Annotated in this window: 102 protein-coding genes and 1 tRNA gene; 40 read left to right on the top strand and 63 right to left on the bottom strand. The window is 71.2% G+C overall.

Annotated features, from left to right (window positions below; all coding sequences use genetic code 11):
• Positions 1-148: 148 nt before the first annotated feature.
• Entirely contained in the window at positions 149-826 is a 678-nt protein-coding gene (snpA, locus tag ACFU97_RS15970; RefSeq protein ID WP_384256540.1) for a snapalysin, read from the bottom strand.
• A 213-nt stretch (positions 827-1,039) separates the two neighbouring features.
• Here snpA and ACFU97_RS15965 point away from each other — a divergent pair, with 213 nt between their 5' ends.
• From ACFU97_RS15965 to ACFU97_RS15950, 4 genes are all read left to right on the top strand, one after another.
• Positions 1,040-1,993 (top strand): LysR family transcriptional regulator, encoded by a 954-nt coding sequence (locus ACFU97_RS15965; protein ID WP_384256213.1) that lies wholly within the window; start codon positions 1,040-1,042, stop codon positions 1,991-1,993.
• 154 nt (positions 1,994-2,147) lie between these two features.
• A complete protein-coding gene (locus tag ACFU97_RS15960; RefSeq protein ID WP_384256211.1) occupies positions 2,148-3,761 on the top strand; it encodes a VWA domain-containing protein in 1,614 nt (537 codons plus the stop codon).
• A gap of 182 nt (positions 3,762-3,943) precedes the next feature.
• Positions 3,944-5,659, top strand: coding sequence for a methionine--tRNA ligase (metG, locus tag ACFU97_RS15955; RefSeq protein WP_384256209.1), 1,716 nt, complete (start codon positions 3,944-3,946; stop codon positions 5,657-5,659).
• Between the two features lie 65 nt (positions 5,660-5,724).
• A complete protein-coding gene (locus tag ACFU97_RS15950) occupies positions 5,725-6,201 on the top strand; it encodes a hypothetical protein (RefSeq protein ID WP_384256206.1) in 477 nt (158 codons plus the stop codon).
• On the opposite strand, the gene ACFU97_RS15945 is transcribed toward ACFU97_RS15950, so the two are convergent.
• From ACFU97_RS15945 to aspS, 3 genes are all read right to left on the bottom strand, one after another.
• Complete coding sequence (locus ACFU97_RS15945; protein WP_384256204.1) at positions 6,202-7,167, bottom strand: intradiol ring-cleavage dioxygenase; 966 nt, start codon at positions 7,165-7,167, stop codon at positions 6,202-6,204.
• Between the two features lie 27 nt (positions 7,168-7,194).
• Positions 7,195-7,590: a hypothetical protein gene (locus tag ACFU97_RS15940; protein WP_384256201.1), complete on the bottom strand. Its 396-nt coding sequence runs from the start codon at positions 7,588-7,590 to the stop codon at positions 7,195-7,197.
• A gap of 209 nt (positions 7,591-7,799) precedes the next feature.
• Positions 7,800-9,563: an aspartate--tRNA ligase gene (gene aspS / locus ACFU97_RS15935; RefSeq protein ID WP_384256199.1), complete on the bottom strand. Its 1,764-nt coding sequence runs from the start codon at positions 9,561-9,563 to the stop codon at positions 7,800-7,802.
• Positions 9,564-9,706: 143 nt separating this feature from the next.
• On the opposite strand from aspS, the gene ACFU97_RS15930 reads away from it, so the two are divergent.
• Positions 9,707-11,926 (top strand): SpoIIE family protein phosphatase, encoded by a 2,220-nt coding sequence (locus ACFU97_RS15930; RefSeq protein WP_384256196.1) that lies wholly within the window; start codon positions 9,707-9,709, stop codon positions 11,924-11,926.
• On the opposite strand, the gene ACFU97_RS15925 is transcribed toward ACFU97_RS15930, so the two are convergent.
• The 3 genes from ACFU97_RS15925 to ACFU97_RS15915 form a co-directional block, all read right to left on the bottom strand.
• Positions 11,824-12,954, bottom strand: coding sequence for an AI-2E family transporter (locus ACFU97_RS15925; protein ID WP_384256194.1), 1,131 nt, complete (start codon positions 12,952-12,954; stop codon positions 11,824-11,826). The two genes, ACFU97_RS15930 and ACFU97_RS15925, sit on opposite strands and share 103 nt — an antisense overlap.
• A 97-nt stretch (positions 12,955-13,051) precedes the next feature.
• Positions 13,052-14,023, bottom strand: coding sequence for a pirin family protein (locus tag ACFU97_RS15920; RefSeq protein ID WP_384256192.1), 972 nt, complete (start codon positions 14,021-14,023; stop codon positions 13,052-13,054).
• A 105-nt stretch (positions 14,024-14,128) separates the two neighbouring features.
• Positions 14,129-14,596 (bottom strand): SseB family protein, encoded by a 468-nt coding sequence (locus ACFU97_RS15915; RefSeq protein WP_384256189.1) that lies wholly within the window; start codon positions 14,594-14,596, stop codon positions 14,129-14,131.
• 156 nt (positions 14,597-14,752) lie between these two features.
• Here ACFU97_RS15915 and ACFU97_RS15910 point away from each other — a divergent pair, with 156 nt between their 5' ends.
• The 3 genes from ACFU97_RS15910 (at position 14,753) to ACFU97_RS15900 (ending at position 18,389) form a co-directional block, all read left to right on the top strand.
• Positions 14,753-16,579: an acyl-CoA dehydrogenase gene (locus ACFU97_RS15910; RefSeq protein ID WP_384256187.1), complete on the top strand. Its 1,827-nt coding sequence runs from the start codon at positions 14,753-14,755 to the stop codon at positions 16,577-16,579.
• A gap of 119 nt (positions 16,580-16,698) precedes the next feature.
• Positions 16,699-18,024, top strand: a complete 1,326-nt coding sequence (locus tag ACFU97_RS15905) for a M18 family aminopeptidase (RefSeq protein ID WP_384256185.1) — start codon at positions 16,699-16,701, stop codon at positions 18,022-18,024.
• A 116-nt stretch (positions 18,025-18,140) separates the two neighbouring features.
• A complete protein-coding gene (locus tag ACFU97_RS15900; protein ID WP_384256182.1) occupies positions 18,141-18,389 on the top strand; it encodes a DUF6458 family protein in 249 nt (82 codons plus the stop codon).
• Here ACFU97_RS15900 and ACFU97_RS15895 read toward each other — a convergent pair.
• The 3 genes from ACFU97_RS15895 to ACFU97_RS15885 all read right to left on the bottom strand — a co-directional run bounded on the left by ACFU97_RS15895 (position 18,377) and on the right by ACFU97_RS15885 (position 21,681).
• Positions 18,377-20,203 (bottom strand): thioredoxin-like domain-containing protein, encoded by a 1,827-nt coding sequence (locus tag ACFU97_RS15895; RefSeq protein ID WP_384256180.1) that lies wholly within the window; start codon positions 20,201-20,203, stop codon positions 18,377-18,379. The genes ACFU97_RS15900 and ACFU97_RS15895 overlap by 13 nt on opposite strands.
• A 78-nt stretch (positions 20,204-20,281) precedes the next feature.
• Positions 20,282-21,142 (bottom strand): calcium-binding protein, encoded by an 861-nt coding sequence (locus ACFU97_RS15890; protein WP_384256177.1) that lies wholly within the window; start codon positions 21,140-21,142, stop codon positions 20,282-20,284.
• A 146-nt stretch (positions 21,143-21,288) separates the two neighbouring features.
• Complete coding sequence (locus ACFU97_RS15885; protein WP_384256175.1) at positions 21,289-21,681, bottom strand: cupin domain-containing protein; 393 nt, start codon at positions 21,679-21,681, stop codon at positions 21,289-21,291.
• Between the two features lie 53 nt (positions 21,682-21,734).
• On the opposite strand from ACFU97_RS15885, the gene ACFU97_RS15880 reads away from it, so the two are divergent.
• Entirely contained in the window at positions 21,735-22,766 is a 1,032-nt protein-coding gene (locus ACFU97_RS15880) for a helix-turn-helix domain-containing protein (protein ID WP_384256172.1), read from the top strand.
• Positions 22,763-23,254, top strand: a complete 492-nt coding sequence (locus ACFU97_RS15875; RefSeq protein ID WP_384256170.1) for an LURP-one-related/scramblase family protein — start codon at positions 22,763-22,765, stop codon at positions 23,252-23,254. Before ACFU97_RS15880 ends, ACFU97_RS15875 begins: the two co-directional genes overlap by 4 nt.
• A gap of 108 nt (positions 23,255-23,362) precedes the next feature.
• Here the strand turns inward: ACFU97_RS15875 and ACFU97_RS15870 are convergent, their stop codons facing one another.
• The gene (locus tag ACFU97_RS15870; RefSeq protein ID WP_384256168.1) at positions 23,363-24,160 is read right to left on the bottom strand and encodes a carbon-nitrogen family hydrolase; all 798 of its coding nucleotides are present in this window, start codon (positions 24,158-24,160) and stop codon (positions 23,363-23,365) included.
• A 182-nt stretch (positions 24,161-24,342) separates the two neighbouring features.
• On the opposite strand from ACFU97_RS15870, the gene ACFU97_RS15865 reads away from it, so the two are divergent.
• Positions 24,343-25,167, top strand: a complete 825-nt coding sequence (locus ACFU97_RS15865; RefSeq protein WP_384256166.1) for a maleylpyruvate isomerase family mycothiol-dependent enzyme — start codon at positions 24,343-24,345, stop codon at positions 25,165-25,167.
• A gap of 11 nt (positions 25,168-25,178) precedes the next feature.
• Here the strand turns inward: ACFU97_RS15865 and ACFU97_RS15860 are convergent, their stop codons facing one another.
• From ACFU97_RS15860 to ACFU97_RS15850, 3 genes are all read right to left on the bottom strand, one after another.
• Positions 25,179-25,994 (bottom strand): hypothetical protein, encoded by an 816-nt coding sequence (locus ACFU97_RS15860; RefSeq protein WP_384256163.1) that lies wholly within the window; start codon positions 25,992-25,994, stop codon positions 25,179-25,181.
• Positions 25,995-26,155: 161 nt separating this feature from the next.
• Positions 26,156-27,469, bottom strand: a complete 1,314-nt coding sequence (locus ACFU97_RS15855; protein ID WP_384256161.1) for a nitrate/nitrite transporter — start codon at positions 27,467-27,469, stop codon at positions 26,156-26,158.
• On the bottom strand, positions 27,466-28,128 hold the full coding sequence (locus ACFU97_RS15850) for a GntR family transcriptional regulator (protein ID WP_384256159.1): 663 nt from the start codon (positions 28,126-28,128) through the stop codon (positions 27,466-27,468). Before ACFU97_RS15850 ends, ACFU97_RS15855 begins: the two co-directional genes overlap by 4 nt.
• A gap of 217 nt (positions 28,129-28,345) precedes the next feature.
• Between ACFU97_RS15850 and ACFU97_RS15845 the strand changes: the two genes are divergently transcribed.
• Entirely contained in the window at positions 28,346-29,233 is an 888-nt protein-coding gene (locus ACFU97_RS15845) for a D-alanyl-D-alanine carboxypeptidase family protein (RefSeq protein ID WP_384256537.1), read from the top strand.
• Positions 29,234-29,543: 310 nt separating this feature from the next.
• Positions 29,544-29,741, top strand: a complete 198-nt coding sequence (locus ACFU97_RS15840) for a hypothetical protein (RefSeq protein ID WP_384256157.1) — start codon at positions 29,544-29,546, stop codon at positions 29,739-29,741.
• A gap of 80 nt (positions 29,742-29,821) precedes the next feature.
• Here the strand turns inward: ACFU97_RS15840 and ACFU97_RS15835 are convergent, their stop codons facing one another.
• Genes ACFU97_RS15835 through pdhA (ACFU97_RS15825) form a run of 3 tightly spaced genes read right to left on the bottom strand, consistent with a single transcriptional unit; the run spans position 29,822 to position 33,414 of the window.
• Positions 29,822-31,246 (bottom strand): dihydrolipoamide acetyltransferase family protein, encoded by a 1,425-nt coding sequence (locus ACFU97_RS15835; protein WP_384256155.1) that lies wholly within the window; start codon positions 31,244-31,246, stop codon positions 29,822-29,824.
• A gap of 10 nt (positions 31,247-31,256) precedes the next feature.
• Positions 31,257-32,234, bottom strand: coding sequence for an alpha-ketoacid dehydrogenase subunit beta (locus tag ACFU97_RS15830; protein WP_384256153.1), 978 nt, complete (start codon positions 32,232-32,234; stop codon positions 31,257-31,259).
• Position 32,235: 1 nt separating this feature from the next.
• Positions 32,236-33,414: a pyruvate dehydrogenase (acetyl-transferring) E1 component subunit alpha gene (pdhA, locus tag ACFU97_RS15825; protein ID WP_384256150.1), complete on the bottom strand. Its 1,179-nt coding sequence runs from the start codon at positions 33,412-33,414 to the stop codon at positions 32,236-32,238.
• 345 nt (positions 33,415-33,759) lie between these two features.
• Between pdhA (ACFU97_RS15825) and ACFU97_RS15820 the strand changes: the two genes are divergently transcribed.
• From ACFU97_RS15820 to ACFU97_RS15810, 3 genes are all read left to right on the top strand, one after another.
• Positions 33,760-34,419, top strand: a complete 660-nt coding sequence (locus tag ACFU97_RS15820; protein WP_384256148.1) for a response regulator — start codon at positions 33,760-33,762, stop codon at positions 34,417-34,419.
• Between the two features lie 73 nt (positions 34,420-34,492).
• The gene (locus ACFU97_RS15815) at positions 34,493-34,915 is read left to right on the top strand and encodes a pyridoxamine 5'-phosphate oxidase family protein (RefSeq protein WP_384256146.1); all 423 of its coding nucleotides are present in this window, start codon (positions 34,493-34,495) and stop codon (positions 34,913-34,915) included.
• Between the two features lie 92 nt (positions 34,916-35,007).
• Entirely contained in the window at positions 35,008-36,009 is a 1,002-nt protein-coding gene (locus ACFU97_RS15810; protein WP_384256535.1) for a phosphotransferase, read from the top strand.
• Between the two features lie 30 nt (positions 36,010-36,039).
• Here ACFU97_RS15810 and ACFU97_RS15805 read toward each other — a convergent pair whose 3' ends face one another.
• Positions 36,040-37,617: a protein kinase gene (locus tag ACFU97_RS15805; protein WP_384256143.1), complete on the bottom strand. Its 1,578-nt coding sequence runs from the start codon at positions 37,615-37,617 to the stop codon at positions 36,040-36,042.
• A gap of 334 nt (positions 37,618-37,951) precedes the next feature.
• Here ACFU97_RS15805 and ACFU97_RS15800 point away from each other — a divergent pair, with 334 nt between their 5' ends.
• Positions 37,952-39,577, top strand: coding sequence for a protein kinase (locus tag ACFU97_RS15800; RefSeq protein ID WP_384256140.1), 1,626 nt, complete (start codon positions 37,952-37,954; stop codon positions 39,575-39,577).
• Positions 39,578-39,692: 115 nt separating this feature from the next.
• Here the strand turns inward: ACFU97_RS15800 and ACFU97_RS15795 are convergent, their stop codons facing one another.
• Positions 39,693-40,232: a bacterial proteasome activator family protein gene (locus ACFU97_RS15795; RefSeq protein ID WP_384256138.1), complete on the bottom strand. Its 540-nt coding sequence runs from the start codon at positions 40,230-40,232 to the stop codon at positions 39,693-39,695.
• A 66-nt stretch (positions 40,233-40,298) separates the two neighbouring features.
• Complete coding sequence (locus ACFU97_RS15790; RefSeq protein ID WP_384256135.1) at positions 40,299-40,847, bottom strand: PadR family transcriptional regulator; 549 nt, start codon at positions 40,845-40,847, stop codon at positions 40,299-40,301.
• A 414-nt stretch (positions 40,848-41,261) separates the two neighbouring features.
• On the opposite strand from ACFU97_RS15790, the gene ACFU97_RS15785 reads away from it, so the two are divergent.
• On the top strand, positions 41,262-41,795 hold the full coding sequence (locus ACFU97_RS15785) for a hypothetical protein (protein ID WP_384256133.1): 534 nt from the start codon (positions 41,262-41,264) through the stop codon (positions 41,793-41,795).
• Positions 41,796-41,816: 21 nt separating this feature from the next.
• Here ACFU97_RS15785 and ACFU97_RS15780 read toward each other — a convergent pair whose 3' ends face one another.
• Entirely contained in the window at positions 41,817-42,797 is a 981-nt protein-coding gene (locus ACFU97_RS15780) for an NAD(P)H-quinone oxidoreductase (protein WP_384256131.1), read from the bottom strand.
• Positions 42,798-42,951: 154 nt separating this feature from the next.
• On the opposite strand from ACFU97_RS15780, the gene ACFU97_RS15775 reads away from it, so the two are divergent.
• Together ACFU97_RS15775 and ACFU97_RS15770 are read left to right on the top strand one after the other, a co-directional pair.
• On the top strand, positions 42,952-43,947 hold the full coding sequence (locus ACFU97_RS15775; RefSeq protein ID WP_384256128.1) for an ATP-binding cassette domain-containing protein: 996 nt from the start codon (positions 42,952-42,954) through the stop codon (positions 43,945-43,947).
• On the top strand, positions 43,944-44,792 hold the full coding sequence (locus tag ACFU97_RS15770; RefSeq protein ID WP_384256126.1) for an ABC transporter permease: 849 nt from the start codon (positions 43,944-43,946) through the stop codon (positions 44,790-44,792). The genes ACFU97_RS15775 and ACFU97_RS15770 overlap by 4 nt, the downstream gene beginning before the upstream one ends.
• Here the strand turns inward: ACFU97_RS15770 and ACFU97_RS15765 are convergent, their stop codons facing one another.
• Genes ACFU97_RS15765 through pdhA (ACFU97_RS15740) form a run of 6 tightly spaced genes read right to left on the bottom strand, consistent with a single transcriptional unit; the run spans position 44,793 to position 51,694 of the window.
• Positions 44,793-45,890, bottom strand: coding sequence for a potassium channel family protein (locus ACFU97_RS15765; protein ID WP_384256124.1), 1,098 nt, complete (start codon positions 45,888-45,890; stop codon positions 44,793-44,795). It abuts the gene before it with no gap.
• Positions 45,887-47,254: a molybdopterin molybdotransferase MoeA gene (locus ACFU97_RS15760; RefSeq protein ID WP_384256121.1), complete on the bottom strand. Its 1,368-nt coding sequence runs from the start codon at positions 47,252-47,254 to the stop codon at positions 45,887-45,889. Before ACFU97_RS15760 ends, ACFU97_RS15765 begins: the two co-directional genes overlap by 4 nt.
• The gene (locus ACFU97_RS15755; RefSeq protein ID WP_384256119.1) at positions 47,251-48,171 is read right to left on the bottom strand and encodes an NTP transferase domain-containing protein; all 921 of its coding nucleotides are present in this window, start codon (positions 48,169-48,171) and stop codon (positions 47,251-47,253) included. Before ACFU97_RS15755 ends, ACFU97_RS15760 begins: the two co-directional genes overlap by 4 nt.
• A 54-nt stretch (positions 48,172-48,225) precedes the next feature.
• Entirely contained in the window at positions 48,226-49,557 is a 1,332-nt protein-coding gene (locus ACFU97_RS15750) for a dihydrolipoamide acetyltransferase family protein (protein ID WP_384256117.1), read from the bottom strand.
• The gene (locus ACFU97_RS15745; RefSeq protein WP_384256114.1) at positions 49,557-50,561 is read right to left on the bottom strand and encodes an alpha-ketoacid dehydrogenase subunit beta; all 1,005 of its coding nucleotides are present in this window, start codon (positions 50,559-50,561) and stop codon (positions 49,557-49,559) included. The genes ACFU97_RS15750 and ACFU97_RS15745 overlap by 1 nt, the downstream gene beginning before the upstream one ends.
• Positions 50,558-51,694 (bottom strand): pyruvate dehydrogenase (acetyl-transferring) E1 component subunit alpha, encoded by a 1,137-nt coding sequence (gene pdhA, locus ACFU97_RS15740; RefSeq protein WP_384256112.1) that lies wholly within the window; start codon positions 51,692-51,694, stop codon positions 50,558-50,560. Before pdhA (ACFU97_RS15740) ends, ACFU97_RS15745 begins: the two co-directional genes overlap by 4 nt.
• 191 nt (positions 51,695-51,885) lie before the next feature.
• On the opposite strand from pdhA (ACFU97_RS15740), the gene ACFU97_RS15735 reads away from it, so the two are divergent.
• Complete coding sequence (locus ACFU97_RS15735) at positions 51,886-52,371, top strand: Lrp/AsnC family transcriptional regulator (RefSeq protein WP_384256533.1); 486 nt, start codon at positions 51,886-51,888, stop codon at positions 52,369-52,371.
• 29 nt (positions 52,372-52,400) lie between these two features.
• On the opposite strand, the gene ACFU97_RS15730 is transcribed toward ACFU97_RS15735, so the two are convergent.
• Positions 52,401-52,991: a TetR/AcrR family transcriptional regulator gene (locus ACFU97_RS15730; RefSeq protein ID WP_384256110.1), complete on the bottom strand. Its 591-nt coding sequence runs from the start codon at positions 52,989-52,991 to the stop codon at positions 52,401-52,403.
• Entirely contained in the window at positions 52,988-54,505 is a 1,518-nt protein-coding gene (locus ACFU97_RS15725) for a 3-hydroxyacyl-CoA dehydrogenase (RefSeq protein WP_384256107.1), read from the bottom strand. Before ACFU97_RS15725 ends, ACFU97_RS15730 begins: the two co-directional genes overlap by 4 nt.
• 160 nt (positions 54,506-54,665) lie before the next feature.
• Here ACFU97_RS15725 and paaN point away from each other — a divergent pair, with 160 nt between their 5' ends.
• On the top strand, positions 54,666-56,369 hold the full coding sequence (paaN, locus tag ACFU97_RS15720) for a phenylacetic acid degradation protein PaaN (RefSeq protein ID WP_384256105.1): 1,704 nt from the start codon (positions 54,666-54,668) through the stop codon (positions 56,367-56,369).
• Between the two features lie 21 nt (positions 56,370-56,390).
• On the opposite strand, the gene ACFU97_RS15715 is transcribed toward paaN, so the two are convergent.
• The 3 genes from ACFU97_RS15715 to ACFU97_RS15705 all read right to left on the bottom strand — a co-directional run bounded on the left by ACFU97_RS15715 (position 56,391) and on the right by ACFU97_RS15705 (position 59,348).
• Positions 56,391-57,155 carry a TrmH family RNA methyltransferase gene (locus ACFU97_RS15715; RefSeq protein WP_384256103.1) on the bottom strand — a complete coding sequence of 255 codons (765 nt, stop codon included), beginning with the start codon at positions 57,153-57,155 and terminating at the stop codon, positions 56,391-56,393.
• A 79-nt stretch (positions 57,156-57,234) separates the two neighbouring features.
• Positions 57,235-58,449 (bottom strand): HTTM domain-containing protein, encoded by a 1,215-nt coding sequence (locus ACFU97_RS15710; protein WP_384256100.1) that lies wholly within the window; start codon positions 58,447-58,449, stop codon positions 57,235-57,237.
• On the bottom strand, positions 58,446-59,348 hold the full coding sequence (locus ACFU97_RS15705) for a DUF5819 family protein (protein WP_384256530.1): 903 nt from the start codon (positions 59,346-59,348) through the stop codon (positions 58,446-58,448). The genes ACFU97_RS15710 and ACFU97_RS15705 overlap by 4 nt, the downstream gene beginning before the upstream one ends.
• 640 nt (positions 59,349-59,988) lie before the next feature.
• Here ACFU97_RS15705 and ACFU97_RS15700 point away from each other — a divergent pair.
• The gene (locus ACFU97_RS15700; protein WP_384256098.1) at positions 59,989-61,122 is read left to right on the top strand and encodes an acyl-CoA dehydrogenase family protein; all 1,134 of its coding nucleotides are present in this window, start codon (positions 59,989-59,991) and stop codon (positions 61,120-61,122) included.
• Between the two features lie 78 nt (positions 61,123-61,200).
• On the opposite strand, the gene ACFU97_RS15695 is transcribed toward ACFU97_RS15700, so the two are convergent.
• The 5 genes from ACFU97_RS15695 to ACFU97_RS15675 form a co-directional block, all read right to left on the bottom strand.
• Positions 61,201-61,530, bottom strand: a complete 330-nt coding sequence (locus ACFU97_RS15695) for a rhodanese-like domain-containing protein (protein ID WP_384256528.1) — start codon at positions 61,528-61,530, stop codon at positions 61,201-61,203.
• Between the two features lie 44 nt (positions 61,531-61,574).
• Positions 61,575-62,417, bottom strand: coding sequence for a J domain-containing protein (locus ACFU97_RS15690; RefSeq protein WP_384256096.1), 843 nt, complete (start codon positions 62,415-62,417; stop codon positions 61,575-61,577).
• 176 nt (positions 62,418-62,593) lie between these two features.
• Entirely contained in the window at positions 62,594-63,079 is a 486-nt protein-coding gene (locus ACFU97_RS15685; RefSeq protein WP_384256093.1) for a hypothetical protein, read from the bottom strand.
• Positions 63,080-63,103: 24 nt separating this feature from the next.
• Positions 63,104-64,540 (bottom strand): DUF2252 domain-containing protein, encoded by a 1,437-nt coding sequence (locus tag ACFU97_RS15680; protein ID WP_384256526.1) that lies wholly within the window; start codon positions 64,538-64,540, stop codon positions 63,104-63,106.
• 229 nt (positions 64,541-64,769) lie between these two features.
• A tRNA-Leu gene (locus ACFU97_RS15675) sits at positions 64,770-64,856 on the bottom strand.
• 500 nt (positions 64,857-65,356) lie between these two features.
• Between ACFU97_RS15675 and ACFU97_RS15670 the strand changes: the two genes are divergently transcribed.
• The 6 genes from ACFU97_RS15670 to pknB all read left to right on the top strand — a co-directional run bounded on the left by ACFU97_RS15670 (position 65,357) and on the right by pknB (position 73,508).
• Positions 65,357-66,220: an FhaA domain-containing protein gene (locus tag ACFU97_RS15670; protein ID WP_384256091.1), complete on the top strand. Its 864-nt coding sequence runs from the start codon at positions 65,357-65,359 to the stop codon at positions 66,218-66,220.
• Between the two features lie 10 nt (positions 66,221-66,230).
• Positions 66,231-66,746: an FHA domain-containing protein gene (locus ACFU97_RS15665; protein WP_384256089.1), complete on the top strand. Its 516-nt coding sequence runs from the start codon at positions 66,231-66,233 to the stop codon at positions 66,744-66,746.
• A 90-nt stretch (positions 66,747-66,836) separates the two neighbouring features.
• Positions 66,837-68,393 (top strand): Stp1/IreP family PP2C-type Ser/Thr phosphatase, encoded by a 1,557-nt coding sequence (locus tag ACFU97_RS15660; protein ID WP_384256523.1) that lies wholly within the window; start codon positions 66,837-66,839, stop codon positions 68,391-68,393.
• A 27-nt stretch (positions 68,394-68,420) separates the two neighbouring features.
• The gene (locus tag ACFU97_RS15655; RefSeq protein WP_384256086.1) at positions 68,421-69,863 is read left to right on the top strand and encodes an FtsW/RodA/SpoVE family cell cycle protein; all 1,443 of its coding nucleotides are present in this window, start codon (positions 68,421-68,423) and stop codon (positions 69,861-69,863) included.
• Positions 69,860-71,347 (top strand): peptidoglycan D,D-transpeptidase FtsI family protein, encoded by a 1,488-nt coding sequence (locus ACFU97_RS15650; protein WP_384256084.1) that lies wholly within the window; start codon positions 69,860-69,862, stop codon positions 71,345-71,347. The genes ACFU97_RS15655 and ACFU97_RS15650 overlap by 4 nt, the downstream gene beginning before the upstream one ends.
• A 169-nt stretch (positions 71,348-71,516) precedes the next feature.
• Positions 71,517-73,508, top strand: a complete 1,992-nt coding sequence (pknB, locus tag ACFU97_RS15645; RefSeq protein WP_384256081.1) for a Stk1 family PASTA domain-containing Ser/Thr kinase — start codon at positions 71,517-71,519, stop codon at positions 73,506-73,508.
• Positions 73,509-73,586: 78 nt separating this feature from the next.
• On the opposite strand, the gene ACFU97_RS15640 is transcribed toward pknB, so the two are convergent.
• The 6 genes from ACFU97_RS15640 to ACFU97_RS15615 are packed head-to-tail and all read right to left on the bottom strand — an operon-like array spanning position 73,587 to position 77,783.
• On the bottom strand, positions 73,587-74,339 hold the full coding sequence (locus ACFU97_RS15640) for a class E sortase (RefSeq protein ID WP_384256079.1): 753 nt from the start codon (positions 74,337-74,339) through the stop codon (positions 73,587-73,589).
• A 6-nt stretch (positions 74,340-74,345) separates the two neighbouring features.
• Entirely contained in the window at positions 74,346-75,440 is a 1,095-nt protein-coding gene (locus ACFU97_RS15635; RefSeq protein ID WP_384256077.1) for a class E sortase, read from the bottom strand.
• On the bottom strand, positions 75,437-76,075 hold the full coding sequence (locus ACFU97_RS15630) for an aminodeoxychorismate/anthranilate synthase component II (protein WP_384256075.1): 639 nt from the start codon (positions 76,073-76,075) through the stop codon (positions 75,437-75,439). The genes ACFU97_RS15635 and ACFU97_RS15630 overlap by 4 nt, the downstream gene beginning before the upstream one ends.
• Entirely contained in the window at positions 76,072-76,233 is a 162-nt protein-coding gene (locus ACFU97_RS15625) for a hypothetical protein (RefSeq protein ID WP_384256072.1), read from the bottom strand. The genes ACFU97_RS15630 and ACFU97_RS15625 overlap by 4 nt, the downstream gene beginning before the upstream one ends.
• Before the next feature lie 53 nt (positions 76,234-76,286).
• Positions 76,287-76,979 (bottom strand): class E sortase, encoded by a 693-nt coding sequence (locus ACFU97_RS15620; protein WP_384256070.1) that lies wholly within the window; start codon positions 76,977-76,979, stop codon positions 76,287-76,289.
• Between the two features lie 24 nt (positions 76,980-77,003).
• Complete coding sequence (locus ACFU97_RS15615) at positions 77,004-77,783, bottom strand: DUF881 domain-containing protein (RefSeq protein WP_384256068.1); 780 nt, start codon at positions 77,781-77,783, stop codon at positions 77,004-77,006.
• A 141-nt stretch (positions 77,784-77,924) separates the two neighbouring features.
• Here ACFU97_RS15615 and crgA point away from each other — a divergent pair, with 141 nt between their 5' ends.
• Positions 77,925-78,179, top strand: coding sequence for a cell division protein CrgA (gene crgA / locus ACFU97_RS15610; protein ID WP_384256065.1), 255 nt, complete (start codon positions 77,925-77,927; stop codon positions 78,177-78,179).
• Between the two features lie 281 nt (positions 78,180-78,460).
• Here the strand turns inward: crgA and ACFU97_RS15605 are convergent, their stop codons facing one another.
• Together ACFU97_RS15605 and ACFU97_RS15600 are read right to left on the bottom strand one after the other, a co-directional pair.
• On the bottom strand, positions 78,461-79,372 hold the full coding sequence (locus ACFU97_RS15605) for a rhomboid family intramembrane serine protease (RefSeq protein WP_384256063.1): 912 nt from the start codon (positions 79,370-79,372) through the stop codon (positions 78,461-78,463).
• A gap of 98 nt (positions 79,373-79,470) precedes the next feature.
• On the bottom strand, positions 79,471-80,004 hold the full coding sequence (locus ACFU97_RS15600) for a peptidylprolyl isomerase (protein WP_384256060.1): 534 nt from the start codon (positions 80,002-80,004) through the stop codon (positions 79,471-79,473).
• A gap of 364 nt (positions 80,005-80,368) precedes the next feature.
• On the opposite strand from ACFU97_RS15600, the gene ACFU97_RS15595 reads away from it, so the two are divergent.
• The gene (locus tag ACFU97_RS15595) at positions 80,369-81,070 is read left to right on the top strand and encodes a DUF5324 family protein (protein ID WP_384256058.1); all 702 of its coding nucleotides are present in this window, start codon (positions 80,369-80,371) and stop codon (positions 81,068-81,070) included.
• An 89-nt stretch (positions 81,071-81,159) separates the two neighbouring features.
• Here ACFU97_RS15595 and ACFU97_RS15590 read toward each other — a convergent pair whose 3' ends face one another.
• The gene (locus tag ACFU97_RS15590; protein ID WP_384256055.1) at positions 81,160-82,185 is read right to left on the bottom strand and encodes an NAD-dependent epimerase/dehydratase family protein; all 1,026 of its coding nucleotides are present in this window, start codon (positions 82,183-82,185) and stop codon (positions 81,160-81,162) included.
• Positions 82,186-82,346: 161 nt separating this feature from the next.
• On the opposite strand from ACFU97_RS15590, the gene ACFU97_RS15585 reads away from it, so the two are divergent.
• A complete protein-coding gene (locus ACFU97_RS15585) occupies positions 82,347-83,066 on the top strand; it encodes a ScbR family autoregulator-binding transcription factor (protein WP_384256053.1) in 720 nt (239 codons plus the stop codon).
• Between the two features lie 148 nt (positions 83,067-83,214).
• Here ACFU97_RS15585 and ACFU97_RS15580 read toward each other — a convergent pair whose 3' ends face one another.
• The 12 genes from ACFU97_RS15580 to ACFU97_RS15525 all read right to left on the bottom strand — a co-directional run bounded on the left by ACFU97_RS15580 (position 83,215) and on the right by ACFU97_RS15525 (position 95,043).
• Positions 83,215-84,090, bottom strand: coding sequence for a methyltransferase domain-containing protein (locus tag ACFU97_RS15580; RefSeq protein ID WP_384256050.1), 876 nt, complete (start codon positions 84,088-84,090; stop codon positions 83,215-83,217).
• The gene (locus tag ACFU97_RS15575; protein ID WP_384256048.1) at positions 84,084-84,920 is read right to left on the bottom strand and encodes an alpha/beta fold hydrolase; all 837 of its coding nucleotides are present in this window, start codon (positions 84,918-84,920) and stop codon (positions 84,084-84,086) included. The genes ACFU97_RS15580 and ACFU97_RS15575 overlap by 7 nt, the downstream gene beginning before the upstream one ends.
• The gene (locus ACFU97_RS15570) at positions 84,917-85,561 is read right to left on the bottom strand and encodes a substrate-binding domain-containing protein (RefSeq protein ID WP_384256046.1); all 645 of its coding nucleotides are present in this window, start codon (positions 85,559-85,561) and stop codon (positions 84,917-84,919) included. The genes ACFU97_RS15575 and ACFU97_RS15570 overlap by 4 nt, the downstream gene beginning before the upstream one ends.
• Before the next feature lies 1 nt (position 85,562).
• A complete protein-coding gene (locus ACFU97_RS15565) occupies positions 85,563-86,318 on the bottom strand; it encodes a DUF6182 family protein (protein WP_384256043.1) in 756 nt (251 codons plus the stop codon).
• Positions 86,315-87,445 (bottom strand): hypothetical protein, encoded by a 1,131-nt coding sequence (locus ACFU97_RS15560; protein WP_384256041.1) that lies wholly within the window; start codon positions 87,443-87,445, stop codon positions 86,315-86,317. Before ACFU97_RS15560 ends, ACFU97_RS15565 begins: the two co-directional genes overlap by 4 nt.
• Positions 87,446-87,448: 3 nt before the next feature.
• The gene (locus tag ACFU97_RS15555) at positions 87,449-88,924 is read right to left on the bottom strand and encodes an FAD-dependent monooxygenase (protein WP_384256038.1); all 1,476 of its coding nucleotides are present in this window, start codon (positions 88,922-88,924) and stop codon (positions 87,449-87,451) included.
• The gene (locus ACFU97_RS15550; protein WP_384256036.1) at positions 88,921-89,778 is read right to left on the bottom strand and encodes an SAM-dependent methyltransferase; all 858 of its coding nucleotides are present in this window, start codon (positions 89,776-89,778) and stop codon (positions 88,921-88,923) included. Before ACFU97_RS15550 ends, ACFU97_RS15555 begins: the two co-directional genes overlap by 4 nt.
• Positions 89,775-91,538, bottom strand: a complete 1,764-nt coding sequence (locus ACFU97_RS15545; protein WP_384256034.1) for a GH3 auxin-responsive promoter family protein — start codon at positions 91,536-91,538, stop codon at positions 89,775-89,777. The genes ACFU97_RS15550 and ACFU97_RS15545 overlap by 4 nt, the downstream gene beginning before the upstream one ends.
• Positions 91,535-92,104 carry a hypothetical protein gene (locus ACFU97_RS15540; protein WP_384256031.1) on the bottom strand — a complete coding sequence of 190 codons (570 nt, stop codon included), beginning with the start codon at positions 92,102-92,104 and terminating at the stop codon, positions 91,535-91,537. The genes ACFU97_RS15545 and ACFU97_RS15540 overlap by 4 nt, the downstream gene beginning before the upstream one ends.
• Positions 92,105-92,197: 93 nt before the next feature.
• Entirely contained in the window at positions 92,198-93,214 is a 1,017-nt protein-coding gene (locus ACFU97_RS15535; protein WP_384256029.1) for a ketoacyl-ACP synthase III family protein, read from the bottom strand.
• 335 nt (positions 93,215-93,549) lie between these two features.
• Positions 93,550-94,173, bottom strand: coding sequence for a TetR family transcriptional regulator (locus ACFU97_RS15530; RefSeq protein WP_384256026.1), 624 nt, complete (start codon positions 94,171-94,173; stop codon positions 93,550-93,552).
• 69 nt (positions 94,174-94,242) lie between these two features.
• On the bottom strand, positions 94,243-95,043 hold the full coding sequence (locus ACFU97_RS15525) for a BTAD domain-containing putative transcriptional regulator (RefSeq protein WP_384256024.1): 801 nt from the start codon (positions 95,041-95,043) through the stop codon (positions 94,243-94,245).
• A 391-nt stretch (positions 95,044-95,434) separates the two neighbouring features.
• Between ACFU97_RS15525 and ACFU97_RS15520 the strand changes: the two genes are divergently transcribed.
• From ACFU97_RS15520 to ACFU97_RS15495, 6 genes are all read left to right on the top strand, one after another.
• Positions 95,435-96,316 carry an alpha/beta fold hydrolase gene (locus ACFU97_RS15520; RefSeq protein ID WP_384256021.1) on the top strand — a complete coding sequence of 294 codons (882 nt, stop codon included), beginning with the start codon at positions 95,435-95,437 and terminating at the stop codon, positions 96,314-96,316.
• Positions 96,313-97,596: an NAD(P)/FAD-dependent oxidoreductase gene (locus tag ACFU97_RS15515; protein ID WP_384256019.1), complete on the top strand. Its 1,284-nt coding sequence runs from the start codon at positions 96,313-96,315 to the stop codon at positions 97,594-97,596. Before ACFU97_RS15520 ends, ACFU97_RS15515 begins: the two co-directional genes overlap by 4 nt.
• A 55-nt stretch (positions 97,597-97,651) precedes the next feature.
• On the top strand, positions 97,652-97,930 hold the full coding sequence (locus ACFU97_RS15510) for an acyl carrier protein (RefSeq protein ID WP_384256016.1): 279 nt from the start codon (positions 97,652-97,654) through the stop codon (positions 97,928-97,930).
• Positions 97,923-99,146: a beta-ketoacyl-[acyl-carrier-protein] synthase family protein gene (locus tag ACFU97_RS15505; RefSeq protein WP_384256014.1), complete on the top strand. Its 1,224-nt coding sequence runs from the start codon at positions 97,923-97,925 to the stop codon at positions 99,144-99,146. The genes ACFU97_RS15510 and ACFU97_RS15505 overlap by 8 nt, the downstream gene beginning before the upstream one ends.
• Complete coding sequence (locus ACFU97_RS15500) at positions 99,143-100,282, top strand: beta-ketoacyl synthase N-terminal-like domain-containing protein (RefSeq protein ID WP_384256011.1); 1,140 nt, start codon at positions 99,143-99,145, stop codon at positions 100,280-100,282. Before ACFU97_RS15505 ends, ACFU97_RS15500 begins: the two co-directional genes overlap by 4 nt.
• A 97-nt stretch (positions 100,283-100,379) precedes the next feature.
• Positions 100,380-100,997: an RNA polymerase sigma factor gene (locus tag ACFU97_RS15495; RefSeq protein ID WP_384256009.1), complete on the top strand. Its 618-nt coding sequence runs from the start codon at positions 100,380-100,382 to the stop codon at positions 100,995-100,997.
• A 134-nt stretch (positions 100,998-101,131) separates the two neighbouring features.
• Here the strand turns inward: ACFU97_RS15495 and ACFU97_RS15490 are convergent, their stop codons facing one another.
• The 5 genes from ACFU97_RS15490 to ACFU97_RS15470 form a co-directional block, all read right to left on the bottom strand.
• Entirely contained in the window at positions 101,132-101,926 is a 795-nt protein-coding gene (locus ACFU97_RS15490; RefSeq protein ID WP_384256006.1) for a 4'-phosphopantetheinyl transferase family protein, read from the bottom strand.
• A complete protein-coding gene (gene fabG, locus ACFU97_RS15485; RefSeq protein ID WP_384256004.1) occupies positions 101,923-102,669 on the bottom strand; it encodes a 3-oxoacyl-[acyl-carrier-protein] reductase in 747 nt (248 codons plus the stop codon). The genes ACFU97_RS15490 and fabG overlap by 4 nt, the downstream gene beginning before the upstream one ends.
• Positions 102,670-102,713: 44 nt before the next feature.
• Positions 102,714-103,178: an ester cyclase gene (locus ACFU97_RS15480; protein ID WP_384256001.1), complete on the bottom strand. Its 465-nt coding sequence runs from the start codon at positions 103,176-103,178 to the stop codon at positions 102,714-102,716.
• A 171-nt stretch (positions 103,179-103,349) separates the two neighbouring features.
• A complete protein-coding gene (locus ACFU97_RS15475; protein WP_384255999.1) occupies positions 103,350-104,786 on the bottom strand; it encodes a DHA2 family efflux MFS transporter permease subunit in 1,437 nt (478 codons plus the stop codon).
• A 32-nt stretch (positions 104,787-104,818) separates the two neighbouring features.
• A complete protein-coding gene (locus tag ACFU97_RS15470; RefSeq protein WP_384255996.1) occupies positions 104,819-105,310 on the bottom strand; it encodes an ester cyclase in 492 nt (163 codons plus the stop codon).
• A 219-nt stretch (positions 105,311-105,529) separates the two neighbouring features.
• On the opposite strand from ACFU97_RS15470, the gene ACFU97_RS15465 reads away from it, so the two are divergent.
• Entirely contained in the window at positions 105,530-106,081 is a 552-nt protein-coding gene (locus ACFU97_RS15465) for a TetR/AcrR family transcriptional regulator (protein ID WP_384255993.1), read from the top strand.
• A gap of 244 nt (positions 106,082-106,325) precedes the next feature.
• A complete protein-coding gene (locus tag ACFU97_RS15460; protein WP_384255991.1) occupies positions 106,326-107,357 on the top strand; it encodes a ketoacyl-ACP synthase III family protein in 1,032 nt (343 codons plus the stop codon).
• The last annotated feature ends 130 nt before the right edge of the window (positions 107,358-107,487 follow it).

The following is a 107,487-nucleotide window of genomic DNA, read 5'->3' as shown; positions in this document are numbered from 1 at the left end:
GAAAAGGAACAGGCCCAGGAATTCCCCTTTGGGCGGGCAGTGGTGTTCCCACACAAAGCGGAACCCCGGGAGGCGGGAAAGGCGGGGGGGGGCTGCCCTGGGCGGGGGGACGGCCCGCACCGTGGTGTGGGGGGTGGCGCCGCAGGGCCTAGCGGCCGGACTTGTGCAGGGACTTCTCGCTCATGGCCTTGTCGAGCGCGGCGGCGAAGCCGTTGGCCCACAGCTGGTCGACACGTGCCCGCTCGTTGGCGTCCGGGTTGGGGTTGGTGCAGGACGGGCCGGGCCCGCCGCCGGACATCAGCTCGCTGCACGGGCCTTCGTAGTGGTCGGGCAGGCCGAGAACGTGGCCGGTCTCGTGCGCGGCCACACGCGTGGAGTCGTACTCCTGGTTCTGCGCGTAGTCGAGGAAGACGTAGCCGCTGCCGTGACCGTCGGTCGAGGCGTACGAGCCACGCGAGTCGTTGCCCTCGCGGTAGCTGAAGTCCGCCCCGGACGAACCGGCCTGGAGCTTCACGTTCGACTCCGCGCCGTTCCATATCTCGGCGGCGCGGGCTATCTGGGCGCTGAACGTCGGCGCCCCCGAGGGGTCGTAGGTGACCGTGACGGCGGCGGCGCTGTTCGGATGCGCGGCGCGCTTCTCGGCGACGGACTTCAGGACCGCCTGGAAGAACGCCTGGTTCGCCTTGGCCTCTTCGGCCGAGCCGGTGTAGCCGGAGTACGGTGCCGGAGCCGGCGACGCGGCGGCCGGAACCGCCGTGCCGAGGCCGAGGACCGCGAGGCCGACACCGGCTGCCGCCGCCGTACGGACGGCCAGGAACCGGGACATGGGCAGGGGAGTGCGCTGGTGCATCGATGACTCCTAGGTGGGGGGTGAGTCAGTCGTCATCGGTGAGTGTGTGCGCCTGTGCGGTCGCTGTGATGATGCCAACCGGCGATAGCGCGGCCCTATCGCGGTTCGGCCGGACGTCCCGATTCGCGCGTTCCTGCCGGGATTTGTGCGTCTGGTGAAACCTTTGATTCCGCTTTACGCTCCGAGGGCATGGACCTCGAGGTGCGACACCTCCGCGCGCTGTGCGCCATAGCCGACACCGGCAGCCTGCACCGTGCGGCGCGCCAACTGGGCGTGGCCCAGCCGTCGTTGAGCACGCAGCTGCGCCGTATCGAGCAGGAGCTGGGTGGCGCGCTGTTCGTCCGCGCACGCACCGGCTGCCGGCCCACCCCGCTGGGCAGCCTGGTACTGAGCCGCGCCCGCCCGCTGGTGGCCGAAATGCGCTCCCTGGTGAGCGAGGCGCGGGCCGCCGCGACGGGCGGCCCCGAGCTGCGCGTCGGCTCCACCGCGAGCAAGGCCCTGGCGGGCTGGCTGCGCCGGCTGCGCGCCCGCGGCCAGGACCCCACCCTGCACATGAACGTCTCCCCGAACGCCCTGCTGCGCATGGTCGCCGACGGTCAGCTGGACGTCGCCTTCGTGCACGAGGTCGAGGGCAGCCGGCTGCGCATCCCCGAGGGCCTGCGGCTGCGCGTCCTGGTCGAGCGCGAGCCGCAGTTCGTGTACCTGCCGGCCGACCACCCGGCGGCCGCGCACCCGGCGGTCGACGTCCGCGACCTCGCGGCCGACCGCTGGATGATCGACCCCACGGTGGACGGCGAGTGGGACGCGGTGCAGCACATGTTCCGCCGGGCGGAGATCCATCCGCACGTGCTGCACGGCGACTACCACACGGCCGCCGCCCTGGTCGCGACCGGCGAGGTGGTCACGATCTGCCAGCCGACCGCCGTCTCCCACGCCGACATGGTGGTACGGCGCCTGCAGGGCGACCCGCTCGGCGTGCGCCTGCTGCTGGCGGCCCGCACCGAGACGGACCTCGACGGCGCCCTGCCCGCGCTGGAGGATGCGTACTGGGAATCGGCGCGCCAGGCACCGACGTACCGGGAGTGGCTGGAACGCACGGGTACGAGCGCCCCGGCTCCGGCTCCGGCCGCGGCTCTTCGGTAATCCGGTTGATCCGGGCGGGGGTTGAGGACCTCTTGACACAAGTGGCCGTACTGTCCCTTGCCCCTCCCCAAGATCGCCATCCGGGGCCGCTAACCTTACGTGTCCGTCCTGGCCAGGGATTGACGGGCATCAACTCACGCGAAGGGTTGCGCACATGGGCATTCTCACTCTCCTGCGGAACGCGTTCGGCAGGTCACGCAAGGGGCGTGCCGCCGAGGCAGAGGGTGCGGACCTAACCTCTTCGCACTCCCCGGAGCCCCAGCCCCCCACCACCGCTCAGGTCCCGGAGCCGCGCTCGTCGGCCACGGAGAACGACGACGAGCACGAACTGGTCTCGGCGGCCTTCGACAACGTCACGGTCCCCAGACCGTCGGAACCCCTCGACGACGAGCCGGCATCGGTGACGGAAGCGATCGCCGAGGAAACGTCCGAGCCGAAGCCGAAGCCGAAGCAGGCCAAGGCGAAGCCGGAGGCAAAGCCGCAGGCCGAGGAGCCGGTGGCGGAGGCCGAACCGGCGCCGAAGAAGCAGACGGAGCCGAAGCCCGAGGCCGAGCCGGTGGCCGAGGAGCAGGCGCCCGAGGAGCCGCAGGCCGAGGCGAAGCCGGTGACCGAGGCGGAGCCGGTGGCCGAGACCGCCCCCGAGCCGGTCGCCGAAGCCGAGCCGGAGGCGGAGGCGACCCCGGTCGCCGAGGAGCCGAAGCCCGAGCAGGCGGAGCGACAGGAATCGGCCACGGAGACCACGCCGGAGCCGAAGCCGGAGCCCGCGGCGGAGACCGCCCCCGAGCCGGAGCCGGAGCCCGTGGCTGAGGCCACCCCGGAGCCCGAGCCGGAGCCGGAGCAGACCCCGGAGCCGGAGGCCAAGGCGGAAGCCACCCCCGAGCCCGAGCCGGTCGCCGCGGCCGCAGACGAGCCCGTTGCCGAACCCGCCGTCGAGCCCGCCGTCGAGCCCGCCGTCGAGCCCGTCGCCGAGGCCGCGGACGAACCCGAGGCCGCCGACGGCGAGGAAGCCCCACAGGGGCCACCCGCACCCGACCACGAAAGTGGTACGGGTGGTGCGGGTGGGAGCACGGCGGCCGAAGGCGAAGCCGAGGCCGTGACCGCCGAAAACACCCCCGCCGAAAACACCCCCGCCGAGAACACCCCCGCCACGGACACCCCCGCCGCGGCAGCCCTCACCAAGGCCAACCTCACCGGCACCCGCGCAAAGACCTACCTCGTGCTCGACCGCTCGGCGAGCATGCGCGCGTACTACAAGGACGGCTCCGCCCAGGCCCTCGCCGACCAGACCCTCGCCCTCGCCGAGCACCTGGACCCCGACGCCCCGGACACCTCCGTGCACGTCGTCTTCTTCTCCACCGAGCTCGACGGCACCACCGACCTCACCCCGGCCTCCTCCGAGACCGCGATCGACGACGCGCACGCCGGCCTCGGCCGCATGGGCCGTACCAGCTACCACGCCGCCGTGGAAGCGGTCCTCGCCCACTACGACAAGCACGCCACCCCCGGCACCCCGGCCCTCGTCGTCTTCCAGACCGACGGCGCCCCGGACGCCAAGACCCCGGCCACGAAGTCCCTCACCGACGCCGCGAAGTCCCACCCCTCGGTGTTCTTCTCCTTCGTCGCGTTCGGCGACCACGACAACAAGGCCTTCGACTACCTCCGCAAGCTGAAGACCGGCAACACGGCCTTCTTCCACGCGGGCCCGACCCCCAAGGAGCTCACGGACGCCGAGCTCTACGACGGCGTACTGATCGACTGGCGCCCGTAGCCCCGTAGCCCCTTAACCCCGGAGCCCGGAGCCCGGAACCCGCACGACCGTCGGACGACAAGCGGCCGCCCCTTCCCACCCTGCAAAACGGGAAGCGGGCGGCCCACCCATGTCGGCTACGATTTCAAGGTTCGCAAGACAGACGACAAACCCGCCGAACACCGACCTGGGAGCACCCCCCGATGGCTCGACACCTCATCACCAGCGCCCTTCCGTACATCAACGGAATCAAGCACCTGGGCAACATGGTGGGGTCCATGCTCCCGGCGGACGTGTACTCCCGGTACCTCCGCCAGCGCGACCACGACGTCCTGTACATCTGCGCGACGGACGAGCACGGCACCCCCGCCGAGCTGGCCGCGAAGGAGCAGGGCCTGCCGGTCGCCGAGTTCTGCGCCCAGGCCCACGACGCCCAGAAGGCGGTCTACGACGGCTTCGCGCTCGCCTTCGACTACTTCGGCCGCAGCTCGAGCCCGCAGAACGTCGAGATCACCCAGCACTTCGCCCGCCGCCTCAACGAGAACGGCTTCATCGAGGAGCGGGCGATCCGCCAGGTCTACAGCCCGACCGACGGCCGCTTCCTCCCGGACCGCTACGTCGAGGGCACCTGCCCCCACTGCGGCTACGACAAGGCCCGCGGCGACCAGTGCGAGAACTGCACCCGCGTCCTGGACCCGACCGACCTGATCAACCCGCGCTCGGCGATCTCCGGCTCCACCGATCTGGAGGTCCGCGAGACCAAGCACCTCTTCCTGCTCCAGTCGAAGCTGCAGCACGAGGTCGAGGAGTGGGTCTCCCGCCACGAGGCCGACTGGCCGCAGCTCGCCTCGTCGATCGCCCGCAAGTGGCTGACCGAGGGCCTTCACGACCGCGCGATCACCCGCGACCTGGACTGGGGCGTCCCGGTCCCGGCCGACACCTGGCCGGAGCTGGCCGCCGAGGGCAAGGTCTTCTATGTCTGGTTCGACGCCCCGATCGAGTACCTCGGCTCCACGAAGGAGTGGTCGGACAAGGATCCGCAGAACCGGGACTGGAAGTCCTGGTGGTACGACGTCGACGACGAGGTCCGCTACACCCAGTTCATGGCGAAGGACAACGTCCCCTTCCACACGGTGATGTTCCCGGCCACCGAGCTCGGCGTGCGCGAGCCGTGGAAGAAGGTCGACTACGTCAAGGCCTTCAACTGGCTGACGTACTACGGCGGCAAGTTCTCCACGAGCCAGAAGCGGGGCGTCTTCACCGACCAGGCCCTGGAGATCCTGCCGGCGGACTACTGGCGCTACTTCCTCATCGCCAACGCCCCCGAGTCGGACGACTCGTCCTTCACCTGGGAGCACTTCACGGCGACGGTCAACAAGGACCTCGCCGACACCCTGGGCAACTTCGTCAACCGCGTCCTGTCCTTCTCCAAGAAGCGCTTCGGCGAACAGGTCCCGGCGGGCGGCGAGCCCGGCGAGGCGGAGGCGCGGCTGGGCGGCCAGATCGCCGAGCTCCTCGCCGAGTACGAGGCCCAGATGGAGGCCCTCCAGTTCCGCAAGGCGGCCGCCGCCCTGCGCGCCCTGTGGTCGGCCGGCAACTCCTACCTGGAGGAGAAGGCCCCCTGGCTGGAGATCAAGACCGACAAGGACGGCGCGGCCCTCACGCTGCGCACGGCGATGAACCTCATCCACCTCTACGCGGTGGTCTCCGAGCCCTTCATCCCGACGACGTCGGCCGCCATGCGCCAGGCCTTCGCCCTCGGTGACGACACGGCGACCTGGGTGACCCCGGACGAGGCGAAGGCCCTCACCGCGGTCCCGGCCGGCACCCCCTTCACGGTCCCGCCGGTGCTGTTCGCAAAGCTGACGGACGAGGACCTTCAGGCCTACAAGGAGCGCTTCGGCGGCGAGCCGGAGTAATTCGTTGCCGCGGTCAACCGGCCCCCGGTTCCGAAGTGTTGCAGCTCACCCTTATGGTTTCCGCCATGGCAGTACCAGAGGTCATTCCGATCGCCTACGCGCCGCGGCACCGTACCGAGAGCATCGGACGGTACGCGGACGGCCAGTTCCTGGCATCGGTCACCTACGCGTTCCCTGAAGGGTTCCGCCCCGACGACGGCTGGGAAGAGCACAAACGCCTCTACACCGTGCTCCACCTCTTCGACGCCGAGGGCCACTACCGCGACTCCGAGATCTGGTGCGCCGGCACCTGGGCCGAGCAGCAGCGCGACCCGGACGGGGACGAGTCCGTGCTCGCCCGCGCCCGGGTCCACCTGGCCAAGCTGCTGCGCAGCCTGCCGCGCCGCTCCTACACGGACATCGCCGTCCGCCCCTTCCGCGTCACCGTGGACGGCGTCCTGTTCGGCCTGCTGACCGGCGAGGACGACGGCGAGGCGTGGGCCGAGCTGTACCCGGACCACCTCGGTTTCGGCGAACCGTGGGACGGCACGTACGACACGTGACTACGACGAGGACGAGGCCGGCGCCGAGGCGCCCGGCTGCACCGCGTCGTCCGTGCCGTCGTGGGTCTCGTCGGGGTCGACGCCGACCGTGATCGAGGCGTGCACGCCCTTCGCGATGTGCTTCCTGTCGTACGCCAGCCTGAGCAGGCCACCCGTGGTGCCGCTCTGGTCGTAGATCGTGTCCTCGGTGAGCGTGGTGCGCTCGGTGGTGCTGGTGGAGTAGGGCGCGACCTTCGCGGAGGCGAGGACAGCCTCCTCGACGAAGAAGAACTGGCCGGTGTGGCAGGTGTGGCCGCCCTCGTAACCGGCGTCCGTCCAGGCGCCGTCGACGTGCACCTTGGTGTGGATGTGGACGGCACGGCCCCGGTACCAGCCCGGGAAGACCGTCGTGAAGGTCACCCGGCCGTCGCGGTCGGTCCGCCAGGTGCCGCGCAGGTAGCGCTTGTCGTCCGTGGGCTCCTCATGACCGCCGCCACCGGTGCCGCCGGACGGCGGTGCACCCGTCGGGGTGCCGCTCGGAGTGCCGCTCGGGGTGCCCGAGGGCGCGTCGGTCGGGGCGCTGCCGCCGCCGGTCGACAGGCTCTCGTAGCCGGAGTAGATGCCCAGCGCGTCGCAGTGCCAGATGTCCACGGCCGCGTTCCGGACCGGCTTGCAGGTCTCGGAGTCGATCACCTTGAGGCTGAGCGTGAGCGGGATGCCCTCCTTGTCCTCGGTGATGTCCCGGCGGATCTTGTCCGCGTCGATGTAGTACGGCCCCTCGGTGGTCTCCGAGGTCAGCTTGTAGCAGGTCCCGGCACTGCTGCCGCTCGCCGACGCGCCGGTGGCCGGCTCTTCCGCGGAGGCGTTCAGGGCGAGTCCGCCGCCGATGCCCACCGCCGCCACGGCGCCCGCGCCCGCGGCGACGACCTTGCGGCGTGTCAGGTCCTTCTTGTGTTGCGGCCCCTGGGCCGTCTGCTTTCCCGTCATGGTCGGCGAAGGTAGGAGGAGCACCTGTCAGGAGCGTGGGAAAGCACTGTGCGGACCCTTGAATCCTCGAAGGACGCCCGACTCCTCGGGGCGCGCCGCCCGGACGTGCCGCGGGCCCTCCCGCGCGAGGCGCGCGGCCCGCTCGTACTCCGCCGTCGTGCGGGCGTCCGCCGGCAGGGCCCGGGCGCCGCGATGGCACTCCGCGGCCTCGGTCAGCTCCCGCCCCGCCGAGGCGTCGGCGTCCGCCCGGCCCGCCGCGCCCCGCGGGGCCAGGCCGGCGCCCAGGTGCGGCAGCAGACGGTGGGCCTCGGCCTCCGCGTCCAGCCCGGACGCACCCCGTGCGGCCCGCGCCCGGCGCAGGGCGACGGCCGCACCCGCCGCCCCGGCGATCAGCAGCACCGCCAGCACGCTCGCGTACGCCATGGCCGACCTCCCTTGCCCGCCGGTCCGCGCCGACTCCCGCCTTGTCCTCTCCCATGACACGACGGTCCGCTGTGCCCCCTCCTCGCGCTGCCTGTGTGCTTGCGGTGAGCTCGTTCGGGCGTGGCGTGCGTCAGAGGGGCCCGGGCGCCCCGGCCACGGGAAAGGGCTCGAAACCGGTGCCGGTTTCGAGCCCTTCGGGTCCGCTCCGCCTACTTCGGCTGCGGCTTGCGCACCGACAGGTGCAGTTCCTTCAGCCGCGCCTCCTCCAGCTCCGTCGGCGCGCCCATCATCAGGTCCTGGGCGTTGCCGTTGAGCGGGAAGGCGATGGTCTCGCGGATGTTCGGCTCGTCGGCCAGCAGCATCACGATGCGGTCGACGCCGGGCGCGATGCCGCCGTGCGGCGGGGCACCGAAGCGGAAGGCGCGCAGCATGCCGGCGAACTTCTCCTCGACGGTCTCGCGGTCGTAACCCGCGATCTCGAAGGCCTTCAGCATGATGTCCGGCTCGTGGTTCCGGATCGCGCCGGAGGACAGCTCCACGCCGTTGCAGACGATGTCGTACTGCCAGCCGAGGATGTCCAGCGGGTCCTGGGTCTCCAGGGCCTCCAAGCCGCCCTGCGGCATCGAGAAGGGGTTGTGCGAGAAGTCGATCGCGCCGGTGTCCTCGTCCTTCTCGTACATCGGGAAGTCGACGATCCAGCAGAAGCGGAAGACGCCGTCCTCGAACTGCCCGGCGCGCTTGGCGGCCTCGACCCGCACCGCGCCCATGATCTTGGAGACCTCGTCGAACTCGCCCGCGCCGAAGAACACGGCGTGACCGGCGGCGAGCTGGAGCCGCTTGGTCAGCTCGGCGACGTTCTCCTCGGTGAGGAACTTGGCGATCGGGCCGGTCAGCGAGCCGTCCTCGGCCACGCGCACCCAGGCCAGGCCCTTCGCGCCCTGGGAGACCGCGAAGTCACCCAGCTGGTCGAAGAACTTGCGCGGCTGGTCCTGGACCGCCGGGACGGGCAGCGCGCGCACGTGCTTGCCCGCGAACGCCTTGAACTCCGAGCCCTCGAAGACGTCGGTGATGTCGACGAGCTCCAGCTTGGCCCGCAGGTCCGGCTTGTCGGAGCCGTACTTGAGCATGGCCTCGCGGAACGGGATCCGCGGGAAGGGCGAGGTGACGTGACGGCCGTTGCCGAACTCCTCGAAGAGCTCGGTCATCAGCTTCTCGACCGGCTGGAAGACGTCCTCCTGCTCGACGAAGGACATCTCGATGTCGAGCTGGTAGAACTCGCCCGGCGAGCGGTCCGCGCGCGCGTCCTCGTCGCGGAAGCAGGGCGCGATCTGGAAGTAGCGGTCGAAGCCGGAGATCATCAGCAGCTGCTTGAACTGCTGCGGGGCCTGCGGCAGCGCGTAGAACTTGCCGGGGTTCAGGCGCGAGGGCACGACGAAGTCGCGGGCGCCCTCGGGCGAGGTGGCGGACAGGATCGGCGTCGCCATCTCGTTGAAGCCCAGTGCCGTCATCTTGTGGCGGATCGCCGAGATGACGGACGTACGCAGCAGGATGTTGCGGTGCATGCGCTCGCGGCGCAGGTCCAGGAAGCGGTACTCCAGACGCCGCTCCTCGTTGACCCCGTCCTCGGTGTTGATCGTGAAGGGGAGCGGGGCGGCGGCGCCGAGCAGCTCGACCTCGCCCACCTCGACCTCGATCTCACCGGTCGGCAGGTCCGGGTTGACGTTCTCGGCGCCGCGGGAGACGACCGAGCCGTCGACGCGGACCGTGGACTCCTTGGTGACCTTGTCGAGGGCCTCGTAGGCGGCGGTGCCGGGGCGCGCGACGAGCTGCGTGATGCCGTAGTGGTCGCGCAGATCGATGAAGAGGATGCCGCCCAGGTCGCGCCGATTGTGCAGCCAGCCACTCAGCCGGACGTCGGTGCCGACGTCAGAGGAGCGGAGCTGGCCGCAGGTGTGGGACCTGTACCGATGCATCGTCGTTCATCCAGTCTTCGCGGATCGGGGGCACGTTTCACGTGAAACACCCCCAGCGTACCGGGCACCCCAAGATCGGCTCCCCACCATTAGGGGGCGACGATCGGTGGCACTCCCGGATCTCCTCTCCATAAAGTGGGGCAATGCGCACTGGTGAGCCTCTGCCCGCCGTGGGGGAGGTTCTGGCCGCCCTCGCGACCGGCATGTGGCACTGGGACACCGCCACCGACAAGGTCACGGTCGATGCCGAGGCAGCTCGGCTGCTCGGCCTGCCCGCCGAGGAGACCACCCTCACGGAGGCCCAGGCCAGGGCCCGTCTCCATCCGGTCGACTGGAACGAGATCACGGGTGTGGTCGGGCTGGCCGTCGCCGAGGGCACGCTGGCCGAGGTGCGGATCCGGATCATGGACGAGCAGGGTCGGGTCATCCGCGTCGTCCGCTCCCGCTCCAAACCGTCGTTCGACCCGGTGAAGCGGGCCTTCCAGCTGATCGGCACCCTTCAGGAGGTGACCGAGCCGACGCCCGGCACACCCGCCGGGCGCAGCGCCGTCACCGGCGACTGGCGGCGCTCCCGGGAGGCGTTCCTGCTGGACGCGGGCCGTGCGCTGGCGGAGGCGCGGTCGACGGCGGAGGTGCTGCGGGTCGCGGCGGGCCTGTCGATGCCCGGCTTCACCCCGGACGGGCTGGCGGTGTTCGGCGTCGAGGGCGATCGGCTGACGATCATCGGCCACCACGGGCACCAGCCCGGCGACGACAGCCCCTTCTCGCACATGTCCCTGGACACGGACTACCCGGCCGCCGAGGTGGCCCGTACCGGCCGTGCCGTCTACCTCTCCACCCCCGACCAGTACAAGGCCCGCTATCCGGCCACCTGGCCCCTCGCCTCGTCCTTCGGCCGCCACTCCTGGGCGTTCCTGCCGCTGACCGTGGCCGGGCGCACGATGGGGGCCTGGATGGCGGCCTTCGCCTACCCCGTCACCTTCAACCCGGACGAGCGGTCCGTGCTGACGACGGTGGCCCGCATGCTCGCCCAGGCGCTGTCCCGGGCCGGCGCCGCCGAGACCGAGCGCGCGCTGACCGACGGCCTCCAGCGCTCGATGCTGCCGACGCTCGGCCCGCAGATACCGGGGATGAGCGTGGCCGCCCGCTACGTGCCCACCGGCGGCGGCCTCCAGGTCGGCGGCGACTGGTACGACATGATCCCGCTGCCCGGGGGACCCTCGTCCGGTTCGGGACGGATCGCCCTGGTCATCGGCGACGTGCAGGGCCACGACGTCCGTGCGGCGGGCCTGATGGGCCAGCTGCGGATCGCCCTGCGGGCCTACGCCTCCGAGGGCCACCGCCCCGACGCGGTGCTCTCCCGCGCCTCCCGCTTCCTGCACGGCATGACGGACGGCGGCACCGACGGCGACGCGCTCGCCGACCTGCGCTTCGCGACCTGCCTGTACGTCGAGGCCGACCCGGCGACCGGCACCCTGCACATCGCCCGTGCCGGGCACCCCGACCCGGCGATCCGGATGGTTGACGGCACGGTGCTGGCCCGGCCGACGGCGGGCGGCCTGCCGCTCGGCATCGACCCGGACGCCGACTACCCGACCACCCGGATCACCCTCGAACCCGGCGAGACGATGCTGATCTGCACCGACGGTCTGATCGAGACCGGCGGGCACGACCTGGAGAGCGGCTGGCAGCGGCTGCGCACGATCCTCGAGGAGCACAAGGGCGATCTGGAGGAGCTGGCGGACGCCCTGGTGCAGGGTGTGCACGGGCCCTCCTCGCACCACACCACCGGCCCGTTCGCCGATCGGCGCGAGGACGACATAGCCGTCCTGCTGCTGCACCGCCCGGGGGAGGGCAGCGGCGAGACGCTGTTCCTGCCGCCCCCGGTGCGCCGCACCATGCTGTCCGTCGCGCAGGCCGAACCGGAGCGGGTGGCGGTGGCCCGCCAGCAGCTGCGCGAGCTGCTGCACGACTGGCCCTCGCCCGACCAGGTCGACTCGGCGGTGCTGCTGGTCTCGGAGATGCTCACCAACGTCCTGGTGCACACCGACGCCGACGCGTTGCTGCTGGCCGAGGTGCGCGGCGAGCCCGGCAGCCGCCGGATGCGCGTGCAGGTCACCGACACCAGCGACGCCCTGCCGCACAAGCGCCGCCCGGGCGAACTGGCCTCCTCGGGCCGCGGCCTGGTCCTGATGGAACTCCTCGCCGACGCCTGGGGCGTGGACCCCCAGGGCGAGGGCAAGAGCATCTGGTTCGAGCTCTACGAGTCCGGCGACTCCGACGGCACGGCCCCGGAGGACGCGTTCCCCGAGGAACCCCCGGAGGACGCGTTCCCCGAGGAACCCGGCGCGGCGCCGGCGTAGCGCGCCCGCAGTTCGCCGATCACCCCGAAGGCCGCCGCGGTGAGCGGGACGGCCAGGAGCATGCCGAGGATGCCGGCGACCGACGCGCCCGCCGTGATCGCGACCATCACCACCGCCGGGTGCATCTGCACCGTACGGCTCTGGATCATCGGCTGGAGGACGTGGCCCTCCAGCACCTGCACGGCGACGACGGCGCCGAGGGCCCACAGGGCGATCACGAAGCCGCGGTCGGCGAGCGCGACCAGGACGGCGACGGCGCCGGAGATGAAGGCACCGAGGTAGGGGATGTAGGCGCCGACGAAGACCAGCGCGCCGAGTCCGACGGCGCCGGGCACGTCCAGCACCAGCAGCGCGACCGTGATGCAGAGGGCGTCGATGAGCGCGATGAGGGTGGTGCCGCGCATGAACCCCTCGACGGCCCCGTAGGCCCGCCGGGCCATGGCCTCCAGGGTGTCGCCGCCGCGGCCCGGGACCAGGCCCCGGATCAGGCCGGCGGCCCGGTGCGAGTCCCGCAGGAAGAAGAAGACGAGCAGCAGGGCCAGCACCGCCATGGCGATGCCCTCGCCGACGACGCTGACCCCGCTGATGACGTTGGAGGCGGCCGTGCCGCCGAACCTGCCGAGCAGGTCCTTGGCGTTGGAGGCGAGGTCGTCCAGGGAGGTCCCGGCGGCCCCGAAGTGATCGGCGACGCTGCGGCCGGCGTCCTTCAGCGAGGCGATGATCTGGTCCCCGGTGTCGATGAGGGCGGCGACCACGACGTACACGGCACCGCCGACGACGGCCACGACGGCCACGCACGTCAGCCCGGCCGCGATCGACCGGTTGACCTTCGCCCGCACCAGCCGCCGGTACAGCGGCCCGAGGAGCGCGGTGCCGAGCAGCGCGAGCAGCACCGGCGTGACCGCGGTCCTGAGCTCCGCGCAGAGCCGGATGCCGACCCACCCGACGCCCGCCACCAGCAGGATGACGGCGCACCAGGCACCGAGCCGCCGTACGGGACCGGGAAGCAGCGGCTGGGGAACGGGCACCCTCTCATCTGGCCATACGCCGGATGCCGTGTCGCGCTGGGACCGCCGAACGAGAGGTCCGGCGGTCCCAGCGTCAACAGGTGGGTGCGGGTGTGCCTTACAGGCCGCCCTCGGTCATCCCGTGCACCGCGGGGACGGTGCCCAGACGGCCCTTCTGGAAGTCCTCGAAGGCCTGCTGGAGCTCGTCACGGGTGTTCATGACGAAGGGGCCGTAGTGGGCCATGGGCTCGCGGATCGGCTGCCCGCCCAGGAGCACGACCTCCAGGTCCGGCGTGTGCGAGTCCTGCTGCTCGTCCGCGCGGACGGTCAGCGAGCCGCCGCTGCCGAAGACGGCCGTCTGCCCCATCCGGATCGGACGGCGGTCGGCGCCGACGCTGCCCTGGCCGGCCAGGACGTAGGCGAGGCCGTTGAAGTCCTCGCGCCACGGCAGGGTGACCTCCGCACCCGGCGCCACGGTCGCGTGGAGCATCGTGATCGGCGTGTGCGTGATGCCGGGGCCCTGGTGGCCGTCCAGCTCACCGGCGATCACCCGCAGCAGCGCCCCGCCGTCCGGGGTCGTCAGCAGCTGCACGCTGCCGCCGCGGATGTCCTGGTAGCGCGGGGCCATCATCTTGTCCTTGGCCGGGAGGTTCACCCACAGCTGCAGGCCGTGGAAGAGACCGCCGGACATGACCAGCGCCTCCGGCGGGGCCTCGATGTGCAGCAGGCCGGAGCCCGCGGTCATCCACTGGGTGTCGCCGTTGGTGATGGTGCCGCCACCGCCGTTGGAGTCCTGGTGGTCGAAGATCCCGTCGATGATGTAGGTGACGGTCTCGAATCCGCGGTGCGGGTGCCAGGGGGTGCCCTTGGGCTCGCCCGGCGCGTACTCCACCTCGCCCATCTGGTCCATCATGATGAACGGGTCGAGGTACTTGTAGTTGATCCCGGCGAACGCCCGGCGCACCGGGAAGCCCTCACCCTCGAAACCGCTCGGCGCGGTCGTGACGGCGAGCACGGGACGTGCCACGGCATCGGCCGGCGCGGTCACGCGCGGCAGCGTCAGCGGGTTCTCGACGGTCACTGCAGGCATGTCGGTACCTCCTTGTGCGGCCAGTTTAGTTGAGCATTGAACTTTCTGCCACCCACAACAGAGGGAGCCCGGAGGGCATTCCCTCCGGGCTCCCTGAAGTGGGTGTCAGCCGTACATCCTGCGCATGGCGAACTCGACCATCTGCTCCACCGCCTTCGCGTCGAAGACCATCCGGTGCTCGCCCTCCATGTCGAGGACGAAGCCGTAGCCGGTGGGCAGCAGGTCGATCACCTCGGCACCGGTGATCACGAAGTACTTGGACTCCTTGCCGGCGTATCGGCGCAGCTCCTTGAGGGAGGTGAACATCGGGATCACCGGCTGCTGGGTGTTGTGCAGCGCGAGGAATCCGGGGTTGTCGCCGCGCGGGCAGTAGACCTTCGACGTGGCGAAGACCTGCTGGAAGTCCTCCGCGGACAGCTGGCCGGTGGTGAAGGCCCGCACCGCGTCGGCGAGCGACGGCGGGGACGGCTCGGGATACAGCGGTGGCTGCTGCCCGTAACCGCCCGGGCCCGGCGGCGCCTGGGCGTACTGCTGCTGAGCACCCGCACCCACGTTCTGGTCGTAGCCGTACATGAGCGCAAGAGTACTGAGTCACAGATGACCCATTCGGGGTTGCTTCTTATTACCGACGGGTAGCATCATCGTAGCTACTTGTTGGTACGTGAACTAGAAGCAGCGCGAGGATCCACAACCAGTGCCTCGCCGATATCTCTCAACGGAGCCGTCGCCATGGGGCACTACAAGTCGAATCTCCGCGACATCGAGTTCAACCTGTTCGAAGTCCTCGGACGGGACAAGGTGTACGGCGCCGGACCGTTCGCTGAGATGGACACCGAGACCGCGAAGAGCATCCTCGAGGAACTGACCCGCCTCGCGGAGAACGAGCTGGCCGACTCCTTCGCGGACGCCGACCGCAACCCGCCGGTCTTCGACCCGGAGACGAACACCGCCCCGGTCCCCGAGACGTTCAAGAAGAGCTACAAGGCCTTCATGGACTCCGAGTACTGGCGCCTGGGCCTGCCCGAGGAGATCGGCGGCACCACCTCCCCGCGCTCCCTGATCTGGGCCTACGCGGAGCTGGTCCTCGGCTCGAACCCGGCCGTGTGGATGTACGCCTCCGGCCCGGCCTTCGCCGGCATCCTCTTCGACGAGGGCAACGACGTCCAGAAGCACATAGCGAAGATCGCCGTGGAGCGGACCTGGGGCTCCACCATGGTCCTCACGGAGCCCGACGCCGGCTCCGACGTCGGCGCCGGCCGCACCAAGGCGGTCCAGCAGGAGGACGGCTCCTGGCACATCGAGGGCGTCAAGCGCTTCATCACCTCCGGCGAGCACGACATGGAGGAGAACATCCTCCACTACGTCCTCGCCCGCCCCGAGGGCGCCGGCCCCGGCACCAAGGGCCTCTCGCTCTTCCTCGTCCCGAAGTACCTCTTCGACTTCGAGACGGGCGAGCTGGGCGAGCGCAACGGCGTCTACGCGACCAACGTCGAGCACAAGATGGGCCTGAAGGCCTCCAACACCTGCGAGATGACCTTCGGCGACCAGCACCCCGCCAAGGGCTGGCTGATCGGCGACAAGCACGACGGCATCCGCCAGATGTTCCGCATCATCGAGTTCGCCCGCATGATGGTCGGCACGAAGGCGATCTCCACGCTCTCGACCGGCTACCTGAACGCGCTGGAGTACGCCAAGGAGCGCGTCCAGGGCCCCGACCTCGCGAACTTCATGGACAAGACCGCGCCCAAGGTCACCGTCACGCACCACCCGGACGTGCGCCGCTCGCTGATGACGCAGAAGGCGTACGCCGAGGGCATGCGCGCCCTGGTCATGTACACCGCAGCGCTCCAGGACGACATCCAGGTCAAGGAGGCGGCCGGCGAGGACGCCAAGGCCGAGCACGCGCTCAACGACCTGCTCCTGCCGATCGTGAAGGGCTACGGCTCCGAGAAGGGCTACGAGCAGCTCGCCCAGTCGCTGCAGACCTTCGGCGGCTCCGGCTTCCTGCAGGAGTACCCGATCGAGCAGTACATCCGCGACGCCAAGATCGACACCCTCTACGAGGGCACCACCGCGATCCAGGGCCAGGACTTCTTCTTCCGGAAGATCGTCCGCAACCAGGGCGCCGCGCTGAACTCGCTCGCCGAGGACATCAAGAAGTTCCTGGCGCTCGGCGAGGGCGGGGAGGAGCTGTCCGCCGCCCGCGAGCACCTGGCGAAGGCCGCCGTCGAGCTGGAGGCCATCGTCGGCCTGATGCTGACCGACCTCGCCGCCACCGAGCAGGACGTCAAGAACATCTACAAGGTGGGCCTCAACACCACCCGCCTGCTGATGGCCTCCGGTGACGTGGTCGTCGGCTACCTGCTGCTGAAGGGCGCCGCGATCGCCGCCGAGAAGCTCCCGACGGCGTCCAGCAAGGACAAGGCGTTCTACCAGGGCAAGATCGCCGCGGCGAAGTTCTTCGCGGCGAACGTCCTGCCCGGCGTCACCGGCGCGCGCAAGCTCGCCGAGGGGGTCGAACTGGACCTGATGGAGCTCGACGAGGCCGCCTTCTAGCACACCCCGCACGGGTTCCGGCAGCCCGCCTTCTGGGTAGCCAGAATTTCATATCGCCCTCACGAGGGCCCGCTCCCGGGACGAGGAGTGGGCCCTCGTACGTCGTTAAGGTGAACCCCATGAGCGAACCCCCCCGCTTCGACCGCGGACACACCGACGACCTGATGTCCTTCCTCGCGGCGAGCCCGTCGCCGTACCACGCGGTGGCGAGTGCCGCCGAGCGGCTGGAGAAGGCCGGGTTCCGGCAGGTCGCGGAGACGGACGCCTGGGACTCGGACGCATCGGCGGTCTCCGCCTCCGGCAGCGGCGGCAGGTACGTCCTGCGCGGCGGCGCGATCGTGGCCTGGTACGTCCCCGAGGGAGCGGCGCCCCACACGCCGTTCCGCATCGTCGGCGCGCACACCGACTCCCCGAACCTGCGGGTCAAGCCGCAGCCGGACACCGGAGCGCACGGCTGGCGCCAGGTGGCCGTGGAGATCTACGGCGGGCCGCTGCTGAACTCCTGGCTCGACCGCGACCTGGGCCTCGCGGGCCGGCTCACCCTGCGGGACGGCTCGACGCGCCTGGTCAACGTGGACCGGCCGCTGCTGAGGGTCCCCCAGCTCGCCATCCACCTGGACCGCTCGGTGTCCGCGGACGGCCTCAAGCTCGACAAGCAGCGCCACATGCTGCCCATCTGGGGGCTGGGCAACGACGTGCGCGAGGGCGACCTGATCGCCTTCCTGGAGGAGGAGTTCGGGCTCGGCGCCGGCCAGGTCACCGGCTGGGACCTGATGACGCACTCCGTGGAGGCACCCTCCTACCTGGGCCGCGACAAGGAACTGGTCGCGGGGCCGCGCATGGACAACCTGCTGTCGGTCCACGCCGGCGTGGCCGCGCTCGCCGGGGTCGCCGGGCACGACCTGCCGTACATCCCCGTGCTCGCCGCCTTCGACCACGAGGAGAACGGCTCGCAGTCGGACACCGGCGCGGACGGGCCGCTGCTCGGCAGCGTGCTGGAGCGTTCGGTGTTCGCGCGGGGCGGGACCCTCGAGGACCGGGCGAGAGCCTTCGCGGGCACGGTGTGCCTGTCCTCGGACACCGGCCACGCGGTCCACCCCAACTACGCCGAGCGGCACGACCCGACGCACCACCCGCGGGTCAACGGCGGACCGATCCTCAAGGTCAACGTCAACAACCGCTACGCCACCGACGGTTCGGGCCGCGCGGTCTTCGCCGCCGCCTGCGAGCGGGCGAACGTCCCCTTCCAGTCCTTCGTCTCCAACAACTCCATGCCGTGCGGCACCACCATCGGCCCGATCACCGCGGCCCGGCACGGCATCAGGACCGTCGACATCGGCGTGGCGATCCTGTCGATGCACAGCGCCCGCGAGCTGTGCGGGGCCGACGACCCGCATCTGCTGGCCAACGCCCTGGTGGCCTTCCTGGAGGGCGCGCCGTCGTGACGTGAGCCGCACCCGGCCGACGTGAGCGGTCGCCTCCGCATGACCAGCGGACCTCCGGGTACACGGAGTTGACCGAACGTCCGGAACAGACCGGACCGGACAGGGAGGCGACACTCATGGGCCTCGGCGGATGCATCATCCTCATCGCCGCGGGAGCAATACTCACCTTCGCGACGGACTGGCACATGAAGGGGGTCAACCTCGACCTGGTCGGCATCATTTTGATGATCGTCGGCCTGATCGGGGTCACCACCTTCAGCAGCATCGCGCGCCGGCGGCGCGTCATGGTGCCGCCCACGACCCCGGTCGTGGAGGAGGAGCGCCACCACCACCGCGACGGCTACAGCGACGGCTACGGCGTCTGATCGTCCATGCCGGCCAGGACCAGCGGCAACCGGTCCGCTCCCCTCTCGGTGAGGCGGACCGGCACGCCCCAGTCCTGCTGGTGGACATGGCAGGCCGGGTACTCGGCGGACTCGTCGTCGTCGCAGGACGCCGCCGTGGCGGAGACGTGCAGCACGCCCTCCCCGACCGCGGGGTCCAGCTCCAGGCCGCGGCTGAGGTCGGTGCCCGCGCCCTCCCCCGCCCGCAGCAGCTCCGGCGGGGTGGCGGAGACCAGCAGACGGGTCGAGGGGCCGTACCGGGTGTCGAGCTTCTGGCCCGCCGGGGCCTGGAAGATCACGTCCAACTCCAGCCTGCCGGGCGCCACTTCGGTGGCGGCGCGCTGGGTGCGGTGGGCGACCGAGGCCACCTTCACCGCCGCCTCCGGCAGGCGCAGCCGGGTCAGCCGGTGCCGGGCCGACTCGACCACCACGATGTCCTCGCCGGCGGGGACCGCGTCGCTCGGCTCCCGCAGGTCCGTGGCCAGGGTGGTGACCTCGCCGGTCGCCGGGTCGAAGCGGCGCAGGGCGTGGTTGTAGGTGTCGCTGACCGCGACCGAGCCGTCGGGCAGCGCGGTGACGCCCAGCGGGTGCTGCAGCAGGGCCTGGTCCGCGGCCCCGTCGCGGTGCCCGAAGTCGAACAGCCCGGTGCCCACGGCCGTGTGGACGTTGCCGTCGAGGTCCACCCAGCGCAGCGCGGACGTCTCGGAGTCGGCGACCCAGAGGCGGTCGGCGGTGGCGGCGAGCCCGGAGGGCTGCGCGAACCAGGCCTCGGCGCCGGGGCCGTCCACCAGCCCCTCGTTCGTCGTGCCCGCCGTGACGGCGACCGTTCGCGTCGCGGGGTCGTAGGCCCACAGCTGGTGCACGCCCGCCATGGCGATCCAGACCCGGCCGCCGAAGAGCGCGACGTCCCACGGCGAGGACAGGTCGATCTCGCGGGCCGGGCCCGAGGTGGGTGAGCCCCGCCACCACTGCCGGCCCGTGCCCGCCAGGGTCGTGACCTCGCCGGAGGCCACGTCGAGCCGCCGCAGCGCGTGATTGACGGTGTCGGCGATGACGACCGCGCCCTCGTCGAGCAGGGCGAGTCCCTGCGGCTCGCTGAACGCGGCGGCCCCGGCCGGGCCGTCCGTGAACCCGCGCGCGCCGGATCCGATCCGCCGCACGACGCTCTCCCCGTCCGCCGCGAGCTCCACCAGCTGATGCCGGGTGGTGTCGCTCACCAGGAAGTTCCCGGAGGGCAGCAGGAGCGCCTTGCCGGGGAAGCGCAGGGTGGTGGGCTGCGGCTCGGGCGCGACGTACGGCCCGTCCCCGCGCCGCAGCGTCCCCTTCGCCGCGTGCTCGGCCTCCAGCTCGGTCACCAGGCGCTCGATGGCGTGCACATGCCCCTCACCGGCATGCTGCGCGACGACGTACCCCTCGGGATCGATCACCACGAGCGTCGGCCACGCGCGCACCGCGTACTGCTTCCAGGTCGCGAGCTCCGGGTCGTCGAGCACCGGATGCGCCACCCCGTACCGCTCCACGGCGTCGGCCACCGCCGCATGCTCCGCCTCGTGCACGAACTTCGGCGAGTGCACACCGATCACGACGACGGTGTCCGCGTGCTTCTCCTCCAGCTCACGCAACTCGTCGAGGACGTGCAGGCAGTTGATGCAGCAAAATGTCCAGAAGTCGAGCACGACGATGCGTCCGCGCAGGTCGGCCAGCCTGTACTGCTTGTCGCCGGTGTTCAGCCAGCCGCCCTTGCCGGTCAGCTCGGGGGCGCGTACCCGGACCCGGCGTGGAGTGGAGTCGGTCATGGATCAAGGGTGCCACCCGGCACCGACAACCCGCCCGGCGCCCGTCTGCGGGCCCGCTCCCCGGCCCCGCCTGGTCCCTCAGTCCTGATGCACCACATTGCTGCCCGGGCCGCCCGAGAGGGTGTCCGTGCCCGGGCCGCCGTAGAGGTGGTCGTTGCCGCTGTTGCCGTACAGCTTGTCCTTGCCGCTGTTTCCGTACAGGACGTCGTCGCCGGTGCCGCCGTAGAGCGAGTCGTCGCCGGTGCCGCCGTAGACGGTGTCGTTGCCGTCGTCGCCCGAGAGGTACTGGGCGCCGTCGCCGCCGTGCAGGACGTCGTCGCCCGCGCCGCCCTGGACGATGTTGTCGCCGCCGCTCGCGAAGATCGTGTCCTTGCCGTCGCCGCCCCAGGCCAGGCCCTCGGCGCCGACGTTGATCGTGTCGTTGCCGGCGTCGCCCGAGACGTAGGCGCCGTCCAGGCGGCCGGTGTCGATGGCGTGGTCGTCGCCCGCGCCGAGCGAGATCTCGGCGTAGTAGTAGATCTGGTCGGTCGCGTTGTTGTACGCGGCCTTGTCGTTGCCGTCGCCGAGGTCCATGACCAGGGCGGCGTACGGATCCTGGCTGTCGACGTTGGTGACCGTGCACGAGACCTTCGTCCGGTCCGCGCCGTCGAGGTACGCGCAGTCGTGGCCCGCGCCGATCGGGACGACGTCGTCGATCACGTAGGTGATGCCGGTTCGGTCCGCGGTGTAGGAGGCGGTGACCATGGCCGTGTTGGCCTGGCCGGGGGCGGCCTTGTAGGTGAGCTGCCAGTCGTAGGCGTTGACCGCGGCGGTGGCCGGCGCCGTCGCGGCGGCGGCCGGACCGGCCGCGGTGAGCGGGACGGCGACGGCCGCGCCGAGGGCGAGCGTCACCGCCGGGACGGCGCGTATCAGCCTGCGGCGGGCGGGACGAGAGCGCATGGAGGACCTCCGGGTGAGACGTGAGCAGCCGTGCGGCTTGCTCAACGTCCGACTCGGGGCCCACCCGTTTGGTTGGCCAACTCCCGTGTGGGCACGGGAAGTTCACTTCGGGGACACCTCATGGCCCGGTGGATTCCGGGGCCCGGTCAGCGCAGGGCGTGCCCGGTGGTCGCGTCCACGTGGTCCGGAACCTCGTCGTGCCGGTCGCCGACCGTGGAGGTGCCGGTCGGTTCGAGCAGCAGGATCTCGGTGGGCACGCGCGCGTACGGCTTGTGCTCGGTGCCGCGGGGGACGGTGAAGACCGCACCGCGCGGCAGGACGACCGTGCGCTCGCCGGCCGGCTCGCGCAGGGAGATGTGCAGCTCGCCGGAGAGCACCAGGAAGAACTCGTCGGTGTGGTCGTGGACGTGCCAGAGGTGCTCGCCCTCGACCTTGGCGACGCGGACGTCGTAGTCGTTGACGGTGGTGACGATGCGGGGGCTCCACCGCTCGCCGAAGGAGGCGAGGGCCTGGTCGAGCAGGACGGGTTCGTTGGTCATGCACGCCATCGTCCGTGGTGGCCCGGCGCGGGCACGAGTGCTAGAAATCGCACATGCCGCAACGATCCTCGCAAGCCCCCACCCGCGCATCCAGGTCGCGGACCAGGACCCCGCACCGGGTCGCCGTGATCGTCGACGAGGGCACCAACCCCTTCGAGGTGGGCGTCGCGACCGAGCTCTTCGGGCTGCCACGGCCCGAACTCGGCCTCGCCGCCCCGCTGTACGAAGTGACGCTGTGCGCGCCCACGCGCGAGGTGCGCATGAACCACGGCTTCTTCACCGTGACCGGGGTGGCGGGCCTGGACGCCGTGGACGACGCGGACACCCTCGTCGTGCCGGGCCGGCCGGACAACGTCGTGCCGCGCGGCGAGGCCGTCCTGGAGGCGATCCGGCGCACCCACGCGCGCGGGGCGCGCGTCATGAGCCTGTGCACCGGAAGTTTCGCGCTCGCCGAGGCCGGGCTGCTCGACGGGCGCCGGGCCACCACCCACTGGATGTGGGCACGGACCTTCCGCGAGCTGCATCCGAGGGTCCTGCTGGAGCCCGACGTGCTCTTCGTCGACGAGGGCGACGTGCTGACCGCCGCGGGCAGCGCGGCGGCGCTCGACCTCGGTCTGCACGTCGTACGGCAGGACCATGGCGCGGAGATCGCCAACGCCGTGTCGCGGCGCCTGGTCTTCGCCGCCCACCGGGACGGCGGGCAGCGGCAGTTCGTGGAGCGGCCGGTGCCGGACGTGCCCGAGGAGTCGCTCGCTCCCCTGCTGGCGTGGGCCCAGGAGCGGCTGGGGGAGCCGCTGACGGTGGCGGAGCTGGCGGCCCGCGCGGCCGTCTCCCCCGCGACCCTGCACCGGCGCTTCCGGAGCGAGCTGGGCACGACCCCGCTGGCCTGGCTCACGGCGGAGCGGGTGGCGCTGGCCTGCCGGCTGATCGAGCGCGGGGAGGAGCGGCTGGACGTGGTGGCGGCCCGCAGCGGCCTGGGGACCGCGGCGAACCTCCGCGCGCGCCTGCGGGCCGGCACCGGACTCAGCCCGTCGGCCTACCGGCGGCGTTTCGGACCGGCCGCCGGGGAAGCGGTGACGGTATGAGATTCCTCGTACGCGACCGGCTCCTCGGCTTCGGTGACGACTACTGGATCGAGGACGAGCACGGCAACAAGGTGTTCCTCGTCGACGGCAAGGCCATGCGGCTCAGGGACACCTTCGAGATCAAGGACGTGCGCGGGCGCGTCCTGATCGACATCCACCAGAAGATGTTCGCCCTGCGCGACACGATGGTGATCGAGCGCGAGGGCGAGGCCCTGGCCACCATCCGGCGCAAGCGCCTGTCCCTGCTGCGCAACCACTACCGGGTCGCCCTAGTCGACAGCACCGAGCTCGACGTCAGCGGCAAGATCCTGGACCGGGAGTTCGCCGTCGAGTACGACGGCGAACTGCTCGCCGTGATCTCCCGGCGCCGGCTGCACGTGCGGGAGACCTACGGCGTCGACGTGGTGCGCGACGACGCGGACCCGGCGCTGCTGATCGCCGTGGCGGTGTGCGTGATCCACCTGGCGGAGAAGGAGCGGGAGGACTGAGGCGCGGGAGGACCGAGCCCCCACGGGGGGGGACTGAGCCCCGGGAGGACCGAGACGCGGGCGGGCCGGGGAGAGCGAGCCGGGCCGGGTGCGACCGCCGGGCACACCCTAGGGGCGGCGCGGCGGCTCCAGGCCCAGCATGCGGTCCTTGAGGGCGGGGAACTGCTCCCGGGTCGTCGCGACCTTCCCGGGCTCGAGTTCCACGGTGAGGACCTCCTCGCCGGCGCCCGCTTGGGCCAGCACCTCGCCCCATGGATCCACCACGATCGAGTGACCCGCCTGCGGAACTCCCGCGTGCGTCCCGGCCGTTCCACAGGCGAGCACGTACGCCTGGTTCTCGACCGCCCGCGCCTGGGCCAGCAGCGTCCAGTGCGACCGGCGGCGCTCCGGCCAGCCCGCCGGGACGACGAGAGTCTCGGCGCCGGCGTCGACGAGGCCGCGGAAGAGCTCGGGGAAGCGGAGGTCGTAGCAGGTCGCGAGGCCGAGGGTGGTCTCGGGCAGACGGGCCGTCACCAGGTCCCGGCCCGCGCCCATCAGCACGGCCTCGCCCTTGTCGAAGCCGAAGCGGTGGATCTTGCGGTAGGCGGCGGCGAGGTCGCCGGTGGGGGAGAAGAGGAGGGAGGTGTTGTAGAGGGGGCCCTCGGGGTCACGCTCGGGGATCGAGCCCGCGTGCAGCCATACGCCCGCGTCGCTCGCGGCCTTCGCCATGGCTTCGTGGGTCGGCCCGTCGAGCGGTTCGGCCTCGTCGGCGAACGCCTGGTAGGCGAAGGCGCCCGTGGTCCACAGCTCCGGCAGGACGACCAGATCGGCTCCGGCTTGTTCGCTCACCAGCGACGCCACCCGCCGCCGACGCGATTCGACCGATTCGTCCTCGTTCACGTCGATCTGGAGCAGAGAGGCGCGCACACTACCACCGTCCTGGCATTCGAGCCGTCCACACGGGCCTACGATCGTCACACGAAAGCACTGCCGGGGTGCCTCACAGCAGCGTAACTTAGCGTCTCAAGACACCCGCCGAGTGCAGCCACCTCCCGCTGGCAACGCTGCCACCAACCGCCCGAGTACCGACCGCCGAGGGGTCCCGTTCCGTGAGTCTGCATCCCACCCTCCAGCCCTACGCCGACGCCTGGACCCACTCCATCGAAGCGATATCCGAACTGGTGGGGCCGCTTGCGGAGGGAGAGTGGAACAGGCGAACGCCGTGCCCGGGCTGGTCCGTCCGTGACGTGGTCTCCCATGTCATCGGCCTCGACTGCGAGATGCTCGGCGACCCGCGTCCCATCCACACGCTGCCGCGCGACCTGTACCACGTCACCAACGACCAGCAGCGCTACACGGAGATCCAGGTCGACGTCCGCCGCCACCACACGGCTCCGGAGATGACCTCCGAGCTGGAGTACGTGATCATCCGTCGCAACCGCCAGCTGCGGAACGAGAGCCGGGACCCCGGCACCAAGGTGCGCGGCCCGCTCGGCGCCGAGACCACGCTCGAGGAGTCCATGCGCAAGCACGCCTTCGACGTGTGGGTGCACGAGCAGGACCTGCGCGCCGCCCTCGGCCGCCCGGGCAACCTCGACTCCCCCGGCGCGCACATCGCGCGGGACGTGCTCCTGGCCAAGCTGCCGGAGGTCGTCGCCGACATGGCGTCCGCACCGCGCAGTTCGGCGATCGTCTTCGACGTGCACGGCCCGATCGAGTTCCTGCGCACGATCCGCGTGGACATCCAGGGCCGCGGAACGCTGGAGACCGCTCCCGCGCTCGGCCCCGCCGCCACCCTCACCCTCGACTGGGAGACGTTCGTCCGGCTGGCCTGCGGCCGGGTGGCGCCGGAGGCCGTGGCGGACCGGGTGAAGGCGGAGGGCGACCCGGAGCTGACGTCGGCGATACTGCGCAACTTCTCGGTGACCGCGTAGCGCGGGCGGGCTCAGCGGTCCTCGGTCACGGACGTGGCGACGCCGTCGGCGATCACGACCTTGGCCGACACCCCCTTCTTGGCGGCGGCCTCGAGCTGGTCGAGCGTGCAGGTGGACATCGACTCGGACATGGGGCTGCCGCAGATGGTGCCGGCGCCCCGCACGGCGGTGTCGTCGGCGACGTAGAACGCCTGCTCCACGCCCTTCATGTCGGAGACGGTGTACTTGCCCGGGGCGAGGTAGCTCACGTTGCCGAGCCAGGTGCCGCTCACGCCCTTCGCGCCGGTGCCGGAGCCCGATCCGGTGCCGTTGTCGACGTCGTGGCGCTCGCGTACGGCGGTGGCGATGCCGTTCTTCAACGTCACGTCGGCGGTGACGGCCGCCTTCCTGGTGGCCGTCTCCAGCTGGTCGAGGGTGCAGCGGGGGCGGGCCTCGGAGCGGAGGCTGCCGCAGATCCGGCCGGCGCCGTGGACGGCGGTGTCGTCGGCGACGTAGAACTCCTGGTCGGTCTTTCCGGGGGCGTGCACCAGGTACTTGCCGGGCGCGAGGTAGCTGACCGTGCCGCCGGTGTAGGTGCCGGTGACGCCGTGCCGGGTGCTCGAGGCGTTCCGGGCCGCCGTACCGGAGGAGTTCTGCCCGGCGGCGGACGAGCCCGAGGAGGTCCCGTGCCGGGAGGTCTTCGACACCGACGCGTGCCGGGCGCCGCCGTTCTTGGCCCCGTCGCCCGACGAGCCGCTGTGCGCGGAGCCGCTCTGACAAGCGGTCATCAGCAGGCCGGCCGTGACGGCGGCGGTGACGAGGGCGGCCTTGCGGACGTGGCGGTTCATCGACGGTTTCCCTTCGAAGGCGAGGACTGCGTTCGTCGACTATGAGGGCCCACCGGCCGCTCGGGTCACACCCGTCCTCGCTTCACGACATCGCTGTCACGCGCCTGGGACAGAGCAACATCCGCGCTGCGAAACGCCGGTCGCGATGAACCGGCTCCGCCTCATACGGGCACGTGCACCGTCTCCACCCGGCTCGCCACCAGCCGCTCCCGCTCGCGCCGGGCGACGCGCCCGCGCAGCCGCAGGATCTGGCTGATCCCGAGCGCCTGGAGCACGAACACCGCGGAGAAGGCGACGGTGTAGTTGTCGCCGGTGGCGTCGAGCAGCACGCCGATCGCGAACAGGGTGGTCATCGACGCGACGAAACCACCCATGTTGGTGATCCCGGAGGCCGTGCCCTGACGCTCGGCCGGGTTGGCGGGCCGCGCGAAGTCGAAGCCGATCATCGACGCCGGGCCGCACGCGCCGAGCACCGTGCACAGCACGATCAGCAGCCACATCGGCGCCGTGTCGGCCGGGTAGGCGATGGTGGCCGCCCACACCGTCGCCGTCGCGGCCACGGTCCCGAGCGCCAGCGGCAGCCGTGCCGCGTGGTGCCGGGCGATGATCTGGCCGTAGACGAGGCCCACGACCATGTTCGACAGGACGACCAGCGTCAGCAGTTCACCGGCCGTGGCGCGGGACAGGCCCTGCGCCTGGACCAGGAACGGCATGCCCCACAGCAGCAGGAACACCATCGCCGGGAACTGGGTCGTGAAGTGCACCCACAGCCCGAGCCGGGTGCCCGGCTCGCGCCAGGAGGCCGCGATCTGCCGCCGCACGTACGCGGCGCCCTGGTGCGGCAGCGGCTCCGGCTCGTGGCCTTCGGGGTGGTCCTTCAGGAACAGCAGGAGCAGGACGAGGACGACGACGCCGGCGAGCGCGCTGCCCGCGAAGGCGGCCGTCCAGCCCACGCCGTGCAGCAGCCGGGACAGCACCAGCGTGGAGACGAGGTTGCCCGCCATGCCGACCAGGCCGGCGAGCTGCGCGATCATCGGCCCGCGGCGGGCCGGGAACCAGCGGGTGCCGAGCCGCAGCACGCTGATGAAGGTCAGCGCGTCGCCGCAGCCGAGCAGCGCGCGCGAGGCGAGGGCCATGCCGTACGAGGGGGAGAAGGCGAAGCCGAGCTGTCCCGCCGTGAACAGCACCACGCCGATGGTCAGCACCTTCTTGGTGCCGAGCCGGTCCACCAGCAGGCCGACGGGTATCTGCATGCCGGCGTAGACCAGCAGCTGGAGGATCGAGAACGTGGACAGCGCCGAGGCGTTGACGTGGAAGCGGTCGGCGGCGTCCAGGCCCGCGACCCCGAGGGACGTACGGAAGATCACGGCGACGAAGTAGACGGAGACGCCGATGCTCCACACGGCCATGGCGCGGCGGCCGCCCGGCGGATCACCCGGCAGGGCGACGGCGGAGGACGAGGAGGCCGAGCTCATCGGACCTCACCCCGCGCCAGGTGCGAGAACCAGCTGACGTGCCGGTGGACGACGCCGACCGCCGCCTCCACGTCCCCGGAGCGCAGCGCCTCCAGGATCTCCGCGTGCTCGGCGAGGGTCTTGGCGACCCGGTCGGGGTGGGAGTGCATGACGGCGACGCCCATCCTCAACTGGCGGTCGCGCAGCTGGTCGTAGAGCCGGGAGAGGATCTCGTTGCCACCGCTGCGGACGATCTCGGCGTGGAAGCAGCGGTCGGTCACGGCGGCCGCGGCGAGGTCGCCCGCGGCGACCTGTTCCCGCTGGCGGGCGAGCAGTTGCTCGAGCCGCTCGACCAGTCCTGCGGGCGCGGGCACGGCCTTGCGCGCCGCGTGCTCCTCGACCAGCAGCCGGGTCTCCACCACGTCCGCGATCTCCTGCGCGGACACGGGCAGGACCAGGGCTCCCTTCTTCGGGTAGAGCCTGATCAGCCCTTCCACCTCCAGACGCAGCAGCGCCTCGCGCACCGGAGTGCGCGACACCCCCACGGCGTCGGCGAGCTCGCCCTCGGTCAGCAGGGTGCCGCCCTCGTAGCGGCGCTCCAGGACGCCCTGCTTGACATGGGCGTACACGCGGTCGGCGGCCGGCGGCTGCTTGGTGGTCAGGGTCCCCGAGGTGCTCATGCGAACAGCATAGATACAACACGTACGCATGAAAGATCCCGTCCATCATCCGGACGGCCCTCCGTCGTAGATAATCCGCCCCAGCAAGAACACAACCTTCTGTGCTACTTACGTGTCACACACGTGCGGCCCACCTTTCTTTCCCCTTCAACTCGGCCGCACATCAGGGGCATTCAACGTAATCGGGGTATCTCAGTTGATTAGTGCCAACATCGGCATGAAGGGCCGCCGCCTGCGCAGAGCCGCAGTGGTCAGCGCCACCGCAGGCGCGGTGCTCGCGACCGGCGCCCTGGCCGCCGCGCCCGCACAGGCGGTCACGACGCCCTCCATCGTGGCCAAGGGCGGCTACGTGATGAACAACTCCAACGCCAAGACGCTCTACACCAAGGCCGCGGACACCAAGCGCTCCACCGGTTCCACCACCAAGATCATGACCGCGAAGGTCGTACTCGCGGCGTCGAACCTGAACCTCGACTCCAAGGTGACGATCCAGAAGGCGTACAGCGACTACGTCGTCGCCAACAACGCCTCCCAGGCGCACCTGATCGTCGGCGACAAGGTGACGGTCCGCCAGCTGCTGTACGGCCTGATGCTGCCGTCCGGCTGCGACGCCGCGTACGCGCTCGCGGACAAGTTCGGTTCCGGCTCGACGCGGGCCACCCGGGTGAAGTCGTTCATCGGCAAGATGAACACCGCCGCGAAGAACCTGGGCCTGAAGAACACCCACTTCGACTCGTTCGACGGCATAGGGAATGGGTCCAACTACTCGACGCCGCGCGACCTGACGAAGATCGCCAGCAGTGCGATGAAGAACTCCATGTTCCGCACGATCGTCAAGACGAAGTCGTACACGGCGAAGACCGTCACCAAGACGGGCAGCACCCGCACGATGGCCGCCTGGACGAACACCAACGGCCTGCTCAGCAGCTACAGCGGCACGATCGGTGTGAAGACGGGCTCCGGCCCTGAGGCGAAGTACTGCCTCGTCTTCGCCGCCACCCGCGGCGGCAAGACGGTCATCGGCACCGTCCTCGCCTCCTCGTCCATCGCCCAGCGCGAGTCGGACGCCAAGAAGCTCATGACCTACGGCTTCGCCAAGATCTGACGCCCACGGGCTGCTCATGACGCACGAAGGGTCCCTCGCCGCCGGCGAGGGACCCTTCGCCCCTTCGAGGGGGTCGAGCGAAGCGGCTCTCACAGCAAGGGTGTGTGTACGTCCGCTGCGGGCAGCTGCGGCCGACGAGCGGCGGTGCGAGCGGGGTCGTGGCCGCGGTGGCGACCGAAGTGCACGTCCTCCTGCGCCAGTTGTTCCGCAAGGACTGGCAGCAGATCGCCTCCCCCGCATCGGACCGGCCGACGTTCAGCAGGTCGAGGAGGCGCTGGACGGCATCGACGCCGAGAAGGCGGTGTCCCTGATGGGGTTCTTCGCCTCGCAGTGCCTCGTGTGGCGCGACGTCACGTTCATGGACCCCGCCGAGGCCGAGGCCGTCGCGGGGCAGGTCGTGGAACTCCTCGGGGCCGATGCGCGACGGTGGTCCAACGGGCACGACGGTCTCCTCGCGGGCACCGACGGCCACCGCTTCGCCGTGCTGATCCAGGTCGGCGAGGACTGAACCTCACCCTGGCCGAAGGGGCGGCCGCAGGCCGAACCTGCCGCCGCCCCTTTGCGTCGCACACCGTGCCGACCGGTCCGTCACGCCCAGGTCAGCAGCCTCTTCGGTTGTTCCAGGATCGCCGCCACGTCGGCCAGGACCTTGGAGCCCAGTTCGCCGTCGACCAGGCGGTGGTCGAAGCTCAGCGCCAGGGTGGTGACCTGACGGGGCTTCACCTTGCCCTTGTGGACCCACGGCTGGAGCTTGATCGCGCCGATCGCGAGGATCGCGGACTCGCCGGGGTTGAGGATGGGCGTGCCCGTGTCGACGCCGAAGACGCCGACGTTCGTGATGGTGACCGTGCCGCCCTGCATCGCGCCCGGGGACGTCTTGCCCTCGCGCGCGGTGGACACCAATTCGCCGAGCGACCCGGCCAGTTGCGGCAGGGTCTGGGCGTGCGCGTCCTTGATGTTCGGGACGATCAGGCCGCGCGGGGTGGCCGCCGCGATGCCCAGGTTGACGTAGTGCTTGACCACGATCTCCTGCGCCGCCTCGTCCCAGGAGGCGTTGATGTCCGGGTTGCGCCGGATCGCGACCAGCAGGGCCTTGGCGATCAGCAGCAGCGGGTTCACCCGCAGGCCCGCGAACTCCTTGTCCTGCTTGAGCTCCTCGACCAGCTTCATCGTGCGGGTCACGTCCACCGTCACGAACTCCGTGACGTGCGGCGCCGTGAACGCCGAGCCGATCATGGCCTGGGCGGTGGCCTTGCGCACCCCCTTGATCGGGATACGGGTCTCCCGGGCCGCGTCGTACACCGGCGCCGGGGCCGCGGCGGCGGGGGCCGCCGGAGCCTCCACCACCGGCTGCGGGGCCTCGGCCCGCGCGATCGCGGCGTGCACGTCCTCGCGCGTGATGATGCCGTCCGGGCCGGACGGGGTGATCGCCGCCAGGTCGACGCCCAGGTCCTTCGCCAGCTTGCGCACCGGCGGCTTGGCCAGCGGGCGCGGCTCCTCGGCCGTCCCCGCGGAGGCGGCGGCGGGCGCACCGGCCGGGCCGTGGCCGTTGAGCTCCGGCTGGATCGCCGTGGACGCCTGGGGGACCTCGGTCTCGGGGCCCTTGCGCGGGCGGCGCTTGGTCGAGGACGTCGCCACGCCGTAGCCCACCAGGACCGGCTGGCGGCCCGAGCCCTCGGGCTTCTCCGTCTCCGGGGCGTCCGGAACCTGCCCGGCCGCCGGCTCGGGCTCCGGCTCGGGAGCCGCCGCCCCGCCGGACACGTCCACCGCGATGATCGCCGTGCCCACGTCCACCGTGGTGCCCTCGGGGAAGTGCAGGTCACGGACCACCCCGTCGTACGGGATGGGCAGTTCGACCGCCGCCTTCGCGGTCTCGACCTCGCACACCACCTGGCCGTCGGTGACCGTGTCGCCGGGCTGGACGTACCACTTGAGGATCTCGGCCTCGGTGAGGCCCTCGCCCACGTCCGGCATCTTGAACTCGCGTACGGACGCTTCCGTCATCGTCGTCACGACCCTCTCCTCAGTACGCCAGGGCGCGGTCGACGGCGTCGAGCACCCGGTCCAGGCCCGGCAGGTACTCCTCCTCCAGGCGGGCCGGCGGGTACGGGGCGTGGTAGCCGCCGACCCGGAGCACCGGGGCCTCCAGGTGGTAGAAGCAGCGCTCCGTGATCCGGGCGGCGATCTCCGCGCCCGAGCCGAAGAACACCGGTGCCTCGTGGACCACGACCAGGCGGCGGGTCTTCTCGACCGAGGCCTGGATGGAGTCGAAGTCCAGCGGGGACACCGACCGCAGGTCCAGCACCTCCAGGGACTTGCCCTCCTCGGCGGCCGCGTCGGCCACCTCCTGGCAGAGCTTCACCATCGGGCCGTAGGCGGCGAGGGTGAGGTCGGTGCCGGCGCGGACGACCTGCGCCTTGTGCAGCGGTCCCGGGATGGCCTCGGTGTTGACCTCGGCCTTGTCCCAGTAGCGCCGCTTCGGCTCGAAGAAGATCACCGGGTCGTCGCTCTGGATGGCCTGCTGCATCATCCAGTAGGCGTCCGAGGCGTTGGACGGCGAGACGATCTTGAGGCCCGACACGTGCGCGAACAGGGCCTCCGGGGACTCGGAGTGGTGCTCGACCGCGCCGATGCCGCCGCCGTAGGGGATGCGGACGACGACCGGGAGCTTGACCTTGCCCAGCGAGCGCGCGTGCATCTTCGCGAGCTGGGTGACGATCTGGTCGTAGGCCGGGAAGACGAAACCGTCGAACTGGATCTCCACGACCGGGCGGTAGCCGCGCAGGGCGAGGCCGATCGCGGTGCCGACGATGCCGGACTCGGCCAGCGGGGTGTCGATCACCCGGCTCTCGCCGAAGTCCTTCTGCAGGCCGTCCGTCACCCGGAAGACGCCGCCGAGCTTGCCGACGTCCTCGCCCATGACGAGAACCTTGGGGTCGGCCTCCAGGGCACGCCGCAGCGACTCGTTGATCGCCTTGGCCAGGGCCATCTTCTCCGCCATCTCAGTGACCCCCCTCGTCTGCGAACGACGCCTGGTAGGCGGCGAACTGGGCTCGCTCCTCGTCGACGAGCGCGTGCCCGTCCGCGTACACGTTCTCGAAGATGGCGAAGTGGTCCGGGTCCGGCATGGCGCGGACCGCCTCACGCACTCGCCTGCCCAACGCTTCGCTCTCGGTCTCGAGTTCCGCGAAGAATCCCTCGTCCGCGTGGTTTGCGGACTCCAGGTACCGGCGCAGGCGCAGGATCGGGTCCTTCGCCTCCCACGCCTCGCGCTCCTCGTCGGCCCGGTACTTCGTCGGGTCGTCGGAGGTGGTGTGCGCGCCCATGCGGTAGGTGTACGCCTCGACGAGCGTCGGGCCCTCGCCGCTGCGCGCCCGCTCCAGGGCCCAGCGGGTGACCGCGAGGCAGGCGAGCACGTCGTTGCCGTCCACCCGCACGCCCGGGAAGCCGTAGCCCTGCGCGCGCTGGTAGAGCGGGACGCGGGTCTGCTTCTCGGTCGGCTCGGAGATCGCCCACTGGTTGTTCTGGCAGAAGAAGACCACCGGGGCGTTGTAGACCGCGGAGAAGGTGAAGGACTCCGCGACGTCGCCCTGGCTGGAGGCGCCGTCGCCGAAGTAGGCGATCACCGCGCTGTCCGCGCCGTCCTTGGCCACGCCCATCGCATAGCCCGTCGCGTGCAGCGTCTGGGAGCCGATGACGATGGTGTAGAGGTGGAAGTTGTTGCTGTTGGGGTCCCAGCCGCCGTTGTTCACGCCGCGGAACATGCCCAGCAGGTTGGTGGGGTCGACCCCGCGGCACCAGGCGACGCCGTGCTCGCGGTAGGTCGGGAAGACGTAGTCGTCCTCGCGGGTGGCCCGGCCGGAGCCGATCTGGGCGGCCTCCTGGCCCAGCAGCGAGGCCCACAGGCCTAGCTCGCCCTGGCGCTGCAGTGCGGTGGCCTCGGCGTCGAAGCGGCGGGTGAGCACCATGTCGCGGTACAGGCCGCGGAGCTCATCGGGGGTGATGCCGGCGACGTACTTGTCGTACTCGGCGTTCTTCAGCCGCTCGCCCTCGGGCGTCAGCAGCTGTACGAGCTCGGGGTCGGTGCCAGGCGCGTTCTTTGCGGTCGTGCGCTTGCCGGCCGTGCTCTTGGTTCCGGCGCTGCGTCGCGGCTTGCGCGCGGCAGTGCTCTCCACGGTCACGTGTGCTCCTCCGTCGGTCCGGCTACCCGGGTTCGCCGGGTGCCAGTGCGGCTCACCTGTTGTCCCACGGACGCACAGGGTGGGTGCGGCCCGGTCGGGAACAGGCGTGACAGGTGCCCCGGCGAGCGCCCTGCAGAAGGCACGTTACCCAGTGCTCCACAATTCTGTGAAACCCCTCCTGACCTGCGATTTTGCTTGGATTTCCAAGTAAATCGCGAAAGCCTGGAACAAGTCCTGGTCACAGCCTTGCAGGGGGCCGGAACAACGGCACGTTATCCCGGTGACCCAGCTCACGGGAAGAGTCCACCTCGGGCGGCGCTCCTCCCCCTGTGTGAGACTGCGTACGTGCGCGAAGACGGAAGAATCCGGGTATTCCTCCTCGACGATCACGAAGTGGTCCGGCGCGGTGTGCACGAGCTGCTGGCGGTCGAGGACGACATCGAGGTGGTCGGCGAGGCCGGCACGGCCGCCGAGGCGCTGGCGCGCATTCCGGCCACCCAGCCCGACGTCGCGGTGCTCGACGTGCGGCTCCCGGACGGCAGCGGTGTCGAGGTGTGCCGGGAGGTCCGCTCCCAGCACGCGTCCGTGCAGTGCCTGATGCTCACCTCGTACGCCGACGACGAGGCACTGTTCGACGCGATCATGGCGGGCGCCTCCGGCTACGTCCTCAAGGCCATCCGGGGGACCGAGCTGCTGACGGCCGTGCGGGACGTGGCGGCCGGGAAGTCCCTGCTCGACCCGGTGGCCACCGCGCGCGTGCTGGAGCGGCTGCGCGGCGGGGGCGGCCCCCAGCAGGACGACCGGCTCGCGCACCTCACCGACCAGGAGCGCAGGATCCTCGACCTGATCGGCGAGGGCCTCACCAACCGCCAGATCGGCGAGCAGCTGCACCTGGCCGAGAAGACGATCAAGAACTATGTGTCCAGCCTGCTGTCCAAGCTCGGCATGCAGCGGCGCTCCCAGGCGGCCGCGTACGTGGCACGGATGCAGGCGGAAAAGCACTGAGAGTGATCGGCAAACGAGCAATTGAGGACTTACGTCCCTGTTGCCGTCCCTCTTCCGCACACACAGTGAGTACATGCACTCCGACGAACGGCTCGCCGTCGACCTGCTCGCCGGCACCGACTACGGCCGCGTCGCCACCAGCATGCGCGCCCTGCCCTTCCTGGCCTTCGCCCGGCACATCGTGCAGGACGGCCTGGTCCTGCTGCGTCTGCCCCGCAGCTGCGGCTACCACCGGGCCTGCATCGGCAGCGTCGTCGCGTACGGCTCCGACAACCTGAGCTCGGCACGGCCGGGCGAGAGCCTGTGGTCCGTCCAGGTCGTCGGCGAGTGCGCGGCCCACGAGCCGACGGCCGCCGAGACGGAGCGGTTCGGGCCGGCGCCCCGCACGGTGGACGGCGTGCCCTACGAGCCCGTCCACCTGCGCATCGAGCCGCAGTTCGGGACGGTCCACTCGGCCGACGACGGCCTGGAGCGCCACTTCGCGCACATGCTGTGACCGATTGCGACTGCCTGTGACAACGCCCAGCTCAATGGCCGGGCTCGTGCCCTACCATCTGGCGCGTGCCGCGCTCCTCCGTACCACCCCCCGTGCCTCACGCGCCCCCGCTGAGCGACGTGCTGCGCCAGTACACCGCAGGGTCCGCCGTCACCTGCGAGCCCGTCGACCAGGGCCTGCTCAACCGGGGCTACCGGCTGTGCACCACGCGCGGCCGCTACTTCCTCAAGCACCACTTCGACCCCGAGACCGCCGATCCGGCCGCCATCGCCCGCCAGCACCGGGCCACCCAGCGCCTGGCCGACCTGGGCGTGCCGGTCGCACCCCCGCTGCCCGGCCGCGACGGCCGTACGGTCGCCGTCGTCGGCGGGCACGCGTACGCGCTGCACCCCTGGGTCGAGGGGCGGCACCGGCACGGCGGGCAGCTCACCCCCGTGCAGTGCGGCCGGCTCGGGGCGCTGCTGGGGGTGGTGCACGCAAGCCTGGAGCGCGTGATGCCGGCGCACGCGCGTGCCCGCACCGCGCCCGAGGCCGCCGACCCCGCCGACACCTTCACCCTCATCGACGACCTGCTCGGCCGGGTCCGCAGGCACCGCCCGGCCGACTCCTTCGACGAACTGGCCCGCCACCGCCTGCTGGAACGCCGCACCCTGCTGGAGCAGCACGCCGACCGCCGTCCCCCGTGCGGCAGTCCGGTGGGCTGGGTGCACGGCGACTTCCACCCGTTCAACCTGCTCTACCGGGGTGACGCGCCCGCCGCGATCGTCGACTGGGACCGGCTGGGCCTCGGCCCGCGCGCGGAGGAGGCCGTGCGCGCCGCCGCGATCTTCTTCGTCCGGCCCGCCGGGGCCCTGGACCTGCCCAAGGTGCGCGCCTACGCGCGCGCGTACCGGCGGGCGGCCGGTGCCACGCCCTCCGAGCTCGCGGCGGCCGTGCACCGCGTGTGGTGGGAGCGCCTCAACGACTTCTGGATGCTGCGCTGGCACTACGAACGCGGCGACACCCGCGCCGACCCCCAGTTCCCGGCCGCCTCCGCGCTGGCGGTGTGGTGGACGCGGCAGTACGACGCGGTGTGCGGGGCGTTCGTGGACTGACGGACGAGGCCGGCGGGCTGGTGTGCTCCGTCAGCCGCCGAGGCCCTGGGTCACGCCGCCGTTGTTGGCGCCGCCGTCCGTCGCCGGGTCCGTCGGCTGGTCCGTCGGGTCGGTCTGCGACTGGGTCGGCTGCGCCGTCGGCTTCGAGGACGTCGGCTCGTTGGTCGGCTTGTCGGTGGGCTGTTCCGTGGCGCTCTGGGACGGCGTGGCCGACGGCGTGTACGAGGGCGTGTAGTCCCCCGAGCCGCCGCTCGTGGAGTTGTTGTCCGTGGAGGTGTCCGTCGGCTGGTCGGTCGGCTCGGAGCTGGGTGTGTCGGTGCCCGAGTCGTCCTTGGTGGAGTGCGTGGCGCTGGGCGACTTGGTGGTGTCCGGGCTGCCGCCCGTGCCGCCGCCCTTGTTCAGGGCCAGTGCGACGCCCGCCGCGATGGCGATCACCGCGAGCACGGCGAGGATCCACAGCTTGCCGCGGCCGCCGCCCCGGTTGCCGTGCCCCTCGAAGCCGCCGTCGTCCCGGCCGCCGTAGCCGCCGACCATGCCCTGCTGCGGGATCTGCGTGGTCCCGGAGGCGTCCCCGGGGTGCGGCAGCACCTGGGTGCCGGCGAAGCCGCCCGCGGGCGTGTGCCGGCCCTCGTGCACCGCGACCGGGCCGGTGTTCCAGGTGCCGGTGTGGCCGCCCTGGTCGTAGAGCATCTGGAGGCCGTACTGGACGAGCCCGCGCATCTCCTCGGCCGTCTGGAAACGGTCGTCCGGTTCCTTCGCCAGCGAGCGCATGACCAGGCCGTCGAGCTCCGGCGGCGAGGCGCCGCCCGAGGTCTGCGACGGCGGCACCGGCACGTCCTGGACGTGCTGGTAGACCACCGACAGCGGGGTCTCGCCGACGAACGGGGGCCGCAGCGCGAGGAGTTCGTAGAGGAGGCAGCCCGTCGCGTACAGGTCGGAGCGGTGGTCGACGGCCTTGCCGAGCGCCTGCTCCGGGGAGAGGTACTGGGGCGTGCCCATGACCATGCCGGTCTGCGTCATCGTGGTGGACGCGCCGTGCAGGGCGCGCGCGATGCCGAAGTCCATCACCTTGACCGCGCCGGTGTCGGTGATGATGACGTTCGCCGGCTTGATGTCGCGGTGCACGATGCCGTGCTGGTGCGAGTAGGCGAGCGCCTCCAGGACGCCGGAGACGATGATCAGGGCCTGCTCGGGGCCCGGCGCCTCGGCGTTGATCAACAGGTCGCGGATGGTGCGGCCTTCGACGATCTCCATGACGATGTACGGGACCGCCTGGCCGCCCACGTAGTCCTCGCCGGAGTCGTACACGGCGACGATCGCGTGGTGGTTGAGGCCGGCCACGGACTGGGCCTCGCGCGTGAACCGCGCCTTGGAGACCGGGTCCTCGGCGAGATCGGCGCGCAGCAGCTTGACCGCGACGGTGCGCCCGAGGCGCACGTCCTCGGCGGCGAACACCTCTGCCATGCCGCCGCGGCCGAGTCTGCGGGTCAGCCGGTACCGGCCGTCCCCGACAAGTCCGCCGTTACCCCACATCTCCGGCGCATCTGACATACCGCCGCCAGTCGCCTCGGGGTCGGACGGGCCCTGAGCGCGCTGCTGCTGTGCCATCAGTCCTCGCCGTCGTTTCTGCCCGCGGTGCGCGCGGTGTTGTTACGGTCTCCGTCGGCCACGCTACAGCCTCAACGCAACCCGCCGGCCCGAGAAGAGCGCCGGAACCGGATCGGGACGGACCGGCCATCAAACCGTCATCCGGCGCTCCCGTGCAAATTGTGTGTACCGCGCGTACAACCTCTGTAACGCTCGCGCGACGCTTGTATCGCGTACGGTCACGGATCGGGCACCGAACTTGACGTGTCACTGCCCTGGGGCAGACTTGGCCGGGAATAGCACTTTGGATCACTGACAGTCAACGGCGCCTGAAGGCCCACGGGGGAAACGGAACATGAGCCAGGACGGCGCACAGGGCCGGTACCAGGGACGGGCGTTGGCCGGTGGCCGCTATCAGCTGCGCGACCTGCTCGGCGAAGGCGGCATGGCCTCGGTCCACCTCGCGTACGACAGCGTGCTCGACCGCCAGGTCGCGATCAAGACGCTCCACACCGACCTGGGGCGGGAACAGGCCTTCCGCGAGCGCTTCCGCCGCGAGGCCCAGGCCGTGGCCAAGCTCACGCACACCAACATCGTCTCGGTCTTCGACACCGGCGAGGACAACCTCGACGGGATGACGACGCCGTACATCGTCATGGAGTACATCGAGGGCCGCCCGCTCGGCTCGGTGCTCGACGAGGACGTGCGGCAGTTCGGCGCGATGCCCGCCGACAAGGCGCTGAAGATCACCGCGGACGTGCTCGCGGCGCTGGAGATCAGCCACGAGATGGGCCTGGTCCACCGCGACATCAAGCCGGGCAACGTCATGATGACCAAGCGCGGCGTGGTCAAGGTCATGGACTTCGGCATCGCGCGCGCCATGCAGTCCGGTGTGACCTCGATGACCCAGACCGGCATGGTCGTGGGCACCCCCCAGTACCTCTCGCCGGAGCAGGCGCTCGGGCGGGGCGTGGACGCCCGCTCCGACCTCTACTCGGTCGGCATCATGCTGTTCCAACTGGTCACCGGGCGGCTGCCGTTCGACGCGGACTCGCCGCTGGCGATCGCCTACGCGCACGTGCAGGAGGAGCCGGTCGCGCCGTCCTCGATCAACCGGTCGCTGCCGCCCGCCGTGGACGCGCTGGTCGCCCGCGCGCTGAAGAAGAACCCCAACGAGCGCTTCCCGAGCTCCGAGTCCATGCGCGACGAGTGCCTGCGCGTGGCCGCGTCCTTCCAGGCCGCCCCGCCGAGCATCGTGCCGGGTGCGCCCGCCCAGGCCGGCTCCGGCGTCGGCTCCGCGGTCTTCCCGCCGGTCGACCAGTCGACCCCGGCGCCGACGGGCCCCGTGCAGACGCCGTACCAGCCGACCCCGGCCCCGAACCCGTACGGCGCCCCGTCCGCGCCGTCCCCGGCCTACGGCTACCCGCAGCAGGGCGGCTACCAGACGCCGTCTCCCTACGGGCAGCCGTCGACCCCGCCGCCGTACAACATCACGCCCCAGTCCGCCCCGTCCCAGGCGGGCGGCGGCAGGAACAACAAGCCGGTGATCATCGGCTCGATCGTCGTCTCGATCATCGCGGTCGGCGGCCTGATCGCCGCGCTGATGCTCAACAACGGCGGCGGCAGCGGCGACGAGGGCAAGGGCGGCGGCAGCAGCGCGAGCGCGTCGGCGACGAAGGCGGCGGGCTACCGCGGGCCGGACACGTCGAAGAAGATCGACGTGAACGAGTGCAAGGAGCCGCAGGAGTCGTACAACGACCCCGACAAGATCCAGCTGCCCGACTTCCGGTTCAAGTACATCGGGTCGGTCAAGGAGTGCCTGCAGTCCGCGGGTTGGCACCTGAAGATCAAGAAGGTCGACGAGAACACGTACGGCGAGGGCACGGTCATCGACCAGTTCCCTTCCGCCCAGACGGACCTCGACCCGAAGAACATGCCGGAGATCGAGCTCAGCGTCTCGACGGGCAACCCGCCGTCCTGACCCGCGCATCACACGGAAGGGCCCGGCAGCCGAGGCTGCCGGGCCCTTCCCGTCGCGTTCTGTCCGTCGCGTTCTGTCCGTCGCGTTCTGTCCGTCGCGTTCTGTCCGTCGCGTTCTAGAGGTACGGTCCGCCGGAGTGGCCGCCTGCATGGCGGTCGTCGGCGCCGTCCGGGCCGACGCCCGGCGGCAGCGCGCGCCGCATCTGCTCCAACTGGGCCCGCGCGGCCATCTGCTGGGCGAACAGCGTGGTCTGGATCCCGTGGAAGAGGCCCTCCAGCCAGCCCACCAACTGGGCCTGCGCGATGCGCAGTTCGGCGTCGCTCGGAGTGCCCTCGTCCGTGAAGGGCAGGGAGAGCCGCTCCAGCTCCTCCACCAGCTCCGGCGCCAGGCCGTCCTCCAGCTCCTTCACCGAGCTGCGGTGGATGTCCTTCAACCGGGCCCGGCTCGCCTCGTCCAGGGGAGCCGCGCGCACCTCCTCCAGGAGCTGTTTGATCATGCTGCCGATCCGCATCACCTTGGCCGGCTGCTCGACCTGCTCCGTCACCGGAATCTCGCGGGAGTCCTCGTCTGTGCCGCCGCCAATCGCCATGCCGTCCTGGCCCACGACCAGGATCTGGGGATTCTCCGGCGACCTGTCGTTCCTCGGCATCTCCATGCCGCCATTCTCTCGCACCCGTGCATCTCATCACCGTGGTGCCCCCCGTGTGCGGTGATCCACCGTTTACGGTGCGGGAGTTTCCGCCCGCAGCCGCAGCAGCCGGGTCTCGCAGTGCTCCAGCCAGCGGATCTCGGCCTCCGCGTGACAGATGATCTGCTCCAGGACCAGCAGCCGCGCCACCTCGTCCGGGTGGCCGGGCGTCTGCGCGAGCGCCTGCGCCCGCTGCCGCACGTACTCGTGCAGCGCCTCCGCCATGTGGTGGCGCTGCGTCTCGACCACCGCGCGCACGTCGACGCCGGGTGCGCGGACCGCCAGCGCCAGCTTGATCGCCAGCTCGTCGCGCGGCGGGCCGGCCCGCTCCACGGGGCGCGCGAACCAGGCCGCCAGCTCGGTCCGGCCCGTTCCCGTCAGCGCGTACAGCGCCCGCCCGGCCTCGTCCTCGCCGTCGTGGACGACCATTCCGTCCCGCTCCAGTCGGCCGAGAGTGGTGTAGACCTGTCCGACGTTCAGCGGCCAGGTGCCGCCGGTGCGCGCCTCGAACTCGGTGCGCAGCCGTGAGCCGTAACGGGGGCCCTGTTCGAGGAGCGCCAGCAGTCCGTGACGAATCGACATACCCGGATTGTGCAGCCACTTCGGATTTTTGGCGGAACACGGAGTGCCGGAAGCTCGAGCCGGTGTGAGCCTTGAGACGTGACTCCATGGCTGCGTGCTTTGCAGGGGGCCGGACTGGTGGTGGGGGTGGGGGCGGGCGTGCTCGTGTCCCCGTGCGGGGACGGGGTGGCGTACGGGGCGGAGGCGTACCGGGCTGCGACGTCGTACGGGAGCGTTTCGTCGTACGCGGGCGTTTCGTCGCACGGGGGCGTATCGGCGGACGCCGGTCTCTTCGGGGTCTCCCGGGGCTCCGGGGTCTCCGGGCCTTCCGGGCACTCGGGGCTCTCCGGTCCGTCCGGGGTCTCCGGGCACGGGACCGAGGCCACGCACGGGCCCGGATCCACCCACGGGCCTGCCGCCTCGCACCGGCCCGACGTGTCGGACGAGACCGGGACGGGGGACGAGGCGGACTCGGGGGACGAGGACGGTGGCGGGGACGAGGCCGGGACCGGGGACGGGACCGAGAAGGGGTCCCACGCCCGGCACACGCACGACGCCGGCACCCCGGAGGCGGCGCCGCGCCGGTCCGGCTCCCCCAAGGCCTCGCCCGAGCCGTCGCGCGCCGGGAGCGTGGCCGGTGAGGGGCGGGAGCGGCCCGGGCGGCGGGAGACGCCGACGGCGGACGAGTCGGCGGGCGACTCCTCGGACCGGAGCGAGGATCTGGGCGACGGGAGCGGGGACGGCGCGTACCCGCAGGACGAGGACGCGGGGGACGGGACGGGTGACGCGTCCGCGACGCCGCCCGCGGAGGCGGGACTGGTGCCGTCCCCGCCGGCGCGACGCCCCGCTCAGCAGGCCGCGGGCCCGACCGAGCCCGTCCTTCGCATCCTGCCGCTGGGCAGCGGACTGGTCCTGATCGGACTCGGTCTGGGTTTCGCCTTCATCGGGCTGCGGCTGCGGCGGGCCTAGGAGACCCGGCCGCCACCGGGCTCAGGACACGACCAGCAGGACCTTGCCCACGTGCCCGCTCTCCTCCACGACCCGGTGGGCCGCGGCGGCGTCGCTCATCGGGAGTTCACGGTCGACGACCGGACGGACGTGGCCGCCGTCGAGCAGGGGCCACACGTGCTCGCGTACGGCCGCGACGATCGCCGCCTTCTCGCCGAGCGGGCGGGCGCGCAGCGAGGTCGCGCTGATCGCGGCCCGCTTGTTCAGGAGCATGGCGATGTTCAGCTCGCCCTTGATGCCGCCCTGCATGCCGATGATGGCGAGGCGGCCGTTGACGGCGAGGGCCTGGAGGTTGCGGTCCAGGTACTTGGCGCCCATGTTGTCGAGGATGACGTCGGCGCCCGCACCGTCGGTGGCCTTCCCGACCTCCTCGACGAAGTCCTGCTCCTTGTAGTTGATCAGGATGTCCGCGCCCAGCTGGGCGCACCGCTCCAGCTTCTCCTTGCTGCCCGCCGTGACGGCGACCTTGGCGCCGATCGACTTGGCCAGCTGGATCGCCATGGTGCCGATGCCGCTGGAGCCGCCGTGCACCAGCAGCGTCTCGCCGGGGCGCAGATGGGCGACCATGAAGACGTTCGACCAGACGGTGCAGACCACCTCGGGCAGCGCCGCGGCCTGCGTGAGACCGATGCCCTTGGGCACGGGCAGCAGCTGGCCGGCCGGGATCGCGACCTTCTCGGCGTAGCCGCCGCCCGCGAGCAGCGCGCACACCTCGTCGCCGACGGCCCAGCCGGAGACTCCGGGGCCGAGCGCGGCGATCCGGCCGGAGCACTCCAGGCCGGGGTAGGGGGACGATCCCGGCGGCGGATCGTAGAAGCCCTGCCGTTGCAGGATGTCGGCGCGGTTGACGGCGCCGGCCACCACCTCGACCAGCACCTCGCCCTCACCGGCCACCGGATCCGGGACCTCGTCCCACACCAGCGCCTCGGGCCCACCAGGTTCGGGAATCGTGATCGCATGCATGAGGGGGACGCTACTCCTCGCCGCCCGGGCGATCCGGGCCGCGGGCCTGCGACGTCAGGAGCGCCGCGAAAAAGGGTGTGCGATCACCGATGAGTTCCGGCGAAGGTAAAGGTCTCACCATGCGTCAACCAAGTGCGTGGAAGGACATCCCACCATGAGCCAGCACACGTCCGGCCTGGCCATCGAGACCGCGGGACTGGTGAAGACGTTCGGTGAGACCCGGGCGGTCGACGGCGTGGACCTCGCCGTCCCGGCCGGCACGGTCTACGGCGTCCTCGGGCCGAACGGCGCCGGGAAGACGACCACCGTGAAGATGCTCGCCACCCTGCTGCGGCCCGACGCCGGCGAGGCGCACGTCTTCGGCCGCGACGTGGTGCGCGAGGCCGACGAGGTCCGCGGCCGCGTCAGCCTCACCGGCCAGTACGCCTCCGTCGACGAGGACCTCACCGGGGCCGAGAACCTGGTCCTGCTGGGCCGCCTCCTCGGCCACGGCAAGAAGGCGGCGCGGGTGCGTTCCGCGCAGCTGCTGGAGGCCTTCGGGCTGACGGAGGCCGCCGCCAAGCAGGTCAAGCACTACTCGGGCGGCATGCGGCGCCGTATCGACATCGCCGCGTCCATCCTCAACACCCCGGACCTGCTCTTCCTCGACGAGCCGACCACCGGGCTCGACCCGCGCAGCCGCAACCAGGTCTGGGACATCGTGCGCGCGGTCGTCGCCCAGGGCACGACGGTGCTGCTGACCACGCAGTATCTGGACGAGGCCGACCAGCTGGCGTCCCGGATCGCCGTCATCGACCGCGGCCGGGTGATCGCGGAAGGCACCAAGGGCGAGCTGAAGGCGTCGGTGGGCGCCGGTTCCGTGCACGTACGGCTGCGGGCGGCGGAGCGGCGGCCCGAGGCGGCCGAGGTGCTGCGGCGGACCCTGGACGCGCGGGTGCAGCTGGAGCCCGATCCGGTCGCCCTCACGGCCCGGGTCTCCGCGGCGGCCAGCGGCATCGTCGCCGAGCAGGCCGCGCGGGCGCTCGGCGAACTCGCCCGCGCCGGCGTCACCGTGGACAACTTCTCGCTGGGGCAGCCCAGCCTGGACGAGGTGTTCCTCGCCCTCACCGGACACGACACGCACAGCCCGAAGGACGAGGTGGCGGCATGAGTACGGCGACAGGCACCGAGGCACGCGATCTGGCCCCCGTCAGCACCGAGTCGCTCGCCGCGCTGCTGATCTCCGGTGGACGCCCGCCGCGCCCGAGCGCGCTGTCGGCCTCGCTGACCTTCGGCTGGCGGGCGATCCTCAAGATCAAGCACGTGCCGGAGCAGCTCTTCGACGTGACCGCGTTCCCGATCATGATGGTGCTGATGTACACGTACCTCTTCGGGGGCGCCCTGGCCGGGTCGCCGAAGGAGTACATCCAGTTCCTGCTGCCGGGCATCCTGGTGATGTCGGTCGTGATGATCACGATGTACACCGGTGTCTCGGTGAACACCGACATCGAGAAGGGCGTCTTCGACCGCTTCCGCTCGCTGCCCATCTGGCGGCCGTCGACGATGGTCGGCTATCTGCTCGGCGACGCCCTGCGCTACACGATCGCCTCCGTCGTGATGCTCACGGTCGGCGTCCTCCTCGGCTACCGTCCGGACGGCGGCCTCGGCGGCGTGGTCGCCGGGATCGCGCTGCTGGTCGTCTTCTCGTTCGCGTTCTCGTGGATCTGGACGATGTTCGGGCTGCTGCTGCGCACCGAGAAGTCGGTGATGGGCGTCAGCATGATGGTGATCTTCCCGCTCACCTTCCTGTCCAACGTCTTCGTCGACCCGAGGACCATGCCGGGCTGGCTGCAGGCGTTCGTCAACAACAGCCCCGTCACGCATCTGGCGTCCGCGGTGCGCGGGCTGATGGCCGGGGACTGGCCGGCGGACGAGGTCGCCTGGTCGCTCGGCTGGGCCGGCCTGTTCGTGCTGGTCTTCGGGCCGGTCACGATGCGGCTCTACAACCGCAAGTGATCACTCCGGGGACATGGGCCGCACGCCGGGCGTGACCCGTGCGCCCGGCGTGGCCCGGACGATCGCGATCAGACGGTCCGTCAACTGCAGGGTCCCGATGGCCGGATCGTCGTAGCCGAGCACCCGGTGTCCGCGTATCACGCTCACCACCAGGTCGTCCGTCTCCCGCGGGCTCCGGCCCACCTCGGCCTTCACCACCGGCCGCTCCACCATGTCGAGGCCGCTGCCCTGCTGGATGAGGTCCTCCAGCACCATGCCGGCCGCGGGGCTGAGCACGGACAGGCCGAGCAGGCGCCCGGCCGCGCTCGCGCTGGTGATGACGGCGTCGGCGCCGGACTGCTTCAGCAGCGGCGCGTTCTCCTCCTCGCGCACCGCGGCCACGATCTTCGCCCCGCGGTTGAGCTGCCGTGCCGTCAGCGCGACCAGTACGGCGGTGTCGTCGCGCTGGGTGGCGATGATGATCTGCCGCGCACGGTGCACCTCGGCCCGCTTGAGCACCTCGCTGCGCGTGGCGTCGCCGATCACGCCGGCGTAGCCGTCGGCCGTGGCGGCGTCGATCACCTTGGAGCTGGGGTCGACCACGACGACCTGCTCCTTCTTCAGACCCGTCGCACACACGGTCTGCACCGCCGAGCGCCCCTTCGTCCCGAAGCCGACGACGACGGTGTGATCGCGCAAGGTGGACCTCCAGCGGTTGAGTCGCCATTCGTCGCGGGTGCGTTCGGTGAGGACCTCGAGCGTGGTGCCGACCAGGATGATCAGGAAGAGCACCCGCAGCGGTGTGACGACGAAGATGTTGGTGAACCGGGCGGCGTCGCTGACCGGGGTGACGTCGCCGTATCCGGTGGTGGAGAGGGTCACGGTCGCGTAGTAGAAGGCGTCGAGCAGGTCGACGGATCCGTCGGAGGTGTCGTTGTAGCCCTCGTGGTCGGCGTAGACGATCAGGGCGGTCGCGACCAGCACCAGCAGGGCCAGCAGCAGGCGCCGGCCCACCTGCCGGATCGGCCGCTCGACCACCTTCTTCGGGAGTTCCACCCGGTGGGTCACGAGATGCTCGTCCGCCTGGCGGGCGATCGCGTCATGGCCCGGAAGTTTCACGTGAAACACACTCCGATTCCGGCGGAGGCCCAGGGCAGATCGAGGAGTTCCAGCTCCTGGCCGGAGCCGGCGCCGCCCGGTGGCACGACGGCGAGGGCGTCGGCCGCCGCGATGCCGCGCAGCATGGCGGGGCCGTTGTAGTGCAGCGGCACGGCACGGTCGCCGCGCAGCACGACGGGGATGAGCCGGGTGTCGTGCGGATGCCCGTGGGCCGCTTCCTGCAGCGGCAGGGTGTACGGCTCCGGGGCCGGGCGAGCGGCGAGCGTACGCAGCAGGGGCTCGGCGAGGGTGAGCAGGCCGGAGACCGCGGCGAGGGGGTTGCCGGGCAGCCCCACCAGGTGCTGGTCGTCCTTGGTGCGGGCCAGCAGCATCGGGTGACCGGGACGCACCTTCACGCCGTCCACGAGCAGTTCGGCGCCGATACGGCTCAGGGTGGGGTGGACATGGTCGACGGGGCCGGAGGCGGTGCCGCCGGTGGTGACGATCAGGTCCGCGTCCGAGCCGGTGACCGCCTTGCGCAGGGCCTTCTCGTCGTCGCCGAGCCGCCGTACGGAGGTGACGTCGGCGCCCAGCGCGCGCAGCCAGGGCGGCAGCATCGGGCCGAGCGCGTCCCTGATCAGCCCGTCGTGCGGGATGCCCTCGGTGAGCAACTCGTCGCCCAGCACGAAGACATGGACCCGGGGGCGGGGGACCGCGGTGACGGTGTCGTAGCCGGCGGCCGCGGCCAGGCCGAGCACGGCCGGGGTCACCAGGGCGCCGACGGGCAGGAGCTGGTCGCCGGAGCGGCACTCCTGGCCGCGCGGGCGGATGTCCTGACCGTGGTGCATGTCGCGGGTGGCGTGCAGCCGGCCCTTGTCGTCGGTGCGGCCGTGCTCGGTGCGGATCACGGCGGTGGTGTCGAGAGGAATGCGGGCGCCGGTGGCGATACGGACGGCCTCGCCGTCGGTGAGGGCCTCGGACTCGGCGTGCCCGGCCAGGACGCCCTCGTCGCGTACGTCCCAGGGACCGGGCCCGGCGACCGCCCAGCCGTCCATCGCGGAGGTGTCGAAGGAGGGCAGGTCGGTGAGGGCGGTGAGCGGGGCGGCGAGGGTCAGCCCGAGGGAGGCGTCGAGCGGGACCGAGACGAGGGCGCGCCGGGCGCCGGAGCGGGCGGCACGGGCGGCGATCTCCCGGGCCTCGGGCCAGGGGGTGGCACGGTGGTGGGCGTCGGGCTTGTGCGCCGAACCGTGGGAGTGACCGGACGCGGCGGGTGCGGGCACACCGCCGCCGGCGATGCGGCCGTCGTGGTCGTTCACCAGGGCGAGCACCTCCTCGACGTCGAGGTCCTCGGCGTCCTCGCCGGTGCGGGCGGAGCGGGCGGTCATCCGGCGTCCGGGCGCTGGCCGGGCGTGGCGTCCGGTGCGGCGTCCGCCTTGGCGGCTGCCTCCTCGGCCCAACGCTGGGCGAGGACGGCGGCCCTGCGGGCGGCCTCGGCGACGGCTTCGGGGCCGCCGCCCGCCCGCCCTGCCGCGTAGCCGACGAGGAAGGTGGTCAGGGGCGCCGCGGGCCTGGCCACTCCGTGGGCGGCGTCGCGGGCGAGGTCGAGCAGGAGGCGCATGTCGACGTCGAGGTCGATGCCCAGCTCGTCCTTGGCTGCGGAAATCCATTCATCCAACACGTGCCCATGCTCCCTGATACGTGCCCTGGCGGCGGCGATGTCGTCCCAGGTGTCGCAGTCGAAGGACGCGACGGGGTCCGGGACTCGGGTGAGGTCGAGGGCGCCGGTCAGCCGGCGCAGCGGCAGGCCGGTGAGGCCGCCGTGTTCCGCGGACAGCGCGGCCAGCCCGCGGCGCAGCGCCTGCGCGCGGTAGGCGGCCACGAGGGGCTGGTCGCGGCCGTCGGCGTCGGTGAGCAGGACGCCGTCGGCGTCGCTCGCGTCCAGCGCGGTCAGCAGCCGCCGTACCGTGGCGGCCCCGAGGAACGGCAGATCGGCGGAGAGGACGACGAGCTCTTCCGCCGTGGTGCGGTGCAGCCCGGCGCCGAGCGCGGCGACGGGTCCCCCGCCGGGCGGGTCCTCGCGGGCCCACAGCACGGGCCGGGCGGTGGGCCGGGCGTCGGCCACGACGACGGTCGTGCGGGCGTCGGCGCAGGCGGTCAGGACGCGGTCGAGCAGCGCCCGGCCGCCCACCTGGACGCCGGGCTTGTCCGCGCCGCCGAGCCGCCGGGCGGCGCCGCCCGCGAGCACGACGGCGTCGTACGGCGGGGCGGCGGCGCGGTCCCCGGAGGGCTCGGACGAGGTCACCCCCCGAGTATGCGTGCCCCGGCGATCACAGGGAACGTGTGGGCGGCCGCGCAATCACAGCGTGCGCAGCAGGACCGCCGGCTGTTCCACGCAGTCCGCCACGTACCGCAGGAAGCCGCCCGCGGTGCCGCCGTCGCACACCCGGTGGTCGAAGGTGAGCGAGAGCTGGACGACCTGACGCACCGCCAGCTCGCCCTCGTGCACCCACGGCTTGGGGAAGATGCGGCCGACGCCGAGCATGGCCGCCTCGGGGTGGTTGATGATCGGTGTGGAGCCGTCGACCCCGAAGACGCCGTAGTTGTTCAGCGTGAACGTGCCGCCGGTGAGGTCGCCGGGCGTGAGGGCTCCCGCCCGGGCCGACTCGGTCAGCCGGGCGAACTCCGCGGTCAGCGCCTCCGCGTCCCGGGCGTGCGCGTCCCGTACGACCGGGACGACGAGGCCACGCTCGGTCTGCGCCGCGAAGCCGAGGTGCACCTGGTCGAGCTGGACGACCTCCCTCGCCTCCATGTCGACCGTGGAGTTGAGCTCGGGGAAGCGGGCCAGGGCGGCGGTGCAGATGCGGGCCAGCAGGGCGAGCAGGGAGATCTTCGGCCCGCCGGCCGCGTTCATCGCCGCACGCGCGCGCATGAGTTCGGTCGCGTCGGCGTCCACCCAGCAGGTCGCGTCCGGGATCTCACGGCGGCTGCGGGAGAGCTTGTCGGCGACGGCGCCGCGGATTCCCTTGAGGGGGACGCGCAGGCCGTTGGCGGCGGCCGGGACGGGGGCCGGGTCGGACGTCACGCGCGCGGGGGCCTCGGCCGGCGGCTCTGACATGCCCGCCTGGGCGCCCGCGGCACGCAGCGCGTACTCGACGTCCGCCCTGAGGATCAGCCCGTCGGGGCCGGAGCCGGTCATCTCGCGCAGGTCCAGGTCGTTCTGCCGGGCGAGCCTGCGCACCAGGGGGGAGATCACGGGGACGGGGCCGTCGGCCGGACCCGGGGTGCCGCCGTGCCCGTTCTCCTCGCGGGACGGAGCGACCGGCGCCGGCTGCCCCGGCTTCACCCTGCGGCGGCGGGCGGGCGCCTCCGACGTGCCGTATCCCACCAGGACGTTGCCCGAGCCCTCGGTCTCGGTGCCGGACGCCGGCGCGCCCACCGCGACCGTGATCAGCGGTGCGCCGACGGGCAGTTCCGTGCCCTCCTCGCCGAAGCGGGCGGTGACCACGCCGCCGTAGGGGCAGGGCACCTCGACCATCGCCTTGGCCGTCTCGACCTCGACGACCGGCTGGTCGACCGCGACGAGGTCGCCGACCTCGACCAGCCACCGCACGATCTCCGCCTCGGTGAGTCCCTCGCCGAGGTCGGGGAGCTTGAACTCCAGGCTGTGCATGTCAGAAGTGCGTGACATCAGCTCTCGGCCTCCCACTGCAGACGCGCCACGGCGTCCAGGATCCGGTCGACGCCGGGCAGGTGGTGACGCTCCAGCATCGGCGGCGGGTAGGGGATGTCGAACCCGGCGACGCGCAGCACGGGCGCCTCCAGGTGGTGGAAGCAGCGCTCCGTCACGCGGGCCGCGATCTCGCCGCCCGGGCCGCCGTAGGAGCCCGACTCGTGCACGACGACCGCACGGCCGGTCCGGCGCACCGAGGCGCAGACCGTCTCGTCGTCGAACGGCACCAGGGAGCGCAGGTCGACGACCTCGAGGTCCCAGCCCTCGGCCGCCGCGGCCTCGGCGGCCTCGAGGCAGACGGGCACCGACGGCCCGTAGGTGATGAGCGTGGCGCTCCGGCCGGGGCGGCGCACCACCGCACGGCCGATCGGCTCGACGTCCGTCGGGTGCTCCGGGTTCCAGGAGTCCTTGGACCAGTACAGGCGCTTGGGCTCGAGGAAGACGACCGGGTCGTCGGAGGCGATCGCGGCGCGCAGCAGGCCGTAGGCGTCGGCGACCGTGGCGGGCGTGACGACATGGAGCCCCGGAGTCGCCATGTAGTACGCCTCGGAGGAGTCGCTGTGGTGCTCGACGCCGCCGATGCCGCCGCCGTAGGGCACGCGGATGGTGATCGGCAGCGGCATGGCGCCGCGGGTGCGGTTGCGCATCCGGGCGACGTGGCTGATCAGCTGCTCGAAGGCCGGGTAGGCGAAGGCGTCGAACTGCATCTCCACGACCGGCCTGAGGCCGTACATCGCCATGCCCACGGCGGTGCCGAGGATGCCGGCCTCGGCCAGCGGGGTGTCCGTGCAGCGGTCCTCGCCGAACTCCTTGGCGAGGCCGTCGGTCACCCGGAAGACACCGCCGAGGGTGCCGACGTCCTCGCCCATGACGTGCACGGCGGGGTCCGCGGCCATGGCGTCGCGCAGCGCGCGCGTGAGGGCCTGCGCCATGGTGGCCGGCTTGACGGCGACGGTGGTCATCGGTGGCCGCCTTCCTGTTCCGCGTGCAGCTCCGCCTGCAACTGGGCCTGCTGTTCGCGCAGTTGCGCGGTGGGCTCGGCATACACATGGGCGAAGAGGTCCATGGGGTCGAGCACCGGGTCCTGGTTCATCCGCTCGCGCAGGTCGGCGGCCATGGTCTCGGCGGCGTCGCGGGCGGCCCGGATGCCGTCCTCGTCGATCAGACCGCGCTCGGTCAGCTCGTGCTCCAGCAGCGCGATCGGGTCGTGCGCGCGCCAGGCGTCCACCTCGGTGTCACCGCGGTAGCGGGTCGCGTCGTCGGCGTTGGTGTGGGCGTCGATGCGGTACGTGATCGCCTCGACCAGGGTGGGGCCGCCGCCCTCCCGCGCGCGGCGCACGGCGGCGCCGAGAACCTCGTGCACCGCGGCCGCGTCGTTGCCGTCGACCAGGCGGCCGGGCATGCCGTAGCCGACGGCCTTGTGGGCCAGCGACGGTGCCGCGGTCTGCTTGGCGAGCGGGACGGAGATGGCGAAGCCGTTGTTCTGCACCAGGAAGACGACCGGGGCCTGCCAGACGGCGGCGAAGTTCAGCGCCTCGTGGAAGTCGCCCTCGCTGGTGCCGCCGTCGCCGACCATGGCGAGCGCGACCACGTCGTCGCCCTTGAGGCGGGCGGCGTGCGCGAGGCCGACGGCGTGCGGAAGCTGGGTGGCGAGCGGGGTGCTCAAGGGGGCCACGCGGTGTTCGTGCGGGTCGTAGCCGGTGTGCCAGTCGCCGCGCAGCAGCGTGAGCGCCTGGACGGGGTCCAGGCCGCGGGCGACGGCGGCGAGCGTGTCCCGGTAGCTGGGGAAGAGCCAGTCACGGTCCTCCAGGGCCAGCGCGGCGGCGACCTCGCAGGCCTCCTGGCCGGTGCTGGAGGGGTAGACGGCGAGGCGGCCCTGCTTGGTGAGCGCGGTGGCCTGCGCGTTGTACCTGCGGCCGCGGACCAGCTCCGCGTACAGGCGGCGCAGCAGGGCCGGGTCGGCCTTCGCGGCCGCCTCGGTGCCGAGGACGCGGACGGGCTCCGCGTCGGGCAGCAGCGGCGCGGGGTCCGTGCGGGGCTGCCAGGCGGGCGGCGGGGATGGCCGGTAAGCGCCCCGCTGCTCCATGACCGTCATGACGGCACCTCCTCGTGGGAGCGGCTTCGGGCGTACCACGGCAGTGTGGTGCGCCTCACCTACCGATTGTTCGGTCGCCGACACATTTTGGCTACAGGCGGCTCCACGCTGTGGACAAACGGTTCTCCACAACCTGGAATGAAAGCAGTACGTCCATGGCAGGGAGGCGGGGGGACATGGCACCTGAACAAATGGCCGAGGGGGCGGAGGGAAGCGCTGCCGTACCGCCCGCCCGTCCCCTCGACGCCATCGATCTGGACATCCTCCAGATGCTCCAGGCGGACGGCCGCGCCTCGATACGGTCGGTCGCCGAACGGGTGCACGTCTCGCGCGCCAACGCCTACGCGCGCATCAACCGCCTCATCGACGACGGCGTCATCCGCGGGTTCGGCGCCCGCGTCAACCACGAACGGGCCGGTCAGGGGACCTCGGCGTACATCACCCTGAAGATCATCCAGAACTCCTGGCGGACGGTGCGCGAGCAGCTCAGACAGCTGCCCGGGGCCTCCCACATCGCCCTGGTGGGCGGCGACTTCGACGTGCTGCTGCTGGTGCACACCTCGGACAACCGGGCGCTGCGCGAGCTGGTGCTCACCCGGCTCCAGGCCATGCCCGAGGTGCTCAGCACGCGCACGCTGCTGGTGTTCGAGGAGGAGGACCTGGAGCCGCAGGGCTGAGCCGGGCGCCCGCCCCTTCCCGCGGGCGCTCAGCCCTCCTTCCGCAGCCCTCCGAAGACCAGCTGCACGACCGCGTCGGCCACCTCGCGCTCGTCCATGCCCCGCCCGTCCGGCCGGTACCACTCGACGATCGAGTTGATCATCCCGAAGACCAGGCGGGTCGCGAGCCGAACCTCCACGTCCCCGCGCACGTCCCCCTCGGCCGCCGCCGCCTTCAGCAGCTCGGCCACCCGGTGGTCGAAGTCGCGGCGCCGCTCCAGCGCCCAGCGCTCGGTGTCGGTGTTGCCGCGCACCCGCAGCAGCAGCGTCACGTACGGCAGCTCGCCGATCAGCACCTCGACCATGCGCCGCACCACGTACTCCAGGCGCCGGGCGGCGCCGCCCACGCGCGCGTGCTCCTCGTCGAGGATGCCGAAGAGGCCGTCGATCGCCCGGCTGACGGCCCGGCGCAGCAGCTCCTCCTTGCCGGACACGTGGTGGTATATCGACGACTTCGAGATGCCGGCCGCCCGGGAGAGGTGCTCCATCGAAGTGCCGTCGTAGCCGCGGTCGTTGAAGACCTGGACGGCCACGGACAGCAGCGTCTCCGGGGTGTACGTGTCGCGCTTGGCGGTGGTCATGAGGTGCTGCCCTCCCGCTTGTCGGAGGCGTACGCGTGGCGGTACAGCGCGAGGGAGGGCGCATAGCGCCCGGAGGGATCGCGCAGGTGCAGGTCGTCGAGGAGGGCGTACGCCCAGTTGCGGCCGAGCCTGCGGCTCCACTCGAAGGGGCCGAGCGGGTAGTTGACGCCCAGGCGCATCGCGGTGTCGATGTCCTCCTCGGTGGCCACGCCCTTGGCGACGGCGTCGTGGGCGAGGTCGACGATCCGGGCGACCGTGCGCGCGACGATCATGCCGGGGACGTCGCCGATGACGCTGACGTCCTTGCCGAGCGCCTGGAAGAGGCCGATGGCCTCGGCGAGCGTCTGCGGCGCGGTGTCCTGGGAGGCGGACAGGGCGATGCGGGTGGCCCGGCGGTAGTCCAGGGCGAGGTCGAAGTAGACGACGTCGCGGAACTCCACCGAGGTCTGGCCGTCGGCGAGCGCCAGCTGGCCGCCGCTCGGCAGCACCAGGCGGGTGCCGTGGTCCTCGTCCTCCTCGCGCACCGCGATGCCCGTCTCGCGGATCAGCGCGAGCAGCTCGGAGGCGGGGCCCAGGTCGCCCTCGGCGACGACGTACGCGGGCGGGCGCGCCTTCTCCGCGGTGTGCGGCTCGGCGGGCTCGGCGTCGTCGCCGTAGTCGTACCAGCCCTGGCCGCTCTTGCGGCCGAGCCGGCCCGCCTCGACCAGCCGGCGCTGGGCGAGCGAGGGCGTGAAGCGCACGTCCTGGAAGAAGCTCTGCCACACGGAGTGCGTGACCGACTCGTTGACGTCCTGCCCGATCAGGTCGGTCAGCTCGAAGGCGCCCATCCGGAAGCCGCCCGACTCGCGCAGCACCGCGTCGATGGTGGCCGGGTCGGCGCCCTGGGCCTCGTAGACGGCGAAGGCCTCGGCGTAGAAGGGCCGGGCGATGCGGTTGACGATGAATCCGGGGGTGTCGGCGCAGGCGACCGGTGTCTTGCCCCAGGCGCGTGCCATCTCGTACGCGCGCGTGGCCGACGAGACGTCGGTGGCGAACCCGGAGACGACCTCGACCAGCGGCAGCAGCGGCGCCGGGTTGAAGAAGTGCAGGCCGACGAGGCGGCCGGGGCTGCGCAGCGCGCCGCCGATGGCCGTGACGGACAGGGAGGAGGTGTTGGTGGCGAGCAGGCAGTCCTCGCCGACGACGTCCTCCAGCGCCCGGAACAGCTCCTGCTTGGCGTCCAGCCGCTCCAGGACGGCCTCGACGACCAGGGAGCAGTCCGCGAGCTCGGCGAGGTCCACGGCGGGCAGCAGCCGCTCGTGCGCGGCGTCCCGGTCGGCCGCGGTGAGCCGCTCCTTCGCCACGAGCCGGTCCAGGCGGGCGCCGATCGCCGCGGCCGCCTCCTGCGCGCGCCCCTGAACGGCGTCGTACAGCCGTACCCGATGGCCCGCGACCAGCGCGACCTGGGCGATGCCCTGGCCCATGGTGCCGGTGCCGACGACGGCCACGGGGCTGCTGAGGTCCAGTGCTGTCATGCGCGCGATCCTCCCGCACGGGGTTTTCCACAGATGCGGCGGACCCCCTTGTCCCGACCGATCGTTCGGTTACTCTAACTCTGACCGGCTGTTCCCGCCCCTATTTCTGCCCAGGTCATGGGCTCGACGAAGAGTCCACAAGACGAGGAGTTGGTCCCGCATGGCCGCCGAACTGACCACGCACGAGCTGATCGCCAAGCACCGGCCCACCCTCGACCAGGCGCTGGAAGCGATCCGCACACGCGCCTACTGGTCACCGCACCCCGAGCACCCCAAGGCCTACGGCGAGAACGGCAGCCTGGACATGGCGGCGGGCAAGGCCGCATTCGACGCCCTCCTGGGCACCCGCCTCGACCTCGGCCAGCCCGGCACGGACGACTGGGTGGGCGGCGAGACGTCGCCGTACGGCATCGAGCTGGGCGTGACCTACCCGCACGCGGACCTCGACGAACTGCTGCCCGCCATGAAGGCCGGGCAGCGCGCGTGGCGCGACGCGGGCGCGGAGATGCGCGCGGTGGTGTGCCTGGAGATCCTCAGGCGGATCAGCGACCGGACGCACGAGTTCGCGCACGCGGTCATGCACACCTCGGGCCAGGCGTTCATGATGGCGTTCCAGGCGGGCGGCCCGCACGCGCAGGACCGCGGCCTGGAGGCGGTGGCGTACGCGTACGTGGAGCAGGTCCGCACGCCCGACACCGCGGAGTGGACCAAGCCGCAGGGCAAGCGCGACCCGCTCGCCCTCACCAAGCAGTTCACCCCGGTCCCCCGCGGCATCTCGCTGATGATCGGCTGCAACACCTTCCCGACGTGGAACGGCTACCCGGGCCTGTTCGCCTCCCTGGCCACCGGCAACGCGGTCCTGGTCAAGCCCCACCCGCGCGCGGTGCTGCCGCTCGCGCTCACCGTGCAGGTGGCGCGCCAGGTGCTCACCGAGTCCGGCTTCGACCCGAACCTGGTGGCGCTGGCGGCCGAGCGGCCCGGCGAGGGCATCGCGAAGGCGCTCGCCACGCGCCCGGAGATCCGGATCATCGACTACACGGGCTCGACGGCGTTCGGCGACTGGCTGGAGGCCAACGCCCGGCAGGCGCAGGTCTACACGGAGAAGGCCGGCGTCAACACCGTGCTGGTGGACTCGGCGGCGAACTACAAGGGCATGCTCTCCAACCTGGCCTTCTCGCTGTCCCTGTACAGCGGCCAGATGTGCACCACCCCGCAGAACCTGCTGATCCCCCGCGACGGCATCCGCACCGACGAGGGCCCGAAGACCTTCGACGAGGTGGTCGCGGACCTCGCCCGCGCGGTCGACGGCCTGCTCGGCGACGACGCGCGCGCGAACGCGCTGCTCGGCGCGATCGTCAACCCGGACGTGAAGGCCCGTCTGGAGGCCGCGGCCGGGCTCGGCGAAGTCGCCCTGGCCTCACGGGAGATCAGCAACCCGGAGTTCCCGGGCGCGGTGGTGCGCACGCCGGTGATCGTGAAGCTGGACGGCGCGAAGCCGGACGACGAGGCCGCGTACATGAGCGAGTGCTTCGGCCCGGTCTCCTTCGCCGTCGCGGTCGACTCGACGGCGGACGGCGTGGAGCTGCTGCGGCGCACGATCCGCGAGAAGGGCGCGATGACGGTCGGCGCGTACACCAGCGACACCGAGGTCGAGGACACGATCCAGGAGGTCTGCCTGGAGGAGGCGGCGCAGCTGTCGCTGAACCTCACGGGCGGGGTGTACGTCAACCAGACGGCCGCGTTCTCCGACTTCCACGGTTCGGGCGGCAACCCGGCGGCCAACGCGGCGCTGTGCGACGGCGCGTTCGTGGCGAACCGGTTCCGGGTGGTCGAGGTGCGCCGGGAGTCCGAGGGCCAGGCCTAGGGCCTGACGCCAGACCGGGCCCTAGGGCCTGGAGCCGTACCCGGTGGCGCTCCAGTGGTACAGCGTCATGGCCACGCTCGTCGCCAGGTTGTAGCTGGAGACCTGGGGACGCATCGGCAGGGACAGCAAGTGGTCGGTACGGGCGCGTAGTTCGGCGGACAGGCCGCTGCGCTCGGAGCCGAAGGCGAGGACGGCGTCGTCCGGGAGCTTCACGCCCCGGATGTCGTCGCCCTCCGGGTCGAGGGCGAACAGCGGGCCCGCCGGCAGCTCGTCGGCGGTCAGCCGCTCCACCGCGGTCGCGAAGTGCAGCCCGGCCCCGCCGCGGACGACGGTGGGGTGCCAGGGGTCGAGCGTGCCGGTGGTGACCACGCCGGTCGCGCCGAACCCGGCGGCCAGCCGGATCACGGCGCCCGCGTTGCCGAGGTTGCGCGGGTTGTCGAGGACCACGACGGGCGCGGTGCGGGGCGCGTACGCCAGCTTCTCGAGGTTGGCCGCCCGGGAAGGCCGTACGGCCAGCGCCGCCACGGCCGTGGGGTGCGGGCGCGGGACCAGGCTCCGGTACGTCTGCTCCGGCACCTCGGTCAGGAGCGCGGCCAGCTCCTCCCGTACGTCAGGGGCGAGTTCGCCGGCGAGCGTGAGGGCCGCCCGCCGGTCGGCGGTGACCGCCACCGGGACCTCCGCCGCGAAGCGCAGGGCGTGCTTGAGCGCGTGAAAACCGTCGAGCAGCACGCAGGAGCCGGCCAGCCGGCGCCAGGCGCTCACGGTGTCGGCGGTGGGGTCGGTCATGGTGGGCAGCCTACGTGCGCACGCAGCCGGGGCTCACGCGCGCACGCACCTGGGGCGCACCGGCGCGTGCGCCGTGGGCTCACGCCGTGGAGTTCGCGGGCGCGGGCTCGGGGTTCTCCGGCACGCGCGGTCCGGGCAGGGGCACCAGGCCGCCGCGGGCGAGGACGCGGTCACGCGCGCGTGCCGCCCAGCCGCCGAGCCGGCGCAGGAACGACGTCGGCAGGAAGACCGAGTCGGCCGTGATCATCGCGAGCGAGAAGAAGGGCAGTCCGAGGACCACGGCGATCACGGCGTGCTCGGTCATCATCACGGCCAGCAGGACGTTCTTCACCCGCCGGTTGAACAGCGTGAACGGGAAGGCGACCTGCACGATCACGGTCCCGTACGTCACCAGCATCACCATGGTGCCGCTGGACGACAGCAGATCGGCGAGCGCGGGCCAGGGCGAGAAGTAGTCGAGGTGGAGGGGGTAGTAGACGGCCGTGCCGTCCTGCCAGCGAGTGCCCTGGATCTTGTACCAGCCGGCCGTCGCGTAGATCAGGCAGGCCTCGGCCATGATCACGAGGACGGCGCCGTTGTGCACGATGTTGCCGACGACGTCCAGCAGTATCCGGGGTTCCTCGCTCTTCGCGAGGCGGCCGACGACCCACCGCACGGCGAGCGCGACCCACACCGCGTAGACGATCACCGGGACGGTCGCGTCGACGCCGTCGAACCTGCCGCCGGCCGTCACCGCGACCAGCGCGAACCCGAGCACGGCCCACAGCGCCGGACCGACCCGGTCGGCGACCTGTTCGCCACGCGCGCGTGCCTCGGCCGCGCGCCGGGCCCGCCGCGCGTCCAGCGACCAGACCTGACCGCAGCGCGTGAACACGAGGTAGACCGACATCAGGTGCAGGACGTTGTCGCCGCCGTCGCCCACGAAGACGCTGCGGTTCTGCAGCGAGAGCACGCCGATCATGAACAGCACCGACATGGTGCGGGTGCGCCAGCCGAGCAGCAGCAGCACGCTGGCCAGCACGGCGAGCAGGTAGACGATCTCGAACCAGGGGCGGCCGTCCGACCACATCAGGGCCGAGAAGGCGTGGTTGACCGCGATCAGCTGCTGGGCGTCGTCCCAGCTCCACGGGCCGCCGGGGCCGTAGAGCTCCGCGCGGTGGGGGAACTCGCGCAGCAGGAACATCAGCCAGGTGGCGCTGAAGCCGATGCGGACGACGGCCGTCTGGTACGGGCCGAGCGCCGACTCGGTGACGCGCGCGATGGCGGAGGAGACCGACAGGGCGAAGCGGTTCACTCGGCGCCTCCGTCGGTGTCGGCGGCCGTGACCTGCCACCAGGGCAGCACACGGTACAGCGGCTTGTCCGAGATCTTCTCGGCGCTCCAGCTGGGCGGGGTCACGTTGGTGGTGCTGGAGCGGACCTGGACCCGATCGACGACGCCGCCCTTCCCGGCCGCGTCGTCGCGGTCCAGGCGCAGCGCCACGATGCGCCGCAGGTAGCTCTCGGACAGGGCGCCGCGCAGGCCCGAGGGGCGGTTGTTGCTGTCGTGCGTGGCGACGAAGAAGTCCCAGGCCCGGCGCAGCTCGTTCTGCTGGGTGTGGCTGGGCACCAGATTGCCGTCGATGGCCCGGCCGTCCTCGGCGGACAGGTCGTACCAGCCGGTGGTGCGCACCTCGCCGTTCGCCGCCTGCACCTCGGCGCGGACCTGGACGGCGATGTTCTGCTGGAGCGGGTTGGGCGCGAAGAGCTTCCAGTTCTGCTCGAACTCCGGGTAGACCCACTCGTCGATCGCCTCGCCGTGCGCCTTGGTCAGGGTGTTCGACGGCGCGACGTGCAGGAAGACCATCCCGAGGTGAACGCAGACGGCGACGGCGACGACGGCGAGCGCCAGCGCGGCCCCGACCTGGTACCGGGGAGAGAGAGCGGCGACACCGGTACGGGCCTCGGCGTACGGGACCTCCGGTGCCCCCGGGGCGTCCGACCGGGGCGGGACGGCCGCCTCGGGGTGACTGTCCGGATCGGTGCGATGGTCCGGATCAGCTCGATGGTCCGGTTCAGCTCGATAGTGCGGATCGGTGCGATGGTCCGGTTCGGCTCGATGGTCCGGTTCGGGATGACCGCTCTGCTCGGGACGGGCGTCCGGCTCGGCTTGAACGGCCGGCTCGGGACGGGCGTCCTGCTCGGCATGACCTATCGCCTCGGCGTGAGCGTCCGCCTCGGCGTGAGCGTCCGGCTCAGTACGCGCAGCCGGTACCCGGCCGACGGCCCGTGCGGGACGGGCAGCCGCTTCGCGACGGGTGGCCGGCTCGGGACGTTCGCCCTGCTCGGAGCGCCGGTCCGGCCGGTCCGCCGGCTCGGGCGGGCCATCCTGCTCGGACGGGACCCCCTGCTCGGACGTGCCACCAGGACCGTCCGGCCCGTACCGGGCGTCGGAGTCTGTGCCGTACGCGTCCATTGCCGCCCGTCTTTCGATCCCGGTCTGATTTCCGGCCGCCGGCCATGGAGCGCCGTACCGCCCGTCCCCACCGCACCACCGCGTTCGCACGGCACGGTACCCAGGCCCGCCTGCTCGGCGCAGCCCAGTCGTTCCACCTCGCCGCGGCGCACACGAGGCCGCCCCCAGTTGTCCACAGGCCACGCGCACGGGTCATCCACAGCGGTTGACACCTTACGGCGTTCGGACCAGTCCCGGTCCACAGAACCGAACGGTCGGTCCGGTGCGGGCCCGAACCCCCGACGCCCCGTTCCCTTCTTCTAGAACCTGTTCTATCTTGACGACCCGTCAGATCTCGCGAGACCCCGTCAGCTCAGCGGACCGCCGGAGGGACAGGACCGTGGACTTCACCTTCACCGAGGAGCAGCAGGCGGCGGCCGAGGCCGCGCGCGGGGTGTTCGCCCCGGTCGCGCCGGACGCGGTGCCCAGTCCCTCGCTCGTCGCGGGCACCGTCGCCGACGACTTCGACCGCGAGCTGTGGGCGAGGCTCGCCGAGGCGGACCTGCTCAGCCTGCTGCTCGCCCCGGAGCACGGCGGCGCGGGCCTGGACGCCATCGCCCTCTGCCTGGTCCTGCGGGAGTCGGCCAAGGTGCTGGCACGCGTACCGCTGCTGGAGTCCGCCGCGGCCGCGGCGGCCGTACAGGCCTACGGCGGCGAGGAGTTGAAGTCGGCGCTGCCGGCCCGGGCCGGCCGGGGCGAGGTGGTGCTGACCGTCGCCGCGAACGGCCGCGGCGGCCACGACCCGGCCGAACTCGCCGTGACCGCACGGCAGGACGGCGACGCGTGGATCCTGGACGGCGTGCAGACGGCGGTGCCGTGGGCCCACACCGCCGACTTCCTCGTCGTACCGGCCCGTACCGCCGCCGAGCGCACCCTCCTCGCCGTGATCCCCCGGACCCACCCGGGCGTCGCCCTCGGCGAGCAGATCTCCACCGCCGGCGAACGGCTCGGCGAACTGCGCCTGGAGTCCGCGCGGATCGCGGCTCACGACGTCATCGACGCCGACGGCGCCTGGGAGTGGCTGCGCGACCTGCTGACCTGCGGCACCTGTGCGCTGGCCCTGGGCCTGGGCGAACGGGTCCTCGCCATGACGAGCGAGTACACCGGCAAACGCGAGCAGTTCGGCTTCCCCGTCGCGACCTTCCAGGCCGTCGCCGTGCAGGCCGCCGACCGCTTCATCGACCTGCGAGCGATGGAGGTCACCCTGTGGCAGGCCGCGTGGCGCATCGCCTCGGGGGCGTCCGGCGTGCTGCCCGCCTCCGGCGACCTGGCGGTCGCCAAGATCTGGGCCTCGGAGGGCGTACGACGGGTCGTGCAGACGGCACAGCATCTGCACGGCGGGTTCGGCGCGGACGTCGAATACCCGCTGCACCGGTACCACGCCTGGGCCAAGCACCTGGAGCTCCAGCTGGGTCCCGCGGCGGCGCACGAGGAGGCCCTGGGCGACCTGCTGGCGGCCCACCCGCTCGGCTGACGCGCCCTCCGCGGAGTCCGGAGAGCCGCGAGAACCCCGCTCACCGCGGAGTCCGGAGAGCCGCGAGAACCCGGCGAACTACAGGACGAACCCCGGCTGGCCGTCGTCCGTCACGACGGGCCGGCCCGCCGCCGCCCACACCTGCATGCCGCCGTCGACGTTCACGGCGTCCCAGCCCTGCTGGACGAGGTACATCGCGACCTGCGCCGAGCGGCCGCCGGAGCGGCAGATGACGTTGACGCGGCCGTCCTGCGGGGCGGCCTCGGTCAGCTCGCCGTAACGGGCCACGAAGTCGCTGATGGGGATGTGCAACGCCCCCTCGGCGTGGCCCGCCTGCCACTCGTCGTCCTCGCGGACGTCCAGCAGGAAGTCGCCGTCCTTGAGGTCCGAGACCTCCACCGTGGGCACACCAGCTCCGAAATGCATGTCCGAGACGCTACCCGACTCGCCGCCTAGGCCAGCAGCTCGGCCAGCTCCTGCTCGCGCCGGGACACGTCCGCCAGCAGCTTCTCGGCGACCTCCTCCAGGAGCTGGTCGGGATCGTCCGGCGCCAGCCGGAGCATCCCGCCGATCGCGCTCTCCTCCAGCTCCTTGGCGACCAGCGTCAGCATCTCCTTGCGCGCCGACAGCCATTCGAGGCGGGCGTAGAGCTCCTCGCTCTCGCTGGGACGGCGGTCCGCGGGCGCCGGACCCTTCGCCCACTCCTCGGCCAGCTCCCGCAGCAGGGGCTCGTCGCCGCGCGCGTAGGCGGCGTTGACCCGGGTGATGAACTCCTCACGGCGCGCCCGCTCGGCGTCCTCCTGCGCCAGGTCCGGGTGGGCCTTGCGGGCCAGCTCGCGGTAGAGCTTGCGGGCCTCGTCGCTGGGGCGCACGCGCTGCGGGGGCCGCACCGGCTGGTCCGTGAGCATCGCCGCGGCCTCGGGGAAGAGCCCCTCGCCGTCCATCCAGCCGTGGAAGAGCTCCTCCACGCCCGGCATCGGCAGCACGCGGGCGCGTGCCTCCTCGGCCTTGCGCCGGTCCTCGGGGTCGCCGGTGCGCGCGGCCCGCGCCTCCGCGATCTGCGCGTCCAGCTCGTCGAGGCGGGCGTACATCGGGCCGAGCTTCTGGTGGTGCAGCCGGGAGAAGTTCTCGACCTCCACCCGGAAGGTCTCCACCGCGATCTCGTACTCGATCAGCGCCTGCTCGGCGGCCCGAACGGCCCGCTCCAGGCGCTCCTCGGGGCGCGGCGCACCGTCCTCGGGCGTCGCCTGCGTCTCACCGGCGACACCACCCTGCTCAGCATCCGGGCTCGTCACGCGACCAGCCTAGGCCACGCCCCGCCCGGCCCTCCGCCGCACCGACCGCAACCTCCCCCGACCAGCGACAACGCCCTCACCGCATCCACCGCCGACACCCACACCGCCCGCACCGGTCCTGCCGGCACCGCCGGCCACCGACGGCCACCCCGCTCCACACCGCTGCGCGCCGAGGCTCACCGCTGCCGCCCCGGCCCCCGCGCCTCGGGGCAGTCCGCCTCCACCCACTGCGCCGCCAGATCCCGGCACGCCACCATCATCGTCCCGGGCCGGCAGGCGATCTCGTGCGTGCAGCCGCCGTCGTGCGGGAGAACCTCGTCGAGGATCACCTCGCCCAGGGCGGTCACGTCGCAGACGTCCAGGACGTCCACCTGGAAGCGGGAGACCCCGGTGTACCGGACGAGCAGGTCCTCGTCGTGCTTGAAGCAGTTGTGGCCGAAGCGGATCTCTATCTCGTCGTCCCCGGTCCGGCGCACCCCCTGCGGCGCGAGATCCTGCACGCACCGCTTGCCGGAGAAGTCGTAGTGCCCCGGGTCCGTGGCGAACGCCCGCGCCCCCGGCGGCAGTTGCCGCGCCAGCACCGGCAGCCGCGCCAGGTAGGGGCGCGGGTCGACGATCCCCGTCACCTCACCGTCGCGTCCGTCGAGGTCGACGTACTTCATCGGCGCCCCCTCCCGGCCCCGCTCCTACACCCCGAGCTCCGCCGCGACCTTCCCCGACCGCACCGCGGCGGTCAGATCGGCGTGGTCGGCCTCCGTGCGGTCGGCGTAGGCGACCGCGAAGTCCGCGATCGCCTCGTCCAGTTCCTCGTTCTTGCCGCAGTACCCGGCGATCAGCCGCGGGTCCGCGCTGTGCGAGTGGGCCCGGGCCAGCAGGGCGCCGGTCATCCGGCCGTAGTCGTCTATCTGGTCGGCGGCCAGCGCCGCGGGGTCCACGCTGCCCTTGCGGTTGCGGAACTGCCGTACCTGGAACGGTCGTCCGTCCACCGACGTCCAGCCCAGCAGGATGTCGCTGACGACCTGCATGCGCTTCTGCCCCAGCACCACCCGGCGGCCCTCGTGCGCCACCTCCGGCACCTCGAAGCCCGCGGTCACCAGGTGCGGCACCAGCGCCGAGGGACGCGACTCCTTCACCTGGAGGACGAGCGGCTCCCCCCGGTGGTCCAGGAGCAGCACCACGTACGACCGCGTGCCCACGCTGCCCGTGCCGACGACGCGGAAGGCGACGTCGTGCACCGCGTGCCGGGCCAGCAGCGGGAGCCGGTCCTCGGCGAGCGTCGTCACGTACTCCTCGAGGGCCGCCGCCACCGCCACGGCCTCCGCGTCCGGCACCGCCCGCAGGACCGGCAGGGACTCCACGAAGCGGCGCCCGCCCTCCTCGGCCTCCTCCGTCGACTTCGCCGCGAAGCGCCCGCTGGTGTTGGCGCGCGCCTTCTCGGAGACCCGCTCCAGCGTGCCGAGCAGATCATGGGCGTCGGTGTGGGAGACGAGCTCCTCGTCCGCGATCGCGTTCCACGCGTCCAGCACCGGGAGCTTGGCGAGTAGACGCATGGTGCGGCGGTAGGCGCCGGTCGCGTCGAAGGCCGCCTTGCGGCAGTGGTCCTCGTCGGCGCCCGCCTCCCGGCCGGCGAGCACGAGGGAGGCGGCGAGCCGCTTGAGGTCCCACTCCCAGGGGCCGTGGACCGTCTCGTCGAAGTCGTTCAGGTCGATGACCAATCCGCCGCGCGGGTCGCCGTACAGGCCGAAGTTCGCCGCGTGGGCGTCGCCGCAGATCTGGGCGCGGATGCGGGTCATGGGCGTGCGCGCGAGGTCGTACGCCATCAGGCCCGCCGAGCCGCGCAGGAAGGCGAAGGGGGTGGCGGCCATCCGGCCCGCCCGTATCGGCGTGAGCTCGGGGATGCGGCCGCGGTGGGACTCCTCCAGCGCGGCGACCGCGTGCGGCCGGGCACCGTCGAGGTCGAGCGCGGCGTGCGCGCTGCGCGGCACGCTCTTGCGCAGTGCCTTGCCCTCCGCCTTGGGCGAACCCTCGGGCGGCCAGGTGGCGAACCCGCGCACCTGCGGAAGCCGACGTACCGCCGGCTCCGCCGTTTGTGCCGCACCGATTCCGGTTTGTGCCTCACCGATTCCGGTCACGCCGACCGCCTCCCCCGCACCCGCACGAACATCAACTCGTGGAGACCGTACAGCCGGTGGCCGGAGCGCGTCAGACCCTGTGGAGAACTACGCGCCTGTGGAAAACCCCGGCGCACGATCGCGTGGAACGGGGTTGTGATTGTCCTCACGGGGTAATGAGCCTCACACCGCTCCGGAGAAACGCGGAAGCCCCCAGGTCTGGGACCTGGGGGCTTCCGGCTGGTGCGCGAGGGGGGAGTTGAACCCCCACGCCCTTGCGGGCACTGGAACCTGAATCCAGCGCGTCTGCCTATTCCGCCACCCGCGCATTGGGTGTGTCTTCCGGCTCCGCCCCTTGGGGCCTGGCGCCTTCCGACATCCAGAACATTAGCACGCTGGCAGGGGTGGGTTCACATCCCTTTCCCCGGGGCAGCCGCCCACCAGGCACGTCTCCTGATCCGGTCCCGGAGGTGATCGATCGTCCGGGGCCGGCGTTCCGTATCGACGGATGCCGGTTCACGTATCAACCTCGTACCGGTCCTGTCCGTCTCCCCAGGAGCCGGGCAGAGTCCACAGTCAGGTGCGGGACACTGGTCTGCGGCCGCCTCTACGATCCTGGGCAGAAGTAGTGCGTGGGAGGAGTTCGAAGGACGGCTCCGGAGGGAACCTCCGAAGCGGACTTCGTCCAGCGTCGACACCCGTCGACCGGGCCGACAGGGGGAACCAGCCGATTCACCCGCGCGTGGATACGATCAGTAAGCAGTACCAGGTAAGGCAGGTCCCGCCAGGCGGGACGCAGGACGGCAGCGACATCGGAGGAGGTGCCCCGTGGGAGTCCTGAAGAAGTTCGAGCAGCGTCTCGAAGGTCTGGTCAACGGCACCTTCGCGAAGGTGTTCAAGTCAGAGGTCCAGCCCGTGGAGATCGCCGGCGCGCTCCAGCGCGAGTGCGACAACAACGCGACGATCTGGAACCGCGACCGGACCGTCGTCCCCAACGACTTCATCGTGGAGCTGAGCACGCCGGACTTCGAGCGGCTCAGCCCCTACTCCGGCCAGCTCGGCGACGAGCTCGCCGGCATGGTGCGCGACTACGCCAAGCAGCAGCGCTACACCTTCATGGGCCCCATCAAGGTCCACCTCGAGAAGGCGGACGACCTCGACACCGGCCTGTACCGGGTGCGCAGCCGTACGCTCGCCTCCACCACGAACCAGCAGGCGGGCGGCCCCGCCGCACCGCCGGCACCGGCCGCGGGCCGTCCCGGCGGAGGGTACGGCTATCCGCCGGCCGCCGCACCCGCGGGCGCCCCGCCCATGCCGGCCGCGCCGCCGCCCGGCGCACGCCCCGGCGGCTACGGCTACCCGCAGCCCGCCGGTGGCCAGCGGCCTCCCGCCGCCCCTGCGGCGGGCGGGCGCACCCGGCACTGGGTGGAGGTCAACGGCACCCGCCACCAGATCTCCCGCGCGACTCTGGTGCTGGGCCGCAGCACCGAGGCCGACGTGCGGATCGACGACCCCGGCGTCTCGCGCCGGCACTGTGAGATCCGGACCGGAACGCCCTCGACGATCCAGGATCTCGGGTCCACCAACGGCATCGTGGTGGACGGGCAGCACACCACCCGCGCTACGCTCCGCGACGGCTCGCGGATCGTCGTGGGCAGCACCACCATCATTTACCGGCAAGCCGAAGGGTGAAGCGGGGGCAATGTCAGAGCTGACCCTCACGGTCATGCGGCTGGGTTTCCTGGCCGTACTGTGGCTGTTCGTGATCGTGGCCGTGCAGGTCATCCGCAGCGACCTGTTCGGAACGCGCGTCACTCAGCGCGGGTCCCGGCGCGAGAGCGGACGGCCGCAGCAGGCCGCCCGGCAGCAGGCCGCGCCCCCGCAGCAGCGTCAGCAGGGCGGCGGCGGCCGCCAGCGCCGCAACGCCCCCACCAAGCTGGTCGTGTCCGAGGGCACCCTCACCGGCACGACCGTCGCGCTGCAGGGCCAGACCATCACCCTGGGCCGGGCGCACGACAGCACGATCGTGCTGGACGACGACTACGCCTCCAGCCGCCATGCCAGGATCTACCCGGACCGCGACGGCAACTGGATCGTCGAGGACCTGGGTTCCACCAACGGCACGTACCTCGACCGGAGCCGGCTGACGACCCCCACGCCGATTCCGCTGGGCGCGCCGATCCGCATCGGCAAGACAGTCATCGAGCTGCGGAAGTAGTACGACAATGAGCGAGCGGAGCGAGCACGCAGCGGCGGCCCCCACCAGGGGCCTCGGCGCGCTCCCGACCGGAGGGTGGGCACCGTGCGGATGTACCCGGAGCCGACGGGCGAGGTGCGCATGAGTCTGTCACTGCGCTTCGCCGCCGGATCGCACAAAGGCATGATCCGGGAGGGCAACGAGGACTCCGGATACGCCGGTCCGCGCCTGCTCGCGATCGCCGACGGCATGGGCGGCGCCGCGGCCGGCGAGGTCGCCTCCTCCGAGGCCATCTCCACCATCGTCGCGCTCGACGACGACGTGCCGGGCTCCGACATCCTCACCTCCCTCGGCACCGCCGTGCAGCGCGCCAACGACCAGCTGCGCGCGATGGTCGAGGAGGACCCGCAGCTGGAGGGCATGGGCACCACGCTCACCGCCCTGCTGTGGACCGGCCAGCGGCTCGGCCTCGTGCACGTCGGCGACTCGCGCGCGTACCTGCTGCGCGACGGCGTCCTCACCCAGATCACGCAGGACCACACCTGGGTGCAGCGGCTGGTCGACGAGGGCCGCATCACCGAGGAAGAGGCCACCACCCACCCCCAGCGCTCCCTTCTGATGCGGGCGCTGGGCAGCGGCGAGCACGTCGAGCCCGATCTGTCGATCCGTGAAGTACGCGCCGGCGACCGGTACTTGATCTGCTCCGACGGTCTGTCCGGCGTGGTCTCGCACCAGACGCTCGAGGACACCCTCGCCAGCTACCAGGGCCCGCAGGAGACCGTGCAGGAGCTGATCCAGCTCGCGCTGCGCGGCGGCGGCCCGGACAACATCACGGTCATCGTGGCCGACGTGCTGGACCTGGACACCTCCGACACCCTCGCCGGGCAGCTCTCCGACACCCCGGTCGTGGTCGGCGCGGTCGCCGAGAACCAGCACCAGCAGCACGACAACGGCATCATGCAGACCCCCGCGGGCCGTGCCTCCGGCCTCGGCCGCCAGGTGCCCGGGCAGGGCGGGGGCGGCGAGTTCGGCCCGCCCGGCTCCGGCGACACCACCGGCTACGTCCCGGCGGGCAGCTTCGGCGACTACACCGACGACGACTTCGTCAAGCCCCGCAAGGGCCGCAGGTGGGCGAAGAGATCCTTCTACATCGTGCTCGCGCTCGCCGTCATCGGCGGCGGCCTGTACGGCGGCTGGCGCTGGACGCAGACGCAGTACTACGTCGGCACCAAGGACGAACACGTCGCGCTGTACCGGGGCATCAGCCAGGACCTGGCCTGGGTCTCGCTGTCGAAGGTGGAGAAGGACCACCCCGAGATCGAACTCAAGTACCTGCCGCCGTACCAGCAGAAGCAGGTCAAGAACACGATCGCCGAGGGCGGTCTGACCGACGCCCAGTCGAAGATCGACGAGCTCGGCGTGCAGGCCTCCGCCTGCAAGAAGGAGTCCGAGCGGCAGGCGGCCGAGAGCGAGAACAACTCGAAGACCGGCACGGGTGAGGCGGGCGGTACCACGGGAACCACCAAGACCTCACTCACGTCCAAGGCATCACCGAGCCCCTCGACCTCACCGAAACCGTCCAAGTCAGCGACCGCTCCCACCCCCAGCCCCGGCCCCAGCCTCTCGGAGGATGAGCAGAAGGTCGTCTCGCTGTGCGGTAAGCAGTAGGCAAGCCGTGAGAGGCCCTGTCACACGATGAGCAGTACTACCAACACATCGACGCATCACACGTCCACGATCGGCGCGATCGGCGCACCGAGCCGGCGCAACACGGAGCTCGCGCTCCTGGTGTTCGCGGTGGCCATCCCGGTGTTCGCCTACGCCAACGTGGGCCTGGCCATCGACGACAAGGTGCCGGCCGGCCTGCTGAGCTACGGGCTCGGCCTCGGCCTGCTCGCCGCCGTCGGACACCTCGCCGTACGGAAGTTCGCGCCGTACGCCGACCCGATGCTGCTGCCGCTGGCCACCCTGCTCAACGGCCTCGGCCTGGTGGTGATCTGGCGTCTGGACCAGTCGAAGCTGCTGCAGTCGCTGCCCAACTACTTCCAGGCCGCGCCCCGTCAGCTGCTCTACACCGCGCTGGGCATCGGTCTGTTCGTGGTGGTGCTGATCTTCCTGAAGGACCACCGCGTCCTGCAGCGCTACACGTACATCTCGATGTTCGGCGCGCTGGTGCTGCTCATCCTGCCGCTGGTGCCCGGCCTCGGCGCCAACATCTACGGCGCCAAGATCTGGATCCGCGTCCCGGGCCTCGGCTCCCTGCAGCCCGGTGAGTTCGCGAAGATCGCCCTGGCGATCTTCTTCGCCGGCTACCTGATGGTGAAGCGCGACGCGCTGGCCCTCGCCAGCCGCCGCTTCATGGGCCTGTACCTGCCGCGCGGCCGCGACCTCGGACCGATCCTGGTCGTCTGGCTGATGTCGATCCTCATCCTGGTCTTCGAGACCGACCTCGGCACCTCGCTGCTGTTCTTCGGAATGTTCGTCATCATGCTGTACGTCGCCACCGAGCGGACCAGCTGGATCGTCTTCGGTCTGCTGATGTCCGCGGCCGGCGCCGTCGGTGTGGCGAGCTTCGAACCGCACGTGCAGCAGCGCGTCCAGGCCTGGCTGGACCCGATGAAGGAGTACACGCTCAGCCAGCAGGGCGTCGTCGGCCACTCCGAGCAGTCCATGCAGGCGCTGTGGGCCTTCGGCTCCGGCGGCACCCTCGGCACCGGCCTCGGCCAGGGCCACTCGGACCTCATCCGGTTCGCCGCCAACTCCGACTTCATCCTCGCCACCTTCGGCGAGGAGCTGGGCCTGGCCGGCATCATGGCGATCCTGCTGATCTACGGCCTGATCGTGGAGCGCGGCGTGCGCACCGCCCTCGCCGCCCGCGACCCGTTCGGCAAGCTGCTCGCCGTCGGCCTGTCCGGCGCCTTCGCGCTCCAGGTCTTCGTCGTGTCCGGCGGTGTGATGGGCCTCATCCCGCTGACCGGTATGACCATGCCGTTCATGGCCTACGGCGGTTCGTCGGTCCTCGCCAACTGGGCGCTGATCGGCATCCTGATCCGCATCAGCGACACCGCCCGCCGCCCGGCGCCCGCGCCCGCCGGCAACCCCGACGCCGAGATGACCCAGGTGGTCCGCCCGTCATGAACAAGCCCCTGCGCCGGATCGCGATCTTCTGCGGCCTGCTGGTCCTCACGCTGCTGCTGCGCGACAACTGGCTCCAGTACGTCAAGGCCGACAGCCTCAAGGACGACCCGAAGAACCGCCGCGTCACCATCGCGCGTTACTCCACGCCGCGCGGCGACATCATCGTCGACGGCGACCCGATCACCGGCTCCACCAAGACCAGCAAGAGCGGGCTGAACGACCTCGAGTACAAGCGCACCTACAAGGACGGCGCCATGTGGGCGCCGGTGACCGGGTACGCCTCGCAGGCCTTCGGCGCCAACCAGCTGGAGTCCATCGAGGACGGCATCCTCACCGGCACCGACGACCGGCTCTTCTTCCGCAACACCCTCGACATGATCACGGGCAAGCAGAAGCAGGGCGGCAACGTCGTCACCACGCTCAACGCGGCCGCGCAGAAGGCCGCGTACAACGGCCTGAAGTCGCAGGGCGGCAAGGGCGCGGTCGCCGCGATCGACCCGTCGACGGGCAAGATCCTGGCGCTGGCCTCCTACCCGTCGTACGACCCCTCGTCCTTCGCCGGCAACTCGACGGACACGGACTCCAAGGCCTGGCAGAAGCTGCAGAAGAAGGTCAACCCCAACGACCCGATGCTCAACCGGGCGCTGCGTGAGGTCTACCCGCCGGGCTCCACCTTCAAGGTGGTCACGGCCGCGGCGGCGCTGGAGAACGGCCTGTACAACTCCGCCGACGAGAACACCGACTCGCCGCTGCCCTACATCATGAAGGGCACCACGACCGAGCTGAAGAACGAGGGCAACATCCCCTGCAAGAACGCGACGCTGCGGACCGCCCTGCGGGTGTCCTGCAACACCGTGTTCGGCAAGATCGGCTCGGACCTCGGCAACGACAAGATGCTCGCCGAGGCGAAGAAGTTCGGCTTCGACGAGGAGCAGTTCACGCCGACGCGCACCGCGGCCTCCGTGTTCTCCGACAACATGAACTCCTCGCAGACCGCGCTGTCCTCGATCGGCCAGTACAACACCGCCGCGACCCCGCTGCAGATGGCCATGGTCGCCTCCGCGGTCGCCAACGACGGCAAGCTGATGAAGCCGTACATGGTCGACAAGCTCCAGTCGTCGAACCTCGACACCATCGCGCAGACCGACCCGCAGGAGATGAGCCAGCCCCTGTCGTCGAAGAACGCGCAGATCCTGCAGTCGATGATGGAGACGGTGGTCAAGGAGGGCACGGGCACCAACGCCCAGATCCCCGGCGTCACCGTGGGCGGCAAGACCGGTACCGCGCAGCACGGCGTCGCCAACAGCAAGAACCCGTACGCCTGGTTCATCTCCTACGCCAAGCTCCCCGACGGCAGCTCGCCGGTGGCCGTAGCGACGGTCATCGAGGACGACAACGCCAACCGTGACGACATCTCCGGCGGCGGTCTCGCGGCGCCCATCGCCAAGAGCGTGATGGAGGCGGTCATCAACTCCAAGAAGTGACCCCGCTCACGTCCCCTTCACATCGGTGCACGTTGCGATACCGGTCCTGTATCGGGTGACGGGCTTGGCCAGGTCACACAATGCGATCCGGGTACGGTAGGCCCGGACGGCAGCCTCCGGCCGCACACGAGTGACGGCCGGGACCGACGGAGAGGGCTGGTAGGTAGCTATGGAAGAGCCGCGTCGCCTCGGCGGCCGGTACGAACTGGGCCAGGTGCTCGGTCGTGGTGGCATGGCGGAGGTGTACCTCGCGCATGACACCCGTCTCGGGCGCCAGGTGGCGGTGAAGACGCTGCGGGCGGACCTCGCACGCGACCCGTCATTCCAGGCCCGGTTCCGCCGGGAGGCCCAGTCGGCCGCCTCGCTCAACCATCCCGCGATCGTCGCGGTCTACGACACGGGCGAGGACTACATCGACGGGGTCTCGATCCCGTACATCGTGATGGAGTACGTGGACGGCTCCACGCTCCGCGAGCTCCTGCACTCCGGCCGCAAGCTCCTGCCCGAGCGCGCGATGGAGATGACCGTCGGCATCCTCCAGGGCCTGGAGTACGCCCACCGCAACGGCATCGTCCACCGCGACATCAAGCCGGCCAACGTCATGCTCACGCGCAACGGCCAGGTCAAGGTCATGGACTTCGGCATCGCCCGCGCCATGGGCGACTCCGGCATGACGATGACGCAGACCGCGGCGGTCATCGGCACCGCGCAGTACCTCTCGCCCGAGCAGGCCAAGGGTGAGCAGGTCGACGCGCGTTCCGACCTGTACTCCACGGGCTGTCTGCTCTACGAACTGCTCACCGTGCGGCCCCCGTTCGTCGGGGACTCCCCGGTGGCGGTGGCGTACCAGCACGTGCGTGAGGAGGCCCAGGCACCGTCGGTCTTCGACCCCGAGATCACGCCCGAGATGGACGCGATCGTACTGAAGGCCCTGGTCAAGGACCCCAACTACCGCTACCAGTCGGCCGACGAGATGCGCATGGACATCGAGGCCTGCCTCGACGGCCAGCCCGTCGCGGCCACGGCGGCCATGGGATCGGTCGGCTACGGCGGCTACGGCGACGACCAGCCGACCACGGCCCTGCGCGCCGCGGACGGCGGCGCGACATCGATGCTGCCGCCGATGAACCCGGACGACGGCGGCTACGGCTACGACGACCGCCCGGACCGCCGCCGCCAGAAGAAGTCCAACACCTCGACGATCCTGCTGGTCCTGGCGGGCATCCTGGTGCTGGTGGGCGCGATCCTGATCGGCAAGTGGGCGTTCAGCGGCAACGGCGGTGTCGGCAACGACACGGTGGCGGTGCCCAACCTGGTCAGCCAGACCGAGGCCGACGCCAAACAGCTGCTGAACAACAGCGACCTGAAGGTCGGCACCATCAAGCGGCAGCCGTGCGACGACCAGTCGAAGGGCAACGTCTGCTCGCAGAGCCCGGGGAAGAACTCGGACGTCAAGAAGGGGTCGGCTGTCGACTTCGTGGTGTCGACGGGGGCGCCGAAGGTGGGCGTACCGAGCGTGCTCGGCAAGACCCTCGACGAGGCGAAGCAGATCCTCGAGGACGACAAGTACAAGTTCAACGTCGAGACGAAGACGCAGGAGTCCTCGGAGCCGCCGAACACGGTCCTGGAGCAGAACCCGGGACTCGGCAAGGAAGTCCAGAAGGGCTCCACGATCACCCTCACGATCGCCAAGGCCGCCGAGAAATCCGTCGTCCCCGACGTCTCCGGCAAGAGCTGTGACGAGGCCAAGGCGCAGATGACGGCCAACAACCTGACCGGCAACTGCACCGAGGTCGACACCCAGGACCCGAACCTGGTCGGCAAGGTCGTCAGCACCGACCCGCAGGCGGGCACCCAGGTCAAGAAGAACTCCTCGGTGAACATCCAGATCGGCAAGGCCCAGCAGAACCAGCAGACCCAGGTTCCCTCGAACCTCCAGGGCCAGAAGCTGAAGGACGTCAAGAACGCCCTCCAGCAGGCGGGCCTGCAGGTGGGCAACATCCAGGGGTCCCAGGACGACAACGCCATCGTGGTCACCTCGGACCCGGCCCCCGGCAGCACGGTCGACCAGGGCAGCACGGTCAACCTGGTCACCGTGGGCGGTGGCGGGAACAACGGCGGGAACAACGGCGGTACCAACTTCTTCGGCGGTACCGGCTGAGTTCCACCGACAGCCACGACAGAGCCCCGGCCCCCTTTTCGCGGGGGCCCGGGGCTCTTGGCGTCGGAGCTTCGGCTCCTAGCCCAGTTCCTTCGGCGGCGTGCGCTTGCTGTCGACCTTTTCGACGCGGACCAGTTCGCCCCAGACGACGTAGCGGTAGCGGCTCGTGTAGACCGGGGTGCACGTCGTCAGCGTGATGTAGTGGCCGGCCTTGGTCTTTCCCGACTCCTTCGGGACCTGCGAGAGGACCTTGACGTTGTACTTCGAGGTCTCGTCGAGAATGTCGTAGACCTTGTAGACGTACCACTTGTCGCGCGTCTCGAAGACGATCGGGTCGCCCTTGCGGAGCTTGTCGATGTTGTGGAACTTCGCGCCGTGGCCGTCGCGGTGGGCGGCGAGGGTGAAGTTGCCCTTCTTGCCGGTCATCGGGAGGGCGGCCTTGACGGGGTCGGTGTAGTAGCCGGCGACGCCGTCGTTGAGGACGTTCGTCGAGGTGCCCTTCTCGACCAGGACCTCGCCGTTCTTCATGGCGGGGACGTGCAGGAAGCCGATGCCGTTCTTCGTGTTCAGCGCGCCGGGCCCGGTGTCCTGGTGGCTCCAGGTGTCACGGACCCGGTCGGCCTCCTTGTCCGCCTTGCGGTCGGCTATGACGTTCGTCCACCACAGGGAGTAGACGACGAACAGGCCCAGGATCAGGCCCGCCGTGATGAGGAGTTCGCCGAAGACGCTCACCGCCATGGCGACGGGGCCCGGTCGCCGGCGCCCCGCCGGTGGCGCCGCGGGCGCGTCGGTGTCCTCATGAGTGCCGTCGGTGGTCGCTGCCACGTTCATCTGCCCCTACTCGACGAGCGCATCCGGCTTGCCCTTGCTGCGCGGCCGTTCCTCGACCATCTTGCCCCAGACGATCAACCGGTACTTGCTGGTGAACTCCGGAGTACAGGTCGTCAGCGTGATGTACCGCCCCGGCCCGGTGAAGCCCGACTGCGGCGGCACGGGCGAGATCACGCTCGTGTTGCTCGGCGACGTCACCGGCAGCGTCGACGTCATCTTGTAGACGTAGTAGTCGTCCTGCGTCTCGACGACGACCTCGTCGCCCTTCTTCAACCGGTTGATGTACCGGAACGGTTCGCCGTGGGTGTTGCGGTGGCCCGCGAGCGCGAAGTTGCCGGTCTTGGCGGAGGGCATCGCCGTCTTCAGCTTGCCCTCGCTGTAGTGGCCGACCATGCCCTTGTCGAGCACCTTCTTGTTGCTGACGCCCTCGGCGATCGGCACGACCACGTCCAGCTCGGGGATGTGGAGGATCGCGAAGCCCTGCCCCGGCTCGAACGTGCCCGGCGCGCGCTTGCCGCTCGCCCAGTCGTTCTGGAGGCTGCTGGTCTCCTTGTCCGCCGCCGCGTGCGCGCGGACGTTCGTCCACCACAGCTGGTAGCTGACGAACAGCAGCATCAGCACACCGGTGGTGATGAACAGTTCGCCGACCGCACGGCTCGCCACGACCGCCGGACCGGGCTTGCGGGCGCGGGCCTGCCGGCGCGCCTCGACGCGCGAGAGCGGCGCCGACGAGGTGGCCTCACCGGCGCTCGAACCCCCGGCCGAAACCCCGGCCGAAGCCGCGGCACCCGCCGCATGCCCGCCATGACGCCCATGACGGCGCTTGGCGGCCTTTCTGCGGGCCGCACGGCCACCCGTGGCGGTTCCTGTGTCTGATGGGGTTGTTGAGGCGGCAGAGGACGGTATGGACCCGCTGGGCGGCGGTTCCGGTATCCGCAGCGCCACCGTCTCGTCGTCGACGGGCGGCAGATACGCGGTCTCGTCGGCCGGCGGCTGATACGCCTGCTGCCCGACGGACCATTCCTCGAACGCACCGGACGCCTCGTACGGCTGCTGCCCGTACGAGGCGCCGGACTCGCGCTCGGGGCGCAGCGCGGTCACGCCGTGGCCCTGCCCACCACCGGGGCGAGCCCCGCCGACCTCGCCACCGCGTCCTGGTAGCCGCACTCCACCAGCCAGTTGGCCAGCATCAGGTGGCCGTGCTCGGTCAGCACCGACTCGGGGTGGAACTGCACGCCCTCGACCGGGAGTTCACGGTGCCTGAGGCCCATGACGATCCCGTCGTGCGTGCGGGCCGTGACCTCCAGCTCGGCCGGCACAGTCTGCGGCTCGGCGGCGAGCGAGTGGTAGCGGGTCGCGGTGAACGGCGTCGGCAGGCCGGCGAAAACGCCCTTGCCCCCGTGCTCGACCAGCGAGGTCTTGCCGTGCAGGAGCTCCGGCGCGCGGTCCACCACCCCGCCGTACGCCACCTGCATCGACTGCATGCCCAGGCAGACGCCGAAGACCGGCACCCCGGTCGCCGCGCAGTGCCGCACCATCTCGATGCAGACGCCCGCCTCCTCCGGCTTGCCCGGGCCGGGCGACAGCAGCACCCCGTCGAAGCCGTCCTGAGCGTGCGCCGTCGAGACCTCGTCGTTGCGCAGCACCTCGCACTCGGCACCCAGCTGGTACAGGTACTGGACGAGGTTGAAGACGAAGCTGTCGTAGTTGTCGACGACGAGAATCCGTGCGCTCACTGGTTGTCCACCGTCACATCGTTGAAGGGCAGCAGCGGTTCGGCCCACGGGAAGACGTACTGGAAGAGGACGTAGACAATCAGCAGGACCAGCGCGAGGGAGATCAGCGCCTTCAGCCACGCGTTCCCCGGCAGATGCCGCCAGATCCAGCCGTACATGCCGTCCCTTCCGTTCCGTCACGGCACCAGATGCACGCCGTACCCGCACCAGACTAACGGCGCAGGGCCGCTGGTTTCCCGGCGTCCACAGGCTGTGTGGAATCCAGGTGTGCCCACACGATCAGGCGATGGCTGTGTCCCCACTCCGGATCGCACGTGGTCAGCGTGAGATAGCGGCCCTCGCGCGTATACCCCGACTTACGTGGCACAGGGTCGATCACCTCAACGTCCGTGGGCACGGTTTTGTAGGGGCCTTTGTCGATCCGATACGTGAACCAGGTGGTCCCGTCGGTCAGCACGACCGCGTCACCGGGCCGCAGCCTGGGGAAGTCCACGAACGGATCCCCGTACGTGCGCCGGTGCCCGGCGACCGCGAAGTTGCCCTCCTGGCCGAGCTGGGCGGTGTTCGCGTAGTGCCCGAGCCCCTTCTTCAGGGTGCTCACCTCGGTGTTCTCCAGCACGGGTTTGTTCCACGTGAAACCGAGCCGCGGGATGTACATGATCGCGAAGGGCTTTCCCGCGACGTACGGTGCCGGCTTCGGGGGACTCGCCGAGCTGCCCGCCGCGGCCGTCGCCGTGGGATGCGCGGTCCGCCGGGACCACTGGTGGTGCAGGACGTCGATCTGGTGGTTCATCGCGCCGTTGGCACTGACACCGGTCCAGAACAGGATGTAGACGACGAACAGGACGATCAGCGTGCCCACGGTGATGCACAGCTCGCTGACGGTCCTGATGACGAGACGCACCGGCAGCTCCCGAGACGGTCCGGTTCACTCCACGGGCTGGGCGTAGTGCAGATCCACTGTGCCCGAGTAGCCGGGCAGAGTCACCGTCCCGTCCTGAGTGACTTTCCAGCCGAGGCCGTAGACATTCACGTAGACCATGTAGTTCTGGATCGCCGTGGACGCCGAGAGCGCCTTGTTCAGCTTGTCGGGGTCGCCGACCGCCGTGATCCTGTACGGCGGCGAGTAGACGCGGCCCTGGAGGATCAGGGTGTTGCCCACGCAGCGCACGGCGCTGGTGGAGATGAGCCGCTGGTCCATCACCTTGATGCCCTTGGCCCCGCCCTGCCACAGCGCGTTCACCACGGCCTGCAGGTCCTGCTGGTGGATGACCAGGTAGTCGGGCTGCGGCTCGGGATAGCCGGGGAGTTTGGCGGTGGCGTCCGGCGGGGCGTCGTTGAGCGTGACGGTGATCGCCGTCCCCTTCACCTTCTGCGTGCCCGCGCTCTTCTCCAGACCCGCGAGCTTCTCGTCCTGCGCCTTGCTGCTGCCGTCGTCGCGCTCGGCGAAGGACTCCACCTCGTGGCGCAGGCGGGCGTTGGAGTCGTCCAGGCCGCCGTTCTTGCGGCTGCGCTCCTGGATGAGGTCGGAAAGCTTCAGCAAGGACGTGTCCGTGCGGATGTTGGTGCCCTTGGCCGTGTTGAAGCTGGTGAAGAAAATGAGTCCCGCGAGGGCGAAGACGGCCACCGTGAGCACACGGACGGGCCGGAAACCCCGCCTGCGGTCAGGGCTGGATCCGGCCTGGGGGGAGTCGGCAGAATTGCTCAACGTACCCTTATCTCCTTCGGCGCCGCGGAAGCACTACGCTAACGGACGCCCGGGGGAGCCAAAGAGTCCCCTTGTACGCTGCCCCGGAGCCAGCCACAGTTCCCTGCGCGGCCACGCAGCGCATCGACAGGAGAGACCCTCGTGCCGAAGTCACGTATCCGCAAGAAGGCCGATTACACGCCGCCGCCGGCGAAGCAGACGACCAGCATCAAGCTGAACAGCCGTGCCTGGGTCGCGCCCGTGATGCTGGCCATGTTCCTCATCGGGCTCGCCTGGATCGTCGTCTTCTACGTGAGCGACGGCTCCCTGCCCATCGACCAGCTGGACAACTGGAACATCGTGGTGGGCTTCGGGTTCATCGCCGCCGGATTCGGCGTCTCCACGCAGTGGAAGTAGCGGCCGAAGCCGGGGCCACGACCCGGTGAACATAGCTCTGCCCAGGGCTATCCGCTGAGTTATCCACAGCCTGAAGAAAAATCCACAGAGCCCCTGGGGATAAAGAACGACGATCTGTGGATAACTCATCGGGCGTTGACGCCGGTACGACCATCACAAGGCTCTTCGCAAGCTTGTTCGCCCCCTGCCTGACCTGCACAAACACGGTCAGCGACAGGGGGCACAGCTGTTCCTGCACGCTATGCACAAGATTCGCCACCCGCTGTGGACAACCAGGCACATCAGGTGAGCTGGAACGTCCTGACCAGGGTCATGACCACGACGACGACCAGCACGAACGCACAGGTTCCGTACTGCACGAGGGCGCGGTGCTTGCGCGGGGCGTGCACCATCGCGTAGCCGGTGATCACCCCGGCGACCAGGCCGCCGATGTGCGCCTGCCAGGCGATGTTGCTCCAGCCGAACGTGAAGATCAGGTTGATCACCAGCAGCGCGATGACCGGCCGCATGTCGTACCGGAGGCGGCGCATCAGGACCGCGGTCGCGCCGAAGAGGCCGAAGATCGCGCCGGAGGCGCCCAGGGAGGGCTGGTTGGGGGCCGCGATCAGGTAGGTGAGCGCGCTGCCGGCCAGTCCGGAGACGAAGTACAGGGTCACGTAGCGGGCGCGGCCGAGCGCGGCCTCCAGGGGACCGCCGATCCACCACAGGCTGAGCATGTTGAACAGGATGTGGATGTAGCTGCCGTGCAGGAACATCGCGGTCAGCATCCGGTAGTACTGACCGTGCGCGATGCCCTCGACGTCGCCCAGGAGCGGCACGTAGGCCTGGCCGATCAGCTCGAACCGGTTGGTGAAGCGGTCCCCCACGGACATCTGGACCAGGAACGCGGCCAGGTTGATGCCGATCAGCACCTTGGTGACCAGCCGCGGATCGGCGGCCACGCTGCCCCCGGCGAGCGTGCGGGGGCGGGACGCCGCCGGCGCGTGACCGGTGCCGGAGTCGCCGCGGGCGCACTCGGGGCACTGGAAGCCCACGGAGGCGTCGACCATGCATTCGGGACAGATCGGCCGCTCGCACCGCGTGCAGCGGATGCCGGTCTCGCGGTCGGGGTGGCGGTAGCAGCCGGGCAGGCTCTGGGCATGCTGAGGTCCCTGATCCTCCGGGCCCTGCGGGCTGCCTGGCGCCTGGTCCATGAGATCCCCTACGTCGTCGTTGGTGCGCCGTGCACAAAAGCACCGCCCCGCCCATCTTTACGGATGAGCGGGGCGATTGGTTCCTGCCCTGCGGCGAGTCAGCTCTGGCGGGTCTCCACGACGACCGACTCGATGACGACGTCGTTGAGCGGGCGGTCGGTGCGCGGGTTGGTCTGCGCGGTGGCGATCGCGTCGACGACCTTCTGGCTGGCGGGGTCGGCCACCTCGCCGAAGATCGTGTGCTTGCGGTTCAGCCACGTCGTGGGGGAGACCGTGATGAAGAACTGCGAGCCGTTGGTGCCCGGGCCGGCGTTGGCCATGGCCAGCAGGTACGGCTTGTTGAAGGAGAGGTCGGGGTGGAACTCGTCCTCGAACTGGTACCCCGGGCCGCCGGTGCCGTTGCCCAGCGGGTCACCGCCCTGGATCATGAATCCGCTGATCACCCGGTGGAAGACCGTGCCGTCGTACAGCTTGTCCGTGGACTTCTGGCCCGTCGACGGGTTGGTCCACTCCCGCCCACCCGTGGCGAGCTCGACGAAGTTGCGGACCGTCTTGGGCGCGTGGTTCGGCAGGAGCCGGACTTCGATGTCGCCACTGTTGGTCTTCAGGGTGGCGTAGAGCTGCTCGGCCACGATCTGCCTTCCGTTGTCTTCCTGTGACGCCCCGATCCTCGCACGGTCCACGTCACTCGTGGCCTGACGGCCGTCTACAGATGCGGATATGGGGAAGTCGGTTGCAGTAAAAACAGCCGAGTCCGTCCGGGCCGGGAGCGCTCGGCGGCGATCCGTGGCATTGTCGACGACAAGCGCCTGTTGCCCCGTATTCATCCTCTATTGGACTCACTCGGCTCTTGATCGGCTCTTGATCGGAGTTGGTCCGGAGTCGGTTTGCATGACCCGGATGCCCGCCCTCACATGCCCCGGGGTCTGTTCGAAGGCATGATCCGTAAAAGGGTGGAAAGTCGAAATACCGTACGCCACCGAGGAGGAGGAACCCGTGACCCGCATCGACAGCGTGCGCGCCGCGACCGGTTCGGCGAAGGACAGCGTGCTGCACGCCGCGGAAGTGGTGGCGCCCTACGCCGACACGGCCAAGGACAGGGCCGCGCACTACGCACACGAGGCACGCGTACGGCTCGCGCCGAAGGTGTCGCAGGCCGCCGATCAGGCCCGCGTCCGGTACGACGCCCATGTCGCGCCACGCCTTGAGCAGGCCATGACCCATGTGCCGCCGAAGGTCGACCAGGCCGCCCATGAGGCCGCCGTCCGCACCCGGCTGGCCGCCCGGCAGGCCGCCGACTATTCCCGGCCCAGGATCGAGCAGGCGGTCGCCGCCGCCGGCCCCATCAAGGACGAGGCCGCCGCGCGCGGTGCCGCCGCGCTGGTCGCACTGCGCGGCCAGGTGTCGCCCAAGGAACTCCAGAAGCTGATCCGCAAGCACGAGCGGCGCGCGAAGGCCGGCCGTGCGGTGAAGTTCCTTCTGGTGATCGGCGCGGTCGCCGGTGGCGCCTTCGCCGCCTGGAAGTGGTGGGACAAGCAGGCCAACCCGGACTGGCTGGTCGAGCCACCCGCGGCGACCGAGGTCCCGGAGTCGAGCCGGCTGACGTCGGTGGACGGCAGCGGCAAGTCGGTGCTGGACCCTGAGGTGCAGGCCAAGGAAGCCGAGGAGGAGGCCGCGAAGCGCGACGACGGTCGATGATCTTCTGCGTACCGAACTTCGTTGTGGGACGGGAGACTTGAGGGTCTCCCGTCCCCCGGCTGTGTTTCACGTGAAACATGGGCGTCGGCTCACACGGCGTCGCTCGTGGAGGGCGACCGGGGTGTGAGGACACCGCGGTACCACGGCGCCGCCTCGGTCAGCCGGACACGGTGGCCCGGTCCGGTCGAGCAGTCGACGCGGGACCACAGCGCGGAGCGGTACCAGTGATCCTCGGCGAGCAGACCGGCCTGGTGCGCACTGACCCTCCCGGGCGCCTCGCGCAGACGTGCCAGGTAGTCGTCGAGGGCGAGCACCCCGGCGGGGACCGGCAGACCGACCGTGTCACCGAGCAGCGAGACGAACTCACGCAGCGTGGGTGCGTGCGGGTGGGCGGCGTGATGGACACTGCGGGGCGGGATGCGTTCGGGTGTCCACGCGAGGACGGCCAGCAGCCGCGCCAGATCGTCGACCGCCACCAGCGACTGCCGGGCGGTGCCGTCTCCGGGCAACGCCGGTACGCGCCGCAGGAGTTCGGCGATGGAGGGGACCACCCACACGTCCCCGGCGCCGTACACGAGCGGCGCCCTGAGCACCGAGCCGCCGGCGGCCAGGACGGCCTGCTCGGCCTGGAGCCGGCTGCGGCTGGTGGGAGAGGCGGGCAGGGGGGTGTGGTCGTGTTCGGTGAGATCGCGGTGCGGACCGGCGCCGTAGACGGCGGTGGTGCTGACGAGGACGGTCCGCGGGACCCCGGCGCGTGCCGTCTCGGCCAGCAGGGCACGGGTGCCGTCGACGTTGACCGCCCGGCACCGTGCCTCGTCGCCGCCGATGTACGAGGCGCAGTGGAGCACGGTGCGGATGCCGTGGCAGACCCCTCGCAGGGAGCCCGGGTCCGTGAGGTCGCCGGTCACGTACTCGACTCCGGGCACCGCCTCGGACACCTCGGGTACCCGTCTGACCAGCGCCTTCACCGCGCCAACCCGCTGCTGCGAGGCGGTCAGGGCCCGCAGGGCGGCGGAGCCGATGAACCCTGTGCCGCCGACGACGAGAACGGCCTCAGGCTCGGCTGACGGGACGGGTCTGCCGAACTCGAAACAGACCATCTGGTCTCTTCTCACGGCAGAACTATGTCACAGGCTCCGTGGTTCAGCTCACCGGCAGATCAGACTGGCCGACATGGACGGCACATAACCCCTAGCTGACCTCGAAGAACGACTATCGGAAACAGACCGGGTGGTCGGGTAGAGTTGGCGCAAAACTACAGGCCGGAGGGAAAGAAATGGCCAAGCAGGCTCGCGCGCTGCAGACACGGCGCTCGATCGTGGAAGCCGCGGCGAGCGTGTTCGCCGAGTACGGCTACGAACGTGCGGCCACCTCGGAGATCCTGCGCCGGGCGAACGTCACCAAGGGCGCGATGTACTTCCACTTCCCCTCCAAGGAGTCGCTCGCCCAGGCGATCATGGACGAGCAGACCGGCCTGGTGAGCGTGGAGCCGCAGCTCTCCCCCCTGCAGTCGATCATCGACATCACGCACCAGTTCGCCCATCGCCTGCGCCACGACGCCATCGCCCGGGCCGGCACGCGGCTGTCCATCGAGGGCGTCTTCTTCAACGGCACCCACCCGTGGGGCGATTGGTTCGACCTGACCACCCGGCTGCTGTCCGAGGGGCAGGAGCAGGGCGAGGTGCTGGCCCAGGTCGTCCCCAGGGAGACCGGGGAGTTCATCGTCGCCACCTTCACCGGCGTCCAGCTGGTGTCCGAGGCCATCAACCGCCGGGCCGATCTGCACGGACGCGTCGCCGTGATGTGGCGTCACATCCTGCCGTCCGTCGCCCATCCCGCCACCATCGCCCGGCTGCGCCCCGAGGGCGTCACGGACCCGGCAGCCGTGACGGCGACGGTGCCCGCGCGGGACGGCGTCCGGAACGGGGCCGGGACCGAGGAGGGCACCGCGGCGGAAGCCGAAGCGGGAGCCGGGGTCGGGGCCCCCACCGGCTGAGCCGACCCCGCGGGACCGCGACCCCGCGAGATCGGGTGGGCTCATCCGGACACGCAGAAGCCCCTCCCCTTTGCGCACACTCCGGATCACCCGGAGCGTGAGTCAGACGGCAGCCACGACCGGCTCACCCTCGACCTCGGCCGGCGCGTCAGGAGTGCCCTGATCCACCGCGCTCCGGCACCGTGCCCAGCGCGACGGTGTTTCCCTCGCTGACGTAGCCGTACGGGTCGCGCAGGGGGTTGGTCTCGCCGTCCGGGTCGAGGAGTGTCCGCCACGCCTCACCGCAGCCCATGCGCACGGCCTGCTCGGCGAGGCGCGCGCACGCGAGGCCGTAGAACCGGAGGACCGCCGGCCGCAATGGCGCATGGTGCTCGATCAGCATCGTCTGCTGTCGCACCGAGACCAGTCCGGCCCCGGCGAGCCAGCGCCAAAGATCGCGGGTACGCAGCAACTGGCGTGCGTAGCCCGGGGTTTCGGCCGCTCTGCGGAAATGGTCCATGAACCGGAAGGGGTCACCCGGGCGCACGGTGATCAGGCTGGCGTCGAGGTCCTTGACCGCGACAACGCCCCCCGGCCGAACCACGCGGCGCAGTTCCCGTAGGGCCCGGGCGAGTTCCTCGTCGTTCAGATACTGCGTGGTGTTCGCGCACCAAACCGCGTCGAAGGTTGCGTCCGCGTAGGGCAGCCGGAGGATGTCGCCCTGTCGCACCTCCACCTCACCCGTGTCATGCCGGGCCCGCCAGGCGTCCATCCGCGCGGCGGCGAGCGACGCGTTCTCCTCCGCCAGGTCGATGGCGGCCGTCCGGCCGGACGGGCCGACCGCCTCGGCGAGCCAGGGGAGGAAGGCGCCGGTGCCGCAGCCCGCGTCCAGCACATGCCAGCCGGGCTGGATTCCCGCCAGTTCGAAGGCCGTACGGTACTGCGGCGCGCAGGCCTCGAAGTGCGCGTCGACGATCTCCTCGTGGGTGAACCCGAGTCCGGTGGACGTGGTGTAACCCCAGGAGGCGTGGTCCCCGGTCACCATGCCGCCGCTCCGTTCCGTTCCGGAGTGTTGCGCACGGCCTCGCTCCGTACCGCCGCCGTCCGCTCCTGCCTTGATGTTTCGTCGAGCAGGGCGACGAGGGCTTCCGTGATCGCGTCCGGTGCTTCGAGGGGCGGGATGTGGCCGGAGGCGGGAACGCTGATGAGCCTTCCTCGCGGGAGGGCCTGCGCCGTGGCTCGCGCGTCCTCCACGGAGACGAGTTCGTCCTCCTCGCCGTTGATCACTACGGTGGGCAGATCCGCCGCGCGCAGGACGTCCAGACTGTCCGGGCGTGCCGCGATGGCGTGCTGGGCCCAGGCGACGGAGGCCGGGGCGGCGGCGGTCGCCATCGCCGTGACCCGCGTCGCCGTGCCGGGTCGCCGGGCCCGCGTGGTGGCGCCGAGCAGGGCCGGCGTGGTGCGTTCGACGACCTGGTCGCGGGCCTGGTCGTCGAGCATCAGAGCGGCGAAGGCCCTTCTCCCGGCGGCCTCCTGGGGCGTGTCCGCGCGGGCTCGGGTGGACAGCAGGGCCAGGGCCCGGACGCGGTCGCGATGGCGCCGCAGGAAGGCCATCGCCACATAGCCGCCCATCGAGCACCCGGCGAGGACGGCACGGTCGATCCCCCGCTCGTCGAGTTGCCCGGCCAGGTCGTCGGCCACGACGTCCAGCGACGGCGGTGAGGTGCCCAGCGGGGTGGTTCCGAAGCCCCTCTGGTCCGGGGCGACGACGGTGTGGCCGCGCGACCGGAGCGCACGGGCCTGGGTGTCCCACATCGAGGAGTTCAGCGGGAGGGCGTGCAGCAGCACGACCGCGGTGGTGTCGGCGCGGGTCACAGCTCCATGCCCCGTTCGGCGTCGAAGATGAACGCCGCCACCCCGGGCGAGGGCCTTCTGTCCCGCAGCCAGGCCAGGGAGACCGGCGCGGCCGGCAGATCGTGCACGGGCACCACCCTGATCTCGGGTGGCACGACCATGTCGAGTGACTGGAAGGACAGGTGCACGGCATCCGTCCGGGTGAGGATCGCGGCCATCGCCTGCAGTGTGGTCATCGGGTGGACACGACGGATCGGGAGGCCGCCCGGGGTGGTGGGTGGTACGACCTTGTCCCAGACGTACGGCGGGAAGTCCCCCGGGCACGTGAACGCGTCGTAGGCGGCGACGTCTTCGACCGACACTGTGTCCCGGCGGGCGAGGGGATGGCTCGCGGAGACGAGCACCGCGCGTCCGTCGAAGGCCACGGGCCTGCTGGACACGATGTCCGGCTCCAGGAGGCCGTACTTGACGATCATGAGGTCCATGCGGCCGTCACGCAGCGGGCGGAACGGCTCCATGACGTCGTACGGGACGAACTCGATCTCTTCCCGGCCGTATCCGATGGCGGTGACGATGCGCTCGGCCAGACGGGACGATCCGTGCACTCCGAAGCGGATGGGGCGGGTCGTCTCCGGCGCGGCGGCGCGCAGGGGTCGGGTCATCTCAGATCTCCTCTGTCAGTCCCGCGTAGGCCCGGAGTGCGGGCGGGTGGTGTGCGTCGGTGTCGATGCGCAGGGCGGCGTACGCCGCGGACGCACCGGGCAGTTGCGGCACGGAGCGCAGGGTCAGGCGATCCCCGGGGGCGATCAGTCCGTCGATGACCGCTTCGGCCAGGAGGTGGCTCAGCTGGACGAGCGCGCCGGCGACCGTGAGGCCGTCCGTGGCGAGGTACAGATCGCGGTGGACGGCAGGGCGCGTGCGGTGGCGTGGTCCCGGGCTGCCGACGGGGGGAATCCGGACGGTGGCCGGGGTCCAGGCCGTCAGGTTCCGTCGTCCGCTGAACGTCTTGAGCAGTCTGCGCAGCGGAGCGGTCTCCGCGTCAGTGGCCGGGCCCGCCCAGGCCGCCGAACCGTCGGCAGCGACGTGGGCGAACCTGAATCGCTCCCGGAGGTTCTCCGGGCGTCCGGCCAGGTAGAGGGTGCGGGTGAAGGAGCGCCGCCAGCGTTCCGCCTGCTCCGGCGCCAGGGAGAGGGCGAACCGGCAGGTCTCCGGCACCCATTCGGTGAGCCGGACCCCCCTGATGACGGCGACGACGGTCGCCTCGTCCTGCCGGTCGGACGCGTCCCGGGCGGCGATCTCCTCCTTCGCCGCCTGCAGGGACCGCGGGCTGGACAGATCCAGGTGTGCCGACAGATCCGGGCGCACGGCCCTGACCCGCTGCGCGGCAGCGGTGAGCAGCAGTTCGGGGGACAGGGTCATACGAACACCGCCGAGAGCAGGTCGCGATCGGGCGCCGGGCGGCCTCGGCCCAGCAGGAACGAGGTCAGCCGATAGGGATCGACGTAGGTGTGACCGTGCCGGTGTCGCCGCAGCGCGTCCCGATTCGCCTCCGGGCCGCCCCCGGTGACCGCATGACTCAGCAGCTTCTCGGCTCGCCCCAGACTCTTGGTCAGCAAGTCCCGTCGGAAGGACTGCTGTTGCCCCGGCCCGAGCATCGCGATGAAGTACAGCCGCATGCCCAGCCGGCGCACCGCCGGGTCGCAGTCCGTACCGACGGACCGCAGCAGGGCACCCACCGTGTGGTCGTGCCAGCCCCCGTGCCGGGCGGAGGTGATCCGTCCGTCGATGGGCACCCGGCCGATCGCAACCCGCCGCACCTGCGCGCCGGCGACGGTCAGCACGCGTTCCAGCAACTGGTAGTCGGGGTCGAGCTCACGGTCGTACAACAGGACGACCTCGTCGTGCTCGGTGGCGAGCGGCAGCAGGTCACGCAGGGCGCAGGCCAGGTAGTTGGGGCGCCCGTCCGCGGCGACGATCTGGCGCAGCGGCAGCCCGAAGCGTGTCGCGTCGAGGAAGGCCGGGCCGCCGCTGTCCCGGTGGTCCAGGCCCATACCGAGGGCGACCAGCCGTTCGACCATCTCCTCCAGCCCCAGCCCTGGTGGCTGATGATCCATCAGTCCAGGGTCGTGCAGGCCGAGTTGGGCGTAGTGCTCGGCCCACAGGCGCAGTACCCGGGTACTCGCCGGGTGCACCCACCCGCTGGTCTCGACGGATTCGGCGTACGGGCGCAGGGCGTCGGCCGAGGGATGCGTGCCGTTCGCCCGCTGGTCTGTCCGGTATCGCACATAGAGTTCGCCGATGTCCTCTTCCGAGAGGGCCGTGTAGTCGATGTCGCCCTGGGTCCGGTCGAGGAACTCCCAGAATCCGAGCGTCTGTTCAGTGGGGTGGTAGGCCGTGTGGCTGTAGCGGTAGGTCACGTCGGCCAGGTGCGCCGTGGCGCGGAACATCACGTCCGTCCACAGCAGGCCCTTGAGATGGCTGGGCGTCAGTGGCTTGGAGGGGGTGACGGTGACGGGCGCGAGCAGCACTCGCTGACGGCTCTGCACGGTTCATGCCCCTTCCGCCGCGGCGATGGCCCGCACCAGGTCCTCCCGGGTGGGCGGCCGCGGTCCACCGGCCGCGGCGGCTTCGGGGGCGGCGCGTACGCGGTCGCGGAACGCTTCGTTGTCGTAACACCTGGCCGGAGTGGTCAGGCCCATGAGGACGCGGGTGAAACCACGCCACACGGTGGCGTCCGCCTCGGCGGCACGTGCCACCGAGGCGAGCGACGGGCGGCCGGGAACGGCCTGTTCCGGAAGCACCGGTACTGTTCCGTCCGCCCTCGCTCGCCACAGCTCGATGCGCGCCGCGTCGTCCTGGACCGCCTGCTCGAACCACGGCCGGTACAGCTCGTCGGCGAGCCGGGCGGCGCCCTCGCCCGGCGGCTCTCCCGCCGCCGTAGGGGAGTCGAGCAGGTCCGCCAGCCGAAAGGCGTGCGCGAGGGCCAGCGACATCCCGCGGCCGAACAGCGGGTCGGTGACGCACGCCGAGTCCCCCACGGAGAACAGCCCCGCCACGAGCGCCTGGTGGGGTGCGGCGGGGCCGGCGGGCAGGACGACGGCGCGCAGCACGTTGCGGGGCATCGTGATCGTCCGCACGGGCCCCATGGGCTCCGCGACGTCCGGCGCGACCCACGGTTCGAGCCAGGGCGACAGCCGGGCCGCCGCGGTGAAGGCGCGTGCCGTCCGCAGGGCTGCTGTCGCCGGATCCCCCGTCGGCACTCCGAGCGTGAGCGCGAAGACGCCGTTGTCGGCCGGGTGGGCGACCGCGGCGTAGTGGTCCCAGATCCCGCCGGCGGCATTGCCGCGGTTGAGCGGACCGGGAAGGGCGTTTTGGGGACCTGGGGACCTCAGGCGGTAAAAGCGGGTGAATGCGCGCAGGTGCGTGGGGGCGACCAGGTCGGGCGCGACGTGCACACCGAGGGCGCCGAGCCAGGACCGGGACGCGCCCGTGCGTCCGGTGGCGTCCACGACGAACCGTGCGGGGACACGCTCACCGCTCTCGGTGACGACACCGCGGGCCCTGGACCGTGACGCGTCCATGAGCAGGCCGGAGACCTTCTGCCCGTGGCTGATCTCGACGTTCGGCAGGGACCGTACGACGTCCCGCAGCACGAGCTCGAACACCGGGCGGCGCACGGCCAGGGCCACCAACTCCTCGTCGGCCGCCTCCCTGACGAACCCGCCCGCCGTGCGCGGCGCCGCCTCCGTGAGATCGAGCAGCCGGGCGCCTTCCCGGAGTGCGGCCTCCAGCACCCGCGGGGCGCTCGTGCGCAGCACTCGCACTCCGAGCGAGGTGAGGACGTGCGACTGGACGCTCTGCGGGACCCCGGGCCTGCGCCACAGCTCGGCGACCTTGGCCGCGGGGCCCTCGGGCGGTGGCGGGGCGCCTTCCAGGACGCGTACGCGACAGCCCTTCCCGGCCAGCGCCAGCGCGGTGGCGAGGCCCGCGACGCTGCCGCCCACCACCACGGCAGGCGCGGTCATCGCCGCCGGCCATGGACAAAGAACACCCTGCGTACGCCCTCGACGTGCCGCTCGGGAACCGGGTCGGGCCAGCGTCCGAAGTCCGCGCCCGGCTCTCCCGGTTGCACCGCCCGCACATCGAACCCGTGGCCGTCGAAGAGCGCTTCGGGTTCGTCGCTGCCGAACAGCCACGGGCAGCCCCAGCGCTCGAAGAGGTCCAGCAGCCCTCGCATCGGGGGCAGGGTGAGCGCCGCAGTGTTGACGAGGTCGGCGGCGATGCGGCTGCCCGGTGCCGTGATCGCGGCGACACGCTCCAGCATGCGGCGCGTGTCCTGCTCGGGGATGTAGTACAGCAGCCCCTCGAGCAGCCAGGTGGACGGCAGCACCGGGTCGTAACCGGAGGCGACGAGCCGCTGCTCCCAGTCGTCGTCGGTGAGGTCGACGGCCACGGAGCGACGGTCCACCCGCGCACTCACGCCGGCCAGCCGGTCGGCCTTGAACTCCAGGACGGCGGGGCGATCGATCTCGAAGTAGCGGACGTGGTCCGGCCACCGCAGGCGGTAGGCCCGGGAGTCCATGCCGGACGGGGCCAGCACGATCTGTGTCATCTCCGGCTCCGCGGCAGAGCGCTGGAGGTAGTCGTCGAAGAACCGGGTCCTGATGGCGTTGTAGTCGGGGGTGCTGGGCAGGCTCCGCGGACGATCGGGCGGGTACGTCGCGTCCTGGACCTCGGCCAGCAGCTCGGGGCCGGTCTCGCCCACAAGCCGGGCGGCGTAGGGGTCCTCGTAGAGCCTGTCGTCGCGCCGGGTCTCTGCCGCGCGCAGGGCGGCGGTGAGCAGGGCGGTCCGCTCCACCGGGTTCAGCAGCTCCGTCATGCTCGCTCTCCTTGTCGCTCGTCACTTGCCCGGCCGCCGGGCGGCGGAGTAGCGGCACCGGTCAGGCGCCGCCACTGGGCCTCGTCCTGCCGGAACAGGCGGTCCTTGACCTGCGTGGGGCGGATGCCGCCGCCCACCGACGCGTGCCAGTCGCGGTCGAAAGCCGCGGCGTCGAGCAGGAGCAGGTCAGGGGGCGCGAGCCGGCCGTCGGCCCGGGCCCGGGCGTACCCGGGGGACTCTCCCGCCAGCGCGCCGTCGAGCAGAGCGGTGAACCGCTCGGCCTCCGCTCCGGCCCAGGGAGTCCGGGGAGCGATCGCGAACACGTACCGCGCGGCCGTAGGGGAGTGGCGGGACCCCCCGGGCCCGGCGGGCAGTCCGGCCGCCCGCTCCACGCGGCATGCCACGTTGCGCAGTTCGAGGCCGGTGCTCGACAGCGCGGTGCGCAGCGCCCGGACGACGTGCGCCTCGCGCAGCCGCTCCCCCACCGCGTCCCAGCGGGTGGCGCGGCCCGCGTACTCCACACGGGGCACATCTCCGACACGATCCACGACACGGACCACGTCACCGACGGCGTAGCGGTAGAGCCCGCCGACGTGGCTGAAGACGACGTGATACTCGCGGCCCACCTCCAGCTCGTGCGCGAGCAGCGTCTCGGTGCCGGGCGCCAGGTCGGCCTCGGCATCCGCGAACTCGTACACGGACGCCGAAAGGACCAGGCTTCCGGCCGAGGCGTGCCGGTCCAGCGGCACTCCCACCGGGCCCTCGGACGCGGCCACAGGGGCGGGCAGCGCGCTGACCCCCGTGCCGAACTCCTCGCGCAACGCGGGCAGATAGAGCGATGCCACACCGGTCGTCCAGCAGAACAGTGCGCGCAGGCGGGGCCAGATCCAGGCCGGGCGGACGGCGCCGAAGTAGTCGGCGAGGAGCTCGAGTTCGGCAGCCCGCTCCGGGTCCGGGGAGCCGTACGGCAGGCCGCCCAGGGTGCCGTCGCGTACCTCCTTCACCAGCCGCGGCCACCACAGGTTCAGCTGGTACGGAACGGCCGCGATCATCGCCGGATTGATGCCGACGAGCCCGTGCAGATCGCTCTGGACCGCCAGGCGCAGGCGCAGGTACGACTTCTCCAGGTGGTCGTCGGGCGCGACGTCCACGGGCAGTGCCGCCCACGGCGCCGCGGTGCCCAGCTCGGCGGAGAGCGGCTCGCCGAACCGGGCCCCGAAGTCCACCTGGCTGGCGCCGACATGGGGGCGCCCGCTCGCCGTGGTGGACGGGGCGGTCAGCGGATCGTGCTTGAGGTTGAGCACGGCGTCGGGGCGGTGCATCACCTCCGGGACGTGCTCGATGAGGGGAGCCCAGGCCGCATAGTAGAAGGGAAAGAACGTCGTCTGCATGAACCGGGGAGTGACCGGGATCTTCTTGTGCGCACCTGTGCTTCCGCTGCTGGTGAAGTACACGACCGGCGCGTCGGCGGTGAGGAGGTTCTCCTCACCCGCGGCCATGCGCTCGATCAGGGGTGCGTGCGCGGCGTAGTCCTGCACGGGGACGGCCCGGCGGAAGTCGTCGATCCCACGGATGTGCCGGAAGCCGTGCTTCCTGCCGAACTCCGTTCCGGCGTTGAACTCCAACAGATCGGTGAGGACTTGCCGCTGCCGCCCCCGCATGTCCGCGTGCTCGGCGGCCAGTCGGCGGCGCTCGGCCAGTACCCGCTGCCGGTAGCGGTCGGCGTGGCCGGGGGTTCCCCAGCCCTGGGGTGCGCTCATGCGGCGAGCACCTCCCGCACGGCCTGCGCGGTCCGGGCCGTGCTCGGCTGTTCGCCGATCATCGTCACCGGCAGCCGCCGCACCTCCTCGAGCATCAGTTTCCGCAGATTCTTCTGATAGCTCTCGAAGGCGAACCACTCGGGCCTCGTGCCGTAGTGCTCCAGCCGGTTGAGCCGCGCCCCGTCGCCCGAGCGCCGCCAGGCGGACTTCGGCGACACGTCCAGATAGATCACCGCACGCGGCTGGGGGAAGGAGCGCCACCAGGCATACATGGGATTCTCGTCGAGGCCGGCCAGCCGGCACTTCGCGAGGATCTTGTAGTAGTACGAGTCCACGAGCAGCGGCGCCGCGGGGTTCGTGTGCTCCACCTGGTCCCGCAGGTGGACGACGGCGGTCTGCAGCAGGCTCGCGAGGAACTCGGTCGAGTACGCTCCACCGACTTCCGGCAGGACGTCCTCGACCACGTCGCGGCGCAGCCTGGCGATCAACCGGTGTTCCTCGCGGACGTGTTCGCCGTCGGTCGACAGCGTCCGCCAGCCGGGCAGCGAGGCCGACAGCTCTGTCATGACGGAGGACTTGCCCGCGCCATCCGGGCCCAGCAGTACAAAGAACTCACGATCTGTCATCTGCTCTCCTCTTGTTCTCCCCAGCCGGGGCGATCAGTCGGTGACGCGCTGTACGACCAGGCACGACCAGGTGAAACCCCCGCCTCCGCTGAACCCGATGGCGAACTCGCCGGGCGCGAGCAGCTGCCGGTCCCAGAGGTCCGCGAGGTTGGCGATCGCGTCGCCGCCACCGAGGTGCCCGGTGCGGCCAGCGAGGTCGAGGACCTCCGCCTTGAGCACGCCCTGCATGATCGGCAGGTAGAGGAGGTCGATCGTCTTGGGACCGAGGCGGGAGAGGGTCGCGCAGCGGATGCGCGGGTCGTCGGGTTCCAGACCGGCCTCGTCGAGCGCGGCCAGCAGCGTGGCGCGCACCTTCGCGGGCCCCACCTCCGCGAAACGGGCCATGCCGCCGTCCGCGAGAAAGGCCTTCTTGGTGCGCCGCGCGTCGATGGGCACGGAGTGGGTGAGGGGCGCGGAAGCGAACTCGTCCCGGCCGCGGTACATCGACTCCAGTTCGGGCGCGGATCCGAGCGCGAACGACAGGATCCGCAGCCCCGGTCCCGAGCGGCCGACGACGGCCGCGGTTCCGCCGTCCCCGAAGACCGCGTCGTAGTCGCCGCGCCACCGGTCGAAGCCGGGTGCGGCGAAGCGGTCCCCCGTGGTCACGAGGGCGTGGCGGACGGACGGGTCCGCCTCCAGCCGTACCGCCGCCGTGTGCAGTGCCATCGCGCCGGCATGGCACATCTGCTGGACACCGAAGGCGACGGCGTCCGAGGCGCCGAGCTGATCGGCGACGTAATGGGCGGGAGACCAGAAGTCGTGGCCCTGGTGGTGGATCCAGGCGTGGATGACCAGATCCGTCTCCGCGGGCGGCACCCGGGCCTCGGTCAGGGCCCGGCGAGCGGCGCGTACGGCCATCTCGGGGCCGGACAGGCCGTCGGAGACCGGGACTTCGACGGCCCCGGCCGCCGCGGCCTCGACCGCGGTGAGCCCTGCGGCGTCCGCGCTCTGCCGGGCCGGCGGCAGCCAGGTGGTCGCCGCACGAATGGTGAGTACGTTTCCGAACCGCATTTGGGCCGCCCTTGTGTCGGTGTTCACCTCCGCAACTGCGGTGAAACAGAGCCCGCCGGGACGTGTACACGGACACCTTGAGGAACGTGATGTGCCTCACATGTTCGGTGGTCATTTCGGGGGGTTACAGCCCATGCTCGACGCTCACTCCCGCAGAAATGCCTTGCGATCATTTCCGGGGCGAATCCGAGGAATTCACCTGCCGGAAACATATCCTCGGTACGGCATGCAAAGGGCCCGCTCCGGACGAATTCCGGAGCGGGCCTTCGCATGGGACATCGTCTTTGTATGGCAGTGCATCGGCTCTGCCGCGGTCATGGTTCCGCGGTGACGGGTCAGGTCGCCCGAAGGGCACCCGGGTCCGGGGAAATGCAGGGCATCAGCACGGCCCACGCCTCGTCGGTGAACTCCCGCAGATCGTCCGGCGTGGCCCATGGCGCGGCCCGGCGTTCCACCATGAGCAGCAAGCCGACCACGAGCCAGGCGCAGGTCTGCAACGGCAGCCCCTCGCGTACCTCTCGGCGTTCGGCGGCGACCTTCAGGCACTGGCAGACGACGGCCTGAAGCTCACAGCCGAAGTCCCGGGCGGCGGGCTCCGCCTCGGCGGGCCGCACCTCCTGCTGCCCCCGGCCCAGCCGCAGGCCGGCGCGCACGATCACGTCCTGGGCGATCCACTCCACCATGAGCAGGGACAGCTCCCTGAGCACCTGGACGGCGGGCCTGCCGGTCGCGAGCATGCGGGCCGCGGCGTCGCTGAACCGATCGCTGCAGGCTCCCCTGACGGCGTCCGCGAGACCCTCCTTGGAGGGAAAATGGAAGTAGAGAGCCCCCTTCGACACCCCTGCGAGCCGGCTGATGGCCTCCATGTTCGCGGCGGCCAGGCCGCGTTCGTCGAAGACCTCCGCCGCGGCCTGCACAAGCCGGGCCCGCGTCCGCTCGGCCCGCTCCTGCTTGCTCATACCCGTCCCTCTCTCCCCGTCCCTGGGGAACCCTCGCCGAACAGCGCCTCGCTTCCGCGGAAGGCGGTGTCAGGCCGTGCGGCCCTGCGCGCGCTCGCCCACCTCCCGGTGGAGCGATCCGTCGGAGGACAGGATCGCCCGCTGGAGTGCCTGGACCCGAGGCGACGGCTCGAGACCGAGCCGCCCCGCCAGCTCCGCCCGCAGTTCACGGTAGACCTCCAGGGCCTGGACGCGGCGGCCCGCGCGGTAGAGCGCGAGCATGAGCTGCGCGTGCAGCGCCTCGTGGGTACGGTCCCCGGCCGCGTGGGCGACGAGCTCTCCGAGCAGTTCGAAGTGCCGGCCGAGCCGGAGTTCCGCGCTGATGCAGCGGTCGAGCGCGGAGCGGCGCCGCTCCTCGAGCTCCATCTGCCGTATCACCAGCAGCGGACCTGTCGGCAGATCCGCGAGCGCGGGCCCGCGCCACAGGGCCAGCGCCTGCCGGAACCGGGACGCGGCAAGCGTGTCGTCGCCCATCGCGACGGCGCGGTGCCCCCGATCGGCGAGGCGCTCGAACTCCTCGCAGTCCACCGACCCCGCGTCGAGGTTGAGCAGGTAGCCGCCCGGGCGGGTGCAGATGATCTTCTTGGGGTCGAGGCCCGGCTGCGCCGAGGCGATGAGCTCACGCAGCTTCCTGATGTACGTATGAATGGCGGCACCCGCGCTGCGGGGCGCGTCCGCGTCCCAGAGCTCCTGGATGCCCTCCTTGACCGAAATGGTCCTGCCCCGATGCATAACCAGCAAGGCAAGCAGTTTTGCCTGTTTCACCGCGGTCGGCGTGGCATTCACGCCATCTATGTGAACCGTGAACGATCCTAGGACCGAGATCTCCATCGACTTACCCCCAGTTAGTCGTTAGTCACTCATCACCGACCGTAAAAATCCGTCAGTCGGTTTGTCAAGCTCACCCTACTTGAGGGTGGCCGATTCTCGGCGCAACAGACCTGGTCAGAGCAGTGTTACCGCAATGGGTCAAGCTCTATTAAAGACATTTGCCGGGTAAGCCGGATCACTCCGCCTGACGCCTGTGCGAAGACGGTGCCGACAACGTCTGCAATACGTCTGAAGCCCGCCTGTCCTCCGGCTCCAGCCCGCCTCACAGACCACGAGAACGGCCTCCTGTGCGCGACGCCCGGATACCTACTGTCTCGGCATCCGGCCGGCCGCCCAGGGCGAGTCACCGGATCGCGTCCACGAGGTGACTCGAGAGGTGACACGAGTGTTGATGGCAGACCGACAAGCACCGCACGGTGCGCCGTGGCGGCAGGTCGTCGACCATGAGGTCGACGGCGAACCGCTTCGCGTGTGGGAGAACCCCGCGCAGGCCCCGCAAGGGCCGAGCCTCGTCCTCGTCCACGGTTTCGAGGAGAGCTGGGAGAGCTGGCGGCCCCTCACCCGTCGACTGCCCGCCGGCTTACGGCTGTTCGCCCTCGACCTGCCCTGGCGCAGCGGCTCACGCCATCGCTGGACGGACGGTGGCACTTCCACCACCTGGCTCGAACGCGCTCTTGAACTCCTGCCCGTGCACCCCGCCGCCGTGGTGGCCCACTCGTTCGGCGCCACCACCCAGCTCGACCTGCTCACCCGGCCCACTCCGTTCTCGGCCGTCCCCACCGCGCTGGTGGCACCGGTCTACCGGCCGCACGACGTGCCCGTCGACCCCCGTTTCTTCGGTGAGGCCGTCGACCGGTTCCGCGGCGTCCTCGCCGACGGCCTGCGGGCCCAGATGGGCCCACGCGGCGCCACGGTCCCGCCGGACATCGTGGAATCGATGATCGGCAAAGTGCGCGAACGCGTGGAACCGCACGGCTTCCTGCAGTTCTACGCGACTCTCAGCCGCACCCCGCACCTCCCGCTGAACCTCGTAGAGGCGCCCGTCCTGATCGTCAGCGGGACCCACGACGTCTCGGCGCCCCCCTCGGCCGTCGACGAACTCCGGTCCTCGATCCCCGATGTGCGGGTCCATCAGGATCCGGCTCTCAGTCACTTCTGCCAGCTGCAGCAGCCGGACCAGGTGGCCGAGCAGCTCCTCGGCTTCCTGACAGAGCTGGGACTCCACCACTCCGACGAACTGCACCACACCTCCAAGGAGGCGATCAGCGCATGACCAGGCTTGAGCGCGACGCGTACGACTACGACGTCGTCATCAGCGGAGCGAGCGTCGCCGGCAGCGCCGCGGCAGTCCTGCTCGCCCGCCGCGGTGTCCGCGTCGCACTGCTGGAACGCCGCTCGGACCCCGCGGCGTACAAGGTGCTCTGCACCCACTACCTCCAGCCCTGCGCCTACCCCGTGCTCGACGAGCTCGGGCTCATCCCCGCGCTGGAGAAGGCTGGCGCCGTCCGCAACGAGGCCCGCTGGTACACCCGTTGGGGCTGGATCGAGCCGAGGGCCGCGCCCGCCGGCCCCGAGCTGCCGTACGCCTACAACGTCCGGCGCAGCACCTTCGACCCGCTGATCCGGTCGCACGCGGCGCAGACTCCCGGCGTCGATCTGCTCCTCGGCCACAACGTGACCGGACTGATCCAGGGGGCCGGGCGGACCGTGGGGGTGCGTGTGTCGACACCCGACGGCGAGCGCGAGATACGGGCCCGCCTCGTGGTCGGGGCCGACGGCAAGGACTCGTCCGTGGCGAAGTTCGCGGGAGTTCCGGCGCGGCAGCACGAGAACGAGCGGTTCAGCTACTTCGCGCACTTCCGCGATCTGCCGCTGCGGGACGGAATCACGCATTCCTGGTTCCTCGAGCCCGACATGGCCTACGCGATGCCGAATGACGACGGCGTGACGGTCGTCGCGGTGATCCCGGACAAGAAGCGGCTGCCGGCCTTCCGGGAGGACCTGGAAGGCAGCTTCCTGGAGTTCGTCCGCTCCCTTCCCGAGGCGCCGCCCATCGACTCCGCCGAGCGCATCACGAAGATCACCGGCACCGTCAACTACCCGCTGCACAGCCGTAGGCCGACCGCACCGGGCGTCGCGTTCATCGGCGACGCCGCCACGACCGGCGATCCTCTGTGGGGCGTCGGATGCGGCTGGGCCCTGCAGTCCGCGCAATGGCTGACCGAGGCGGTCGCCACAGCCGCGACCGGTCGCGGCGACCTCGACAAGGCGCTGGTGGCGTACGCACGCCGGCACCGGCGCGGGCTGCGCGGACATCAGCACCTTGCCGCCGACTACGCCAAGGCCCGGCCGTTCAACCCCTTCGAGCGGCTGATGTTCTCGGCTGCGGCCCGCGACGAGTCGATGGCCCGGCACATGCATCTGTTCGCATCCCGGCTGATCGGCCCGCTGCGCTTCCTCAACCCGGTCGCGCTGGCCAAGGCCTCGGTCGTCAACGTCCGGCATCGCGGCGCGGCCGTGCCCCCCGTGCACCTGTCGCACACCGGCTCATGACCGGCTTCCCTCGCACTCCACTCGTCCCTGGCATCCATCCAGAAAGGCACATCCCATGAGCACCGACATCACCACCGCCCTCACCGCCGAGCAGGACGCGCAGCTGCGGGAGATCATCATCGAGGTACTGGAGCTGGAGGCGGACGAACTGACCGACACCAGCAGCTTCATCGACGACCACGACGCGGACTCGCTGCTCGCCATCGAGATCCTTGCCCGTATAGAGAAGGACCTCGGCGTCACGATCCCGCAGGACGACCTGACCGAGATGGGCAACCTCGATGGCGTGCGCGCCGTGGTCGTCCGCAACCTCGGGGGCGGCCAGGATGCCTGAGCCCGGGACCCGCCGTGTGGTGGTGACCGGTCTCGGAGCGGTGAGCAGCGCCGGTATCGGCGCGGCCGAGTTCACCGCCTCGATCCGGGCCGGCCGCCGTTCCACCTCTCCCATCGCCTCCTTCGACACGACCGGCTTCCCGCACGTCCACGCGGGCGAGGTGCACGACTTCTCCCCCGCCGACTGGCTGCGCCGCATCGAGCCCGAACAGTGGGGGCGCAGCGGCCAGTTCGCGGCATCGGCCGCCCGGCTCGCCGTCGCGGACTCCGGTCTCGCCGAGCCCGAACTGTCCAGGGCCCGCGCGGGCTCCGTGATGGGCACCACGAGCGGCGAGTCGGCCGTCATCGAGCAGCTCGTCGCCCAGTGGGCGACCGACGGCCTCAAGTCCCTGGACGCGGGACGGGTGGCAGCGGTCCCGGCCGGGCGGATCGCGGCTGCGGTCAACAGCGAACTCGGCCTGTCCGGCGAGGCGTTGACGCTGGCCACCGCTTGCTCGGCGAGCAACTACGCACTCGGCTACGCCTACGACATGGTCGCGGGCGGCGAGGCCGACTACATGCTGGCCGGCGGCGCCGACTCGGTGAACCGCTGGGCGCACGCCGGGTTCTACCGGCTCGGCGCGCTGGCTGAGGAGGTCTGCCGCCCCTTCGACGCGAACCGCACCGGCATCCTCACCGCCGAGGGCGGGGTCGCCCTGCTGCTGGAGCCGTACGACCGTGCCGTCGCCCGCGGCGCGCGGATCTACGCCGAAGTACTCGGCTACAGCGTCAACTGCGACGCCGAGCACATGGTGCACCCGGATCCGACCAGCATCGCCGCCTGCATCAGGGCGGCGCACCGAAGTGCAGGCGTGACGCCCGAGCAGATCGACTACATCTGCGCCCACGGCACCGGCACCCGGACCAACGACGCGACCGAGGTGGCCGCCGCCCGTGAGGTGTTCGGCGACCGCATTCCGCCGATCAGTTCCATCAAGTCGATGATCGGCCACACCATGGGCGCGGCCAGCGGGTTCGGCGCGCTGATCTGCTGCCAGGCCCTGTACGAGGGGTTCCTCCCGCCGACCGCGGGCGTCGAGGACATCGACCCGGGGCTCGGCGCGGGCGTCGACCCGGTGCCCGGCACGGCCCGGCCGGCCCGGCCGCAGGTGGTGCAGAACCACGGGTTCGCCTTCGGCGGCAACAACGCCATCACCGTTCTCGGGAGGGTCGCATGAGCACCGCCACCGTCGGCACTCCGACCACCCGCACCGCGGCGGACCTCGCGCCGCTCGCAATCACCGCCGTGGGCGCGGTGACCCCCGCCGGCCTCGGGCTGGAGGCGCTCGGCCGCGCGGTGGCGGCCGGCCTGCCCGGGCACGCCGAGCCGCCCGTGCAGGAGGGCGAGACCCTGCCGCCGCGCCCGGCCCGTGCCGTGCCCGATCTGAAGGTGGCCGAGCTGATCGGCCGCAAGGGCACCCGGCATCTCGACCGCACGACCAAACTCGGGCTGGTGGCCTGCCGGCTGGCCCTGGACTCGCTCCCCTCCCCGGTGGGCAGCGGCACCGGGGTCGTGCTGGGCACCAGCACCGGAAGCATCCGCAGCTCCAGCGAGTACTCCCTGGAGACGCTGCGCCAGGAACGTCCGTACCTGGTGAACCCGAGCCTCTTCCCCAACACCGTGATGAACTGCGCGGCCGGCCAGATCGCCATCCGGCACGGCCTCAAGGGCGTCAACGCCACGCTGGCCGGCGGCCATCTGGCCGGTGTACAGGTGCTGCGCTACGCGCGCAACGCCCTACGGCAGGGGCACGCGGACCGGCTGCTGGTCGGCGGGGTCGAGGAGTTCTGCGCGCAGAGCGCATGGGGCTGGCACCAGTCGGGTTCGCTGACCGCGGACGCCGCGGTGGGTGAGGGCGCGGCCGTACTGGTCGTCGAACCGGAGGAGGCGGCACGGGCCGCCGGCCGCCGGGTGCTCGCCCGCGTGCTGGCCTGCGAGACGGGCTACGCCGCGCGCGGCAGCCTGACTCAGGGCCTCGCCTCGGTGATCGGCTTGGCACTGGAGCGCAGCGGCAGGACACCGGCCGAGGTCACCTCGGCCTCCCTGGGCTCCACGGGTCATGTCGGTCTGGACCGCATCGAGGAACGCGCCCTGCACAGCGCGCTGGGCGGCCGGCTGCCCGACCAGGTCATACGGGTCAAGGAGTCGGTCGGTGAATGCTTCAGCGCCGGTGGCGTCCTGCAGATCGCGGGACTGCTCGGGCTGTGGCAGCAGGAGGGCGCAGGCACCGCGCGGACCTCGGTCGTGACGGCGGTGAGCAGGGACGGCCAGGTCGGCTGCGTCGTCCTCGACACGGACGCCCTCGCCGGCTGACACGGGCCGCCGCCCCCATGAGCGGGGGCCGGGGAGCACCGTCGATGCCCCGCTCCCCGGCCCTCCACCACCCCTGAGCAACGGCAGGAAGGAAGCCATGTCTGCGACGCGGACGCATCCCGCGCAAACGGCTGCCCGGGCCCAGAGCCCCGGCGAACTGATCGCCCTGTGCCGCACCGGGTCCCAGGACGCCTGGTCGGCGCTGGTCGCACGGTACGCCCCGCTGGTGTGGACGGTTGCCCGCTCTCACCGGCTCTCCGACGCCGACTGCGAAGAGGTCTTCCAGCTGACCTGGCTGCGGGTGTACCGGAGCCTGCCCCGGCTGCACACACCCGAGCGGTTCCCCGCCTGGCTGACGACCTGTGCCCGGCGCGAGAGCCTCAAGCAGTACGAGCGCTCCGGCCGTTACGTGCCCGTGGGCGACGGCGGAACGCTCGACCGGCCCACGGCGGCACAGCCCGGCCCCGAGGAGGGCCTCCTGGTGCGCGAGCGCGGCGCCGAAGTCCTCGCCGCCCTGGCCAGGTTGCCGGACCGGGACCGGCAGCTGCTCGCACTGCTCAGCGCCGACCCCTCGCCGGGGTACGACGAGGTGGCCCGCCGCCTGGGCATCGCCCGCGGCTCGGTGGGGCCGCTGCGCGGACGTGCGCTACGGCGCCTCGCCGAGCAACTGCGGATCATCGACGGCGCCGGCGACGCGGCTGCCACGGCGATATGACGTACCGTCGCCCGGCCCGTCCGGCTCACGGCAGGTGCCCGCGTCGACGGCGTCACCCGGCGGGGGCAGCGGCCAGGCCGCCACCGCCCGGACCAGCGCGGGCGGCGGCGTGCCCACCGCGCTGCGCACTTCGTTCAGCAGCCGGTCGTCGTCCGGTTCGGGTTCGTGCCGTCCGGACCTGGTGTCCGACATCCGCTACCTCCCGCGGTCTCGGTCCGCTCCACTAGGTCCACTATCCGTGCCGCGAGCAGTGTTGCGCTGCGCACCCGGACTCCCGCCGATGGTGTCCCGGGCAGCGCCGCCGCGGCGACGTATCCCTCGGGCGGGTCGAGGCTGATCAGCCGCCAGGCGCCGCCCTTCCGGTCCGGGGCCGCCTCGACGCCGTGCGCGAGCCCCGTCCCGATCCCTTTGAGATACGCCTCCTTCCGCACCCAGCAGCGGACGAACGCCGCCTGCCGCTCGGCCTCGGGCAACCCTTCGAGCAGCCTCCGCTCGTCGGCGCAGAGCCACCGCGAGACCGTACGCACGGTGCTCGTCCGGACCGCGGACGCCTCCAGATCCACCCCGACGGGCCGGTCCGCGAAGGCGTAGAGAACCAGGTCGCCCGAGTGTGCCATCGAGTACTCGAGGCCCCCGGCGTCCGGTGTACGGGGGCGGCCGTGCGGCCCGCCACAGGCCGGGCACGCCGCACGGCGAATCGTCAACTCCGCTGGTTCCCGCCCCGTGTAGCCCGCGAGCAGGGCGCGCAGACCCGCGTGTGCCATCACCTTGCGGTGCCGGTGGAGGGGTCTGCGCAGCCGCGCGGCCCGCTCCCGCTGCCCGGCGTCGAGCAGCCGGGCAGCGGTCTGCGTCGCCGCACCCGGCGGCGGCACGGCGAGCCACCACAGGTGCAGCTCGTCCGGGCCGGTCGGCGGATGCGGCGTGGTCACAGGGCCACTCCCCCGTCGACCTGGAGGACCTGGCCGGTGATGTAGGAGGCCTTGTCGGACAGGAGGAACGAGGTGAGGTCCGCGACCTCCTCGGCGGTGCCGAAGCGCCGCAGCGGCACGGAGGCCAGGGCCTCCGCGCGAGCCTTGTCGCCGAGTTCACCGGTCATGTCGGTCTCGATGAAGCCGGGGGCCACGACGTTCACGCGGATGCCGTACCGGGCCAGTTCCTTGGCGAGCGTCCGGCTCAGGCTGTTCACTCCGCCCTTCGAGGCGGCATAGTTGGCCTGGGTGGCATGGCCGTAGACGCCGGCCACCGACGAGACGTTGACGATCGCTCCGGCACGCCGCTTGAGCATGCCGAATCCGACCGTGCGGCAGAAGTTGAACGTACCGGTGAGGTTGGTGTCGATCACCGACGTCCAGTCCTCGACCGGCATCATCACCAGGTGGTTGTCCTTGACGATGCCGGCCGAGTTGACCAGGGCATGCGTCGGCCCCAGTTCGTTCTCCGCCCGCTTCACGAACGTGTCCACGGCCTGGCTGTCGGCCACGTCGCACGGCTGGTGGAAGCAGGTGGCTCCCTGCGCGCGCACCAGCTCAGCGGTCGCCTCCGACGCGGGGGAGGCGGTGCGGCCGCAGAAGGTGATGTCGTATCCCTGCGCGGCGAGTTGTACGGCGATCGCGCGTCCGATACCGCGCGATCCTCCGGTGACGATGACGTGGCGGCGTTGACCGTCGTGCATGGTGAGGGCTCCTTCGCGAGTGGGTCGTCCGGGCGGTGTGAGGGTCACGGAGTGGGCAACGGGGCGCCGAGCCGTACGTAGACGTCCATCAGGTCGTCCGAGAGCCAGTACTCGGCGATGCGTCCTCGCTCGTCCAGCCGCAGCACGTCCGCCCCGCGCAGTGTGACGGGGGTGCCCGGTGCCGCGGTGGCGCCGGCGGGGCGGCCCGACTGCCAGGTGCCCTCGAAGATCCACCGGGCGATGACATGGTCCCCGTCCACGAAGGGGCCGAGCGCGGTCCTGATCCGGGCGTCCGTGAACGAGGAGCGGAACGCGTCGATCCAGCCGGTGAACTGCCGGGGAGTGCGCAGGGCCGCGGGGTCGGGCATCCCGTACTGCGGTATGTGGAGCGTCAGTTCGTCGGCGAGGATCTCCTCGGCCCGGTCCCGGTTGCCGTTCCAGAGCTCCATCCACTTCTCCCACAGGACCGTCTGCGGGCGGAGGCCCTCGGCGGGCAAGGTGTCCGTCATGCGTGCTCCCAGGGCGTGAGGTGGTCGTCCGTGTGTCCGTACAGAGCGGCGCGAAAGGCGTCGGATACAGTGCGGCGCCCCACGAAGCCGAGAGGCCGGGTGGCGTGGCCCATGTGGCCGACGCCACCCGGCCTCTCGGCGGGCGAACAACTGGTTCCGGAGGAGACCTGACTAGGTGTTCTTGGGGCGGTCGGGGCGGAGCGCCAGGGCTGTCAGTGCGGTGGCCGCGGAGGCCGCCGCCGTGAACCACCAGCCGTAGCGGAACGCGGTCAGGGCCGCGCCGGAGTCGCCGGGATTGCCGATGAGCACCACCAGGATCGAGACGCCGAGCACGAAGCCGACCTGGCGCACCATGTTGTTGAGTCCCGAGCCGGTCGCCACGGAGGTCGGCGGCAGGTCGCGGGTGCTGGCACCCATGAGCGGGGCGAGCGAGAGCCCCATGCCGATACGGGTCAGCAGCACGCCGGGGAGCATGCCCAGCGCGTAGTTGGACTCGACGCCGACGGCGAGCGCCCACCAGGCCGCGCCCAGCGCGATGACCGTCGAGCCGAGCACGATCGACAGCACCTGCCCGATCTTGGCCACGAGCTTGCCGGAGAGCACCGACAGGAAGGGCAGCATCAGGTTGCCCGGGGCCATCGCCAGACCGGTGGCCAGCGCCGACCAGCCCCAGATGTTCTGGCACCACAGGGAGACCGAGAGGACGGTCGCCGCGAAGCTCATGTAGTAGAGGGCGGAGGCGATGTTCGCGATGGAGAAATCACGGATCCGCAGCAGCGCGAGGTCGACGACCGGGCTGGTGTGCCGGGCGGAGCGAACCAGCAGCAGCACGGTCAGGACCACGGCCCCGGCGAGCGAGCCCAGCACTGCGCCCGAACCCCAGCCCCAGTCGGGGGCCTTGACGATGCCGAGCGAGAGCAGGCCGATGGCGGCCGCGAGCAGTGCGGAGCCCAGCAGGTCGGGCATCGCGGGCTTCTGGCCGCCGCCGGACCCGCCGGGGGTGAGCACCTTGGCACCGACGATCAGTGCGACGACACCGACCGGCAGGTTGACCAGGAAGATCCAGGGCCAGGCGACGTTGACGAGCACGCCGCCGACCAAGGGGCCCGAGGCGGCCGCGACACCGGCGGCGGTGGCCCAGACCCGCATGGCCTTGGCCCGTTGCTCGGGTCCGTAGGTCACCATGAGCAGGCCCATGGAGGTGGGACCCAGCGCGGCGGCACCGACGGCCTGCAGTACCCGGGCCGCGTTGAGCGCGGCCACCGAGCCCGAGGCGGCGCAGAGCCCGGAGGCGATGGTGAAGACGGCCAGGCCCGTGAGGAAGACGCTCTTCATTCCGAACCGGTCGGCGAAGCGTCCCGCGGGGATGAGCAGGGCCGCGAAGACGATGGCGTAACCGTTGAGAACCCAGGACAGATCGGCGACGGACGCACCCTTGAAGTCCGCGCCGATGGCCGGGAAGGCGACGTTGACGATGGTCAGGTCGAGGGTCGAGATGAGGATGCCGGCCGAGATCGTGCCGGCAGCGAGGCTGCGGCGCCTGTCCCGGCGCGTGTTCTCACCCGCAGGCTGGGCGGCCGGGCGGCCGGTCACGGGTTGCGTGGTCATGAGAGGCCTTCCAGAAGGACGGTGACGGTCGGTCAGTCGGTGATGAGACCCAGCTGGGTGAGCAGGCCGAGAGTGTCTGCGACGGTCCAGTACTCGGTGAACCGGCCGTTCTCGATGCGGAGGATGTTCATCCCCACGTGCTCGGTCGGCGTGCCGATGGGGGCGGTGGCGCCAGGTGTACCGCCGCGGTGTACGGCGGTCGCGCGGTAGCGGCCGGCGACGAGATCGCCCTCGACTATCGGGCCCGGCTCGTCGGTGAAGTGCAGCTCCTCGAGAGCGGCACGGGTACGGGCGATCCATGCGACGAGTCCATCCCGGTCGCGGATCTCGTCGATGGCGGCGGTCTTCATGCGCCCGGCCAGGCTCGTGCCGTGGACGGTGAACTTGTCCGCGAGCACCTCGTCGGCACGGGCCAGGTCGAGTTCGCCGTTCCACAGGGCGTTCCACTTGGCCCACAGGTCGCGGGCCGCCGCCGTGTCCGTGGCGGTGGTCGCGCCGGGTGTGGTCTGGGCTGATTCGGTCATGGATGACACCTCTCTACGGTTCGCACTCGGAAAACGGGAGGTCGAGGGGTGGGGAACCGCCTGGAGCCCTGCGGGGGACTCGGGCCCCAGGCGGCGTCTGTCGGCACACCCGAGGGGCGGCCGGAACCTCAAGATAGTAGTTAGTCACTACTCAGTCAAGGCCACTGAAGCAGCCCCCGGCGGGTACTGCACGGACGTGATGCGTGGTTACATGTGAACATGGAACGAATGACGGCCGACGATCGCCGAGCCCAAATCCTGCGCATCTCCGCTGAGGAATTTGCGCGCACCGGCTACTACGGCACCTCGGTTGAGACAATTGCCCGAAAGGCAAATATCAGCCAGCCGTACGTATTCCGCTTGTTCGGCACCAAGAGGGGCCTCTTCATTTCCGTGATGGAGGACTCGTTCGACAAGATCGTCGAGACGTTTCAGCAGGCCAGCACGGGTTTGAGCGGCGTCGAAGCGCTGGTCTCCATGGGTAATCGGTACCGGAAACTGGTGCGCGACAACAGGACCTTCCTCCTTATTCAGCTGCACGGTTTCGCCGCCTGCGACGAGCCCAAGATCCGAACCGCGGTACAAAATGGATTCGGCCGCATGTGGCAAGTCGTACAGGAAAATTCGGGCGCAGACGATGTCACCGTCAAACAGTTCTTGTCCCTGGGCATGATGCTGAACGACATGGCCGCCATGGACCTGTGGAGCCTGGACGAACCCTGGGCCAAGGCCTGCGTCATCGCGCTGCCCGTGGAGAACTGGTCACGCTGACACCGAGGGCCCGTTCGTACAGATCCGGGCCGCGACCGCATACGTACACCTGGCCGCGACCGACTTCCTCAAGGCCGGACCGCGACACACCGGCTGGATCGCTGTCGCCATCCGTATGTCTGTCGCCGCCGCTGTATCTGTCTCTGTCCCTGTATCTCTTCCGCCGGACCCGGGTTCTGTCCTGATGCGCCGGCCCACGAGGGCCGGCCTCGTCGACGGGCGATGCCCGGGACAGGAGCCTGAGATGCGCTTCAGGGACGGCCTGACGATCAGTGCGGCGGTGACCTGGCTGCCTGAAACGACCGAGAGTGCGTACGCGCAGGTGGCCGACGGCCTTCTCGACCCGGACGGTCCCGCCTCCGCCGGAGTGGTCGAGGTCCCGGTCTCGCATGACACGTCGGCCCCCGACATGGCCGTACTGGCCGGGCGAGATGCCTTGTCCCGAGCGGGAGTCGAGGCCGCGGACGTCGGCCTGCTGCTGCACAGTTGGATCTACCACCAGGGACACGACTTCTGGTCCCCGGCCCACTATGTGGCCGACGGCGTCGGAGCGACGGCGGCCGTCCCGTTCGGCGTCCAGCAGATGTGCCACGCCGGCGCCATGGCCCTCCACACCGCCGCCGTGCAACTCACCGCCGATCCTTCGCTCAGCACCGCGCTGGTCACCACGGCGGACCGCTTCGCCTCCGCGGGATTCGACCGCTGGCGTGGCGACTACCAGGTCGCCTACGGGGACGGCGCCACCGCCGCCGTCCTCGGCCGGTCCGGCCCCGGACTCCGGCTCGTGGCACACACCGTGCACGCCGCGCCGGAGATGGAATCCATGTACCGGGGGGACGACGGGTTCAGCCCCGCGCCACTCACCCACAGCCGCCCGATCGACATCCGCCGCACTAAGCGTGCGTTCCTTGAGGCGGGCGGCATGGACCGGTTCGCCAAGACGGGCCCCGAGGCCGTGCGCGACGTGCTGCTGCGGGCCCTCGAAGAAGCCGGCCTGGCACCCGAGGATCCGCGAATACGATGCGTCGCGCTGCCCCGACTGGGGCCCAAGGTCCTCGAGTTGATGTACCTGCCGGTCATCCGGGAGCTGGTCCGGGCCAAGCCCGTGCACTTCGGTGCCCACACGGGCCATCTGGGCTGCGGTGACATCGTGGCCAATCTCGCGGACATCGTCCGAGAAGACCTTCTGGCACCCGGCGAGTTCGCCCTCGTGCTCACGGGCGGCGGCGGATTCACCTGGTCGTGCCTCGTGGTCCAGCAGCCGGGCGACCGGTGAGGGGCGGGACGATGACGACGAACCGTACGGCAGAACTGCACGAGATCCGTGCCCGGGCGCTGGCCGGGCCGAGCGAGAAGGCGACCGAGGCGCAGCATGCCAAGGGCAAGCTGACCGCGCGGGAGCGTAT

It is taken from the genome of Streptomyces sp. NPDC057616 (assembly GCF_042800575.1).
GTDB lineage: Bacteria > Actinomycetota > Actinomycetes > Streptomycetales > Streptomycetaceae > Streptomyces.
The sequence above is the reverse complement of the archived record's forward strand: the minus strand, read 5'-3'. Positions and strand labels throughout refer to the sequence as shown.

Excerpts from the sequence above, each read along its gene's own strand:
- snpA (WP_384256540.1), bottom strand. The coding sequence starts at position 826 with ATGTCCCGGTTCCTGGCCGTCCGTACGGCGGCGGCAGCCGGTGTCGGC.
- ACFU97_RS15965 (WP_384256213.1), top strand. The coding sequence starts at position 1,040 with ATGGACCTCGAGGTGCGACACCTCCGCGCGCTGTGCGCCATAGCCGAC.
- ACFU97_RS15960 (WP_384256211.1), top strand. The coding sequence starts at position 2,148 with ATGGGCATTCTCACTCTCCTGCGGAACGCGTTCGGCAGGTCACGCAAG.
- metG (WP_384256209.1), top strand. The coding sequence starts at position 3,944 with ATGGCTCGACACCTCATCACCAGCGCCCTTCCGTACATCAACGGAATC.
- ACFU97_RS15950 (WP_384256206.1), top strand. The coding sequence starts at position 5,725 with ATGGCAGTACCAGAGGTCATTCCGATCGCCTACGCGCCGCGGCACCGT.
- ACFU97_RS15945 (WP_384256204.1), bottom strand. The coding sequence starts at position 7,167 with ATGACGGGAAAGCAGACGGCCCAGGGGCCGCAACACAAGAAGGACCTG.
- ACFU97_RS15940 (WP_384256201.1), bottom strand. The coding sequence starts at position 7,590 with ATGGCGTACGCGAGCGTGCTGGCGGTGCTGCTGATCGCCGGGGCGGCG.
- aspS (WP_384256199.1), bottom strand. The coding sequence starts at position 9,563 with ATGCATCGGTACAGGTCCCACACCTGCGGCCAGCTCCGCTCCTCTGAC.
- ACFU97_RS15930 (WP_384256196.1), top strand. The coding sequence starts at position 9,707 with ATGCGCACTGGTGAGCCTCTGCCCGCCGTGGGGGAGGTTCTGGCCGCC.
- ACFU97_RS15920 (WP_384256192.1), bottom strand. The coding sequence starts at position 14,023 with ATGCCTGCAGTGACCGTCGAGAACCCGCTGACGCTGCCGCGCGTGACC.
- ACFU97_RS15915 (WP_384256189.1), bottom strand. The coding sequence starts at position 14,596 with ATGTACGGCTACGACCAGAACGTGGGTGCGGGTGCTCAGCAGCAGTAC.
- ACFU97_RS15910 (WP_384256187.1), top strand. The coding sequence starts at position 14,753 with ATGGGGCACTACAAGTCGAATCTCCGCGACATCGAGTTCAACCTGTTC.
- ACFU97_RS15905 (WP_384256185.1), top strand. The coding sequence starts at position 16,699 with ATGAGCGAACCCCCCCGCTTCGACCGCGGACACACCGACGACCTGATG.
- ACFU97_RS15900 (WP_384256182.1), top strand. The coding sequence starts at position 18,141 with ATGGGCCTCGGCGGATGCATCATCCTCATCGCCGCGGGAGCAATACTC.
- ACFU97_RS15895 (WP_384256180.1), bottom strand. The coding sequence starts at position 20,203 with ATGACCGACTCCACTCCACGCCGGGTCCGGGTACGCGCCCCCGAGCTG.
- ACFU97_RS15890 (WP_384256177.1), bottom strand. The coding sequence starts at position 21,142 with ATGCGCTCTCGTCCCGCCCGCCGCAGGCTGATACGCGCCGTCCCGGCG.
- ACFU97_RS15885 (WP_384256175.1), bottom strand. The coding sequence starts at position 21,681 with ATGACCAACGAACCCGTCCTGCTCGACCAGGCCCTCGCCTCCTTCGGC.
- ACFU97_RS15880 (WP_384256172.1), top strand. The coding sequence starts at position 21,735 with ATGCCGCAACGATCCTCGCAAGCCCCCACCCGCGCATCCAGGTCGCGG.
- ACFU97_RS15875 (WP_384256170.1), top strand. The coding sequence starts at position 22,763 with ATGAGATTCCTCGTACGCGACCGGCTCCTCGGCTTCGGTGACGACTAC.
- ACFU97_RS15860 (WP_384256163.1), bottom strand. The coding sequence starts at position 25,994 with ATGAACCGCCACGTCCGCAAGGCCGCCCTCGTCACCGCCGCCGTCACG.
- ACFU97_RS15855 (WP_384256161.1), bottom strand. The coding sequence starts at position 27,469 with ATGAGCTCGGCCTCCTCGTCCTCCGCCGTCGCCCTGCCGGGTGATCCG.
- ACFU97_RS15850 (WP_384256159.1), bottom strand. The coding sequence starts at position 28,128 with ATGAGCACCTCGGGGACCCTGACCACCAAGCAGCCGCCGGCCGCCGAC.
- ACFU97_RS15845 (WP_384256537.1), top strand. The coding sequence starts at position 28,346 with ATGAAGGGCCGCCGCCTGCGCAGAGCCGCAGTGGTCAGCGCCACCGCA.
- ACFU97_RS15840 (WP_384256157.1), top strand. The coding sequence starts at position 29,544 with ATGGGGTTCTTCGCCTCGCAGTGCCTCGTGTGGCGCGACGTCACGTTC.
- ACFU97_RS15830 (WP_384256153.1), bottom strand. The coding sequence starts at position 32,234 with ATGGCGGAGAAGATGGCCCTGGCCAAGGCGATCAACGAGTCGCTGCGG.
- ACFU97_RS15815 (WP_384256146.1), top strand. The coding sequence starts at position 34,493 with ATGCACTCCGACGAACGGCTCGCCGTCGACCTGCTCGCCGGCACCGAC.
- ACFU97_RS15805 (WP_384256143.1), bottom strand. The coding sequence starts at position 37,617 with ATGGCACAGCAGCAGCGCGCTCAGGGCCCGTCCGACCCCGAGGCGACT.
- ACFU97_RS15800 (WP_384256140.1), top strand. The coding sequence starts at position 37,952 with ATGAGCCAGGACGGCGCACAGGGCCGGTACCAGGGACGGGCGTTGGCC.
- ACFU97_RS15795 (WP_384256138.1), bottom strand. The coding sequence starts at position 40,232 with ATGGAGATGCCGAGGAACGACAGGTCGCCGGAGAATCCCCAGATCCTG.
- ACFU97_RS15790 (WP_384256135.1), bottom strand. The coding sequence starts at position 40,847 with ATGTCGATTCGTCACGGACTGCTGGCGCTCCTCGAACAGGGCCCCCGT.
- ACFU97_RS15780 (WP_384256131.1), bottom strand. The coding sequence starts at position 42,797 with ATGCATGCGATCACGATTCCCGAACCTGGTGGGCCCGAGGCGCTGGTG.
- ACFU97_RS15775 (WP_384256128.1), top strand. The coding sequence starts at position 42,952 with ATGAGCCAGCACACGTCCGGCCTGGCCATCGAGACCGCGGGACTGGTG.
- ACFU97_RS15770 (WP_384256126.1), top strand. The coding sequence starts at position 43,944 with ATGAGTACGGCGACAGGCACCGAGGCACGCGATCTGGCCCCCGTCAGC.
- ACFU97_RS15760 (WP_384256121.1), bottom strand. The coding sequence starts at position 47,254 with ATGACCGCCCGCTCCGCCCGCACCGGCGAGGACGCCGAGGACCTCGAC.
- ACFU97_RS15750 (WP_384256117.1), bottom strand. The coding sequence starts at position 49,557 with ATGTCACGCACTTCTGACATGCACAGCCTGGAGTTCAAGCTCCCCGAC.
- ACFU97_RS15745 (WP_384256114.1), bottom strand. The coding sequence starts at position 50,561 with ATGACCACCGTCGCCGTCAAGCCGGCCACCATGGCGCAGGCCCTCACG.
- pdhA (WP_384256112.1), bottom strand. The coding sequence starts at position 51,694 with ATGACGGTCATGGAGCAGCGGGGCGCTTACCGGCCATCCCCGCCGCCC.
- ACFU97_RS15735 (WP_384256533.1), top strand. The coding sequence starts at position 51,886 with ATGGCCGAGGGGGCGGAGGGAAGCGCTGCCGTACCGCCCGCCCGTCCC.
- ACFU97_RS15730 (WP_384256110.1), bottom strand. The coding sequence starts at position 52,991 with ATGACCACCGCCAAGCGCGACACGTACACCCCGGAGACGCTGCTGTCC.
- ACFU97_RS15725 (WP_384256107.1), bottom strand. The coding sequence starts at position 54,505 with ATGACAGCACTGGACCTCAGCAGCCCCGTGGCCGTCGTCGGCACCGGC.
- paaN (WP_384256105.1), top strand. The coding sequence starts at position 54,666 with ATGGCCGCCGAACTGACCACGCACGAGCTGATCGCCAAGCACCGGCCC.
- ACFU97_RS15715 (WP_384256103.1), bottom strand. The coding sequence starts at position 57,155 with ATGACCGACCCCACCGCCGACACCGTGAGCGCCTGGCGCCGGCTGGCC.
- ACFU97_RS15685 (WP_384256093.1), bottom strand. The coding sequence starts at position 63,079 with ATGAAGTACGTCGACCTCGACGGACGCGACGGTGAGGTGACGGGGATC.
- ACFU97_RS15665 (WP_384256089.1), top strand. The coding sequence starts at position 66,231 with ATGTCAGAGCTGACCCTCACGGTCATGCGGCTGGGTTTCCTGGCCGTA.
- ACFU97_RS15660 (WP_384256523.1), top strand. The coding sequence starts at position 66,837 with ATGTACCCGGAGCCGACGGGCGAGGTGCGCATGAGTCTGTCACTGCGC.
- ACFU97_RS15655 (WP_384256086.1), top strand. The coding sequence starts at position 68,421 with ATGAGCAGTACTACCAACACATCGACGCATCACACGTCCACGATCGGC.
- ACFU97_RS15650 (WP_384256084.1), top strand. The coding sequence starts at position 69,860 with ATGAACAAGCCCCTGCGCCGGATCGCGATCTTCTGCGGCCTGCTGGTC.
- pknB (WP_384256081.1), top strand. The coding sequence starts at position 71,517 with ATGGAAGAGCCGCGTCGCCTCGGCGGCCGGTACGAACTGGGCCAGGTG.
- ACFU97_RS15640 (WP_384256079.1), bottom strand. The coding sequence starts at position 74,339 with ATGAACGTGGCAGCGACCACCGACGGCACTCATGAGGACACCGACGCG.
- ACFU97_RS15625 (WP_384256072.1), bottom strand. The coding sequence starts at position 76,233 with ATGTACGGCTGGATCTGGCGGCATCTGCCGGGGAACGCGTGGCTGAAG.
- ACFU97_RS15605 (WP_384256063.1), bottom strand. The coding sequence starts at position 79,372 with ATGGACCAGGCGCCAGGCAGCCCGCAGGGCCCGGAGGATCAGGGACCT.
- ACFU97_RS15585 (WP_384256053.1), top strand. The coding sequence starts at position 82,347 with ATGGCCAAGCAGGCTCGCGCGCTGCAGACACGGCGCTCGATCGTGGAA.
- ACFU97_RS15580 (WP_384256050.1), bottom strand. The coding sequence starts at position 84,090 with ATGGTGACCGGGGACCACGCCTCCTGGGGTTACACCACGTCCACCGGA.
- ACFU97_RS15570 (WP_384256046.1), bottom strand. The coding sequence starts at position 85,561 with ATGACCCGACCCCTGCGCGCCGCCGCGCCGGAGACGACCCGCCCCATC.
- ACFU97_RS15565 (WP_384256043.1), bottom strand. The coding sequence starts at position 86,318 with ATGACCCTGTCCCCCGAACTGCTGCTCACCGCTGCCGCGCAGCGGGTC.
- ACFU97_RS15555 (WP_384256038.1), bottom strand. The coding sequence starts at position 88,924 with ATGACCGCGCCTGCCGTGGTGGTGGGCGGCAGCGTCGCGGGCCTCGCC.
- ACFU97_RS15550 (WP_384256036.1), bottom strand. The coding sequence starts at position 89,778 with ATGACGGAGCTGCTGAACCCGGTGGAGCGGACCGCCCTGCTCACCGCC.
- ACFU97_RS15545 (WP_384256034.1), bottom strand. The coding sequence starts at position 91,538 with ATGAGCGCACCCCAGGGCTGGGGAACCCCCGGCCACGCCGACCGCTAC.
- ACFU97_RS15540 (WP_384256031.1), bottom strand. The coding sequence starts at position 92,104 with ATGACAGAGCTGTCGGCCTCGCTGCCCGGCTGGCGGACGCTGTCGACC.
- ACFU97_RS15535 (WP_384256029.1), bottom strand. The coding sequence starts at position 93,214 with ATGCGGTTCGGAAACGTACTCACCATTCGTGCGGCGACCACCTGGCTG.
- ACFU97_RS15530 (WP_384256026.1), bottom strand. The coding sequence starts at position 94,173 with ATGAGCAAGCAGGAGCGGGCCGAGCGGACGCGGGCCCGGCTTGTGCAG.
- ACFU97_RS15525 (WP_384256024.1), bottom strand. The coding sequence starts at position 95,043 with ATGGAGATCTCGGTCCTAGGATCGTTCACGGTTCACATAGATGGCGTG.
- ACFU97_RS15520 (WP_384256021.1), top strand. The coding sequence starts at position 95,435 with ATGGCAGACCGACAAGCACCGCACGGTGCGCCGTGGCGGCAGGTCGTC.
- ACFU97_RS15515 (WP_384256019.1), top strand. The coding sequence starts at position 96,313 with ATGACCAGGCTTGAGCGCGACGCGTACGACTACGACGTCGTCATCAGC.
- ACFU97_RS15510 (WP_384256016.1), top strand. The coding sequence starts at position 97,652 with ATGAGCACCGACATCACCACCGCCCTCACCGCCGAGCAGGACGCGCAG.
- ACFU97_RS15505 (WP_384256014.1), top strand. The coding sequence starts at position 97,923 with ATGCCTGAGCCCGGGACCCGCCGTGTGGTGGTGACCGGTCTCGGAGCG.
- ACFU97_RS15500 (WP_384256011.1), top strand. The coding sequence starts at position 99,143 with ATGAGCACCGCCACCGTCGGCACTCCGACCACCCGCACCGCGGCGGAC.
- ACFU97_RS15495 (WP_384256009.1), top strand. The coding sequence starts at position 100,380 with ATGTCTGCGACGCGGACGCATCCCGCGCAAACGGCTGCCCGGGCCCAG.
- fabG (WP_384256004.1), bottom strand. The coding sequence starts at position 102,669 with ATGCACGACGGTCAACGCCGCCACGTCATCGTCACCGGAGGATCGCGC.
- ACFU97_RS15480 (WP_384256001.1), bottom strand. The coding sequence starts at position 103,178 with ATGACGGACACCTTGCCCGCCGAGGGCCTCCGCCCGCAGACGGTCCTG.
- ACFU97_RS15475 (WP_384255999.1), bottom strand. The coding sequence starts at position 104,786 with ATGACCACGCAACCCGTGACCGGCCGCCCGGCCGCCCAGCCTGCGGGT.
- ACFU97_RS15470 (WP_384255996.1), bottom strand. The coding sequence starts at position 105,310 with ATGACCGAATCAGCCCAGACCACACCCGGCGCGACCACCGCCACGGAC.
- ACFU97_RS15465 (WP_384255993.1), top strand. The coding sequence starts at position 105,530 with ATGGAACGAATGACGGCCGACGATCGCCGAGCCCAAATCCTGCGCATC.
- ACFU97_RS15460 (WP_384255991.1), top strand. The coding sequence starts at position 106,326 with ATGCGCTTCAGGGACGGCCTGACGATCAGTGCGGCGGTGACCTGGCTG.